At 48.3% G+C, this 115,343-nt stretch carries 85 protein-coding genes and 1 tRNA gene (2 of these 86 cut by a window edge); 44 read left to right on the forward strand and 42 right to left on the reverse strand.

Translation table 11 applies throughout. The features are described from left to right. Window positions 1-18,570, reverse strand: the 5' portion of a protein-coding gene (locus ACOMHB_RS19930) for an anthrax toxin-like adenylyl cyclase domain-containing protein (RefSeq protein ID WP_448217933.1). Its footprint begins 11,259 nt before the window's first position; the window shows 18,570 of its 29,829 coding nt (coding positions 1-18,570); its start codon is at window positions 18,568-18,570; its stop codon lies off the left edge, out of view. A 414-nt stretch (window positions 18,571-18,984) separates the two neighbouring features. Here ACOMHB_RS19930 and ACOMHB_RS19935 point away from each other — a divergent pair, with 414 nt between their 5' ends. Next, window positions 18,985-20,910 (forward strand): WD40 repeat domain-containing protein, encoded by a 1,926-nt coding sequence (locus tag ACOMHB_RS19935; RefSeq protein WP_448217934.1) that lies wholly within the window; start codon window positions 18,985-18,987, stop codon window positions 20,908-20,910. A gap of 321 nt (window positions 20,911-21,231) precedes the next feature. Here ACOMHB_RS19935 and ACOMHB_RS19940 read toward each other — a convergent pair whose 3' ends face one another. Together ACOMHB_RS19940 and ACOMHB_RS19945 are read right to left on the reverse strand one after the other, a co-directional pair. After that, entirely contained in the window at window positions 21,232-21,948 is a 717-nt protein-coding gene (locus ACOMHB_RS19940; RefSeq protein ID WP_448217935.1) for an HIRAN domain-containing protein, read from the reverse strand. Beyond that, window positions 21,935-22,942, reverse strand: a complete 1,008-nt coding sequence (locus ACOMHB_RS19945) for a HipA domain-containing protein (protein WP_448217936.1) — start codon at window positions 22,940-22,942, stop codon at window positions 21,935-21,937. Before ACOMHB_RS19945 ends, ACOMHB_RS19940 begins: the two co-directional genes overlap by 14 nt. A gap of 215 nt (window positions 22,943-23,157) precedes the next feature. Between ACOMHB_RS19945 and ACOMHB_RS19950 the strand changes: the two genes are divergently transcribed. Next, window positions 23,158-23,352 (forward strand): hypothetical protein, encoded by a 195-nt coding sequence (locus ACOMHB_RS19950; protein ID WP_448218656.1) that lies wholly within the window; start codon window positions 23,158-23,160, stop codon window positions 23,350-23,352. A gap of 261 nt (window positions 23,353-23,613) precedes the next feature. On the opposite strand, the gene ACOMHB_RS19955 is transcribed toward ACOMHB_RS19950, so the two are convergent. Beyond that, entirely contained in the window at window positions 23,614-25,002 is a 1,389-nt protein-coding gene (locus ACOMHB_RS19955) for a hypothetical protein (protein ID WP_448217937.1), read from the reverse strand. Window positions 25,003-25,209: 207 nt separating this feature from the next. Then, complete coding sequence (locus tag ACOMHB_RS19960) at window positions 25,210-26,493, reverse strand: hypothetical protein (RefSeq protein WP_448217938.1); 1,284 nt, start codon at window positions 26,491-26,493, stop codon at window positions 25,210-25,212. A gap of 422 nt (window positions 26,494-26,915) precedes the next feature. Here ACOMHB_RS19960 and ACOMHB_RS19965 point away from each other — a divergent pair, with 422 nt between their 5' ends. Further along, complete coding sequence (locus ACOMHB_RS19965; protein ID WP_448217939.1) at window positions 26,916-27,590, forward strand: cysteine peptidase family C39 domain-containing protein; 675 nt, start codon at window positions 26,916-26,918, stop codon at window positions 27,588-27,590. Between the two features lie 405 nt (window positions 27,591-27,995). Here ACOMHB_RS19965 and ACOMHB_RS19970 read toward each other — a convergent pair whose 3' ends face one another. After that, a complete protein-coding gene (locus ACOMHB_RS19970) occupies window positions 27,996-29,279 on the reverse strand; it encodes a hypothetical protein (RefSeq protein ID WP_448217940.1) in 1,284 nt (427 codons plus the stop codon). 373 nt (window positions 29,280-29,652) lie between these two features. Here ACOMHB_RS19970 and ACOMHB_RS19975 point away from each other — a divergent pair, with 373 nt between their 5' ends. Both ACOMHB_RS19975 and ACOMHB_RS19980 read left to right on the forward strand, forming a co-directional pair. Beyond that, window positions 29,653-31,800 carry a type I secretion system permease/ATPase gene (locus ACOMHB_RS19975; RefSeq protein ID WP_448217941.1) on the forward strand — a complete coding sequence of 716 codons (2,148 nt, stop codon included), beginning with the start codon at window positions 29,653-29,655 and terminating at the stop codon, window positions 31,798-31,800. 4 nt (window positions 31,801-31,804) lie between these two features. Then, window positions 31,805-33,229 (forward strand): HlyD family type I secretion periplasmic adaptor subunit, encoded by a 1,425-nt coding sequence (locus tag ACOMHB_RS19980; RefSeq protein WP_448217942.1) that lies wholly within the window; start codon window positions 31,805-31,807, stop codon window positions 33,227-33,229. A gap of 77 nt (window positions 33,230-33,306) precedes the next feature. Here ACOMHB_RS19980 and ACOMHB_RS19985 read toward each other — a convergent pair whose 3' ends face one another. From ACOMHB_RS19985 to ACOMHB_RS20005, 5 genes are all read right to left on the reverse strand, one after another. Further along, the gene (locus ACOMHB_RS19985) at window positions 33,307-34,248 is read right to left on the reverse strand and encodes a ribose-phosphate pyrophosphokinase (protein ID WP_317145524.1); all 942 of its coding nucleotides are present in this window, start codon (window positions 34,246-34,248) and stop codon (window positions 33,307-33,309) included. A gap of 219 nt (window positions 34,249-34,467) precedes the next feature. Then, a tRNA-Gln gene (locus tag ACOMHB_RS19990) sits at window positions 34,468-34,542 on the reverse strand. A gap of 40 nt (window positions 34,543-34,582) precedes the next feature. Next, the gene (gene ispE, locus ACOMHB_RS19995) at window positions 34,583-35,467 is read right to left on the reverse strand and encodes a 4-(cytidine 5'-diphospho)-2-C-methyl-D-erythritol kinase (protein WP_422138680.1); all 885 of its coding nucleotides are present in this window, start codon (window positions 35,465-35,467) and stop codon (window positions 34,583-34,585) included. Window positions 35,468-35,548: 81 nt separating this feature from the next. Beyond that, on the reverse strand, window positions 35,549-36,196 hold the full coding sequence (lolB, locus tag ACOMHB_RS20000) for a lipoprotein insertase outer membrane protein LolB (RefSeq protein ID WP_422134833.1): 648 nt from the start codon (window positions 36,194-36,196) through the stop codon (window positions 35,549-35,551). Window positions 36,197-36,264: 68 nt separating this feature from the next. After that, window positions 36,265-38,037 carry a tetratricopeptide repeat protein gene (locus ACOMHB_RS20005; RefSeq protein ID WP_422452422.1) on the reverse strand — a complete coding sequence of 591 codons (1,773 nt, stop codon included), beginning with the start codon at window positions 38,035-38,037 and terminating at the stop codon, window positions 36,265-36,267. 748 nt (window positions 38,038-38,785) lie between these two features. On the opposite strand from ACOMHB_RS20005, the gene hemA reads away from it, so the two are divergent. The 4 genes from hemA (at window position 38,786) to hemH (ending at window position 43,302) form a co-directional block, all read left to right on the forward strand. Continuing rightward, the gene (gene hemA / locus ACOMHB_RS20010) at window positions 38,786-40,072 is read left to right on the forward strand and encodes a glutamyl-tRNA reductase (protein WP_448217943.1); all 1,287 of its coding nucleotides are present in this window, start codon (window positions 38,786-38,788) and stop codon (window positions 40,070-40,072) included. A 98-nt stretch (window positions 40,073-40,170) separates the two neighbouring features. Continuing rightward, window positions 40,171-41,262 (forward strand): peptide chain release factor 1, encoded by a 1,092-nt coding sequence (gene prfA / locus ACOMHB_RS20015; RefSeq protein ID WP_422134836.1) that lies wholly within the window; start codon window positions 40,171-40,173, stop codon window positions 41,260-41,262. Then, complete coding sequence (gene prmC / locus ACOMHB_RS20020; RefSeq protein WP_448217944.1) at window positions 41,255-42,124, forward strand: peptide chain release factor N(5)-glutamine methyltransferase; 870 nt, start codon at window positions 41,255-41,257, stop codon at window positions 42,122-42,124. The genes prfA and prmC overlap by 8 nt, the downstream gene beginning before the upstream one ends. Window positions 42,125-42,279: 155 nt before the next feature. Continuing rightward, window positions 42,280-43,302: a ferrochelatase gene (gene hemH / locus ACOMHB_RS20025; protein WP_448217945.1), complete on the forward strand. Its 1,023-nt coding sequence runs from the start codon at window positions 42,280-42,282 to the stop codon at window positions 43,300-43,302. Window positions 43,303-43,342: 40 nt separating this feature from the next. Here hemH and ACOMHB_RS20030 read toward each other — a convergent pair whose 3' ends face one another. The 3 genes from ACOMHB_RS20030 to ACOMHB_RS20040 form a co-directional block, all read right to left on the reverse strand. Continuing rightward, entirely contained in the window at window positions 43,343-44,290 is a 948-nt protein-coding gene (locus tag ACOMHB_RS20030) for a hypothetical protein (protein ID WP_448217946.1), read from the reverse strand. 18 nt (window positions 44,291-44,308) lie between these two features. Beyond that, window positions 44,309-45,007, reverse strand: a complete 699-nt coding sequence (locus ACOMHB_RS20035) for a hypothetical protein (RefSeq protein WP_448217947.1) — start codon at window positions 45,005-45,007, stop codon at window positions 44,309-44,311. 270 nt (window positions 45,008-45,277) lie between these two features. Next, on the reverse strand, window positions 45,278-45,847 hold the full coding sequence (locus ACOMHB_RS20040) for a YajG family lipoprotein (RefSeq protein ID WP_448217948.1): 570 nt from the start codon (window positions 45,845-45,847) through the stop codon (window positions 45,278-45,280). A gap of 569 nt (window positions 45,848-46,416) precedes the next feature. Here ACOMHB_RS20040 and ACOMHB_RS20045 point away from each other — a divergent pair. The 3 genes from ACOMHB_RS20045 to rimI all read left to right on the forward strand — a co-directional run bounded on the left by ACOMHB_RS20045 (window position 46,417) and on the right by rimI (window position 49,340). Then, a complete protein-coding gene (locus tag ACOMHB_RS20045) occupies window positions 46,417-47,964 on the forward strand; it encodes a 2-isopropylmalate synthase (RefSeq protein ID WP_448217949.1) in 1,548 nt (515 codons plus the stop codon). Window positions 47,965-47,969: 5 nt separating this feature from the next. Continuing rightward, the gene (locus tag ACOMHB_RS20050; RefSeq protein ID WP_448217950.1) at window positions 47,970-48,791 is read left to right on the forward strand and encodes a uracil-DNA glycosylase family protein; all 822 of its coding nucleotides are present in this window, start codon (window positions 47,970-47,972) and stop codon (window positions 48,789-48,791) included. Window positions 48,792-48,884: 93 nt separating this feature from the next. Continuing rightward, on the forward strand, window positions 48,885-49,340 hold the full coding sequence (rimI, locus tag ACOMHB_RS20055) for a ribosomal protein S18-alanine N-acetyltransferase (protein WP_448217951.1): 456 nt from the start codon (window positions 48,885-48,887) through the stop codon (window positions 49,338-49,340). On the opposite strand, the gene ACOMHB_RS20060 is transcribed toward rimI, so the two are convergent. Further along, window positions 49,330-50,691, reverse strand: coding sequence for an RICIN domain-containing protein (locus ACOMHB_RS20060; protein ID WP_448217952.1), 1,362 nt, complete (start codon window positions 50,689-50,691; stop codon window positions 49,330-49,332). The genes rimI and ACOMHB_RS20060 overlap by 11 nt on opposite strands. Before the next feature lie 290 nt (window positions 50,692-50,981). Here ACOMHB_RS20060 and ACOMHB_RS20065 point away from each other — a divergent pair, with 290 nt between their 5' ends. From ACOMHB_RS20065 to ACOMHB_RS20090, 6 genes are all read left to right on the forward strand, one after another. After that, window positions 50,982-51,992: a GIY-YIG nuclease family protein gene (locus ACOMHB_RS20065; RefSeq protein ID WP_448217953.1), complete on the forward strand. Its 1,011-nt coding sequence runs from the start codon at window positions 50,982-50,984 to the stop codon at window positions 51,990-51,992. Between the two features lie 483 nt (window positions 51,993-52,475). After that, window positions 52,476-53,768: an NCS2 family permease gene (locus ACOMHB_RS20070; protein WP_448217954.1), complete on the forward strand. Its 1,293-nt coding sequence runs from the start codon at window positions 52,476-52,478 to the stop codon at window positions 53,766-53,768. A gap of 74 nt (window positions 53,769-53,842) precedes the next feature. Beyond that, the gene (gene trmA, locus ACOMHB_RS20075; protein WP_422134849.1) at window positions 53,843-54,928 is read left to right on the forward strand and encodes a tRNA (uridine(54)-C5)-methyltransferase TrmA; all 1,086 of its coding nucleotides are present in this window, start codon (window positions 53,843-53,845) and stop codon (window positions 54,926-54,928) included. A gap of 125 nt (window positions 54,929-55,053) precedes the next feature. Next, entirely contained in the window at window positions 55,054-56,229 is a 1,176-nt protein-coding gene (locus ACOMHB_RS20080; protein WP_448217955.1) for a hypothetical protein, read from the forward strand. Window positions 56,230-56,287: 58 nt separating this feature from the next. After that, window positions 56,288-56,956 (forward strand): SanA/YdcF family protein, encoded by a 669-nt coding sequence (locus tag ACOMHB_RS20085; protein ID WP_422134851.1) that lies wholly within the window; start codon window positions 56,288-56,290, stop codon window positions 56,954-56,956. 13 nt (window positions 56,957-56,969) lie between these two features. Next, on the forward strand, window positions 56,970-57,740 hold the full coding sequence (locus ACOMHB_RS20090) for a substrate-binding periplasmic protein (protein WP_448217956.1): 771 nt from the start codon (window positions 56,970-56,972) through the stop codon (window positions 57,738-57,740). Window positions 57,741-57,764: 24 nt separating this feature from the next. Here ACOMHB_RS20090 and ACOMHB_RS20095 read toward each other — a convergent pair whose 3' ends face one another. Next, on the reverse strand, window positions 57,765-58,097 hold the full coding sequence (locus tag ACOMHB_RS20095; RefSeq protein WP_422134853.1) for an STAS domain-containing protein: 333 nt from the start codon (window positions 58,095-58,097) through the stop codon (window positions 57,765-57,767). A 455-nt stretch (window positions 58,098-58,552) separates the two neighbouring features. Here ACOMHB_RS20095 and ACOMHB_RS20100 point away from each other — a divergent pair, with 455 nt between their 5' ends. The 3 genes from ACOMHB_RS20100 to ACOMHB_RS20110 are packed head-to-tail and all read left to right on the forward strand — an operon-like array spanning window position 58,553 to window position 62,200. Beyond that, window positions 58,553-60,655 carry a putative bifunctional diguanylate cyclase/phosphodiesterase gene (locus ACOMHB_RS20100; protein WP_448217957.1) on the forward strand — a complete coding sequence of 701 codons (2,103 nt, stop codon included), beginning with the start codon at window positions 58,553-58,555 and terminating at the stop codon, window positions 60,653-60,655. Further along, the gene (locus ACOMHB_RS20105) at window positions 60,630-61,529 is read left to right on the forward strand and encodes a hypothetical protein (RefSeq protein WP_448217958.1); all 900 of its coding nucleotides are present in this window, start codon (window positions 60,630-60,632) and stop codon (window positions 61,527-61,529) included. The genes ACOMHB_RS20100 and ACOMHB_RS20105 overlap by 26 nt, the downstream gene beginning before the upstream one ends. A gap of 32 nt (window positions 61,530-61,561) precedes the next feature. Continuing rightward, window positions 61,562-62,200 (forward strand): sugar transferase, encoded by a 639-nt coding sequence (locus ACOMHB_RS20110; protein WP_448217959.1) that lies wholly within the window; start codon window positions 61,562-61,564, stop codon window positions 62,198-62,200. A gap of 20 nt (window positions 62,201-62,220) precedes the next feature. Here ACOMHB_RS20110 and ACOMHB_RS20115 read toward each other — a convergent pair whose 3' ends face one another. The 3 genes from ACOMHB_RS20115 to sctC all read right to left on the reverse strand — a co-directional run bounded on the left by ACOMHB_RS20115 (window position 62,221) and on the right by sctC (window position 66,318). Beyond that, the gene (locus ACOMHB_RS20115) at window positions 62,221-62,376 is read right to left on the reverse strand and encodes a hypothetical protein (protein WP_448217960.1); all 156 of its coding nucleotides are present in this window, start codon (window positions 62,374-62,376) and stop codon (window positions 62,221-62,223) included. A 59-nt stretch (window positions 62,377-62,435) separates the two neighbouring features. Further along, on the reverse strand, window positions 62,436-63,992 hold the full coding sequence (glpD, locus tag ACOMHB_RS20120; protein ID WP_448217961.1) for a glycerol-3-phosphate dehydrogenase: 1,557 nt from the start codon (window positions 63,990-63,992) through the stop codon (window positions 62,436-62,438). Window positions 63,993-64,155: 163 nt separating this feature from the next. Further along, window positions 64,156-66,318, reverse strand: a complete 2,163-nt coding sequence (sctC, locus tag ACOMHB_RS20125) for a type III secretion system outer membrane ring subunit SctC (protein WP_448217962.1) — start codon at window positions 66,316-66,318, stop codon at window positions 64,156-64,158. 254 nt (window positions 66,319-66,572) lie between these two features. Here sctC and sctX point away from each other — a divergent pair, with 254 nt between their 5' ends. From sctX to sctV, 3 genes are read left to right on the forward strand one after another with little or no spacing between them, the layout of a single operon-like run. Continuing rightward, a complete protein-coding gene (gene sctX, locus ACOMHB_RS20130; RefSeq protein ID WP_422134860.1) occupies window positions 66,573-66,944 on the forward strand; it encodes a type III secretion apparatus assembly protein SctX in 372 nt (123 codons plus the stop codon). 24 nt (window positions 66,945-66,968) lie between these two features. After that, the gene (locus ACOMHB_RS20135; RefSeq protein ID WP_317145497.1) at window positions 66,969-67,262 is read left to right on the forward strand and encodes a tetratricopeptide repeat protein; all 294 of its coding nucleotides are present in this window, start codon (window positions 66,969-66,971) and stop codon (window positions 67,260-67,262) included. A 51-nt stretch (window positions 67,263-67,313) separates the two neighbouring features. After that, window positions 67,314-69,401, forward strand: coding sequence for a type III secretion system export apparatus subunit SctV (gene sctV, locus ACOMHB_RS20140; protein ID WP_422134861.1), 2,088 nt, complete (start codon window positions 67,314-67,316; stop codon window positions 69,399-69,401). Between the two features lie 112 nt (window positions 69,402-69,513). On the opposite strand, the gene ACOMHB_RS20145 is transcribed toward sctV, so the two are convergent. Together ACOMHB_RS20145 and ACOMHB_RS20150 are read right to left on the reverse strand one after the other, a co-directional pair. Then, the gene (locus ACOMHB_RS20145) at window positions 69,514-70,041 is read right to left on the reverse strand and encodes a GNAT family N-acetyltransferase (RefSeq protein ID WP_448217963.1); all 528 of its coding nucleotides are present in this window, start codon (window positions 70,039-70,041) and stop codon (window positions 69,514-69,516) included. A 78-nt stretch (window positions 70,042-70,119) separates the two neighbouring features. Further along, window positions 70,120-70,425: a hypothetical protein gene (locus ACOMHB_RS20150; protein ID WP_448217964.1), complete on the reverse strand. Its 306-nt coding sequence runs from the start codon at window positions 70,423-70,425 to the stop codon at window positions 70,120-70,122. A gap of 235 nt (window positions 70,426-70,660) precedes the next feature. Here ACOMHB_RS20150 and ACOMHB_RS20155 point away from each other — a divergent pair, with 235 nt between their 5' ends. The 5 genes from ACOMHB_RS20155 (at window position 70,661) to ACOMHB_RS20175 (ending at window position 75,322) form a co-directional block, all read left to right on the forward strand. Then, on the forward strand, window positions 70,661-70,939 hold the full coding sequence (locus tag ACOMHB_RS20155; RefSeq protein WP_422134863.1) for a hypothetical protein: 279 nt from the start codon (window positions 70,661-70,663) through the stop codon (window positions 70,937-70,939). Between the two features lie 167 nt (window positions 70,940-71,106). Further along, complete coding sequence (locus tag ACOMHB_RS20160) at window positions 71,107-73,437, forward strand: DUF1631 family protein (RefSeq protein WP_448217965.1); 2,331 nt, start codon at window positions 71,107-71,109, stop codon at window positions 73,435-73,437. A gap of 65 nt (window positions 73,438-73,502) precedes the next feature. Continuing rightward, window positions 73,503-73,826: an Hpt domain-containing protein gene (locus ACOMHB_RS20165; RefSeq protein ID WP_422134865.1), complete on the forward strand. Its 324-nt coding sequence runs from the start codon at window positions 73,503-73,505 to the stop codon at window positions 73,824-73,826. A gap of 246 nt (window positions 73,827-74,072) precedes the next feature. Next, window positions 74,073-74,645, forward strand: coding sequence for a sigma-70 family RNA polymerase sigma factor (locus ACOMHB_RS20170; RefSeq protein WP_422134866.1), 573 nt, complete (start codon window positions 74,073-74,075; stop codon window positions 74,643-74,645). Beyond that, complete coding sequence (locus ACOMHB_RS20175; protein ID WP_422134867.1) at window positions 74,630-75,322, forward strand: anti-sigma factor; 693 nt, start codon at window positions 74,630-74,632, stop codon at window positions 75,320-75,322. The genes ACOMHB_RS20170 and ACOMHB_RS20175 overlap by 16 nt, the downstream gene beginning before the upstream one ends. 42 nt (window positions 75,323-75,364) lie before the next feature. Here the strand turns inward: ACOMHB_RS20175 and ACOMHB_RS20180 are convergent, their stop codons facing one another. After that, the gene (locus ACOMHB_RS20180) at window positions 75,365-76,054 is read right to left on the reverse strand and encodes an SDR family oxidoreductase (protein ID WP_448217966.1); all 690 of its coding nucleotides are present in this window, start codon (window positions 76,052-76,054) and stop codon (window positions 75,365-75,367) included. Next, entirely contained in the window at window positions 76,047-77,078 is a 1,032-nt protein-coding gene (locus ACOMHB_RS20185; protein ID WP_448217967.1) for an adenosine deaminase, read from the reverse strand. The genes ACOMHB_RS20180 and ACOMHB_RS20185 overlap by 8 nt, the downstream gene beginning before the upstream one ends. Window positions 77,079-77,251: 173 nt before the next feature. On the opposite strand from ACOMHB_RS20185, the gene ACOMHB_RS20190 reads away from it, so the two are divergent. Beyond that, complete coding sequence (locus ACOMHB_RS20190; RefSeq protein WP_448217968.1) at window positions 77,252-77,971, forward strand: hypothetical protein; 720 nt, start codon at window positions 77,252-77,254, stop codon at window positions 77,969-77,971. Between the two features lie 70 nt (window positions 77,972-78,041). Here ACOMHB_RS20190 and frdD read toward each other — a convergent pair whose 3' ends face one another. From frdD to ACOMHB_RS20270, 16 genes are all read right to left on the reverse strand, one after another. Next, on the reverse strand, window positions 78,042-78,392 hold the full coding sequence (gene frdD, locus ACOMHB_RS20195) for a fumarate reductase subunit FrdD (RefSeq protein ID WP_448217969.1): 351 nt from the start codon (window positions 78,390-78,392) through the stop codon (window positions 78,042-78,044). An 11-nt stretch (window positions 78,393-78,403) separates the two neighbouring features. After that, window positions 78,404-78,790 carry a fumarate reductase subunit C gene (locus ACOMHB_RS20200; RefSeq protein WP_448217970.1) on the reverse strand — a complete coding sequence of 129 codons (387 nt, stop codon included), beginning with the start codon at window positions 78,788-78,790 and terminating at the stop codon, window positions 78,404-78,406. Continuing rightward, window positions 78,790-79,536 (reverse strand): succinate dehydrogenase/fumarate reductase iron-sulfur subunit, encoded by a 747-nt coding sequence (locus ACOMHB_RS20205; RefSeq protein ID WP_448217971.1) that lies wholly within the window; start codon window positions 79,534-79,536, stop codon window positions 78,790-78,792. The genes ACOMHB_RS20200 and ACOMHB_RS20205 overlap by 1 nt, the downstream gene beginning before the upstream one ends. Window positions 79,537-79,550: 14 nt before the next feature. Further along, entirely contained in the window at window positions 79,551-81,353 is a 1,803-nt protein-coding gene (frdA, locus tag ACOMHB_RS20210) for a fumarate reductase (quinol) flavoprotein subunit (RefSeq protein WP_448217972.1), read from the reverse strand. A gap of 609 nt (window positions 81,354-81,962) precedes the next feature. Then, window positions 81,963-82,628, reverse strand: coding sequence for an HrpE/YscL family type III secretion apparatus protein (locus ACOMHB_RS20215; protein ID WP_448217973.1), 666 nt, complete (start codon window positions 82,626-82,628; stop codon window positions 81,963-81,965). Then, a complete protein-coding gene (locus ACOMHB_RS20220; protein WP_448217974.1) occupies window positions 82,607-83,314 on the reverse strand; it encodes a SctK family type III secretion system sorting platform protein in 708 nt (235 codons plus the stop codon). Before ACOMHB_RS20220 ends, ACOMHB_RS20215 begins: the two co-directional genes overlap by 22 nt. Continuing rightward, window positions 83,311-84,102, reverse strand: a complete 792-nt coding sequence (gene sctJ, locus ACOMHB_RS20225; protein WP_448217975.1) for a type III secretion system inner membrane ring lipoprotein SctJ — start codon at window positions 84,100-84,102, stop codon at window positions 83,311-83,313. The genes ACOMHB_RS20220 and sctJ overlap by 4 nt, the downstream gene beginning before the upstream one ends. Window positions 84,103-84,180: 78 nt before the next feature. Next, window positions 84,181-84,597, reverse strand: a complete 417-nt coding sequence (locus ACOMHB_RS20230) for an EscF/YscF/HrpA family type III secretion system needle major subunit (protein ID WP_422134877.1) — start codon at window positions 84,595-84,597, stop codon at window positions 84,181-84,183. Window positions 84,598-84,659: 62 nt separating this feature from the next. After that, the gene (locus ACOMHB_RS20235) at window positions 84,660-85,031 is read right to left on the reverse strand and encodes a type III secretion system chaperone family protein (protein ID WP_448217976.1); all 372 of its coding nucleotides are present in this window, start codon (window positions 85,029-85,031) and stop codon (window positions 84,660-84,662) included. Window positions 85,032-85,109: 78 nt separating this feature from the next. Further along, entirely contained in the window at window positions 85,110-86,468 is a 1,359-nt protein-coding gene (locus tag ACOMHB_RS20240) for a TyeA family type III secretion system gatekeeper subunit (RefSeq protein WP_448217977.1), read from the reverse strand. Between the two features lie 59 nt (window positions 86,469-86,527). Next, the gene (locus tag ACOMHB_RS20245) at window positions 86,528-88,021 is read right to left on the reverse strand and encodes a hypothetical protein (RefSeq protein WP_448217978.1); all 1,494 of its coding nucleotides are present in this window, start codon (window positions 88,019-88,021) and stop codon (window positions 86,528-86,530) included. Window positions 88,022-88,039: 18 nt separating this feature from the next. Beyond that, window positions 88,040-89,599: a type III secretion system translocon subunit SseC family protein gene (sctE, locus tag ACOMHB_RS20250; protein ID WP_448217979.1), complete on the reverse strand. Its 1,560-nt coding sequence runs from the start codon at window positions 89,597-89,599 to the stop codon at window positions 88,040-88,042. A 16-nt stretch (window positions 89,600-89,615) separates the two neighbouring features. Then, a complete protein-coding gene (locus ACOMHB_RS20255) occupies window positions 89,616-90,107 on the reverse strand; it encodes a SycD/LcrH family type III secretion system chaperone (protein ID WP_448217980.1) in 492 nt (163 codons plus the stop codon). Window positions 90,108-90,110: 3 nt separating this feature from the next. Further along, window positions 90,111-90,947, reverse strand: coding sequence for a hypothetical protein (locus tag ACOMHB_RS20260; protein ID WP_448217981.1), 837 nt, complete (start codon window positions 90,945-90,947; stop codon window positions 90,111-90,113). Window positions 90,948-91,041: 94 nt separating this feature from the next. Then, window positions 91,042-92,829, reverse strand: a complete 1,788-nt coding sequence (locus ACOMHB_RS20265) for a hypothetical protein (RefSeq protein WP_448217982.1) — start codon at window positions 92,827-92,829, stop codon at window positions 91,042-91,044. 256 nt (window positions 92,830-93,085) lie between these two features. Beyond that, window positions 93,086-93,505, reverse strand: a complete 420-nt coding sequence (locus ACOMHB_RS20270; protein WP_317145470.1) for a CBS domain-containing protein — start codon at window positions 93,503-93,505, stop codon at window positions 93,086-93,088. 202 nt (window positions 93,506-93,707) lie between these two features. On the opposite strand from ACOMHB_RS20270, the gene ppa reads away from it, so the two are divergent. From ppa to ACOMHB_RS20330, 12 genes are all read left to right on the forward strand, one after another. Then, window positions 93,708-94,235 carry an inorganic diphosphatase gene (ppa, locus tag ACOMHB_RS20275; protein ID WP_422134885.1) on the forward strand — a complete coding sequence of 176 codons (528 nt, stop codon included), beginning with the start codon at window positions 93,708-93,710 and terminating at the stop codon, window positions 94,233-94,235. Window positions 94,236-94,392: 157 nt separating this feature from the next. Continuing rightward, window positions 94,393-96,216, forward strand: coding sequence for a protein-disulfide reductase DsbD (gene dsbD, locus ACOMHB_RS20280; RefSeq protein ID WP_448217983.1), 1,824 nt, complete (start codon window positions 94,393-94,395; stop codon window positions 96,214-96,216). A 138-nt stretch (window positions 96,217-96,354) separates the two neighbouring features. After that, window positions 96,355-96,801: a type II 3-dehydroquinate dehydratase gene (gene aroQ, locus ACOMHB_RS20285; protein WP_448217984.1), complete on the forward strand. Its 447-nt coding sequence runs from the start codon at window positions 96,355-96,357 to the stop codon at window positions 96,799-96,801. A gap of 217 nt (window positions 96,802-97,018) precedes the next feature. Beyond that, window positions 97,019-97,492, forward strand: coding sequence for an acetyl-CoA carboxylase biotin carboxyl carrier protein (gene accB, locus ACOMHB_RS20290; RefSeq protein ID WP_448217985.1), 474 nt, complete (start codon window positions 97,019-97,021; stop codon window positions 97,490-97,492). A gap of 10 nt (window positions 97,493-97,502) precedes the next feature. Then, entirely contained in the window at window positions 97,503-98,846 is a 1,344-nt protein-coding gene (accC, locus tag ACOMHB_RS20295) for an acetyl-CoA carboxylase biotin carboxylase subunit (RefSeq protein ID WP_448218657.1), read from the forward strand. 154 nt (window positions 98,847-99,000) lie between these two features. Further along, window positions 99,001-99,885, forward strand: a complete 885-nt coding sequence (gene prmA, locus ACOMHB_RS20300; RefSeq protein WP_448217986.1) for a 50S ribosomal protein L11 methyltransferase — start codon at window positions 99,001-99,003, stop codon at window positions 99,883-99,885. A gap of 146 nt (window positions 99,886-100,031) precedes the next feature. Continuing rightward, window positions 100,032-100,889 (forward strand): DUF3426 domain-containing protein, encoded by an 858-nt coding sequence (locus tag ACOMHB_RS20305; protein ID WP_448217987.1) that lies wholly within the window; start codon window positions 100,032-100,034, stop codon window positions 100,887-100,889. Between the two features lie 477 nt (window positions 100,890-101,366). Next, on the forward strand, window positions 101,367-102,359 hold the full coding sequence (gene dusB / locus ACOMHB_RS20310) for a tRNA dihydrouridine synthase DusB (RefSeq protein ID WP_448217988.1): 993 nt from the start codon (window positions 101,367-101,369) through the stop codon (window positions 102,357-102,359). Next, the gene (gene fis / locus ACOMHB_RS20315; protein ID WP_422134891.1) at window positions 102,356-102,658 is read left to right on the forward strand and encodes a DNA-binding transcriptional regulator Fis; all 303 of its coding nucleotides are present in this window, start codon (window positions 102,356-102,358) and stop codon (window positions 102,656-102,658) included. The genes dusB and fis overlap by 4 nt, the downstream gene beginning before the upstream one ends. A 261-nt stretch (window positions 102,659-102,919) precedes the next feature. Next, a complete protein-coding gene (gene purH / locus ACOMHB_RS20320; RefSeq protein WP_422134892.1) occupies window positions 102,920-104,506 on the forward strand; it encodes a bifunctional phosphoribosylaminoimidazolecarboxamide formyltransferase/IMP cyclohydrolase in 1,587 nt (528 codons plus the stop codon). A gap of 102 nt (window positions 104,507-104,608) precedes the next feature. Continuing rightward, complete coding sequence (gene purD / locus ACOMHB_RS20325) at window positions 104,609-105,892, forward strand: phosphoribosylamine--glycine ligase (RefSeq protein WP_448217989.1); 1,284 nt, start codon at window positions 104,609-104,611, stop codon at window positions 105,890-105,892. A gap of 217 nt (window positions 105,893-106,109) precedes the next feature. Continuing rightward, window positions 106,110-108,563 (forward strand): response regulator, encoded by a 2,454-nt coding sequence (locus ACOMHB_RS20330; RefSeq protein ID WP_448217990.1) that lies wholly within the window; start codon window positions 106,110-106,112, stop codon window positions 108,561-108,563. A gap of 331 nt (window positions 108,564-108,894) precedes the next feature. On the opposite strand, the gene ACOMHB_RS20335 is transcribed toward ACOMHB_RS20330, so the two are convergent. Beyond that, complete coding sequence (locus ACOMHB_RS20335; protein WP_448215063.1) at window positions 108,895-109,908, reverse strand: IS110 family RNA-guided transposase; 1,014 nt, start codon at window positions 109,906-109,908, stop codon at window positions 108,895-108,897. Window positions 109,909-110,264: 356 nt separating this feature from the next. Here ACOMHB_RS20335 and ACOMHB_RS20340 point away from each other — a divergent pair, with 356 nt between their 5' ends. Both ACOMHB_RS20340 and ACOMHB_RS20345 read left to right on the forward strand, forming a co-directional pair. Further along, window positions 110,265-111,782: an IS1182 family transposase gene (locus ACOMHB_RS20340; RefSeq protein WP_448217991.1), complete on the forward strand. Its 1,518-nt coding sequence runs from the start codon at window positions 110,265-110,267 to the stop codon at window positions 111,780-111,782. Between the two features lie 371 nt (window positions 111,783-112,153). Then, complete coding sequence (locus tag ACOMHB_RS20345; RefSeq protein ID WP_448215063.1) at window positions 112,154-113,167, forward strand: IS110 family RNA-guided transposase; 1,014 nt, start codon at window positions 112,154-112,156, stop codon at window positions 113,165-113,167. Window positions 113,168-113,475: 308 nt separating this feature from the next. Here ACOMHB_RS20345 and hemE read toward each other — a convergent pair whose 3' ends face one another. Together hemE and ACOMHB_RS20355 are read right to left on the reverse strand one after the other, a co-directional pair. Continuing rightward, entirely contained in the window at window positions 113,476-114,543 is a 1,068-nt protein-coding gene (gene hemE / locus ACOMHB_RS20350) for a uroporphyrinogen decarboxylase (RefSeq protein WP_448217992.1), read from the reverse strand. Window positions 114,544-114,729: 186 nt separating this feature from the next. Beyond that, on the reverse strand, window positions 114,730-115,343 hold the 3' portion of the coding sequence (locus ACOMHB_RS20355; RefSeq protein WP_422134896.1) for an FAD-dependent oxidoreductase. Its footprint extends 814 nt past the window's final position; only the last 614 of its 1,428 coding nucleotides appear in the window; the start codon falls outside the window, past its right edge; the stop codon is at window positions 114,730-114,732.

The following is a 115,343-nucleotide window of genomic DNA, read 5'->3' on the forward strand; positions in this document are numbered from 1 at the left end:
CTGGAACGCCTCTCCTTTTTTCACCCTGCGCAACAGAGTTTCCGCAAAAACGCTGTACACGGTTTTATCAAACAGACGACCCTTTAGAGCATTTTTATCAATATTGGCAACATCAGTGATGCGACGCGCAGCCGATTTCATATCCGCAGTGAAAGAGTCAAAACGGCTTTTTTTATTCAGTGCCTCGCTCAGCTCTATCGCTGCATTTTGCGGTAACTCGCCGGCCACCGCATCACTGACACCCGTCAAGGGCATGAACCCTGCGGGAAAATCAGACGTCACTTGTCTGTCAATTTTAGTAATGCTTTGAAACAGGAAGTTGGTAAACAGGGACTTAATATAAGATCGATACTGGCTATCAACCGGCGTATACCTCTGCGCCAGTTGCTCTGCTTCTAAACGACACTTGGCAAGAAACCGTTGTTTACTGTCACTGGGCATCAGGCTATCCAGGCCAGACAGCGGGCTTCCCCAGGACTGTAAATTGACGAACACCCGTTGCTTGACCGGTGACCCTTTGGGGGACCTTGGTTCAGCATCAATAAAATCAGGTAGGGAAGTCTTGATTTTTTCAATCAGCTCATTGTTCACCGCTTTAAAACGCAGCTGTTTACCTGAAGTCAGTTCCACCAGTTGTCGGTTAACACGCTCAAGGTTTTCAATCAGATAGCGACCGTTCGCCTGGTTATCACGCAGCGCTTCGGTTAACACCCGGCTGACTGTTTCCACGTCCAGACCGGAAACGGCCTTAAACGACTCAGGATCACTGATTTCCAACCGCAGGGAGTCTACAGCATCCATCACCAGCTGCGCATAAGGCTTGCCATCCTTTTTCGGAGGCATTTCTGCAACAACAATCTGTCGTTTAAATTGGTCATAAGCCCCCTGTTCATCAATCGTCAGACGCAGCCCCTCGGCTACCTCAATGGATCGGACGACAAGTTGCTCATCTCCCTTAGCGATGGCGTCCGAGATTTTTTGCTCAATGGCGGGCAATCCCAAACTCTCCCTGATGCGGTTTTCATACTCAAGCTCGCCACTGGCAGGCAACAGCTCCGGAAACACACTGGCCAGTCTGGGAAACAGCCGGGTGCTATCACTGATTTCTGCGCCCTGCCTGATGGTTAACGGGTTTATCTTTATTGTCACAAACCCATTTTGTCCCTGGTAACGCTCAAGGCGTTGATTCTGTTTACTGGCGATGTCCAGTGTCACCAGAACCCTGGCCTGATCGGGAATGAGGCGGGAAACTTTTCCTTCGGCTGCCTGTGAAATCTGCGGGAGGTCACTCAAAGAAGCAGGTCGAGCCAGCTTAGTGGCCAATGGGGCTAACCGTGTTTTTAATGCCTTGCCTTCGTCGGTACTCTTAAAAAAAAGCGCCAGCGAATGATGCATTTTTTTTACTTTCCCAATGCCATCAATGTCCTTGTCAGCCAGTCCTGCGGAGAGATGAAAGAGAATGAACCTCAGTTCCGGGTCAGAAGCAGTGAATAACCAGCCTTTCTTGGGCTGACCTGTTGTGGGGTTCAGTTCACTGTCCACTGCGATAGCGTCCTGAATGTGTCGGGCGGTTGTTGTCTCACCGAAGGGCACGACCCGCACATTCTTCAGCTCAGTGTTTACACCCGGTTTAGCATTTTGCAGAACGATCCCGTACTGTCCACTGCCTTTCATCCTGACCAGCGAGAAACGCTGGCCCCCTCCCGAACTGACGACTTTTGTCGTCTTAATGGTTTGCGGGCTTGCCAAAAAGGGGCTGACCTGAGGCTGTATTGAGGCGGCTTTATCAAGCTTCAAAACCAGACGGTCAGTGCCTGAATCAGCATCCGTCATGACCAGCCTGAAATCACCCTTGGCATGGTCAATCAGCAGCTTAAACGGTAACCGCTCATAAGAGGCTGGTTCACTCCTGAAAACAAACTGTATCTGTTTACCGCCGTAATCACTGATGGCGAATTCAAGCGGTTGCCTGCCACTGTATTCAAACTCGGAAGGATCAAGAACCAGCACTGGCTGGCCGGACGATGGAAACACGACCCGCACCAGACCATCATCTCCCCTGACCTGCCTTAGCACTGACCGCAGTGCGCTTTCCATAGATATAATCGTTTTTTCCTGGCCTGAGACAGCGTAGTCCTTCATGCTGGTCAGATGCTCAGGACCTATGGCTTTTAACAATGCGTCTGCTTTTTCCCGGTTGCCATTAACCGGTTGACTCAGGGTTTCATAGGTTTTGGTCACAGCAAAAATAAAGAGGGCACGCTCCGGTTCCGGCACCTGGCCAAGGTATTGAAAGGCCCGGGCAAACACCTGCTTGAGTCGTTCTGGTGGTAATTGTTTAAAGGCCACCTCGAAGTCAGTAAATAGACCGAAACGAATCTGCCAGTCGTGTTCCTGATCGACCATTATCTTGTGATAAAGGCTGTCTTTTGACCTCGGTACCTCGACCAGGTCATAACCAGCCGTTAAGCCAACGGTATCGACAAAGTCAACAAGGAAATCCTGCCGGGTATTTTGATTCCAGATAGTACTAATCAGCTTTCTTCTGCGGTCAGTCAAGGCTTGTGCCGGGTCAGGTTTGTTCGTGTAACTGGCGGCCAGGGCCAGCGGGTACAGGGTTTTAACAAGACCGGGAAGGGTCTCCCCTTCGGCACGGAGGGTTCCCAACTGCACTTGCACTGGCCGGGCCGGATCATCCCGGTCATACATAAGTACCCTGCTCTTAGCCGACGACCACTCTGGCATCAATTCAATGCGGATGCCCCTGCCCGCATTTAAATCAAGGTTTTCCTCGACTTTTTTGCCTAATGCCTCCAGTTTTTCCGCTATATCCCTTTCTGAAAACTGGCCGACAATCCAGTCAATATCCGACTGCAACTGATCCTTGACCAGGCTTCCAGAGGACAGTGCCTGCCAGTAATGGTTTTTATCAATCACCAGAATCGTTTTGGGCAGGAGATCTTTCCCGTTTATTTTTATTTTGATCTCATCCAGGTCAATGCCTTCGTAGGTTACCCGGTAGTTGTTCTTGTTCTTGTTCTTGTTGTCATAAGCAAGGTCGTTCCTGACACCCACCACCAAGGTTTTCAGACCCTTCTGATCTTTCTGCGGATATTCCCTCATGGACTTCTGGGCATCAAATTCCAGCTTGATGGTCTTGCCGCCAGTCGTTTCAAACTCGACCGGGGGCGTTTCAGAAAGAGCGTGGAGTTGCGCCAGCCTGATAACCTGCTGTTTAGCAGAATCTTGCTGATCATAGAGCAGATCGGAGTGTAGCTTACGGGCCCGGTGCTTGATCAGCTCAGCCAGCAAATATTGCCTGCTGGCATCACTGATAAAGCCAGAGTCTTCTTGTCGGCTCAAATCAATAAAAATGTCTTCCACCTGCTGGATGCGTTCATCGCCCTTATTCACCAGGCCGGCAAACTTGTCCCGCAGAATTTCATGAAAAAATTTGGCCTGATTAATCTCGTTGTAATTCGCCGCTGTGTCCGCCAGGCCTAAAATAAAGTCCCGGGTGGCCTCGGGTTTGCTACCCAGGGCATCGGGATTCATCATCAGTGCCAGCCAGCCGGACATGCCTGAACTTTCCGGTGATTGCCGGACCAGTGAGAGTATCTGCGATTGAGTATGCCTGATTTCTATTTTAACGTGATGTTGATCATCAGCCGTCTTCACAATCGGTAGCCTGGAGCCAGGGTTAAGCGTTCCGAGACTGATCAGCTCACTTTTGCCTTCCCCGATAGGCATGACACGGTGGCCTGAAAAAGCCGAAAATAAATCCGGAGCCGGAACCTGAAAAGCGCCATATTTCTTTCTTACCGCAATGGCTTCCAAAACGCTTTTTAGCCGCTCCTCTAGCATGGATCGTTTCAGCTCCTCAAAGGTTATTTCCTCGGAAAATCTCGACAAAATATCGCCATGCATCTCATCCGTCAGGCTTTCAATAGACTTCCGGGAAAAATAACGCTCCAGTGTCTTGACTTCCCCGTCACTTAGAATGGAGGTAATTGCCTCGACTTCCCCAAACCTGAACAGCAAATTCATTCTCGTTTTTGTTTGTTCCTTAGGATCAGGCGCTCCGTGGATTATAAGTCGTTCGAAGAACAAATGGACAAGGAAGGACTTTATATTCTCAGTGACCCTATCCGTATCAATGTACTTTGCGTATTTATGAGCCAGGACCTGGGCATTCAGGAAATCGGGAAGCACTGATTTTTGGGAGTCTGAATAAATAAGATCGGCAAGCATGGTAAACGGGTCACCAATGGCTCGATAATTGGCATTTATTGTTCCCTGGGCCCTGACAGTCAACTTTTCCCGTTGTTCGTTACGAGTGAACCTTATGTTTTTAAGTGGGGTATCACCAGAATAATAAGGATTAAGGCGAAGCTTGTAAGCTGCAGCCTCATCACCTAATGACTCCAGGCTTTTGTTAAACCGGTCAACAAATCCCTGCACCGACTCCGCTCCGTCCTGGGGAATCGCCTTGAAGCTTTTTTTCAGCTTTGCCATAACCCGGTAGTAGGTTTTCTTATTATACTCATCAAGGGTCAGAGGCCCGGTGATGACCTCAATGATCGTGCCACCACGATGGGTATCTGTTGAAATATTGAGAAGAGGGTAGCCCTGACGACCGAATTTCGAACTGGCGAGGCTCCTTCGTTGATCTACGCCCGGGAGGGCATCATCCTGTTCATTAAGAACGTATATATCGAGATACTCTTGCTCAAAGCCAATCCGGTTGGGTTGGTTATCCCAGGCAACAGGGTCAACCTTGGCATTGGCTTTTAGTTCGCCATACGCTTGCGTTAAAGATTCAGGAATACCGTCAATATCAAAATAAGAATTCCGGAGTATTTCGTTTCTGATATCAATGTCGCTCAGGTTCTCACGGGTATTGAGCACCTCTTTGGCAACTTCTACCATGCCTCTGCCACCTATGCTACCTATACCTTTACCGGCGATAGGGGCAGTCGCGGCCATCATCTCCATAGCGACTCTGGAGAAGTTGTATTGATAGTTCCGTTTACCCAACGCATTATCCAGTGTTGGGTCAACCCGTAGCCGGGTAATTGAACCGGAGTACTCCAGCGTTTTGCCTTCTCCAGCCGAAGTGTTGTGGGCAATTATTCGCCTTTTCTTTTTCCCGGACTCCAACTTGGCAAGGCTTTCCGGAGTCTCAAGAACCAGTATTAACTTGAGCTCTTTTGGAAAACGCGTCTCAGGCAGACCGGAATCCAGGTCACTTAACTTTTTAGGACGAGCCAGCTTCCCTGTCAGGTTTTGAAGGTATTGATTGAAACGTTTGCCGATTTCATTATTGCTTAAATAATCAATCAGACTGTCTCTGAACCGGTCAACAAAATCATCATACTTATCACTGTCTGTAAATTCAGGTGAATTGGCCAGTATGCCAATCGTGTCGCCACTTTCCTCAATGACAGCCAGGTAAGATATTTTTTCTGAATCACTTCTTGAAACAAAATCACTGGCGGCTTCAGCTGCTTTTAAAAGAGCATCGGGTGTTTGGCCGGAATTGAACAGGACAACATCGCTGGTCTCTTTATTATTAACCTTGACACCAAATGAATGGAGCCCGTCGGGCTGTTTTAAGTAAACCCATCGGTCATCCTGTTTTAGCGCAACGGGTGTCCTGTCATTGCCATCAATGGTAAAAATCTTATTACCGGTTAGCTCGATTTGATCAGGAAGCTCATCAAATCGTCCATAATTTGCCAGGATAAACTTCTGGGCAGCTGATATTTTTTGCGGATCGTCCGGATCATCTACCCTGATCATTTTTTCCGTTCCGCCATCAGCCCAGGGGCTGACCCTGAAGCCATCAGCCTTTTTTGCCACCATCCAATCCAGCTCTGAGCGCAGCAGATAGAAGGGTATTTTTTTCCCCAATACCCGGTCAACCAGATCGGCCTTCACCGGCACATCGACAAAATCATTCTTTTTGTAATCCCCTGCGGGCAGTTTGCTTTTTAACTCAGCATTCAGGCTACCATAGGGAGCCTTCATGGTAATACCGTCGATCAAACCCTTTCCCAGGGGCTGGTCAAGCGGTGGCTGCTTTACCGGAGGGCCAGTCACTACCCGAATATCGGTAACCTTTCTATCCTTTTGCTCCTTTTGCAAGGCTCTTAAAATCGGCAGCTCGTTATTCCAGAAATAATTGTCGTACCTCAGCCCACCTTCCGCGAAAACATAAACTCTGCCTTGAGCACCCGCAGCAAAATAAGAGCTCGTAATGACAGGATTCCTTCTAAATAACTCATAAAGCACCTCTTTAGTTTTTTCCGGGTACTCCCGCCTGCTTAGTTTCCGAAGTTCGTCACCCATTGACAGCAGCTTGGCCAAACCATTCAAATCCATATCAGTAACGACTTCCTGTTTTGTGTAGCTTTTGACCATTTTTTTATAACCAAGCAAAGTATCAGGGCGTTTTCCGTACCAAAATGCCATATTACTTTGGTCGTCTGCATCGAAACGGAATCCCAAACGTTCCATACGGGAAATCAATATCCCTATCTTTGGCAAACTGCCTTCCAGCATGGAGTCCACAAACAGTGTTGCCCACCTGTTAGCCTCAGTCTCGTTGACGAAAAAGGGAGGACGCAGACCCTCATTATCCAGAATTCTTTTAGAAATCGAGCCGATCATCGTTTCCATTACATCGGCTGGTATCGCCTCTTTAATCGCCTGTTGATCAAGCCCCGGCATAGCAGGAAGAGACTCGCCATTATCTGCCTGGATACTTCGCTGAACGCCTTCAATGAATTTCAGTTTTTTCAAAACCCAGGGCGAAATATCCGAGGATTGCGAAAGATCAGGAAGGGGGCGGTCAGGCCTTTCACTTCGAACCAGGTCAACACTCTGGCCGGAAACGGTCTCCAGTTTCAGTATCGGGTCAGCATCCGCCAGCTGGATGGCTTTTTTGTAATCCTTTTCCCATTGAAATATCAGGCCTGTCTCTTTTTCTACCAGAATATCCTTAATCTCAACTGAGCCGACCGGTATCGGAATGGGACGCCCTAAGCCGCCATCGCGTTTTTTCTGTTCTATCTGGCGATGAGTAGCAACCAGCGAGTCCGCACCGACGACCCGGCGACCCTTGATGAGTGAGTCACTCTCATTGATGATCTGGTAAATTTCACCGTTGAAAGCCCCATAGCGGTATAGCTGGAACCGGGCAGATTCATCCTTGGCAACCACGTCCGGCAATACTTCAATAACTCGCCGTTCTACCGGTTGGTCAGAGAGCAGAACCCGCATTGAACAGGAAGCTCCCACCTCTCTTTTGCAGGTTTTGGAAAGGATGATGCCAACAGAATCTTGACCATCGTCTGCACGAATGATTTTCGTATCCGAAGGCCGGTAGTTCTCACCATTGACTAGAAAAAAACCCTCCCTCGAATCACTCCGAACAATCGCCCGTGCTCGTTTTCTGACCACAGGCTCAAAGTCTGTTTCCGAGGGGTCAAGGATGGTATGGGGATTTCCTGACTTGTCAGCAGCAAGGTTTCCCAGACCCTTCAGACCCTCCGCTGCTACCAGGTCCCCTTTGCGCTCGCCCTTTGCTGCCAACTCAGCCATTTTAGCCATACGTTGCCGGGCAGGCTGATCCAGCTGAGTCCTGGACAGTTCCTGCCAGAGTTCCTTACCGATAGCGGCACTGAAATTCTGCTTATCCCAGGCGGCCGTCCCATCGTAGTGAGCCAGCAAAAACCTGGCCCACTCAGTGATGGCGCTGTCCCCGGGATGTTGTCTGATGTATTCAAGAATCTGACCGACTGCTTTACTGGCCCTGGTAGAGGGATATTCTCGCAAAAGCCAGTTCAGGGCAGCCTTAAAGCCGGTATTGTCCCCATTGAGCATTTTCAGGTCATGGGGTGCTTCATTAACCAGGGTTCGGTATAAACGGTTATCCTGTTCATCGGGCAGTGCCGTTGGTTGCAGATCACTGAATAACCCAATCCGTGACCCCAGCTCATCAAAATCGCGCGGTTCCTCACCCCAAACCTCCTGAATCAGGCTCTGAGGCCCCTCATAGGAAGCCTTCCGCTCAGGCGGGGTTCTATTCTCAGGTCTGGGGTTTTCAGTGGCGGAGCGAACGAATAAACCAATTTGGTCCTTGTAACGAGCCATCAATCGGTTGATGTCTTCATGCTCCACATTGGCAGCCTCACCAACCACTCGAAAACCATCCTGTTGCAATTGTTTTCTGAGTTTTTCAGCGTGTGTACCCAGATTTTCGTTATCTGAAAACAACATCAATGGCAGCTTGGTGGACACCTTGCGCAGGTTTTCTCTGATATTAAACCGTTTTGCCAGCCTGTTGATCATACGGCCAGAACCGGGAACAACACCCAGGCCATGAGCCACGACAGCCGCCCCAAGACTGGCCATGGGACGATCAAGAATAAACCCCGCTGGCAACTGTTGCCGGACCGCAGCCGTCTTGACCAGATGCGCTCCGACAGCACCTCCCATGGAATAGCCGTGAATCACAATACGACTGGGGTCTATGTTTCGATCCTTAATCAGGTACGACAGCATGGTCCAGGCATCGTCCGTTAGCCCTTTCATACCGGGGGAGCCATCACTGTTGCCAAACCCCCGTCCGTTGACCGCCAGAAGATCCATACCCTGATTACGGTAATGCATCCAGGTGGTTTTGACCTGGGTTTCACAGGATAAATGAGTTCCATGGAGAAACAGCACGACCTTTTTATCCGCTGCCGGGCCACCATTGCCATGATGAAAATACCCCTTAAGCCTGCCACCGGTCCCGTCCAGTGTGATCTTTTCCGATTTGCCTTTTCTAACGGCTTCTTCAAGAAGTAATTTCGTGGACAGATCAATGTCACGACGGTCATCCGTTGAACCATAAATCTGATCATTCAGGGCTCTGCCGATCGGGCTGGCCGGTGGTTGATCTACCGGAGGAATTTGATCATTGGCCAACACCACCGACTGATAATCAGACGACAGTTTAGATTTTTCCCCCACAGAATGAATGGTCTTCATGGGGTCGCCCTGACTCTGGAAAGGTAGCGTCGCGAGTTTTGAACTATGAGCGGCGGCCAACCCGAACAAGCGGCTGACGGTACTGCCAAATACCTTTTTTTCAGTTAACTGGTTTCTGTCTGCCATCCCCAGTCGCACGATCACCGGAGGCTCCCCTGGGTGGTCAGCAGCCGGGGCAATAATCTGGCTTTGCTCCAGCTTCAGATCCGGGCGCAGAACAATCTCAATGTTCCGACCAGTGGTTAAGTCAATCCTGTGCTCATGGGCCAGATACTGGGCCATACGACGTTTTCCACCCAGCTCCCCGGGACCATTCAATTTAATCAGGGCGCTGATATCGTCCTGTAACGAACCGGACCACCCCGGGGAAATAGCCTTTTCTTTATAAATACCCAAATCCCAGGTAATACGCGTTTTCGGGAATACCATGGCATCGTCATCACTGCCCGTAACAAGGACGCTGGAGGGGGTGCCCTGTGATGGTTCAATGAGGTAGCCACCTCCGGGCTTGATGCCAAACTGGTCAAAGGCTCCGATTCCCAGAGTGTCAGGCTGGCCTGGTGCACCCTTCGCAAAGTCAATGGTACCCAGAGGCAGATCTGTGCGCAGAACAACTTTGTTGATGGTTAAATTATCCTGTGACTTAACCGTCAGGCTCCGCGAAGCAGACAGCTCCATCAGGCGGGCTAAGGGTTCCAGCGATTCCCTGGTCACCCTGTTGCCAGCCCATTGCCCGACAACAAACTTGGCAAGGGGTTTTACCATTCTGTGAGCCAGCTTTTTCATCCCCGGACGATTATTCACCCCGTCCTGGTCAGCGCTGACCACTCTCAGCAGTTCTCTGCCCAAGCTTTCCAGGCTCTCCTGGTCAAGCCCTGAAATCACCCTGCTCAGCTCAACACTAAAACTTTCTTTTGATTCCGCAAGGCGCTTATAGGTTCGGTCAACCTGCTCAAGAAACAGCCGGTTCTGCACCGGCCCACTTCCCGGTTTGATACCCTCCTTCAGGGCAGAAACTTGTGACAGTACGTCGGCAGGCAAAATCCCAGTGCCAGAGCGTTGATTTAACGGACTGTCCTCACCCCAAAACTGCATCAGTATATTGGCGGACGAAGCGGTAGCCCCAATGACTGGCTGCCGCGATGTCTGGGGCATCATTCTGTGCAGCACCAGTTTCGTGCTTCCCGGCGTCACCGGCTGCCAGGGGCTACCGGTATGGGTAACGGCCAGTTGAAAGGCAGGGAGCACCTTTCCATCCTGGTACCTGAGACTGAGGGCATGTTTAAACACCTCATCAACTGACGTATCAAAATCCCGCCTTACTGAATGCCCGGCAGGCAGTTGACCAAACCGATCAAGAGACAATTTATCCAGTGCTTCTGACAGTTGCCCAGCAAGATCCGTCAGTTTTACCTTGTCCAAATAGCTTTTAATCGTCTCGATATCGCTCTCTGGCAAAACTGACACCAAGGCATCGGTAGGCGACACCATAAGCCCAAAGCCATCCGTTCTGGGGCTTACTTTTTCCAAAGTGAAATAGTACTCAGTCAATAAAAAGTGCATTAAAAAGGCGGTGAGGGAACGGCCCGGCGTCTTGCCACTGATGTCACGAGCCAATCCAGTCGCAATGGTTTTTGCTCTTAACAACAGATCCTGTTGTATTGATGAAGTGTTCAATCGGCCAAGGACAGAAAATGAATTAGCCAGGTTTTCATAACGGCTTTCTACATAGCTGGTCGGAACATAAGTGATCGGATGCCGTTCATAAGGTTGTATAGCGATGTCGGAGCCTATGATATTACCCAGCCGGTAGGGTGACTGATCATTCCCCGTTGCCTCTTTCAGCTTCTGGTTATAATCGGAAATCACCCTGTTCAGGGATTGCTGCTGCTCCAGTCTTATAGTGCTAAAACTGCTGAGTAGCAGCTGTCTGGCCTGCTGGTAGCCCTTATCAGCCACTTGCCTGGCCGGAACGACCAGAATAATTTTCCCTCCGTTTTCACCCGGTTCAGCTTTTAATCCGAAGCGGATGTTTGTTGTTTCACCAGTATCGACCGCAGCCGTGAGCAGCCGCTGGTAACCCTCCCCCGGTTCGCTGGTCAGGGAAATTCCCTGAATAACATCCTCAAACCACTGGACACCCCGGGCACTTGTTTTGGGCACAGGCAACAGGTCTGATGACAAAGGTTTGCGGTTCAATGCCTGGAAACCCAGCGTTTTTCTGATCAGCGCCTGCTGTTCTGTACGCCGTTGCTCTGGAAAAGCCGATGATTTGCCTGCGACCTGAAAAGCTGAGGCCGTCAAATCAGAGAACAGCCGGGTATGTTGTGACAACCAGTTGTCGGTCATGCCCCTCTCACTGGCATCACCGGGGTCAACGTGAATAACACTGAGTGACCCCTGACCATCATCAGAAGCTTGCTGGTTAAAGGGCACTGCCTGATTGAGTGTTTTTTCACTACTCTGGCTTGAGTGCTGCAGGACAATCAGCTGCCTTGCTTCCTTAGGCAGTGCTATCTTCGCTTCACGGTGCGAGTCGCCTGCCATAAATCCCGACCGGACCAGCTCAGCCAGAGTGTCTGGTTTGCTGGGATCGGTAGCAGCAGACAGCAGCCGGGAGTATTGCCGAAAAGGCTCCGGACAATCCGTAAAGTGGCTGGCCAGGGTATTCAGCTTCTCCAGTTCGTCCCTGACATTGCTGCCGGAATCAACGACAGCTTTCTGGTATTCGGGTGAAACCCAGACGAGAACCTGACCATCGAGGCTCAACCTTCTGAAAGGATAAAGGCCGGTATAGTCGTTCTCATCCGGCTGGCCGGGTATTCGAGCAGTTCTGGCAACCTCATGGAGATTCCTGTAATCCCGAACCAGCAACCCACTCTGGTTGGAACGATGATCCAGAGACCGAAAAATTCCCTTCAGATTCGTACTGATTAGCTTAGACTGGACATCAGTGATACCAAAGGTTAAGGGGCGTGGAGCGGTGATATCCGGTACCGTTTTCTTCGGGGGGACCGCTTTCTTCGGGGGGATCGCTTTCAAAAAACTTTCCGGCAACTGTCGTATTAAAAAAGAGTGCCCGGACTCGGGGTTTCTGATAGACAATGCCAGCGGTGGTTGACTGCCTTTGCCGGTCAAGTCAACCGACTCGTCACCCGACGGTTGCAGAGGACTCTTATCCGTCGAAGCCACCGCATAAAGTTGATTTCCAGCCTTGAATACTCTTACCCCGCCCTGAATATTTAACTTTTCCGGGATCTGGTCATGCCATTGAGTTGACAGGGTGTGTTGTGCATGTTGCGAGAGACCATCAGCAATAGCATTCAAAAATTCCTTGTTAGCGTCCCGCTGTTCTTTTTGACTACTGGCTTTGTTACGGCTAAACCAGGTTATCTTCCCGTCATCATAAACGGGTTTTGCTTTACCCTCATTACCTGAAAGATCTATTTCAAGGGTTAATGGCGGCATCGAAAAGCCCAGAGTGTCGCTGAAGATTTTTCTGTATTTACGCACCAGGGTGTTGAATAGTTTTTGTAGACCAGCCGTATTTGTCTGAAGACCTACTTTCATCAGGCTGGGTATAATATTATCGTCTTTTAATATGTATTCAGATAACAGCCGGGTCATTCTTTCCCGAGCTATATGAATGGCATCCTCTTTCTCAAGCGCTTGATAGATCTTGTTCAGGGCCTCCTCTACCCTGCTCGATTTTTTGTGAAGGACTTTACCTAAATCAACCTCTCTCTTTGCCTGCCGCAAAATGACGTCCTGGTACTCTTCCATTGACGACACCGGAAGACCAGCAAGAAGGGCCGGGTCAATGACCAGAGAGTGACGCACATCACGCTGCAACTTCCCGGCCACGTCTTCCAGTTTACTGACCGCCCGATTTTTGATGAGGTCAATATCCTGCTTAGCATCAACGCCAAGGCGTTTGAATTTAGCTCTGGTTTTATCCAGGGATTCCAGCCATCTGACACGATAGACACCCAGAGCCAGCCTGAATTTCTTTTGGGCATCCGGTGATTTGATGGTGTCATAGTAATCAGAAATCGCTCCGGCAAAATCAGACAACTCAAGCGGTGAATACCGAGCCTGATTTTTATGAATGTGTTCAATCCTTTCATGCAGGCTTCTTCCAGACTGATAAACGGCTCTTACCGCCCGAAACAGATCGGAATGAGGTTCGGACCGGATTCTGATAGTGTCTGGTCCCCTGGCGACTAAATCACTATAAAGCGATGCATCGGGAAGATTATACAGAGGGGCCAGCCTGAAGCTCTCATCCAACCCATAGTAGAGACCCAGGCTCATTAACTGGCTATTGCTGTATTTCCAGATATTCCCTGCCGGCCCCAGATCATCTTTGCCTGCTAACTGGATAGACCTTAATAGCGCCGAACCAAACAAACCGGAAACGGCTTCCCGAAGCGTTGAATCGGGTATGCTCTCAATACCCTTTGTACCTATTTCAATAACCGGTTTGCCGCCGTCGGGGATAACGACATGACTCTCAAACAGAGGTTTATCCGGATGAACCAGGACACGAACCCGTTCCTCACTGGTATAGCGGATGCTTTTTGCGGTTTTGCCCAATTCCCTGAGCTGGTCATTTAACCGCCCTTTCAAAAACAAGTCGGTTACTTTGCTGATATCATCCTGAAGCCGTGAAGCGGGAAAATCGTTATTACGAACCCCCCTGTCATACTCGGCAATATCAAACTCCACGGCGATATATCGGGCGGGAAGGTCAAATCTCTCTTCCGGATACAAAAGGATACCCAGTCCTCCCGGAATTTTTTCTGTCAGATAACCTGCACCAAACTTCTGATACGAAAGTTCTTCCTCTCCTATGATTAACACCGGAGCCTTGTCTGGAATAGCTGGGCGCTCAGGTTCATTGAGCTGTCCCGACTCAAGGATTTGCAACAGCGGGGCCAGACTAAACCGTTCACGAAAACTAATCCGGCTGCCGGCTCCCAGCCTGTTACTGATCTCCGTTGGTGTTTCATCAATACGCTTGTATGAACGATTTCGATAGGTCAGGAAGCCATCCACAACATCGTAGTACTTCTCGATACTTGACACCTGTTCAAAGGTATCCGTTTGATAAACCCGGCCTTCGGGATCAATAAATAAAATTTTGTCATCCCGCTCGGGGTATTTGATGTTGTCCTGTTCTGTGCCATGGTGACAGACTTTAGGCAACCCCTTTTTCGCCGCCGCTTCATTGATCTGGTCAATGATGTTTTCCTGAAAATGAGTCAAGGTTCCCTTATCGGGATCAAACCTGCGTCGCTCACGCGTACCCAATGCTTCGGTAACACGACGATAGGCAGACAGCCAGCGAGCCCTGGCCAGTTCACTGGAAAACTGACCCGCGCCCTTGTTCGCTGATGATAACCGCCCAATTCGATCCGCCTCTTCCCTGACGCCAGTCATAAGGTCGCTTGAAGATGTGTCCAACCGCTTGAACAGGGCAAACAGGTCAATGTCTGCCGTAAACAATCGACGGGAGCCATCGTCATTGACTTCAGCCATGACCATCAGGGGACGGAAAGCATTATATTCCGGATGCCCAATGCCATAGTCTTCACTTTTATACTCGACTTTCCAGAGGTCATTGGACTGCTCGGTCAAACGATACTGAAACACCACCGGGCGCTCACCGGCTCTGCCATCACTGGATTCAATGGAACGAGTTACCGTTGCCAGATAACTGCCATCCTCCAGTTTCGTCAGCGAACCCAGCTTGCCCTGTTCCAGCCGACGCTCAATGGCGCTCCAGTCCAGTTGCAGCTGAACGGCGGCCATGCCCGGCAAGTGGGTTGAATGGACATTCTGGTAGTCCCCCTTTTCGATCTGCGACCGATGTTCCAGACCGCCTTTGCCAAAGACCTTGGACAAAGCGGAATCGAAGGGAATCAATCCCGCCTGTATTCCCCAGTCCGCACTTTTGCCCTTGACACTTAAACCTTTTGTGGCAATTTTGATACCGTCACCCAGACCATGATTGAGCAGGTCGGAGGCATCTGGATTAATGGGCCTGATGGCAATCAGTGCCTGGTTTTTCCGGGCAATTTCCCTGAATCCTTCCCAAAGGGCTTGCGGTACACCAGAAGCTGCAAAAGCCTGGTCACCCTGGATCAGCTTTCCCGCCCACTGCTCCAGGGAGACCGGACGTACTTCCGACGGTTCCGGCTCCTGGGGCGCGCGACGCTGTCTGTCACTTTGCCGGAGACTCTCGGCTATCGGGTCATGGCGTGAGAATTCAAGGATGGCACCCGTCGGGTAATCCTGGAGCAGGGTAAAATATCGGGTGCGGGTCAACTGAAACCATTGGCCTGAAGCATTCACCAGAACTTCGCGCTCGCCGCTGTGATCCCAACCTTCAGCCTTCGCCTGACTGATTTGTAAATCGGCGATTTCCTGTTGCTGTTTGATGGCCGTGGCAATCACTTGAAAGCGATAGCTCCAACCCTGGTACAGAAAAAGACGACGATCGCCTGCTAAGTCATTGCCGGGGAGTTGTCGGTAAAGCAGCGTATTCAGAGCTGAGAATGAAGCCTGAGGTAAAATCTGGTTTTGTATAAGAGCCGCCAGTGACTCCGCAACAAAATGGAGTCTGGATTGGCGTGCCAACGGCGACACAGCCTTAGTGTCATCCTTAGTAACAAAATGGAGTCTGGATTGACGTGCCAGCGGCGACACAGCCTGAGTGTCATCCATAATAGCGTCGGGAGCAGGCGTCAACTCCCCAATCGGCTGACAACCTGTTGCATCGCGGTGAAAGATGCTGAAATCCTTCCAGAACGCCTCCGGTTGCAGTCGCTCATAAATGACCATGGACAAATAATGAAGGAGAATCAAGCTACCCCGGTCGCTGGTTGGAGCCAGTTCTGCCAGAGCGGTGGACTGAAACGGGGAAAGATCAGAGTCCAGGAAGCTGCCACCCAGAACCAGCTTGACCCCCTCGTTGGTAAAATAGAGTCCATTTTTTACCCAGGGACTCAGAGACACCAGCACCGTAAAACGGTCAGTCATGTCATCCGGTAAGCCGGAATAACCAAGCCATTGGGTAAATGCCAGATTGACGTCCCTTTCGATCTGGCGAATGTCCCTGGATGATAAAAAGTACTCAGACTGGCTGCTGCGATCTGCCGTCACGGTATCCAGCAGCAACTGAATAGTCAGTTTGCCTTTGTTTATCAACTTACTGAATACATAACCGCTTTCATTATCATATCCAAGCTCACGCAAAACCTTATGATAATGCTCTCTGGTGAGGTCAATGGCTCGGGAAATATCATTGCGTGGAAGAACTTCCGTTTCTCCCGGGGCAAAATCTGAGGACTGGATTTTCCAGTGCCCCCCGGGGGTTCTGTAACAGGCCCAGTGCTGTCCATTCCCCTGCTGCCATAGCAACTTTCCACGATCATCAACAGCAGCGACCCAGGGCTGGCCAAGATCATCAATCTGGGTCAGCTCCCGGGCCACTTCCAGAGTATTCAATCTCGCCTGCCCTTCTGGCAGGGCGGCCAGCACCTCCCGGAAAAATCCGACAATGCGCTCATTACCCAATGCGGGATCGGCAAGACAGTAGATCTTTATTCGGTGGCTGGACTGACGCAGCCATTGGCTGGCAAGACCGGCCGCCAGGTCTGACCCGGAAAAGCCTGATAAACGACCATCTGCTGTCAATCGGCCAACCAAAACCAACAGCCCAGATGATGGCGGCTCAGTAAAAAAATCCAGGGCATGATCAGCATCCGGGGAAAGCGCTGACAGCCGCTGTGTCGCCTGAGGGTAACTGCGATGGAGGAATCCGGCGATGGCCTGAATGTCGTCATCCTGACCCAGAGGAAGAACATATTGCTTCAGCTTGCTGTTGTTCTTTTCAAGATGAAATGACAGGCTGTTTTGCTGTGGATCTACCGCCAGAGCCAGGTGTTCTTCGGTGGACAAAGTCCCCCAGCTGGCCAGCTGTTTCCCTACCGGGTGCTGCTCCGGGGGCACGGGCTGTTCGCCCAGCGATTGAATATAGTCGGTCATCGCCTCCCTGAGCAACTCATCGCCATTGAGAAACAGGTTAAGGCTTTCATCCCCGCGCAGCAGTCCCAACCGGTAAGTACCAATGCGGGCCAGATGCAGGGGAAAACCCTGATCCTTCGCCGCATCCAGCTGGCTGAAATAAAACCGTCGGGTCTCCTGCCAGTTGTAGGGTTCAGCTCCCCCCAGGGCATTGTCTAAAAACCGGTACCTTTTTACCATCAAAGCCAACACCCGTTGTGCGACAGGCGACTCCTTACCGGCGGCCATCATGCTGGCGGACAGACGCCCACGGGATTGTCCGGCCTGAACAGTACCGGGAATCAAACCCGTCTGGTTAATTGACCGAAAGGGTTGCCGGGTCTCTCTGGCTGCCGCCAGCAGTTGCTGACGAACCCCCGGCCTGAGATCATCCAGCAGCTTGAGGCTGTCAATGTAGCCACTGCGAAGCGGTTGCCGGAGTTTGTCCAGGCGGTGGGGGAAGTCGTCCGGATGGCTCTCCAGAATCGCCTGGACAATACCGGCTTCCAGCATTTCCTCTGGCAGGCCATCCAGTTCAATCCCCGTTAACCAATCCCGATTGATGCCGGGCAGGCTATCTGGCCTGACAATAAAGCCACCCGCACTGAACAGGATCTGAAAACGGGCCAGATTTTCCGCTCCGTTAATATTTCCTCGCAGCAGCTCATTGAAGTAATCACTGGTCAGAATGTTCCCTTCTGGCCACAGTGACGCAATATCCCGAACGTTAATCCGGTTCCCATGGTCACTTAACCGGCTCAACTCTTCCCTGGCATAGAGAATCTGCTGATTAAAACGCGCCTTCTCAACGGCCAGTTCTTTGGCAGAAGCATTGGTATAGGAAACCAGAAAACCCTGCACAGCCCGGTCAATGGAAGCCCCCTTATCGTAACTATTGAGAACATGACTGACGGCACGGCGCTGGGTATCGATTATTCGACGGATCAGTTGTCCGGCAAATGGCTCAAGGTCCCGGGCATTGGCAACATCGGCGTGCGCCCACTCTATGATGTATTTTCGCATCAGAGAAGCCAGAGAAACCCTGTAGTCCTGCCAGAGATGGATTTGATAATCGGGGTTAGCCCTGATCCAGGCTTTCAAATAATCCAGGCCAACCCTGTCCAGTGGCTGGAGCAATAACAGGTGAATGGTTTTGGGGGGTTCTTCAAGGGTGCGGTTGAGAAAAGCCTGAACGGGAGATAACACTGAGGCTACCCAGTCTTTCTTAAAGGGTTCCTGCTGCAGGTACTCCTTCGCCCTGGTTTCTATCTGGCTGGCAGCCAGCCAGCCTTTAGCGGAATTTTTCTCCTGGATGGCATCGAAAACGCTATAACTCTCCATTAACTTGCGGTAATGAAACGTTTTGCGATCTTCCAGGGAAAGCCCGTTGTCGGCCATTTCCAGAAACTGGCTGAAATCAGGCTCTGATACTTGAGGACGTTTAGCATTCTTACCAGACATTTTTGAAAACCCTTTGTGACAGCCTTTTTGCGTTTTCGTGATAAGGATTGCCATGCTGAAAAAGACAAAATATATACGGCAATAGGCTTATTTTTATGAGTTACCCGGGTTGATATGAATCTCTGCTATCATTCCCGAGGGTCAGGGACCTTTGCCTGACGCTATGTAATCCTAGTATTACAACAACCTTATTGGTGATTGATTACAGTACAACAGGGTTTAATTTGCCAGCCGATGTGTTTTATTTTCTGGCTGATGACATGATTCAGGGGGATGTTGCCTATGAACTACCGAACTAGTCGTATCTATCGAAAAGACCGCGATACGAATCAAGTCTGCGCTGACCCTCTAGTGTTTTTAATTATGAGATCTGAAAATATAAGAACAAAGACGTCTTTCCCCATCTTTGCTCTTATGTTCACTGCTATTGCATGGATTGCCAACTCCGCTGCTGCAGAAGAAACCCGGCAACATCGCCTGCTATTAATGAATTCCAGCGGGCTGGCTGCCAGGGAGGAAACCTTGAATATCTATGAGGGTTCTGTTTCGTTCTATAACACTTCCCATATTCTGCTGACTGTTAATAATGCTACTGATTCCAGATCTCGCTTTTTAGTTGATTTCAATAACCTTAACGTTGTTCAAAAATGGTCAGATGTTCTTGCCACTTCACCTCCCGAGCAAGACTCTCTCTTCAGCGAGCCGTTAGCCGAATACCTGGGGCAAAAAGCAGGCTCTGTGGTTCCTGTGCCACAGTCAAACCTGACATATATTGCGGCTCTGAATGACATACAGGAAGGCAACAATGGTATAGCCATGATGAGCTCGCTGATTAAAGTGGACAAAGACTGGCAGGAGAATCAATGGCGGAATCGCACTCTCGCTTCATCTTCAGACATTCCGGCTCTGAAAGACATTGTTAGTATGACACTGTCACCGGATGGACAGTTCCTTGCAGTAGTCGCTGCCGAAACCCAAACCCTGCTGATTTTTCGATACGACCAGGGACAATTGCATCTGATGCAATCAGTCTCCAACCCGGAAGATCTTGAGAAAGTTGACAGCTGGTTTGGAGTGCACGATGTAACCATTGCCAGACTACCCCGTGACTCCATCACCGCCTTTATTGCCTCTACCGACCGGTTCGTCCATCTGGTGGTTTTAAACAAGGAAGATCAGTGGGAAACTCAGGAGGCTCAACTTATTGGCCTTCGAAACGTGCCTCAGGCACTCACCAGCATAGCCACCAGCCCGGATGGCAGAAAAATAGCCGTGATTGGCAGACGAGGTAGCCTCCATACCCTGAAACTCATCTCTCCCCCTTTATTCGCAGAATGGCAGGATCCTCCCGAATATGACTACGATGAATCCAATATGGAAAATAACCAGTTCGTAGTAGGGCTTATGAATGTGACGGACCCTAATCAGTCAGACAACGAGGATTATTCTCAATTAATCGTCAGGGTTGACTGTGAAGGCCATGAAGGCAATTGCCCATTCATTTGGCAAAACAAAAGTTTAGTGGTCAACCCAGAGAGTGATACCCCTTTGAGTAAAAAGAGCGGTGGTTGGGCACTCTCAGAAAGATGGCCCCTGACGGTAACAGCAACTAACCCACACAAGCAGTTCAGTCAAATACGAACAGTGGTCAGCGTAAAACCAGCCGATTACACCTCCCGATTACTGAAACGGGTGTTCGCTGGTCTGTTGCCATCGCTGGGCGTAGCAGGCCTGGGTGGATACGGCCTGATTAAATGTTACAGATCAAGGATGAGAACCTATGAACTCAATCAAGAAGATCCATCCGACGATAACACAGAAAATACCTCTGATCGCCCTGAAAGCAATGATCAACCAGCTCCGCCAGCCGGTTTAATGGTTCACTTTGATCCTGAATCAAATGGATTAACCCAAACGCTGGTGCACCCGGCACCAGGTGATACAGGCTCCAGTTTAAGCTTATCCCTGTCTTGGCCTGCCCCTGAAGTTATAGATATGACCACTGCAGATGCTCCTGAAGTTATAGATACGACTACTGCAGATGCCCCTGATGTTATGAATACGACTTCTGCAGATCCTCTTGAAGTTATGAATACAACCACTGCAGATGCCTCTGAAGCTACAAATACGACCACTGCAGATGCCCCTGAAGCTACAAATACGACCACTGCAGATGCCTGTGTAGATCGCGCATATGGATATGGGGAGCCAACTATTCCACATCATGCTCTCAGAATACCGAAGGGTCCTGGAAACACATACCCTAACCAACGAGGACTGCAAATTTATTTTAAATACTTTGGTGTTGATATCAAAAATAACAAAACAAAAGAGCACTGATCTCGTGTGGTGCCCGACTTTAGCCTTTAAAGCAGGTACTTTCTTCTGGCTATGTGCAAACGCAATTCGAAGAGAGAGTTAAACAGATGGCTCAGCCAAAGTTAGCTTTACACAGAATTTTAAGCACCGGTGTGGTCAGGCAAATGTAAATGGGACCATTATGAAAAACATACTGGTGGCTATTGCACCTGAACATGAACTGGCCCAAACCACCCAACAGCAACTGGCAACGGCCATGGTCGAAGAAACTATTGGCTGACAGGCAAGAGAGCCATTGGGGAAAGTAGAATCTGGCAGGGAGTCCCGCCAGAGCAAACAGGATCAGTGCGTTATGACACCAACAGAAGTGAAGATATAGATCAGAGGCCGGTCAGCTGTTCCGTTTTTCCGCATAATACTGCCAGTAATATTATGACCGGCATTCAGCAACCGGTGGAACAAACTCAGGCGTCCACGATCAACATAGCCCAGCTTACGGCCATCCATTTCAATACGAATAGCCTGGTTGTCATAACCATTGTCAGGCTCAGCTACGAACTGCACCGGTGCATCAATAGCGATGTCGTCCGGGGTTACCTCAGCCTCATGCCTAAAGCCAGCCACTTCAGTGATAAACTCAAAGGGCTGTACAGCATTATCAAACGGATGAACCAGTTCAAAACCGTCATCAGGAAGTCGTGCCCCTGCATAACCCAGCAAGGCAAAATCACTGATTTCAGCATCAGGGTTCAACCCTCTCAGCTCCATATACCGATAAAAATCACTGCGGCTGCGGGGAGGAAGCCTTCTGACAAAAGCCTCCAGCACTTTGTCATCAAACTCTTTTCCCCCTTCTTTCAGGCGAAAGGCAGGGTGTCCTGAAAAGCCATGCTGACGGGCTCGCTCAAAATCTTCTGTGTCCTTGAAGTAATTCAGAACGACCTTGTCTTCCTTGCGCACCAGTTCGCCTACAACATAACGTGAACGATCCTTACTTTCCTGTGCCTGCCAGGACAGCAATAAGCGATCAGGCTCTATCAGGTGCTCAATGTACCTCATTTCCAATTTTCTCCAGATGTTCGAGCAGAATACGTTTTCTTAGAATAGTTAACTGGTATACAAAATCTGCTCTTTCAATAGACAGCGGCGATTTTATGTCAAAGGACGTTAATTCGCTAAGGGTCTTTTCCAGAGCTTCTTCTTCCCAGCTAAGGCTGTCAACTAACAGCGGTATAATGGCTGGATATTTTACACAGATGCGATAAACACCTTCTATAAGTGGTAGTCGGCCATCTTCTGAAAGGCTCCATTTCATATGGTGCCTGCCTTTTCGGATGTAAGCGCGTAGTCCGTTTTCGTCGGTTGAAAACTGACGGATTTTTTTCTCAAATAGTTCGTGCCCAAGACTGGTACCATTGTCGAAAAACGGAGTGAGTCTTGCCGTACCCATCTTGTCGTTCCAGATCCCCCCCCAGTTTTCCTGATGACGATCTGTATTCCCGATCAAGGCATCGTAACAGAAGCATAAGCCCCAATACTCCTGCCAGCTATGGCAAAGAATTTTGTGCTGCGAGAGTGCTCTTGAAAACTTAATAACTGAATCCAGATTATGTAGCCGCCCCTTTTCCCGGTCAAAGCCATCAATCATCGACTGCATATGGTCGCCACCGGGGGTAAACCGTTCCTCAGTGTCAGAGTTATAACCCAAAAACCATTCAATAATAGAACCCGGTTCACCCGTTTCTGAGTTCACAGCAACAAAAGTGGGAGGAACAGTTAGCTTCATTAATCGCCCAACTTTAAAGGCAATAATTTCCGCCCAGTACTGATCTGGATGCCTTGGCTTCCTGGAGTCTTTGGCGCTTTTTATAGCTTCTTTAAACAGGTATCTGTGATTCGGTAAACAAAAATCATATGGGGCTGCTGGCGGGCATACTCTCAAACTCTTATCTCTGGCTCCAACAGGAAATACTTCATAGTCTTCATGCACTGGCCACTGAGCAATATCAACAATCTGGTCATTGGACTGGTGAATGTTTTCACGATCAATCAACTGAAAATACCATTGAAAAATGTCTGCTAATCGTGAGTGTACTTGTAGTGATTGAAAAAATCCCTCTCAGTTCAAACGAAATGTCATTTAATGACATTGTGGAGCATTGTCCAGGCTGTTTGATGGTATGCAAGAAGCGGATCAGGCACCCTATCGGCAAAATACGGGGTTAGGAATGGTCGTACTTTGCCTCCTGGCTACGAAGCCTCAATTATCTGAGAAATGTCTGTGCTCACCACAGCCGACTCTGGAACCGGAATATTATTGACCAGGCAAAACTAACACCCATTGGAGAGGTTGCGGTACTTGACCAGTTCAGAGGCAAAGAGCAAGCTCTGGCTCGCCCTTTCTTTCTGTTTTGCGTTATTCAACATTTGCTGACAACTATTAACCCGACGTCAACCTGGTGATCAAGACTTAGTGAACATCTACTGAACGACTTTCCAGACCTACAAGCCATTGGCCTGAATCTGAAAGGCATAGGAACCATTGATGGCTGGGAACACTGGGGAAAACACGATATTCAGGGCAATAAAAAACCCCTTAGCGATTTCCCTGCGAGCAGTTTTACCGAAAGGGGCCGCGTTATTGGTGATCTTAGCCGACCTAAGGGCCAAGTCAATACGCAATTTAAAAATCGGGCGAGTATTCTAAAGCCAACAAAAAGTGAATCACCAGCATCGCAAAATAGCAACAGCGTTAAACAACGTGGTAAGAAGCGGCACCATCGAAGCGACCAGCAATGGTGAAGACGATTCAAGGGGCAGACCCGCCTGATGAATCCTCAGGAGATGGACGGAACGATCAAAGCGATTGCCGAACACCAGCAGGCCACTGCTGAAGTCAAAGGTAATTCGGTTTCCTGGCCAACCGTCACTTCCCTGGCGACTGGTCAGAGTTGTTTGATAACAGAGGCTACCATTGTCAAACCGAACAACGTGCAAGCCCCGCTCGCCAGCAATCAAAAAAGTATTATTGTCGTATTGCCGGATTTCATCCAGTTTTCCCAAGTCTGGCCAGCTTGACTCGATGGTATTCTCGACGCCTTCCCCGTCCGATGAAAAAATGGCATTCTCACACGCACTTAACGAGCAAACCTGTTGGGTCGTTGCCTGCTTGCCGGTAGCGGTTTGGCATTGATGGGAATACAGTCGACAACCAAGGGCCTGATAGGAATAGTGAGCAGGACCAGTGCCAGTGAATTGATTAACAACCTCAGGAGGGCATAAAACTATCTCTCCACCCCTATGGATAACCAACAAGTGTGCATCTGCGAAGATGACCCCTACAGGTTGGTCAATAACAACCTCATCAATAGCCGGTGTCAGTATGGTGACAGGCCGCCAGTCTTCAGCCGATTGCTCAAAGCAGGCTAGCTGGTTGTCAAACGCCCAACTGACACACAATTGCGTGCTGTCCTTATTGAAACTGGCAGAGGAGCAGCCCTGGCGAAAAAGATAGTGACTTTGTCCACCAAAGCGTTGGAATGATCCCGTTTGACAGTTTTTTTCCTGCTGATAAACCCGCAACTCACCCATGAGCAGGGAGCAAGCGGCAAGCCATTTGCCATCTGGACTCACCCCTAGAGATGAAACACCAGCAAACGCCACTAAAGGGCCCGTGGTCAGCTGTCCCTGTTCCCAACTGAAGCTGCCAATACTTCCTCCCTCTTGACCCGAGTCGCTGGATACATAGAAACAGTTTTTATTTTTAACCAGACTTCGATGTTGTCTTGAGTTGGATGATATCTGGGTCGTCGTTTGCACAACACACTGGTCAGAATCCTCTGAACATTGGAACGCAAGACAAAGCCCCCTGTCATTAATAACAACCACTATCACATTGTTTTTTTTGGCAAATAATGCAATGCCCGCAGGCGCACCAAACCATTGAGTCTCATTTGCAAACTGGTAGGTTTCACGCAACAACACATTATCAATCAATGTCAGTCCAAACCCGAGAGAAGGCATCCCAAGAACAAGAAAAATTACGGTACAGCAGGCGCGGCCCACGAGAGCCGCAAAGCAGGCAGAAACTTTACGTACAATATCAGTATTCAAGTTGACACCCTTTCAAACTACGGAATTTACGCCCATTCGATAAAGTAGCACGCTTAATTGAGAGTCTGCCTGCAAAAGAACGTTTAGTACGCCATTTCAATGAGGCTGCTGCCTGCTGCATCGGATTACTTGTGGGTTTTCGGGCAGGCACTAAATACAAAGTGCGGTAATAAGTCAGCCCATGAGTCAGCAGTTTTATTGAATCTGTCAGTTAAACAGAGTCGAGAGATAATCCAGGGGCGCATAGAACTTTTTCCACTGAGTCCAGCCGGTCTCTGAAAGGCTTTGTTCCAGTGGATAGCCATAAACAGCGTAGTTTGAAAGACTATTGATAACAGCGAAAGTCAACGCAGGCACCAAAGTAACACCGGCTGTGATAAAGGGGTTGTCTGAGGTTATCTTCGAACGGTCCAGCATAAGCAAAACTCCGAATCCGCTCAGGGTTATGACAGAGGCTGCGACCATCACTCCTTTTTCGGGTTCGACTTTGGCTTCAGCTGCAGCTCCCATTCCGGCTACGGATCCGACTAAAGCTCCGTCTAAAGCGAAGACCCCGGATAGAGATGGATCTATGGATTGAGCTAAGGTTCCAGTTTCGATTATTTCGATTATCTTTACGGCCAGGCCTCCGGCTAAGACCACGGCTGAGGTTGCGGCTGCGTACATGCGTCCGGGTACGCCTCGGGCCCGGACTGCGGCTATGTGTGTGGCGTCGGCTGCTCCAATCCCAGTCTTTGTCTGTCCGTCCACATCCATTATTGACCCTGGAATAATTCCCGAGAGGGCACCTGCAATCGCTGCGCTGACAACAGAAGCAAGAATAATCCCTTTTGTTGAACTGAAGCCATTATGAATCATAGCTTTGTAGGCGACACCGCCTGCAATAACCACACTAAGCGCAGATAATATTGCGTCTTCCCAAGCCCCATACCATTCAGTTCTAATATCCCTTACGCTCATTTTTCTTAGCATTAACACCCACGTAGTGCTGGCTAAAGTTCTTGATACCGCTTCTGACGCAAAGTAGGTAAAGACCGCGACAGGTACGAACTCCCTTGTTTGGGAAACGACGGCAGCTGCCATTCCTGCACCAGCAAAATACAGAGGTTTCCACCAGAACCCCATGGGCCAGGGAGACACATGCCCGGCCAGCGCCACTTCAGCGGCAGTCGCCACGGGAGCCAGTTGCAAACAGACATCCGTTTTCAGCGCCTCCAGCTCCTTTGTATCCGATGCCGCCGGGTCATATTTGCCTGAAAGCCCGGAGACTATTCCCGGCGTTTTACACACACCCCACCAGATACCCAGATTGAGCAGGGTAGACAAAGAGAGCCCGGCAATACTTTCCGTTAACTCAAGCCCGTTTTCCACCAATGCGCTGTCATTAAAGGGCTTAAGAAAATCAAAATCATTTTGTGAGGGGGGGCTGGCCTGTGCCGTCGAATAAAACAAACACAAAAGTAACGGAAACAGGTTGAATGTTTTTTTCATGATGATTTCCCAGATACAGTGACTGAACAGGGAATATAGATCCTAAATGGAGTTATGGATGGAAATATCTTTAACTAGTGCAGCCAAGCTCTGATATCCGTACACTCCTCGTTACCACGCACCAGATTATCAATGGCGCCCAAACTCCGTTCACCCTGAGCGGAGTCGAAGGGTGGTTGGCACGGTCTTTGTTAGTTCAGAGTCCGCATCCTTCGACTCCGCTCAGGATGAACGAGGGGGGGGCTGTATGGATATCAAGGCTTAGCTGCACTAGTTTTTGTGATACGCAAAAAATTTGTAACGGAACCAGCGGAGATGTCTACACTGTGAGACTCAACTGAACAGCTGCAAAGTATGACAGGATTGCATCTTAAGGTTAAAGCGTCGTTTAGCAACACAAATCAGGACTAAGGATATTGCCAATGGGCACTACAGATGCTGATACCGAGCCATCTGCCGGGAGTGGCTTGTTTTGCTTTTTGTTGATGATGCAATACCTGAAGAAAACCATTGACATTAATGTCATTAAACATGAGTTCTGCCCCGAGGGAGATGACCTGACCCCACTGACGATGCTCAGGGCTCTCAAGCAACTCAAACTAAGAGCCAGACAAGTCAGAATCAGGCGGCAGCGATTAACTAAAATACACTGCCCGTTTATTGCCATAGACAAAAACGAGCAGTTTTTCATTATTGCCGCCATCAGCGATGGCAAAGCATTGATTCAACGGGAGGGAATGAGACCTGAGTCAGTTTCTTTGGATAAACTCTGGAGTCATTGGCATGGCCAGGCCATTTTAATTACTGATCGAAGTATTCTGCCAGGCAAAAATCAACACTTCGATATCAGCTGGTTTATACCGGCTATTGTCAAGTTTCGAAAACTGTTCAGGGACATATTGGTTGCTTCTTTTTTCATGCAGCTATTTGCCCTGCTGACGCCACTTGTTTTTCAGGTGGTGATGGACAAAGTGCTGGTTCACCGGGCAGAAATGACGCTGAATGTACTGGTTATCGCCCTGCTGGCCATTTCCCTGTTCGAGGTTACGCTGGATGGCTTGAGAACCTACTATCACATTGTTTTTTTTGGCAAATAATGCAATGCCCGCAGGCGCACCAAACCATTGAGTCTCATTTGCAAACTGGTAGGTTTCACGCAACAACACATTATCAATCAATGTCAGTCCAAACCCGAGAGAAGGCATCCCAAGAACAAGAAAAATTACGGTACAGCAGGCGCGGCCCACGAGAGCCGCAAAGCAGGCAGAAACTTTACGTACAATATCAGTATTCAAGTTGACACCCTTTCAAACTACGGAATTTACGCCCATTCGATAAAGTAGCACGCTTAATTGAGAGTCTGCCTGCAAAAGAACGTTTAGTACGCCATTTCAATGAGGCTGCTGCCTGCTGCATCGGATTACTTGTGGGTTTTCGGGCAGGCACTAAATACAAAGTGCGGTAATAAGTCAGCCCATGAGTCAGCAGTTTTATTGAATCTGTCAGTTAAACAGAGTCGAGAGATAATCCAGGGGCGCATAGAACTTTTTCCACTGAGTCCAGCCGGTCTCTGAAAGGCTTTGTTCCAGTGGATAGCCATAAACAGCGTAGTTTGAAAGACTATTGATAACAGCGAAAGTCAACGCAGGCACCAAAGTAACACTGGCTGTGATAAAGGGGTTGTCTGAGGTTATCTTCGAACGGTCCAGCATAAGCAAAACTCCGAATCCGCTCAGGGTTATGACAAAGGCTCCGACCATCACTCCTTTTTCGGGTTCGACTTTGGCTTCAGCTGCAGCTCCCATTCCGGCTACGGATCCGACTAAAGCTCCGCCTAAAGCAAAAACCCCGGATAGAGATGGATCTATGGATTGAGCTAAGGTTCCAGTTTCGATTATTTCGATTATCTTTACGGCCAGGCCTCCGGCTAAGACCAAGACTGAGGTTGCGTCTGCGTACATGCGTCCGGGTACGCCTCGGGCCCGGACTGCGGCTATGTGTGTGGCGTCGGCTGCTCCAATCCCAGTCATTGTCTGTCCGTCCACATCCATTATTGACCCTGGAATAATTCCCGAGAGGGCCCCTGCAATCGCTGCGCTGACAACAGAAGCAAGAATAATCCCTTTTGTTGAACTGAAGCCATTATGAATCATAGCTTTGTAGGCGACACCGCCTGCAATAACCACACTAAGCGCAGATAATATTGCGTCTTCCCAAGCCCCATACCATTCAGTTCTAATATCCCTTACGCTCATTTTTCTTAGCATTAACACCCACGTAGTGCTGGCTAAAGTTCTTGATACCGCTTCTGACGCAAAGTAGGTAAAGACCGCGACAGGTACGAACTCCCTTGTTTGGGAAACGACGGCAGCTGCCATTCCTGCACCGGCAAAATACAGAGGTTTCCACCAGAACTCCATGGGCCAGGGAGACACATGCCCGGCCAGCGCCACTTCAGCGGCAGTCGCCACGGGAGCCAGTTGCAAACAGAAATCCGTTTTCAGCGCCTCCAGCTCCTTTGTATCCGATGCCGCCGGGTCATATTTGCCTGAAAGCCCGGAGACTATTCCCGGCGTTTTGCACACACCCCACCAGATACCCAGATTGATCAGGGTAGACAAAGAGAGCCCGGCAATACTTTCCGTTAACTCAAGCCCGTTTTCCACCAATGCGCTGTCATTAAAGGGCTTAAGAAAATCAAAATCATTTTGTGAGGGGGGGCTGGCCTGTGCCGTCGAATAAAACAAACACAAAAGTAACGGAAACAGGTTGAATGTTTTTTTCATGATGATTTCCCAGATACAGTGACTGAACAGGGAATATAGATCCTAAATGGAGTTATGGATGGAAATATCCGGGCTAGTGCAGCCAAGCTCTGATATCCGTACACTCCTCGTTACCACGCACCAGATTATCAATGGTGCCCAAACTCCGTTCACCCTGAGCGCCCTTCGACTCCGCTCAGGATGAACGTGGATTGTTCACATCAAACTCATTGAAGGGACGTACCAATTTTGTGATACGCAAAAAATTTGTAACGTAACCAGCGGAGATGTCTACACTGTGAGACTCAACTGAACAGCTGTAACGTATTACGGGATTGCACCTTCAGGTTAAAGCGTCGTTTGGCAACACAAATCAGGACTAAGGATTTTTCCAATGAGCACTACAGATGCTGATACCGAGCCATCTGCCGGAAGTGGCTTGTTTTGCTTTTTGTTGATGATGCAATACCTGAAGAAAACCATCGACATCAGCGTCATCAAACATGAGTTCTGCCCCGAGGGAGAAGACCTGACCCCACTGACGATGCTCAGGGCTCTCAAACAACTCAAACTAAGAGCCAGACAAGTCAGAATCAGGCGACAGCGATTAACTAAAATACACTGTCCGTTTATTGCCATAGACAAAAACGAGCAGTTTTTCATTATTGCTGCCGTCAGTGATGGTAAAGCATTAATTCAACGGGAAGGAATGAGACCAGAGTCCATTTCTTTAGATGAGCTCTGGAGTCGTTGGGGTGGCCAGGCCATTTTAATGACTGATCGAAGTGTTCTGCCAGACAACAATCAGCACTTTGATATCAGCTGGTTTATACCGGCTATTGTCAAGTTTCGAAAACTGTTCAGGGACATATTGGTTGCTTCTTTTTTCATGCAGCTATTTGCCCTGCTGACGCCACTTGTTTTTCAGGTGGTGATGGACAAAGTGCTGGTTCACCGGGCAGAAATGACGCTGAATGTACTGGTTGTAGCGCTGCTGGCTATTTCCCTGTTTGAGGTTATGCTGGATGGCTTGAGAACCTATGTTTTTTCACATACCACCAACCGGGTTGATGTTGAACTGGGTACCCGGTTATTCCGGCACCTGCTGAAACTTCCTGTTGCTTTCTTTCAGAGTCGACCAGTGGGTCAGGTTGTGGCTCGTGTGCGTGAGCTGGAAAATGTGCGTAATTTCCTCACCAGCAGCGCTCTCACCCTGGTCATAGACCTGTTTTTCAGTTTGTTGTTTATTGTTGTCATGTTCTTCTATTCCAGTCGGCTGGCCTGGATCGTGATTGGCTCAATTCCGATCTATATTATCATTTCTATTTTGATTACTCCCCGCCTGCGCCAGAGAACCGAGGAATTGTTTCACCGCAGTGCCATCAACCAGGCATTTTTGACCGAAACCCTGACCGGTGTAGAGACCCTTAAATCCATGGCCATCGAACCCCAGATGCGCCAGCGCTGGGAAAATCAGCTGGCCGGTTTTGCTCAGGCTTCTTTTCGCTCGGTGGTGACTGGCATGTACGGCAGTCAGTCGGTGCAGCTGGTGAGCAAGCTGGTCACCGCTCTGTTGATGTGGCAAGGATCTCTGGAGGTCATTCACGGGCATATGACGGTAGGCGAACTGATCGCCTTCAATATGATTTCAGGACAGATTTCTGCCCCCATCCTGAGGCTAGCTCAGCTCTGGCAGGACTTTCAGCAATTTCGCATTGCCATCGACCGCCTCGGTGACATCATCAATGCTCCTACCGAACCCCAGAGTCATTTAAGTCAATCCTCACCTCCGGTAATGAAAGGAGCCATCAGGCTTGAGAATGTTGTTTTTCGCTACAGCCCTGCGAACCCCGCAGTACTGAACCGCATTGACCTGGACATTCCTGCAGGACAGGTGATCGGCATTGCTGGCCGTTCAGGCTCTGGTAAGTCAACGCTGACCAAGCTGATCCAGCGGCTCTTCATACCAGAAAGTGGCAAGGTTTATATTGATGGTGCCAACCTTTCACTATTAAACCCAGCCTGGATCCGACGCCAGATTGGTGTCGTCCTTCAGGACAGCGTGCTCTTTAATGGCACCATTCGAGACAATATTGCTCTTGGGAATCCAACCCTGGATATGGAGTCGGTCATCGCTTCAGCCCAACTGGCCGGAGCTCATGATTTCATTATCGAAATGCCCCATGGCTACAATTCTGAGCTGGGTGAGCGCGGCGCAGGGCTGTCCGGCGGTCAGCTTCAACGCCTGGCCATAGCAAGAGCACTGGCCACCCAGCCCAATATCCTGATTTTTGATGAAGCGACATCGGCTCTGGATTATGAGTCAGAAAAAATTATTCAGGACAACATGCGGGCTATCAGCAAAGGCCGCACCGTCATCATCATCGCCCATCGACTCTCAACTATCCGTCGTTGTGATCGGATTATAGTGATCGAAAAAGGGGTTATTGAAGAAGATGGCAGCCATGATGAGCTGGTTCAACAGCAGGGACGCTATGCCCAGCTGTGGTCTTCACAAATTGATGTAACACAAAGAGTTTAAACAATTGGGACGCATTCTCACGCTGATCAGAGACAGCCTGCACCATGAGAAAAAACATCCTCGGGTCAGGCGCAAAAAAGATGAGCTGGAGTTTCTGCCGGCCGCTGTTGAAATTCTCGAATCACCACCGTCACCGTTCGCTCATGTCCTGATGTTGCTGATTTGTGCCCTGCTGACCTTTGTTTTGCTCTGGAGCTGGTTCAGCTTTATTGACACCGAAGTCACCGCCAACGGCAGAATAATACCAGTGGGCAAGGTCAAGGAAGTACAATCACTGATTGCTGGCCGAGTGGATACCATCTATGTCACAGAAGGTGAGCATGTTTATAAAAACCAATTACTGATCAAACTGAACCCCACCGAGCCAGAAGCTGATATTCGCCAGATTGAAGCCATGTTGCTGCAAAACCAACTCAATGTCAGGCGATTGCAATTGTTGCTTGAATCGGCAACGGAAACGCCTCTGGCGCCACCTCCCAACCTGCAGCAATGGATTAGCCAGGCTAAGCTGCCGCTCTCGGGAAAGCCAAGCCCTGACCAGTGGTTTCGCCAGCAACAGTTACTGGATTATGACTACCAGCATTATCAGAGCAGCAATCAATCCGTAGTGCAGCAAATCGATCAGCGTCGGGCAAAGGTTATGGCGATTCAGGCCGAAATTGACCGACTGCAGATACTTAACCCCCTGCATCTGGAAAATGAAAAAGCGACCCGGCAATTATTAGACAAAGGTCTTGTGTCACGACTGGAGTGGCTGGCCACCAGGGAAAAACAGCTGGATACCAGCCAGCAGCTGCAGGTCCAACAGAGTCGCCAGAATGAAGCAAAGGCAGAGCTGGCAGCGCTTGTCAGTGAAAAAGAAAGTAGACAAAAAGCATTTCGTCATGAACGCATGGAAAAACTTAATGAGTTCAGTGATAAGATCACTGAACTACAAAACAACATTATCAAAGCCAGGGAACACAACCAGAATTGTTATATCCGGGCACCGGAAGACGGTACGATACAACAATTTTCGGCGCTGGGTTACGGCTCGGTGATCCAGCCGGCTGTGACTTTGATGTCGTTGGTTCCGGACAAAGCGGAGCTGCAGGCCGAAGTTATGGTGGAAAACAAGGACATCGGTTTTGTGAAGGCGCAGATGGCGGCCGATATCAAAATAGAAACGTTTCCCTATACATTTTTTGGCTATTTACACGGCGTAGTTGAGCTGGTTTCCAAAGATGCCCGGAACCAGGGCGAGCAGGGATTGATGTATCCGGTATACATCCGATTGAACCAGCAATTTGTCAATGTTAACGGTCAGAATGAACCTTTGCATGTAGATATGATGGTCTCTGCCGAGGTGAAAACCGGTAGACGCCGACTGCTGGCATTTTTTCTGGAACCATTCTTGCGCTACCGTGATGAAGCACTGAATGTCCGTTGAACTGGCTCCCACGCTAGGAGCCTTGCGATACCCTCACCTGGGCGAGGGCTTACTGCGCTTTTGCCAATTCCCTGAAATTACTGGAACATCGCACTGATGGATTCAGCGTTACTGATTCTGCGAACAGACTCAGCCAGCAGAGGCGACATATCCAGTTGGCGAATCCGACCCAAAGCCTGGGCAGCGGGGCTCAGAGGAATCGTGTTGGTCACTACCAGTTCGTCCAGCTCGGAGTTAGCCACATTTTCCAGAGCACGGCCAGACAGAACAGGATGAGTACAGTAGGCAATCACCTTGGTAGCGCCTTTGGACTTCAGCGCAGCTGCAGCAGCGCACAGGGTACCGGCCGTGTCGACCATATCATCGACCAGCACAGAGGTACGGCCGCTAACATCACCGATAATGTTCATTACTTCAGATTTATTGGCTTCAGGGCGACGCTTGTCGATGATCGCCAGATCGGTATTCAGGCGCTTAGCCACAGCACGGGCACGAACTACACCACCGTGATCGGGTGATACCACCATCAGGTTCTCGTAACCCTGACGCTCCATATCATCCAGCAGAATAGGAGAACCGTAAACGTTGTCCACAGGAATGTCGAAGAAGCCCTGAATCTGGTCAGCGTGCAGGTCGACTGTCAGGACACGATCCACACCCACTCCGGCAATCATGTCAGCGACGACTTTGGCACTGATTGGTACACGGGAAGAGCGCGGACGACGATCCTGACGAGCGTAACCAAAGTAAGGCAGCACCGCTGTGATGCGAACCGCAGAGGAGCGACGCATGGCGTCTGCCATAACCAACAACTCCATCAGGTTGTCGTTGGTAGGGGCGCAGGTGGACTGGATGATAAAAACATCACGACCACGGACGTTTTCCTGAATTTCTACTGCAATTTCGCCGTCACTGAAACGGCCAACATAGGCCTTGCCCAGGGGAATATGCAGGTGATTGACAACCTTGTGCACCAGCTCCGGATTTGAGTTGCCGGCAAACACCATCATTTTGGACACGAATAAATACCTTGCTCTGGTCGTAGTCGTGGGTGGATGTAGCTCTTCACCAAAGGAGCTGACCGCCCATCGCCGACAGCAATGAGCGTCACATCCTGTTTTTGTCTGCCTGGATTGGAACCATTACCATCGAATGTTTCGAAGGTGAATGTTTTGTCCTGAGCGTTACGTCTCATAAAACAGTGGAGAGAGCTATCTGTAAGATAGGATTCTAAACAGTGGCTGGGGTGGAGGGATTCGAACCCCCGCATGGCAGGATCAAAACCTGCTGCCTTACCGCTTGGCGACACCCCAGTAACATAATTTACAGTCACTGTAAGCTGGATAATGGAGTTTAATTCACACATGATCGCAGTTGACTGATCGAGTTGTGAAGCGGAGATGTATTGACACCACTGGCAACGAAACCATCAACGTCAGAGTCGATTTCTGCCAGAGTCGCTTCCGCCTCTTTACGACTGGCAAACGGCATAAACACACAGGCACCCGAACCGCTCATCATGGCCTGCCCCACGCTCGAATTTCCGGAATTATCCAACAGCACTAAACATTTATCAACTTCCGGATAAAGCCTTCGAACCAATGGCTGAAAGTCATTGGTCAGCTCATTTCCATGCAGCCGGTTCAATGCGGCGGAAACTTTAATGGGACGAGTATCTCTTGTCAATTCCTGATGACGGAACATTTCGGTAGTGTTGACATGGCAGTCAGGTTTGAGAACCAGGTACCAATTTTCTTCAGGACTGACAGGAGTAAGCTTCTCGCCAACCCCCTCAGCAAAAGCAGCATGACCCCGAACAAATACCGGAACATCAGCTCCCAATTTCAGTCCCAGCTCTGCCAGTGTGTCTTCGTCCAGTCCCAACCCCCACAATAGATTCAGACCATGGAGTGTTGTGGCCGCATCGGAGCTGCCGCCCCCAATTCCACCGCCCATGGGCAGACGTTTAAGGAGCGTAATTCTGACGCCTTTTTCACAGCCTGTATGAGTTTGTAAAAGACGGGCAGCCTTGAGAACGAGATTGTCATCAGCGACCAGCTCTGGAAGGTTACAATCCAGTAATAACTCGTCATGATTTTCGAAGGTCAGCTCATCGGCAAAATCCAAAAACTGGAAAACGGTCTGGAGCTGATGATAACCATCTTCTCGACGTCCGATTATGTGCAAGAAAAGATTTAGCTTGGCCGGAGCAGGCAAAACCAGAGTTGAAGACGACATCAACGAACCATCCTGAAATTGCGATCATGAACTATCAAGCAACTTCTGCCCGATAGCAGAAGAGAAATTAAAGATGAAAGCCTATTTTAGCTGCCATCTTCTGGCAAACAGAGTTGCCTGCACCTCACCCTGTCGGACTTTTATCCTGACAGGCAAGGTTATTCCGGAGAAGTCCTCGTACTGCAAATATTCAACCTGCCACCCCTGCTGTGTAATCAGCACAGGATAACCCTGATTATTTAACCGGATAGTGGCTCTGGTATCAGGACTGGGCAGCCCCATGACCCAATATCGCAGCAGACTGACAGGTAAATCCCAACCGGTCAGCTCAAACAGCAATTTCTCAGGACTCTGGCCTGGATAACGCTTACCTGAGGCTTCCAGTTCTACTGAGCCCGGTTGACCATTAATTTTTGCCACTGTCTGTCCCAGGGGACCATCCAGATAGATAAGATAGTTCTCTTTACTCTGTTGCCATTCCAGAGATAAGGTTCCGGAGTCTCCAGGGACTCTCAACCCCAGTCGCCCTGTCAAGTGCCAATAATCCAGTTCTGAGAGCTGCTGTTGATGAGCTTTCCACAATGACTGACGCTGAGCTTCTGAAAGCCCTTTTTCCGGTTTGGGAGCCGTGGCGCAACCAGAGAGAAGCAGGGCAAAAATCACAAGAATAGACAGTTTTGTTGTTAATGAAGAGTCAGTCAGGTATGAAGTTGAAAACGGTATCTGCATACAACTTGCCAGTTTTTGCGTTGAGTGAACGGGCCGCCAGGCCCGTTATGATAGATAATCCAGCAGGCTTACTTGACGATGGAAACCTTGGGGTCCGCTAAAGCATCGGCCTCTTTATGCTGCTTTTCCAATCGCTCTCGGGTCTCTTTCAGAACGTCACTGTCCGGAGTCATCTGCAAAGCCTCGTCCCACAAAGCTCGTGCATCTTCTTTCCGCCCAAGGGCCCAAAGCACCTCGCCCAGATGAGCCGCTACCTCATGATCGGGATACTTATCATAGGCGTTTTTGAGATAAACAAGAGCAGCCTGATAGTTACCCAGACGATATTGTACCCAACCCATGCTGTCCATAATGGCAGGATCATCTTCATCCAGGACATAGGCCTTCTCGATCAACTCTCTTGCCTCTTCAAAGCGATCAGTACGATCCGCCAGGGTGTAGCCAAGCGCATTCAGAGCGGCCGCATTTTCGGGCTGAAACTTGATAATGGCACGCAGATCTGACTCAAGATCCTTGATTCTTCCCATTTTCTCAAACACCATGGCCCGACCATAGAGCAGGTTAACATTCTCGGGGTAGCGCAATACGGCGTCTGAAAACAGCTTCAGAGCATCGTCAAGTTCTCCGGCATTCACCAGAATTTCTGTCTCGAGCAAATAAAGCTGAACAGCATGTACCGGGAATCGGTTGCGGTCTTCTTCCAATTGCTGTCGGGCCTCTGCCATTTTACCCTGCTTGAGCAGCATCTGGATAAGCGCGACCCGTGACATCATGAACTCCTTACCTGGCATCACGTTCAGAAAAGACTTCCGGGCCTGTTCATAATGCCCTTTCTGTTCTGATATCCATCCCAGATAATAATGAGCGGTACTTTTTCTCTGTCCCAGAGCCAATAGCTGTTTAAAATAGCTTTCAGACTCTGCCACCATCCCGCTCTCAAGTGAAATCAGAGCCAGAGACAACAGCATCTCAACATCGAAGGGTGACTGATTCAGGAGCACCTGAAACTGTTCGCGAGCCTCGCCAAGCTTATCCAGATGCACCAGTACACTGGCATAAATCAGACGCAGACGAGGAATATCCGGATACTTTTTGACGGCATCAGCCAGCATTTTCTCAGCCTCATCACCTTTGTCCATCTTATTGAGGATGCGACCCTTGAGTATGATAGCCTTGACGTAGTCCGGCTCCTTAGCAAGAAGCTGATCACAGATCTTGATCGCTGCTTGCAACTGATTATCCTGAAGCAACAAAATGGCCTTACCCAGCTTCAGCGACCGATGACCGGGATAATCCTTAAGAATGCTGTCAAAGGTGCTCAGCAATTGCACCCTTTCATCTTCAGGAAGCTCCAGGGCACTGGCTGCGAGGAAATCAAAATTAGCCTCACCTTCCAAAGCCAGAACGTCTCTCATCTGCTCAACGGCTCGATCCAGTTGACCCGCCCTGATCAGTTCAATAGCACCAGCTTGCAATGCGGCAGCATTTTTATCATCCAGCTTGGCCCAGAGTAACGCCGCATCCAGAGATGCCTGGCGAGCCCCGACGACCTGACTGATTTGATAGGCCCGTTTGGCAACTCCCTTGTCCTGAGTCTTATGAGCCTGTTTGAGATAATACCCCAGCGCCAGATCATAACGCTTACGCTGCCCGCCCAATTCGGCCACGAGCAGATCGTAAAGGGTATCAGGTTCAAAAGAAGCTACCGGCTCTTGCGGCTCGTGACTGACCTGGGCAGGAACCGATTCAGCCGCCCCGGGCTGCCATGAATATTGAACTGAAGAACAACCTGATACCAGCATGGCTGTCAGCACTATAGAGAAACTATTAAGTTTCTTCATGAATGGTATGCCTTTACCCGTTGGAAATAATTTCTGCACTGAACTCTGCAGTCCCGGATGGATCAGCTCTGAACTGTGCCTTCTTTATCATGACATACGCAAATTATTGTGAAAAACATTTTACTACAGAGCCTGCAAAGAAAGGCCGGACAAAATATTTCTCTTTTTCTATGGGTATGACTGGATACATCCGGGTTTGCAGTTGTTGCCGTTCCATAGGAGAATTGATCGGCCAGAATGTCCATAACGAAAGAAGGTGCTGTTAAAACAGAGTGAAGATCAAGATTCTTCGCTGACCTGAGCGTATCACTGTTTGCTGACTGTAGTACTTAAACAGCACCGGGGCCTCGCACTGAACGAAGATCTGACAACAAACTGCGAATTATCAGGTGTTAAAAATCTGCCTGGCATAACAGGGATTCCCTCAGCTTCCATTGAAACAACTTGTATTGAGACAACCATGGACAGACAAAAAGTCAAACCAGTTACCCGAATGTCTGGAACAGAAGTTTCGATCTGCTTCGGGCAACATAATTAAGGGCACAGGCATCAGTCTGCAGTCCAGTGTTGTAGAATACTGTACGGTCAATAATAGCAGTGGCTCTCAAATAGACAGCCCAATCTTTCGTCAAAAGGCACGGAGACTGGATTAGATAAATGAACCTCCAGAGTAAAAAGACAGCCCTGAGTACCTCGCCAGTGGGTTACTTGTGGCTGGCTAGAGCGTAAGAAAAGGCAACAGGACTTTATGGGGTATCTTACCGCCGGTATCAATCACAGAACTGCACCCATCGCACTCAGGGAGCAGGTTGCTTTTTCACCTGAGCAACTGCCCGAGGCGCTCCAGGATGCCCGTCATTTCATGCACACCAATGAAGTGGCCATTCTGTCCACCTGTAACCGGACAGAACTTTACTGTGCCAGCAACGCCGATTATCACAGAGCGCTTGAATGGTTGACAGGGTATCACAACCTGGATCAGAAGCTGCTTAGCGAGCACAGTTATATTCATCACGATAAAGCCGCTGTTCGCCATATAATGAGAGTGGCATGCGGCCTTGACTCCATGGTTCTCGGTGAACCCCAGATTCTCGGTCAGCTGAAGTCAGCCTACGCCCAGGCCCAGGAAGCCGGTACTATTGGCTCGCTGCTTTCCAGACTGTTCCAGTACTGCTTTACTACCGCCAAACAAGTTCGAACCAATACCGCTATTGGTAGACAGCCTGTTTCCATCGCTTATGCAGCCACGACACTGGCCAGGCAGATCTTTGCCGACCTTTCTGAAAACACCGCTTTACTGATTGGTGCCGGTGAAACCATTGAACTGGTGGCCAGACACCTTCATCAACAAGGCCTTAAAGACATCTTTGTCGCTAACCGGACCATGAGCCGGGCGAAACTGCTGGCCGACAAATTTGACGGAAAGCCGGCCCTGCTTTCAGATATTCCTCACTTGTTGCCAGCCGCTGATATTGTCGTCTCCTCAACGGCCAGCCCGGTTCCCGTTCTGGGTAAAGGCAGTGTTGAAAGAGCGATTAAAAAACGCAAACACCGCCCCATATTTATGGCGGATATCGCTGTTCCCCGGGATATCGAACCCGAGGTCACTGAGCTACCAGACATCTTCCTGTATACCGTCGACGACCTGCATGACGTTATTCAGGACAATATGCAACAGCGACAGGATGCTGCAAAAGAAGCTGAGCTGCTGATCGAAACCGGTGCTTTTGAGTTCATGAGCCAACTGCGCTCACTGGATGCAGTGAATGTGCTGAGGAGCTATCGAAAAAATACCGAGGAACTCAGAGATTTTGAGCTTGAAAAAGCCATGCTTTCTCTGGCCAATGGTGTTCCGGCGGAACAGGTTCTGACTCAATTTGCACGTTCACTGACCAACAAGCTCATGCATACCCCCAGCGTGCAATTGAAAAAAGCCGCTGCAGAAGGTCAGAACAACCGACTGAAATGGGCTGAAGAACTGCTGGGCATTCATCGCCGTTATGAAGACCGCGCTAAAGAGCCGAGCCACTCCTAGCTGTGCCAGCCATTACCGGCTGAAATTCAGCCAGAAGCCACCGGATACCTGTATAACCCATCAGGTTCACACCTGAAACAAGCATTGATTAAATCCAAATGAAAGATCCCAATCTGGACAGTCTGAGCGCCAAACTTGAAAACCTGCTGGAACGCTTTGAGGAACTCGGTGCTTTACTGAGTGACCCGCAAGTCATCGGTAACCAGGACCAGTTCCGCAGACTCTCCAAGGAATACGCTGAACTTGAACCCGTCGTCAATGCCTACCGGGATTACGACCAGATTCAGAGAGATCTGGAAGACGCCCGGGCCATGAAAGACGACCCGGAAATGGCTGATCTGGCTGAGGAAGAGATTCAGAGCTGCGAAGAAAAGCTGCCAGCCCTGGCTCAGGAGCTGCAACTACTGCTCTTACCCAAAGACCCCAGGGACAACAACAATACTTTCCTGGAAATTCGTGCCGGTACTGGTGGTGACGAGGCTGCTATTTTCGCGGGAGACCTGTTCCGGATGTATTCCCGCTTCGCTGAAAAACGTGGCTGGAAAATCGAAGTCATCAGTGCCAATGACGGTGAACACGGTGGCTATAAGGAGATTATTTCCCGCGTGGTCGGCAATAATGTTTTTGGTCATCTGAAGTTTGAATCCGGTGCCCATCGGGTCCAGCGTGTGCCTGAAACAGAATCCCAGGGGCGTATACACACATCAGCCTGTACTGTCGCCATCATGGCAGAACCTGATGAGCAGGAAGCCATCGAGATCAAAAAGGAAGATCTTAGAGTCGACACCTACCGTTCATCGGGTGCCGGTGGTCAGCATGTAAACACCACCGACTCGGCCATTCGACTGACCCACCTGCCTACCGGCATTGTGGTTGAATGTCAGGACGAACGTTCACAACACAAGAACCGGGCCAAGGCCATGGCTCTGCTTTCTGCAAAACTGCAGGATGCTCAAGAGATGGCTGCCGCCAAAGAGATCAGCGAAACCCGTAAAAGTCTGGTGGGCAGTGGCGATCGCTCCGAGCGTATCAGAACCTATAACTACCCTCAGGGGCGGGTCACTGATCATCGCATCAACCTGACGCTTTATAAATTGCCAGAGATTATCGAAGGCGACCTCGACCCTGTGATTAACCCCCTCCTTCAGCAACATCAGGCGGACCTGTTGACAGGATTGTCCGATGAGTAGACTAATGAGCAGGATTGATCAGACCCTCAGTGAGGCCACTCAACGCCTCACTGATAGTCATACAGCCAGAAAAGAACAAAGCGACACGGCCCGTCTTGATGCCGAAGTTCTGCTCTGCCATGTATTGGGCAAACCATACAGCTACTTTTTCACCTGGCCCGAAAGGGAGCTGACGCCCGAACAGGCTGAACAGTTTGAGTCCATGCTGGCACAACGGATACTGGGAACCCCTGTCGCTTATATAACGGGTGAGAAAGAGTTCTGGAGTCTGAAGCTTAACGTTTCCCCCTCCGTACTGATTCCCAGACCCGACACTGAAAGGCTGGTTGAGCTCGCCTTGTCTATGCCCGTTTCGGACCAGGCAACCGTTGCCGACCTTGGCACAGGCAGCGGTGCCATTGCTCTGGCAATGGCTATCGAGAGGCCACACTGGCAAGTGATTGGCGTTGACAGACTGTCCGGGCCAGTCGCCATCGCTAAAGAAAATGCCGCCCTGAACCAGATAGGCAATGTAACCTTTGTAGAAGGTGACTGGTGCTCACCCGTATCCGACCCGCTCGACATGATTGTCAGCAACCCGCCGTACATTCGTGAAGACGATAAGCACCTTGTTCAGGGGGATGTACAGTTTGAACCCCGATCAGCATTGACTGCAGGCAAAGACGGCCTTGATGATATACGCACCATCAGCCGACAAGCCTTCGGGAAGCTGAAACCGAGAGGCTGGTTGTTGTTTGAGCACGGTTATGATCAGGGCAGTGATATCCGGATCATTCTGGAGTCCAATGGCTTTACCGCCATTAGCACACAACAAGACCTGTCTGGTCAGGACCGTGTCACCCTGGCGCAAAAAACCGCCTGAACCGGAGCCTGATAGCTGCATTTCCCCTATGCTTACGTTTGGTTATACTCCTCTGCTCTTAGCTGAAGCAGTAAACCCTTAAACAGTCGTGTGCGATAGAGGATATTTTTCGCATCTGACAATCAAAGATTTCACAAGGTAGGCAGGAAGTAGGGATGGAAAATACCGGAGCATTGCTGGTTAATCTGGGTTCGCCCGATAGTCCGCATGAACAAGATGTACGACACTATCTGAATGAATTTCTGATGGATGCTAATGTCATCGATATGCCCTGGCTCGTAAGACGAATGATTGTCAGTCTGTTTGTCCTGCCCAAAAGACCGGCTCAATCCGCCAGAGCCTACGCCTCTGTCTGGACTGAGAAGGGCTCACCTCTAATCAGCAACAGTAAAGACCTTCATGAAGAAGTCCAGAAGCTGACTTCCATGCCAGTAGAGTTAGCCATGCGTTATGGCAGGCCAGACATGGAGAGCGCTCTGGTCAGACTGGCCAGCAAGCCGGAGATCAAGGAAGTTCTGCTGTTCCCTCTCTACCCTCACTACGCCATGTCAACCGTCAAGACAGTGGTAGAGAAAGCTGAAGAAATCATCAAAGACTACAAACTGCCGGTGACATTGAAAGTTCACCCCGTGTTTTATAATCACGATGCCTACATTGAGGCACTGGTAGAAAGTGCAAAAGAGTATCTGGAAAAAGATTATGATCACATTGTGTTCAGTTATCACGGTGTTCCGGAAAGACACATCCGTAAGGATGACTGCACAGGTTCCCACTGCCTGAAATCCGAGGACTGTTGTCAGAAAGCATCACCTGCTCACCTTACCTGCTATCGACATCAGGTTTACAGAACCACCGCCTGCTTTGTCGAGAAAGCCGACATCCCGGTGGACAAATACTCCGTCGCCTTCCAATCAAAACTGGGGCGGGACAAATGGTTGGAACCGGCCACCAGCAATACCATTAAATCACTGGCAGAACAGGGCATCAAAAAGGTTCTGGTCATCTGCCCGGCATTCGTGGCTGACTGTCTGGAAACCCTTGAAGAGATTGGCATGGAAGCGAAAGAGGACTTTATTGCAGCTGGCGGTGTATCCCTGGAACTCATTCCCTGCCTGAACAGCCACCCTGCCTGGACGAAGCTGGTCAGTCAATGGCTAGAGAAACCGCTCCATAATTGATCACGGGATGAGCCCGACACGCTTTCTCAGGTGCCTGCGCCTACTGCGCGGCATCTGGTTTTTGCCATATGTTATACAATAGAACTGGCCAACTGAGAATGCGATCAATGATTACCGGCGTTAGAAGAATTATTGTTTTTAGAACATAGTTATTATGCTTGATTCCTGCATATGAGCTTCCAACAATAACAGGCATAGCCAATATCACCATTTTTGAGATATCGCTTATGTCTAATTGTTTACTCTGATTCCCATAATATCTAACAGTAACGGATAGGAAAGATGCCAGAGCATTACTGTCTGAAAAAATATAAAACAGTCTGTTTTTTGTTCCCTGATAAAGTAACATTGCAGCCAGAGAGATGATAATAAACTCATTTTCATTTGATTTTAGATGATCAGCTCCAAACTCGTTATAGACCGACACACGTTCACTTAATGATGCAGCCAGCGAAATACAACTAAGGAGACCGCCGCGAAAAAGATAAAGGCCTTCACTCATATCGAATTCGTCAATTATGCTCTTTAATTCAACAGGCTCTGGCCGTAAACAACCCATAAATTTTTCAGGTGCATTGGCCGCATATACAATCGCACCATGTCTATCTCGGGTAATATACTTCCTGATTGATTCTAAATCATTAATTCCAATATCTTGTTCATAGACGACACCTTTAGCTGCGGTAAGCTTTATTTTGTGCACGTATTCTGATGGATTGGTATAAAAAACTAAAGACAGTGGAGCTTCAGCCAGTGCGCTTATCAATTGAACAGCAAAAACACTATAGCAACCCTCTGCTTTATTTATTTCTTTCGTTTTTACTTCACTTGATAAAAACAACATCGCTATGACAAAAAATAAATTGTGCACTAAGTCAGCCCCACAACAAGTGATCATTTCATTTGGACTGATCAGAGTAGCCTGTGTACCAAAAAAATCCAGAAAACAGCCTTGGGTAACCAGTTTGGCGCCTGCCGACAGATGCATAAGAGTTTTTCTGCTTTGCTAACTGGCGCTGCCCGGGATTACCATTTTATGCAATTCCTCAATGAACGCTCTCGTAAACAGGCCACTACTGATGCAATCCTTAATGATGGGTGTCAGTGGTAAGCCTTTATCACGGATCACATCCTTCATTTGCAAAAAACTTTTCATAACTGAAAGATTCCAGGCGCCAACGCTCCTTTTGACTGAAGGTAGAAGTTTAAAGTGATTTAACAGCTCCGGTTTACGTAAATAAACATCGAGTTTGATTTCAACATCCCCCAGAATTTCTTCCTTTTTAACTAAATATATTTCCTCGTCATTGCGATTGTAGTAAGGGAAGCCATACAGCTCTGCTTGCCAGGCATCCCAGTTCCATAGATCCGGTTCGGTAGTGTTTTGAAGGGTGCTATCAGCGCTACTGGTAACACTGGCAGCTGGTGAAAGTCGCGTATCTGTCAAACCAAAACGCTCTATCAAAAAGTTCGCCAGTTGTCTGGCAAATAGCTCTGGCCGACACTGGTGCTCCTCCGACTGAGTTGTGATCAGCCTGACAGTCTGCTCTTGAAGGGCTACCATGCGAGAATGAAACTGTGCCTGTTCAGCATTGATGGCTTGCACCGTGCTCTCATAGCTAGGCGGCTGGTCAGTGGCAGCAGTTACTTGACGGAGCGGGGGCGCTGCTTGACCAGCGCCGTTATCAGAACCAAATGTATACATAACCTGTTCTCCATTTAAACAGATTATCGTAAAGCCCATGGACTCTACGAAGATCATTATTATTTGCAAAAATGTTACCATTCAGGCTGCAATAGCGCCCGATTGGAAAACCCTCTTTTGAGCTAGACAATGATTACAGGGAAAAATTCCTTAAGGGACAGCTACACGAAGCATTTTTTACCTCTGAGAACCTCAGATTTCAGTTTGCCTGGTGTTTGATCGACAGGATTAACCGATAATCCATGGGTGACAGCTGAACAAGATAAAGACTCAGGCCTGTTTCAGAAAACCTGTCAACCTTGGGTCGGCCAACGCTCTGCTCAGCACATCACTGAGCACTTTATCGATCAGCTCTTCGTTTTTTTCATCAGAGGGTGCCTTGGGTACACGCTCACTGATTTCGCTGGAGTAGACCCCCTCGAAACGCTGATCGCCTTTTACAACCCTGACCCGGACTTTTGCCTTCAGGTCCACCTGGGTGATGTAACTGCCCTCTGGTACCTTGTACTCCAGATCATCAAGATAAACCTGGAACTGGGATACATCTTCAGATTCAGTAACTGTCAGCCCCATCTCTCTCAGACCCAGCTCCACTGCCGAGCGAATAGCCAGAGTCAGGCGGTCATTGGTCGTAATGGCGTTGGTATTTGAATAAACCCCTCCACGATGACCAAGAGAGCGGGACAAGCGCTCATCATAGACGGTCACACTGACCGTTCCCTGCAATGGTTTAATTGGCTTTTCCACAGCAATTCTGGGGGTTACATCCACTTCCTGAGGGCTCAGGGCACAGCCGGCCAGGGCGAGAGCGGCCAATAAAATAAGTGACGTTTTTTTCATGAGTCCGGCTATCCTGTGATGGGCGGGGCGCCCTTGGCGAAAGAAAATAGGGTCGACACAAATCCTATCCAGTCTCGAAAACTGGATCAACCGGCTTGGCAAAGCGACTTATAGAGGATATAGTGCATTCCACATAATCCATTAAACAATCTTACGCTGATTTCAGAACGCTGAGCGTGATTACAATGCCTATAGCGAACGATAAGCAACAGCCCGAAATCTTCCGGGACTCTGATAACGACACCAATGCGCAGGTAACAGCTGCCCGTGAGCCTGTGGTGTTCACTCCCAAGTCCATCTTTCGTCCTTCCCGCCTGCTACTCCTACTGCCTTGAGCAGACTATTTAATTTCACCTTCGACCCCGGCCGTCTGGCCCTCTGACCCCAAAGTCAGAAAAATGATTACATTTGTACGAATTCCGACTGACAAGTGCAGAAAATGCCGCCTGTTGCAAGCAGCATCTTCTATGTCGGCACTTTCAAAAATCCTTTTGCACAAATAGAACCTTTTGCACAAAAAGCGCGTCAAAAAACATTGAACTGATAAAAGAACAGCGGGAGCAGCAACCATGAGCAACGATCAGGTTATTATTTTCGACACCACCCTGAGAGACGGTGAACAGAGTCCCGGCGCTGCTATGACCGGGGATGAGAAGGTCCGGATTGCCAAATCTCTGGAAATACTCAAGGTGGACGTCATTGAGGCAGGCTTCGCCATTGCCAGCCCGGGCGATTTTGAAGCGGTCAAAAGCATCGCTGAAACCATTAAAGACAGCACTGTCTGCAGTCTTTCCAGGGCATTGCCCAAAGATATTGAAGCAGCAGCACAAGCTGTGCAACCAGCTGCTCAAGGTCGTATTCATACCTTTATTGCAACCTCTGCGCTGCACATGAAACACAAACTTTGTATGACGCCTGAGCAGGTGCTGGAACAGGCAGTGGCTTCGGTTAAGCTGGCCCGCAACCTCATTGACGATGTTGAGTTCTCTCTGGAAGACGCTGGACGATCTGACATCGACTTTATGTGCCGTGTCATTGAAGCCGTTATCGATGCCGGTGCCCGCACCATTAACATTCCGGACACGGTTGGCTACGCCCTGCCTCACCAATTCGGCAACGTGATTGCCCAGCTGATTGAGCGTGTTCCCAATTCAGACAAAGCCATCTTCTCGGTTCATTGCCACAACGACCTTGGGCTCGCAGTAGCCAACTCCCTGTCAGCCGTGGTTAACGGTGCTCGTCAGATTGAATGCACCATCAACGGCCTTGGAGAGAGGGCGGGTAATGCCTCTCTTGAAGAAATCGTTATGGCTATACGTACCCGCCAGGACGAACTCAAGGTCGAAACGGGCATCAACACTCAGCATATCGTTCCTACGTCCCGTCTGGTCTCCGGTATCACCGGCTTCCCGGTTCAGCCCAACAAGGCCATTGTCGGTGCTAATGCTTTTGCTCACGAATCCGGTATTCACCAGGATGGCATTCTGAAAAACCGCGAAACCTACGAAATCATGAAGGCTGAAGACGTTGGCTGGAACACTAACCGTCTGACCCTCGGTAAATTATCCGGCCGCAGCGCCTTTCAGTCCCGGATGGAAGAGCTGGGTATTACTTTTGCTGATCGTAACGAACTGACCGAAGCCTTTAACCGCTTCAAGGTGCTGGCTGACAAGAAATCTGAAATTTTCGATGACGACTTGCAGGCACTGGTCAGTGATGTTCGCTCCGCTAATGAAGAAGAGAAATACCGTCTGCTTGAGCTGGAAGCGGGCTCCAGTACCGGTAAAACACCAGAAGCACGTCTGGTTATTGCAGTAGACTCTGATGAGATTGAAGTACGCAGTGCAGGAGACGGTCCCGTTGATGCGGTCTTCAAAGCCATAGAAAGTATTGCTAATTCCGGTGCCCGTCTGGCACTGTATAACGTTAGCGCAATTACCAGCGGTACTGATTCTCAGGGCGATGTCAGCGTACGTCTGGAAAAGCAGGGTCGCATTGTCAATGGCTCCGGAGCAGACACCGATATTGTGGTCGCTTCTGCCAAAGCCTACATCAATGCTTTGAACCTGCTGAATGCTGACCATCCAAAAACCAACCCACAGACAGGGAACCTCTAACAGTCATGCAAGGCAGGATCAGCGAGCAAACTCGGCAGCACTACCTCGATGCCATGGGTATCCAGACCTGGTTTCCCAGCCAAATCCTGCCTAATGCATTGCCCCCCAGGGCGTTTGACTTTCCAGAGGAAGAGCCGGTAGAAGCGTATAAGCCCGGACAATTAACTGTTTCTTCCCACCCATCTTCAGCTCCACTTTCTGAAGGTGCCACAGGTGCTTCTTCAGCAAAAGATTTGCTGGGCATCTCCAGTCGTGTTGAAACGAAACAGGATCCGGAGCCAGCACCCTCTGTAAAACAGAACATTATTACTGAACCCCGGCCAATAGAAATCAGCAAGTTCAGGCTGGTCACTCTGGCTGCCAACGAACACTGTCTGGTAGTCGCCGAAATGCCTCACTCCGGACTGAATCAATTTTCACGCTTTCACCTACGATTACTCAGCGATATTCTTCGTGCTATTCAACTGCCTGCAGGGTCTGAAACTCTGCCTTTCAGTGAGTTCGTCTGGCCACTGGGCAATGCTGGCCTGATGGAGCACCTGAGCCAGGACGACTCCGCTGCTGCCGACGCAGTTTGCGCCTACCTCAGTAACCAGTTTGGCCTGGCCAGACGAAAAGTAGTTCTGCTCTTCGGTCAGGCAGCAGCCCGTTTTGTCATAGATCCAAGCCGACAGTTCAACGACCTGAGAGGTTTGCAGACGGGCCTTCACTCCAATCAATACTTCATTGTCACTCACGGTCTTAATGAGTTGATGAAACTTCCAGCCCTGAAGTCAGAAGTCTGGCAGGATATTTCACCGATAATCAGGGAGCTGACCCCTTCATAACCGCCTCATGAGCAGAAAATCGATTACGCTTAGCAGCCTGTGCTGATGCCAGACGCCCGATATTCCTCAGTTATCACGATAAAGAAAACTTATATGCTGTCATTCAGAACAATGACTCACCAGGATCTTCCGGAACTGGCGGCTATCGAGCAGGAAGCCGGACCTCATCCATGGAATCAAAAGCACTACATGAACAGTGTCGACTCGGGTTACCTCTGCATGGTAGCCGAACACCAGGGTAGAATTGTTGCCCAGGGAGTCGTCATGCTGGCTGCAAGAGAAGCCAGCCTGCTGATTCTGACCGTCTCTCGCAGTGAGCAGGGCAGAGGCTATGGCACTGCCATGCTGAATCAACTCATCGATGCTTCAGCCAAATTGGCAGAAACCCTGTTTCTTGAAGTGCGCGAATCCAACAAAAAAGCCTTCAACCTCTATCTTAAATCTGGTTTCAGTGAAATTGGCCGCCGTAAAAACTACTACCCGGCAAACAAAGACCATAAGGCCGAGGATGCTATTGTTATGGCTCTGGATCTCAGCGTCAGGGAGTGACCGGACAGTCATCCAGCCAAACGCCAGTGACAGGATGTCTGCCACATCTGCCAAGTAGCCACTCGAAGTAGACTTTTAGCTCTTTTGGTTTCTTTTTCTTCTGTTCGTTCACTGTGATGGGCAACGTCAATGCCTCAGTGTATGAATAAGGATCAAGGCCCCCGTTCAACATAGTTCTCAGGCGCCCTCTTTCCGGGGATGCAGGAGTCTTGCCACGGGCAAAATACCACTTTTGAGACGGACTTCCTCCGGGAAAGCAGGGTAATAGTGAAAAGCTTCCCGGCAGCCAGGTCAGGCAATATCGGTAACCTGCAGCACGATTAAAGATTCGCTTGGTTAACAAGTCATGGCGCCAAACCTGGCTGTTCTGGCTATCGCAAGTACCCAGTTCAATGGATGTCGATGAATAGCAGCTACTCATGTCAGGAGATTCGGACAAACACCTTTCTGCGGCGCTAACACCAAGGCAAAGCCTCAGGTTCTGATTCACCAGCAGGATATCTTCTGTCAAACGCTCAGAGACCCAGAAAGCTCTCTCAGGCCGCTCTTCCCAGCTCAAAACCGGTGGGACTTTTTCTTCCTCAGGTTGCGCTTCTTCCGGTGGCACTGTCTCTTCAGGAGGAAGGGGCTTTTCAGGTTTGATTTCTTGCTCAGACGCCTCTTTCTCTTCACCAGGTTCGCGCCCCTGGTCATTTACAGGTTCCCGCTCAAACTCACAGACGGTTTGTCCCGTATGCAGATTCTTATAGCGGCGCCGCTCTCCCATATCCGCCTCAAGATACCGATAAAGCAAAGGTGCAGGATCCTCACTCTTATCAAGCAGCGCGATATATCCGTTCTCCTGTTGTCGATCAGTTGCGTTCGACAATCTGCCTTGCTCATCAAATAGCCAGATCTGGGCGCTGGTCGATTCTATACAGGGCAACATTGCCAGAGTGTCTATCATTCTGGATAGACACATACTGGCAGCAAAGCCCTGATAATGGATCGTTTTTCTCTGGAAATCATAATACCATTTCTGGAATGGGCTATTGTCGTCGCAGGGTTTGATCACTGCCCGGTTTCCGGGATAACAGAGCCTTTTCTGCTCAGGGTTCTGATGCACACAGGTAGTAGACTCATCCCCTTCAACATCCAGCCCTGGGCAATAGGAAGCGCCCTCTTTCTGGAGGAAGAATTGATTGGCAAAATGTGCAACCGGCCGATGATCGTCTGAGACACCTGCCCCGGACAGGAGCGGAAAAAAAACGAAGAAAACAGATAAAAGATTAAAAGCTCCGAAGAACAAAAATCCCCATAATGAAACAGGAACAACTACCAGTCCATTTTTGTAGTTCCACTTACCTGCCATCTCTGTCGCCACTCCATTTATTAATTATTTTGACATTAGCTGATTACCCTTCTTTGTCAAAATGCTAACTGCCGGTCAGAGCCACAAAACAGTCGCTTTTGCAGCCCGATAAAAAAGTGTAGTAACCCTCTGAGTTTCGGGATTTTCCTACTTTTCTTACCATTACAATGCCACCTCTGCCCGGTATCCCTTAAAACAGTTTTTGAATAGCGCACAATCCCCACTACACAGAAGGAAATCGGCAGGTATAATTGCGCGCCTGTCACCGTCAGTAGAAAGGTCATCCAGCGTTGATTATCTTCACCGTCACTAATAAAGTAACAAAACAAATTTTTGTAGGCTCCACTCGCAATGACCTTGAAAGCCAGTGGGAAAAAATGGTGGCAGCTGCACACCAGGATATGGACTACCCGCTTTACAGAGAAATCCGCATCCACGGCGAAGACGCATTTACCGTTGAGGAGTGGGATAGGGCCGAGTCCCGTGAGGAACTGGCTGAGCTCGAGCAGGACGCGATCGATTTCTTTGGTGCCCATAGCCTCAGAGGCTATAAGACCAGCACGGTAAAAATCCTGCCCAAAAAGAAGCGGCGCCAGCGCAAGTCCAACATTGAAAAAGAGCTGGCCTCCATTTTTGCAGAAATCAATGAAGGTGATTCCAATACACCTCCAAGCCTTGCCATGAAATCCGGCAATGCTGGCAATAAAGCGAATGATGACTCTGCTCAACAGTCAGAAGCCGGTTCGACTGCGCCTGCTCAGGCCGCTCAACACTCAGCTGCTGAGCCTGTGTCTGCGCCAGCTGTACCCAGCCCGACTCCAGACTCAACCGGGATCAAGGTTGTCCAGTCCGAAAAAGAAAAGCCAAAGCCTGAACCAACCCAGTCTGCGGGCTCCAGGGCCAATGCGATGGTTCAGTTGAGCAGCATTGAAATGAGCGATGACATCACAGCCCAGCTGGCTGCGATTACTGCCGCTGCCGACGCCTGCCTGGCCGGTGACAGCGACGCCCTGAGTCAACTGGATGTTCAGTCTGAACCTGCAGTTGAAGAAAGCTCTCTACCGCCAGAAACCACTGAGCCAGAGCCAGCAGCCATTGTTGAAACAGAGGTCGTTGCTGCTGACCCCATCTGCCCGAAAGAGCTTCGCATACGTGAGGCTATTGAACGCCACAGAAAACAACGCGCACAACGCAGTGCTGAAAGTCAGGAGAACGAAAGAAGAAAAATGGCCGAAACCCTGGCAAAACTCAATGCCAGAATTCAGGAAATGCAAACAGGGAAGCTGGCAGCAGTAGCCTGATCGCTACCAGAGTCGACTCTATTGGGGTCGACTCGGTTGTCATTTTTGAAACGGCAGCAGCGAATTCAATACGGTTTCTGCAAACTCGCCCGTAAAAATACCTGAAACACTTCAAAATATAGTGACAAGACTGGTCAAATTTGCGCCATATCGAATATCCGATATTCAGGGCAGGCACTATCAATTTAACCACAACTTCTGTGGATAACCCTGTTAATTGCTCATATCATCCTGAACTAACCCCCTCAGTCACGGGCCTTCCAGCAAAGTGGGCATTATTTGCTCACAAAAAATCCAGACTACCAGATATGGGGGTATAAAAGAAAACGAGCACAAGACAGCACTTTACCCACAAAGATCAACCTAAGAAATCTCCACCATAAACCGTGATTTATCGAAAAAATAACGATACCACTCCCATATTCTAACCGACCGTAAAAATCGTTATCATCGGGGGTTTTTACTCCCGAGTGAAACCTCAGCATGTTAGAACGGCTATTCAAACTGAAAGAACATCACACCGATGTTAAGACAGAAGTGCTGGCAGGCATTACTACATTCCTGACCATGGCTTACATTATTTTTGTAAACCCAAGCATGCTGGCCACCACCGGTATGGATCAGGGGGCCGTTTTTGTTGCTACCTGTCTGGCTGCTGCTATCGGCTGTATGATCATGGGCTTTTATGCTAATTACCCTATTGCTCTTGCTCCTGGTATGGGCCTCAATGCCTTCTTCGCCTTCACCGTTGTAGGTCAAATGGGTTATAGCTGGCAGGTAGCACTGGGGGCGGTTTTTCTTTCAGGTGTCTGCTTTTTCGTATTGAGTGTCTTCAAGATTCGTGAGTGGATTATTAACAGCATTCCTCTCTCTTTGCGGGGTGGTATTGCTGCGGGTATTGGGCTCTTCCTGGGCTTTATTGCTCTGCAGAATGCCGGCATTATCGTTGGCGACCCGGCCACGCTGGTAACACTGGGAGATATGACTTCCTGGAGCGCCATTATGGCATCCATAGGCTTCGCCCTGATTGTGGCTCTCTACTACCGCAATATCACCGGCTCAGTCATGATTGGCATTCTGGCCATCACCGTCATCAGCCTTATAGCCGGCAAAGTAGAGATGAATGGTGTGTTTTCCATGCCTCCCAGCGTAGCCCCCACGCTTCTGCAACTGGATATTGCCGGAGCATTGGAAGTTGGCATGATCAGCATTATTTTTTCTTTCCTGTTTGTTGACCTCTTTGATACCTCAGGCACATTGGTTGCCGTAGCGCAAAAAGGCGACCTGCTGGACAAAGACGGTAAATTCCCTCGTCTGGGCAGAGCTCTGATGGCAGATTCCATGGCCAGTATGGCAGGGGCCGGACTGGGTACTTCAACCACTACCAGCTATGTTGAAAGTACTGCCGGGATTTCAGTGGGTGGCCGGACAGGCCTGACCGCTGTTGTTGTTGGCATACTGTTCCTGGGATGCCTGTTCCTTTCCCCTCTGGCAGCCGTAGTGCCTGCCTACGCAACCGCCCCTGCTCTGATCTTCATAGCCGTTTTGATGACTCACAGTATGTTCCAGATTGACTGGGACGATCTGACAGAAGCTGCTCCAGTAGTTATTGCAGCTGTTTCCATGCCTCTGAGTTACTCGATCACAACCGGTATTGCCTTTGGTTTTATCTCCTATACCGCCATCAAACTCCTGAGTGGTCGTGCAAAAGACCTTAATAGTGCACTGATTGTTCTATCTCTGCTGTTCACCGTTAAGCTGGTGATATTCAATTAATGAACTGAAAACCAGTTTTCATCTCTTCGAAAGCGGCCCATAATATGGGCCGTTTTTATTTATCGAAGAGCATCATGTCATTAGCCGTAGTAGAGCCTGAAAAGTACGAAGCCCAGCTGAGCGAGAAGGTAAGCCTTACCCGAGAAGAATTTAAGACTTTTGATGTTCCTGAACTGGAAGTTTTCAGATCCCGGCCTCAGCATTACAGAATGCGGGCAGAGTTTCGCATCTGGCATGAGCAAGAACGCAGCTACTACCGAATGTTTGACCCTGAGACCAGACAGCCTTTCAACGTCGACCAGTTTCCTGCAGGCACAAAGCGTATCAATGAATTAATGATGCCGCTGATGAGAGACATCGAGCAGCAGGAGGTCCTGCGAAAAAGGCTTTTCCAGCTGGAATTTCTGACAACCCAGACCGGTGAGGCTCTGATCAGTATGCTTTACCACAAACCGCTGAATGATGAGTGGAGGGCTTCGGCGGAGAAATTACAGTTTTCTCACAATATTCGCATCATCGGTCGTGCCAGAAAGCAGAAAATAGTCCTGGATCGGGATTACGTTGTCGAAACCCTTAATGTGTTGGGTAAAAACTACCAATACACTCAGGTCGAGAATAGTTTCACTCAACCCAACGCCGGAGTTAATGAGCATATGCTTGGCTGGGCCAGTGATGTCTGTAGTGGTCTGAAAGGGGATCTGCTCGAGCTTTATTGCGGAAACGGCAATTTCACTTGTGTCCTGGCCAATCACTTTGACAAAGTTTTGGCAACAGAGATATCCAAAACATCAGTGAACTCTGCTCATGACAACTTTGAGCTTAATGCCATCGAGAATGTTCAGATAGCCCGTTTATCCAGCGAAGAGTTCACTCAGGCAATGAATCGTGAGAGATTGTTCAGACGCTTGCAAGACATTGATCTGGACAGCTATGACGTATCCACCATCCTGGTAGATCCTCCCAGGGCTGGCCTTGATGAAGGCACTGAAGCCCTGGTTCAAAAGTTCGACAATATTGTCTACATTTCTTGTAACCCTGACACACTGAAGAAGAATCTGGAAAAGATCACCCTAACTCATAGTGTGCAACGTATAGCCCTTTTTGATCAGTTCCCTTATACCCATCATCGCGAAATGGGTGTATTCCTGATGCGAAAATAATTCCCTGAAAGGCCAAAAAGCAACCAGCTGCTGACCTTTCCTTAAACGGAATTCTGTACCAGACTGTTAGCCTCCCTGTTTCAAAAGCAGATAAAACCAGTAACGGGGATTCTAACGGAGACAGAATGAAAAACTATGCAGACTCTCTTTGTGCGCTGTTTGTTTGTTTCTTTATAAACATTTTCAGCTCCAATGCACTGGCAACAGAAAACATTGATCTTCTTTTGGTCGCTTATGATCAAGGGGAAAGTAATGCTTTTAAACAGCTTGAAAAAGCCCTGAAGAAGCGAGGTATTAACTACCGCATTTTATCGATTGGCAGGGCCGCAGAAATCTTCCGGAATCACCCGCTCAACCTTACCATTTCTGTACCTGATCCAGAGCAGCTCAGGAACAATCGGGAAACAGTCTGGCCCAAAAGCGCTCTCATTGAGTTATCGAAACGTATTAGGCCTAAGATCGTCTATTCCGGAATGGCCAGTGCTGTACAGGCCCAGATTCTCAATCATATGAAGCAAGGTGGCAGCTTCACTCTGGCTTTCTATGATAATTTTGATCCCATTACCAACAAGGAATATGTGCAGGCATTTCTGGAAGCAATTCGAACGCTTGATGAATTCCATATTCCCACTTCTGCAACCGCAGTAAGCTTCAAAGATCTTGTATTTTGCCCCAATCCCCTCTATGTAGTAATTGGGCAACCGGCGCTTGAGGCTTGGGATGATATTTACCGACAAACGGATAACCGATCTGTCCGCCTTGAACTAAACATTGGTCCCAATGAGCCTGTTGCGGTATTCGCCGGTGGTTATGACGACACCTATGAAGAGTATTTCAGAATCTTTATTGAAGCCACCCGAAAGCTGCCGTCCGTGACCTTTCTGGTCACCCATCACCCTAAGACCAGTGGTGAGGTCGAGCGACGCTGGATTAAGGAAAGAGGTACCGGGAATGTTCGATTAGTGGAAAATAATCGCCATTCTACCGCTGCTCTCACAAAAATGTCTGTTGCTGTTATGGTCCATAAATCCTCTATTGGAACGATGGCACGCTATAAGGGAAAACCTGTTATTTACATTGCTGAACCAGGAACAGACAACTTTCTGATCCGCGAAAAGGCAGCCTTTCTGGCTTCTACTCCGGAAGAAGTGGTCAAAAAGTTTCAGTCTGCCATTGCCAGCGATAACCAGGTTCCCTCACTGGAGTCGCTGGGTATACCCGATCAGCCTTCATTGTCTATTGCCATCGAAATCGAGACTATTTTGGAGGATATGAGACGATCAGAGTCCGATACACTTTAACCAGCAGGATGATTATGGTTAACTGTCTCTGAATTCCTTATTTTACGGAGACTTCCGAATGCAGGGCAGGCCGACCCGCCTAAAGGTTGTTACTGGCTTGTTTGCTGGAGCTGTGATAGGACTCATTTCCCTGATCGCTATCGCCAACTGGCTGGTCAATACCAAAACCAGCTCGCGGCTTTATAACAATGTAGAAAGCATTCCATACAATAAAGTCGGTGTTCTGCTCGGCACCAGTAAGTACTCTCGTGAAGGCGGGTTTAACAACCATTATGCTCTCAGGCTCAAGACTGCCTATCTTCTCTACACCCGGGACAAGATCGATTATATTTTGATCAGCGGCGACAATGGAACACCTTATTATGATGAGCCGAGCACCATCCGAAAGGACCTTTTGAAAATGGGCATTCCTGCCGAAAGGATCTACAGGGATTATGCAGGTTTTCGAACCCTGGACTCCATTATCAGGGCAAAGTTTGTCTTCGGGCTTGATACGTTCACCATAATTTCCCAGACCTATCACAATAAACGGGCACTCTATATCGCCCAGAATAAAGAAATTAATGCTATTGCTTTTAACGCTGGTGACGGGGCCGATAGTGACCTGAGCAATAAGGCCAGAGAGATCCTTGCAAGAGTTCTGGCCGTCCTGGAAGTTCACTGGTTAAACACTGGCCCCAAGTACCTGGGCCCAACGATCGATATTGGTAATACACCTCCGACATAGAACCAGACCTGAAATGCGACTGATTATCAACAAAAAAAACAACAAAAAAAAGACAGGCATACATTTTTTGGCTTTCTGCCTGCTTCTACCCAGCACTCTCGCTCTGCCCGATCAAAACAGGATCACTATTTCAACAGGGATGTATCCGACAGATTACCCTCCTCTTTCATGGAAAGATGGAAGAAAAGGCATTGTGCAGAAAACCCTTGAAGCCATCAGCGAGCGGAGCGACTTTGACTTCACGGAAGAGTACTACCCTTTCAACCGTATCATTTACAAGGTAGGCAATGGCAGCATGGATCTGCAAGCCTGGAGCTCCCCCCAGTGGCGAGAAGGCGTTTCCGGGAAAGTTTACTTTACCGAACCTTTTGCAGAGCACTGTGAAATCATTGTGCAGTTACAAGGCAGTAAACTGGAAGTAAACCAACCTGGCGACCTTCAGGGAAAGCGACTTGGGGTGGTGCAGAACTATACCTTTAAGACTTTTGAACCTTACTTCCAATCCGGAGAAGTGATTCGCCACAACTCCAGGGATGAAGTGCACGCTCTGAAGCTTCTGGAGAAAGGCCGAAATGATGCAGCACTGATGGACGAAATGGTAGCACGCCACCTCATTAAAACCCGGTTCGCGGGTTTGTTTGTGACAGGGAAAACATTCGACTGTGTTCCTGTGACATTCATGTTCAGTAAGTCTGCTGAAAAGCACGGAATAAAGATCAACAGGATTCTTCAAAAGTTAAAGTCAGAAGGTGTCATAGATCAGATAATAAAAATGTATCGATAAAGGATAACGACGTCCTAAAATTCCTTAGAGATTGGACAAGTAATCGTCTAAATCACTAAATTGCCTGATCGTTTTATTAATTTGTAACATGCTGAGAAGCTCATCCGTCTTAGCATTTACACCTACCAAGGTAAGCTTTCTTTTTTCAATTTTTAAACGCTTATAAAGAAAGACCAATACACCAATACCAGAAGAATCAAACTTTTCAACAGAACTCATGTCTATAATCAAATCACCTGAGCAATCTTTGATCAGGTGATCGAGTTGGGATCTTAAACCATTAACGGTTTCAGCATTAAATTGACCTTTCAGTGAGATGACATCATATGACTGAGCGTGCGAGATTGAGTAATCCATTACTTCCTACTCCTTAACTTTACTCCTGACTTTCAACAGCGAAGAACCAGACATTTTTTACAAGTTCTATTCTCATAATAGACAAGCCGTAGCCTAAAACATGAACACATCTATATCCTTTGGCAATAACAAAACAAGCTCAAAATAACACTTCCCAATCAAAATACTCTTTTGCCAACTTGCCATCGTTTTTTTAAAGAAAAAACAAATAAAAAACCTTCCGACAATTATTTTACCTGATAAAAAGCTAATTAAAATTGTGTTTAAGGATTACAATTTTGTATTAGTAAACTGCTCTCAACTTCCTATAGTTAATTTCACAAGGAAATAAAAAACTCTTAAGCCAACATTTGTTTGCTCACTAGTTGCTTTCCTCTTTTTTTAATACATAGCCAACCTCGTTGAAGTCTGTCGTTGAAAACGTTCTATGGATGGCGTCAAAAAAGTCAAAGAATATGGAAACCAGCACAAGCATTGATGCTAAGCAACGCTTATCTGCCAAATTGCTAAAAGCTGTTCTAATGGCAGCCTGTGTGCTGGGTATTTCGATCAGCTGTGTTCAGATTTTCTTTGATGCCCGCCAGTCCAGCAAAAGCATTGACTCGGAAGCCTGGCAAATGCTGTCTATGATCAGGGAACCCTCCATTCAGGCCGCCCACAGAATGGAACCCACAATGGGCGAAGAGATTCTTTTCGGGTTAATGGAGCATCAGGCAGTTCACATCGCGGCGATCAAAATACCTAATGAACCTGAACTTGCTGTTATAAAGCGTGACCTTTCCAAATCAGGGTATCGCTATTTTTCAGACTATCTATTTGAACCTGTTCGAATTTATCGTATTCCTCTGTACAAAAAAGAACCCGTTCATGAACATTACGGCGAGCTCTTTTTGGCCATTGATACGGCTCACCATGGCCAGGAGTTCATTCAGCGCTCAGTGATAGTAATGGTCAGCGGTATTTTCAGAGCTATTGCAATGGCATTCTTGCTCTACCTGATCTATTCATTGATTCTTACTAAACCTCTGAACCGTTTGATCAGAAACCTGTCTCAGATTAACCCGGACGCTCCCGGCTCTCATAAACTGCGCATCCCAAATGGCCATCAGAACAATGAGCTGGGTCTTTGGGTTAGAACAGCCAATCAGCTACTGGAATCAATAGAACGAAACCTGAACCTGAGACAGAAAGCTGAGGCTCAGATCATGAGACTGTCTCAGTATGACTATTTAACCCGCCTGCCAAACAGAAGAACCTTGCAGAAGCACTTGCAGAGCATGATCAATAAACCCGGGAGCTCTGATAACAATATTGCCATTCTCTGTCTCGGCCTTGATGATTTCAAATCACTAAATGCCCATTTCAATTTCAATGCGGCAGAGCATGCACTGGTCAAAATTGCAGATCGTCTGAGAAACCATATTGGTAATAGAGGCTTCATCGGCAAGCTTGGAGAGGATCAGTTTGCAATTATCCTTTCTAAAGTCACCCAACCTTATGCAGCGGCTGAAATGGCTCAGGCGCTTCTGAAACAGCTGGCAACCCCCATTAAAGTAAATGATGAGAAGATAACCATTAACGGAACTGTTGGTATCACGTTATTTCCTGACGATGGTCAGCAAGTGGATAATCTCTTGCAGCAGGCTGAATTCGCCATGATTATGGCCAAGTCCAGAAATCAGAACCGCTACCAATTTTATATTGCCTCCGTTGATACCGAGATCCGGCAGCGCAAGAAACTTGAAAGGGATCTTCATGAAGCTCTGAAGCAACATGAACTCAGTCTGGTGTATCAACCACAGATTGATTTCAAAACTTCCCGGATGGTGGGTGCAGAGGTTTTACTTCGTTGGAAACATCCTGAGAAGGGACTTATTTCACCGGAAATGTTTATCCCTATGGCAGAAGATAATCTGGAAATTATTCCTATAGGTGACTGGGTGCTTGAATCGGCATGCCAACAGCTCCATGAATGGCATGAAACAGAGTTCCATGATTTGAGAATCGCCGTAAACCTTTCTGCCATTCAGCTAAGAGACAAAAATCTCGTTGATCGCATCAAATACCTGTTAAAAAAATACCAGATTCCTCCCCGGTTGCTGGAAATTGAAGTGACTGAGACCTCCATAATGGAAGATATTGAACTTTCCTCTGAACAGCTCAATAACATCAAGGCAACGGGCATCACCCTTGCAATGGATGATTTCGGCACAGGCTACTCCTCATTAAGTTACCTGAAACAGTTTCCATTCGATAAATTGAAAATAGATAAATCCTTTATCGAAGGGCTACCAGGAAATAAGGAAAACACCGTTATCGTTGAAGCCATTATTCAACTGGGTCGCAGCTTTGGCATTAAAGTCATCGCCGAAGGTGTTGAAAACAAAGAGCAGGAAACACACCTTATCAAGTCAGGATGCACAGAAGGCCAGGGGTACTTTTACAGCAAACCCCTTCCGGATCAGGAATTTGCTGAATTTTTGAGAAACTGGAAAAACAAATCTACAAGCTCCAGGAAAAGGATATTCCCCAATGAACCCGACGTCGACAACCACTGAAGAAACCACTCGTGCCATTGAGCGCTACCTGACCGACAACCCCGGCGATGAGTCACTGAGTGCACTTGGCATGACGGCAGACGGGCGGATTGTCCGGTTGGCCGAGCATGGTGAGTTTCAGCGGCTGGAACTGCATCAGATGCTTGAACAACAGCTCGGAACGCTAATACCCCCGGAGTTAGATCAGTCGATAAGGGAACGGATGATTGAGAACGCGCTAAAAACTGACGTTCAGACCCTGGGTGAATATAAGAAGAAGATTCGTCGGGACCGGCAAATCCGAAATAGGTTAGAGACTTTGAAGGCTGATTATGCCACCCAATTTGCCATTATGCACGAACGGACCGAAACGAAAGTGGGCCGAAAGGGAGAGACCGAAACCGGTGGTTACGGGTCAATCTATGGTAAAGCCGATTGGGATTATCACTTCAGCAATGAGTTTACCCGGACGCATTGGAAATTCATGAGCAATTTCAAACGTGGAACTAATGTCGCCAGAGATTTTTTCATGAGTAACGTGATTACGTACCAGCTTGAATGGACTTTTCTGGACAAATGCTGGCCTCTGGAACTGCCAACAGCCATTGAACGCTGCAAAATTGTCAATAATGTGACTCTCGATGTTTTGCGCCATCATCATCAGGATTACAGCACCGAAAGCTTTCGCAAAGACTTTCTGGAAACCACCCATAATGGCAAGAGCACTGTAAGAGTCGCGCAGGACCTGGGACTTAAAATTGCTGGCCTGACCGTGACTTACTGTGACAAGCCCGTCAAAGCAGTCAATCTTGATGCACTACTTGATGCCCGAAGAGAAAAGACCTTTTCTGTGATTGTGCACGTTTATCCGGACCCCTCGATTTACGATGTATGAAATGAAAGCCGAAGCTAAAAGGGAGTCGAACCGTGAAAGGAGTCACCTATGTTCACCCGCTTACCACTCTCGGTAAAAGAGCAATGGATTTGGCCTTAGCAGTGATCGGCATTATTTTTACACTGCCTCTTTACCCCTTCATTGCTTTAATGATCAAACTGGACAGTCCTGGTCCGGTTTTTTATCGTCAGATGCGTATTGGCTATCAGAGCAAAAACTATGTCTGTCTCTTTCTGATGAACCGGTTCAGAACCATGAGCATCGATAAAGAAGCCCAAAGTGATCCTGTCCGGACGACGAAGAATGAACTCCGAGTCACCAAAGCAGGTCTTTTTCTTCGCAGGACCCGTCTGGATAAATTACCTCAACTCTGGAATGTTCTCATGGGCGATATGTCCATCGTCGGTCCCAGACCTGAGCGCCTTGGAATCTGCCATAAGCTGGAAGACAACATCCCCTTTTATACCGAAAGAACCTATGATGTTATCCCCGGAATGACCGGACTGGCTCAGGTAAACCTGAGTTGCGACGAAACCCTCTATGATCTGAGAAACAGAGTCGCTTATGACCATGCCTATGCGCTGTCTTTGAGCAACCCTGCTGACTGGCTAAAGATGGACGTTAGCATCCTGCTCAAAACTCTTTGGGTTATGGCAACGGGCAGGCGGTAACCACCATCAAACTAATGACCTCAATAATTCAGATGGTTCGCTACCACTATGTCCAGTGCTCTGCGCATTCCTTCCCGGCCATGAACCTCAGTTTGGAAAGGGTCGGCCAGAGGCTTCTGAAGCAGTGAACACCCTATCCCTTCCAGTGCTTCACGCTCCTTTGGCCACAAGAGCACATGAGGATAGACCCCTTTTGTGTAAGAAAGGTGGCTGATGTCTCCAACTTTACACGACTTTATACCACTTTCTTCAGTAATGAGCCGTTATCGATAAATCGATCCGGAATCAGTTCAGGTAACCTTTTTGTAAGATAGGCTTCCAGTTTGGTCTTGCCGGTTTTATCCAGCTCAATGCCCAGCTTGCTTCGACGCCAGATGATATCTTCAACCTGGTAAGCCCACTCATGCTCAATCAGATAATCAACCTCAGCGGCATAGAGACCGGCACCGAAATACTCTCCCAAATCGTCCAATGAACGACTCTCTCCCATCAAACGACGACTCAGGCTTCCATAAGTTCTACTGAAGCGGGAAGCGATCTCTGGAGGCAGCCAGGGGTAAGCATTGCAAAGCTCTTCGGTACAGTCCTGAACACTCTTGAACCCTTCACTGCCCGGCAGCTGACAGGCTTTGGTCCAGCTTTCACCCATAACAGGGAAATAAGGCTTAAGTTTGCCAATAGCCGCTTCAGCCAGCTTACGATAGGTCGTGAGTTTACCGCCAAAGATAGAAAGCAACGGTGCCTTGCCGTCCTGATCTTCCAGCTCCATGGTGTAGTCACGGGTAATCGCCTGGGGAGAGTCTGATTCATCTTCACAGAGTGGCCGCACTCCAGAGTAATCCCAAACAACGTCATTCAGTGAGATCTGTTGTTTAAAGTGTTTGTTCACGATATCACAAAGATAACGTTTTTCATCTTCAGAGCAGCATACATCAGCAGGATCACCCTTATACTCAACGTCGGTGGTACCCACCAATGAATATTGGTCCAGATAAGGAATGACGAAAACAATCCGGTTATCTTCGTTCTGCAAAATATAAGCACGTGGCTCTTCGTGAATACGAGGAACAATGATATGACTGCCTTTGATCAAACGAATTTTACGCGGGGATCTTTGCTTCAGCCCCTCATCAAAGAAAGATTGAACCCAGGGGCCGGCCGCATTCAGCAGGACACGACTTCGAACAATAGACTCTTCTCGAGTGATCTCGTCACGAAGAGTAATATGCCAGACGCCATCTTTTCGTTCCGCATGCAATGCCTGAGTGCGAGTTCGAACTTCCCCACCTTTTCTCTGAAGCTCCATAGCATTCAGAACGACCAGACGGGCATCATCTACCCAGGCATCAGAATATTCGAAGCCTTTTCTGAAGTCTTCCCTGAGTGCAGAATCCTTGCCAAACCTGAGAGACTTTGATCCCTTCAGAGAAAACCGGGCACTGAGGTTGTCATAGAGAAAGAGCCCGGCACGAATCATCCAGGCGGGTCTCAGATGCGGTCTGTGAGGCAGACAAAAGCGCATGGGAGAAGCAATGTGAGGAGCCGTTTTAAGCAGAACTTCTCTCTCTGCCAGCGCTTCTCTGACCAGTCGGAACTCATAATGCTCCAGATATCTGAGACCACCATGAATCAGCTTGCTGCTGGCTGATGAGGTGGCACCGGCCAGATCGGACTTCTCGCACAGACCTACTTTCAGGCCCCTGCCTGCTGCATCTACGGCAATGCCTACACCATTGATACCACCACCAATCACGTAGATGTCAAAGAGATCCCCTGTCTGCACCTGTTTCATTTCACTCACACCCAAAACGAATATTTACGAATACTTATAAACTATAGTGAACTTAATAGTACAAAAAAAACCAATACATTTACCAATTCGGACAAATACGAATATACAGGTGGCTCATAACGGGGCAACAACACAAATAGGAAGGGTGCAGGAAGACCTTAGATCAGGCTCCTGCACCAAGAATGCGAGGGGTTATCAGGAACAGGCGCATTTGGCTGATGTTTTGCTTCTTATCGGCACGGAACAAGCGACCAAGAACAGGTATATCGCCAAGTACCGGAACTTTAGTCGTCTTCTGATCCTGACTTTCTTTATAGAAGCCACCAATCAGCAAACTTTCATTTTCGTTTACGATTGCTTGTGTACTAATCGAGCTGTTACTGACCCTGGGCAGGGAAAGGTTCTGGTCGTTGGAATCTCCTCCATCCTGAATATTCACACTCATATGGATCCGACGACCCATCTCCTCTTTGACAATTCTGGGGGTAACCTGAACAACGGTTCCCGAAGTAACGGGGAACAGTTCTGCATCTTCCTGGCTGGCCACCTGAACATAAAAGGTACTGCTGTTATCGAAGACTGCCTCCAGATTGTCCAGTGTAAGAATGGAAGGTTTGGAAACAACTTTGGCTCGACCTTCATCCTCCAATAGACTGAGTCGAGCATTAAAACTGCCAATGTTCATACCCAGAACAGTCGTAAATGAAGAGAAGTCATCAGCATAGGCAGAAGAACCCGGATCAAAAGTAATTTCAGAATTCGTTCCACGGGTATTGTTCCAGTCAACACCCAGCGCTTCTATGTCGGCTGTATTAACATCAATAATGGAGACGCTGACCTCGACCTGGGAAGAAGGTTTGTCCAGAGATTCAATAAGGCCTTCATACATAACCATCTTGGACTCCAGATCATGGACAATAATGGCATTCAGCCTCGGATCTGCACTAATGTAAGCCCCTTCTATATAGGCACCGGCATTCAATGCTTCTTCGGGCTGCAGGGACTGCTGTTTATTCTGTGCACCATTGCGAACAACACCCTTTGCGGGCTGCATTGCAAGTGGTTCAACAGGCTTACGTTCAACGCTGGAAACCCCTCCTCCACTGACGATGTTTCTTAACAGGCTAGCTACTCCGGGAACAACAATCTGCTGACCTCTGAAATTGAAACTTTTATCGGTAGCCCAAGCGTACTTGAGTCTGAACATACGCACTGTCAGTTTACTCTTCTGCCGTTCCCCCTCTTTATCATCGAGTAACTCAGCCGTTTGCCCCACTATTTCAATGTATCTTGGTGGTCCGGATACATAGATCAGGCCATCTTTTGGCTGTTCTTTCCAGAAAAAGCGACCATCCCAGACACCCACTTTTTTAAGTGTTTTCTTGAAGTCCCGGGTACTCATGTATTCTAGGCTGATGATCTTTTGCTCAGCTGAACTGCCACTGTAAATGTAGAGTGAGTGGCCATCAAAATACCAGATAAACCCGTAAATATTAGCCATGTGATCCAAAAAATCGACGGGCGTCAGTGGACCAATCTTGCCGTTCACTTCTCCTATAACATCTTCAGAGATAACGATTGGAACATAGTAACTGGCAGCAAAGTTCTGTAATGCCTCAAGCAGATCTTCACCACTGCCATAGAAGGAATAAGGACGGTCTCCAAAGACAGCCAGGGCTGGAGAGTCTGAATCTTTTACGTCCTCCTCCAATTCTTCCAATAATGCCTTGCTGGCCGCCTCAATACTTTTCATCTGTTTGGCCGCAGACTCAGAACTATCTTGTTCCCTGGATGATGCTTCAACTTCCAGAGGAATATCAAAGCCAACCCTGACTTCGGGCTGTGGAGCCTTTCGCACATAGTTGTAGTCGATATTTTCGATACCTGTCGTTTGTTTCTGACCACCCATCCACTGCTGCAACCTGAAATATTCCTCTTCATCAGGTCTGGATCTTGACGGAGGAAACGCAGTTGCATCCAGAGCCTGAACCGGAGGCTCTGCTGGCCGGGTTGTCAGAAACCCGGGCTCAACATATTCGGTAGAATTATCTGGAAGGTATATGGTTTGTCCCACCATCAGATTTGAAGGGTTGCTAATATTGTTCAACTCAGCCAGCTCATGGAGCTCAAAACCATAATTCTGAGCAATGATGAAGAGCGATTCACCAGGGCGCACAATATGCCTTCGAGTAGTGTCAGATTGGGAAACGGAAGACCAGACCGCCGCCTGAGAATTGGACGACAACAAGCCAGCAAAAAGTATTTGGCTTAACAAAGCCAGAGCAGGCAACAAAATCAGCCAGAGCTTTAGATTTTTTGAGCCCATTTGAAGAGTGCCTCCATGCCCATCCTCTAAACAACCCAGTAATAAAGGTATTAACGGCTAAATAAACTTTTTACAATTAATATTTTATTTTTTTATAACTATTTTGAATACACAACAGAATAAGACCAGTGTATCCAAGATTACCCATCAATTCTAATCATTTACACAGTTTTAGAGCCAGTGCTACGGTTTACTGTCATCCAGCCGATGCTAAAACGAAGATAATCAATTCATCTAAATAGAGGCTGTGCATTATGGACGTGTCTTTTAAAAACGGTCTTTCGGGGATTTCATTCATCAATAATGATTTCATTGATAAAGATTTTCCGAAAAACAAGTCTTCTTTTAAACCCTCCGGCAAGGGTATTTCAGCCGAGCTCTGGAAAGCCCTTGAACTGGGTCGTAACTACCAGAATCGTGAAAAAAAATACGCGCTCGGCCTGACTGAAAAGACTCCTTCACTCTCCCCTGATGAACATCACATGATGACGGATATGGCCATGAGCCTTCTAAGTAAACACGCTGAAGAATGGCCCGAAGCAAAAGCAGCTCTGGCCGTATTAAAAGAGTCAAAAGAATTGCAGGAATACCTGACCATGACACGAAACGTTCTGGTCGCAGGCTAATAGCAACAATAGGGAGGAGAAACCATGAATAGGCCATTAAGACAGTGGTTACTGGCTCAGGCCTCTTATTATATGGAGTATCTACAGCCACGAAAGTCGATCGCTTTGTTGGAAGCCGTTAGACGATTTGAGCCCAAAAATCCCGATGTTTATCGAATGCTCAGCTACGCCTACCTGCAAACGGATCGACCTGAAGATTCCATCAAGGCCGCCGATACTTTTCTGCAGTACGCGAAGCCTGGAATGGATACCCGGGCTATTAAATGGATCAAGGGGCGAGCACTGCTCAAAAAGAGAAAGAAAGCTGCTGTAAAATAATCTCTTGCTTGACCAGACTGCTCTCTCCTGCAAACAGACTGGTCATAAAGCATGAATCCTGTCGTCGCAGGGCTTAATAAACTGGGCCAAAGAAATGACCTGATGCTGGCAGTCATGCTGGTAGCCATCGTCAGTCTCATCATTTTGCCCATGCCCACCGTTCTGGTGGACTTTCTTATTGCCCTTAACATGGGGCTCTCTTTCATCCTGATGATGACGTCTATCTATCTGTTATCTCCGTTGGAATTCTCTTCGTTTCCAGCAGTACTTCTGGTAACGACCCTGTTCAGGCTGGCGTTATCCATCACCACTACCCGACTGATACTTCTCCAGGCTGATGCCGGTGAAATCGTCTATACCTTCGGTAATTTTGTGGTCGGCGGCAATTTGATTGTCGGTATTGTAATCTTCCTGATCATCACGATTGTGCAGTTCCTTGTCATCACCAAGGGCTCTGAGAGGGTTGCAGAAGTCAGTGCCCGTTTCTCACTGGACGGTATGCCCGGTAAACAGATGAGTATCGACGCCGACCTTCGTGCCGGCTCCATCGAGATGGAAGAAGCACAAAAACGTCGGGAACTGGTGCAGAAAGAAAGTCAGATGTATGGCTCCATGGATGGTGCCATGAAGTTCGTTAAAGGTGATGCCATCGCGGGCCTGATCATTATCTTTGTGAACATCACAGCCGGTGTTGCCATTGGTACCATGATGAACGATATGACGGCAGGTGAGGCATTGCAGCTTTATGCCATACTGACTGTGGGCGATGGTCTGATTTCACAGATACCAGCTCTGCTGATCTCCATCACCTCCGGTATTATCGTCACCAGGGTCTCCAACGAAGACTCCAAAGATCTGGGTAATGAAATTGGTGGACAGCTGCTCGATAAACCCAAAGCGCTTCTGGTTGGGGGCGTTCTGCTTCTTGGCTTTGCCCTGATTCCCGGTTTTCCCACATTCATATTTCTAATGCTGGCTCTGATAATTGGTGGTGGTGGCTATTACCTGTTGAGGAAGGCCTCCCGCGAGATGGCTCAGGAAGCCGAAGGCGGAATTCCAGCCATGGCCGCTGCGACTGAAACAGCCGGAGATGCCAAGTCCAGACTGGATCAACAGGAAGAGTTTACACAAACCCTGCCACTGATTATTGATGTACCGACTTCCATTCAGGAAACATTGAACACCCAGATGCTTAACGATGAGCTTCTGAAAGTTCGAAAAGCTCTATACATGGATCTCGGGGTTCCCTTCCCTGGTATCCATCTTCGCTTTAATGACTCGATGATGGACAACACCTATTCCATCATGCTTCAGGAAGTTCCTGTGGCAAACGGCCATTTCAGACCGGGTTATGTCTTCGTGCGCGAAACCATCGACCATCTGGAAATGCTGAAAATACCTTATGAGCAGGAAGAAGATTTCCTACCCAGCCTCGATACGCTGTGGGCAGAAGAAAGCCAGAAAGAGAAGTTGGAAAAAAATAATGTTAATTACATGGATGCCCCTAAAATCCTGACATTCCATCTGGCACATGTATTGAAAAAATACGCAGAAGAGTTCATTGGCATTCAGGAAACCCGATATCTGCTGGAAAAAATGGAATCTTCATTTGGCGAGCTGATAAAGGAAGTCCAGCGTCTTCTACCAGTCAATAAAATCACTGAAATATTCCAGCGACTGGTCTCAGAAGACATCTCGATCAGAAACCTGAGGTCCATACTCCAGGCACTGGTCGTCTGGGGCCATAAAGAAAAAGAAGTGGTTCAGCTAACTGAATACGTCCGCTCATCATTGAAACGATACATCAGTTACAAGTATTCGAATGGTAAAAACATGCTGCCCGTATATCTTCTTGATCAAGATGTAGAAGATACCATTCGTGGTGGCATCCGACAGACGTCGGCAGGCAGTTACCTGGCCCTTGATCCATCCCAGTCTGCTCGCTTTGTCGAGAATGTAAAAAACACAGTGGGTAAAATTGGACACCTTGAACATAAGCCTGTCCTGATCACATCCATGGATATTCGCAGATACGTCAGGAAACTTCTGGAACTGGAAGTTTATGATCTGGCCGTATTGTCCCACCAGGAGCTTACTGAAGAGATCACAGTACAACCTTTGGGTCGTATATCACTTTGATCAATGCTGATAACTCAGACAGCCTATTCTCTTTAGTAGAAAGGCTGTCTGGTCAGAAAAGAAACACAGGGAATGAAGACAAATCTTCTTTTAGAGGCTGTTAAATGGAGGATTATTGAAGATCAGAGCGAACCAGACCATAAACGTATTGATCAAAGTAATCTTCACCTTTGAAAATATGTTTTCTGAGGACACCTTCGAGTTGGAAGCCGCACTTTTCGAGTACTTTTCCAGACCCCTTATTGTAATCAACAACATCGGCATAAATGCGAACCAGACCCAGTTCGTCCATAGCATACTGGGTAACCCGGCTGAGAGCTTGAGTCATTACCCCTTTTCCCCAGTGAGACTCGGATAGCCAATAGCCAATTTCAGCCGTGAAGCGATGAACATCCAGTTGGGTTACAAAGCCGATCTCACCAATGGCCTCCCCTTGATGGTCAATCACAAAACGGGTATCAGCTTCATTTTCCTTAACATGCTGAATCCATGCTCTGGCATGCTCTATCGTATAGGGGTGAGGAAAACTGTCCCTGAGATTTTTGGCCACATTCCAGTTGTTGCCATGACGAGAAAGTGATGGTGCATCACCATACAGAAAGCTTCTAACACAATATCCGTTACCCAGATCAAAGCGCATATCCATTGCCTGACATGATCAATTCATCAGGTATTCAATCGGCAAAATACTGTGTGACTGAAGAGAAGATAAGAGCTGTTACTGCCTTTTTTTCATTTTATCCAACATAGCATTAACAACGGCTCTTGCTTCATCCTGCGCATCGGGCATAGTGTCAGGGTTAAGGTCGGGAGCTACACGCCATTCAATGACTCGCTTGGCAAGTTTTCGAGCCAGAACGCCAACGATATCATCAAGGTACTTCTCATCCAGCATGGGCAAGTCCATAAACCGAAGGTGTACTAAAAGCTGCTCCGATTTGCCTTCTTCTTTCATATGGATGGCAAAATCGCCTGCGTCTGATGTGCTCTGACTGATGGTCAATGTGAAATGTTGGCCACTCATAACATTCTCCAAACATAACTAATCCAGTTGTCGGCGAAGCTATGGCAGGCTTTAAGGTATGCCCCCCCTGTTCTTACACAGATTGGAAATAAAAATCCTTGATCCATAGAACAACCTCCATTTCGCTCTCAGGTAAACTTTCAGCCCACTTAGCTACAATGAAGAATGTTTGTGGGCGATATAAGCAAGGATAGACATAACCGCTCATCAGAATATTCAACCCAGGGAGAGAACCATGATCACAAACCATGACGCTGAACCCATCCAGCCTTCCAACCGTGGTCAAGTTGAACCGACCAAGCCGGTACAGCCAATTGATGCGGCTGAGGCTGAGCGCTTTGCTAATCTCAAGAAGCAGGCAGAGATGAAAGAAGGTGAGGCTAGTGAAGTCGAAGACGGCATGATCAGCCCGGAAGAGCTTCAAAGGCAGATCAGGGAGAACCTTTTCAAAAATGGCTTTAACAAGGCTATGGAGAAAGCTCGGGAAATATCTAAAGAGTTAAAAGAGGGCTAACCCTCTAGCTCTTTTACTTTTTTTGATAGATTTCAATAGGACAAATAACTACATGCATTGGCTTGAGGCATAACCTGAGTCTGTTTCAGGCCAGTTAGACAGGCCACTCAATAAAAGGACCAGAGCCAAACTCAGATCTGATTGTCATACAAGGAGTAGTAAGATTTATGACAGGAACGTTGAGCAATGTTGTAACGCTACCGAGTTCGGCAAAACTCTCTCAGGTCGGTGAAATAAACACCGTTCTCATTAATGCTTTCCAAAAGAGGATATTCCCCCCTGTCGATCCTATTCTTACTGACCTGATTCAACATCTGGTGGAGCTTTCTGAGGCTGGCGAAAACAATGTTCAAATTATGCAGTTCATGGAAGCCAGGCAGAACCTGATAAGATCAGAAAGTGAAATCATAGAATACTTCCGGATGGAAGTATTAAAACATTTTCATGATTTTGAAGAAGAGGACAATACAAACACCTCCATATCCCAGGGTGAGTTGTCATTAATTGACAATGGCGATCTTGAGAAAAAACTGGCGTGGCAGTCTGCCGCCAGACAGCTCAGCATGAATGACCATCTTCAATACTTCAACAATATTCAAAACAGGCTGTCCGGATTAATCCATTATGAGCCGGAGAATAATCCACTGGGCGCTCAGAAGATCTGTGAGAGTTTTGCGCAGGCACTATTTCCCGCTCAGCTGGAACCGGAACTGACCCAGGAGCTGCTTTTACAATTTGCTGTCAAGATAAAGCCTGCAGTGATGGAGCTCTGGCATGAAGTAGACGATTACCTTGACTCTATCGGCCTTGAAATCAGTAAACCGGCTACAAAAATTGCAGAAATACCTGAAGATGAACCCTTTTCAAAATCGAAACACATTCAAGTATTATCAGCGGGGAACAGCAGAGATGCTGTTCCCCAAAATAAGCAAGAAGCGCCTGCACCTGATACGAGTCAAAAAACGGAAGACTCATCCCACATCTGGAATGAAGCATTCATAAATGAGCTGGCAAACAGGCTGCTTTCCAGAGTAGAAGGACTCCTGAATGCTCCGTCAAAGGCTCCTGATGCTACGGTGAGTTGCGATGCCAGTCTGTTTGCCAGCGTCGAGCTAGCCAGCACCCTGACATCTATACAAGAAGAGCTCTCAAGTCAAAATGCCTCTATCTTCAGCCTGGCAGAGTCTATAAAAAGCGCTTTGAAAGACAAAGGCTTAAAACAAAAACTATCACCAAGGCACCGTGACCTTATCAACGTGGTCGGCATGCTGTTCGAGTTTATTCTGGACGATCATGAGTTACCGGATGAAGTTAAAAAACTAATTGGCTTACTTCAGATTCCCGTTTTAAAACTGACTTTGCTGGAAGAAAATTTTTTAACCGATCGCCACCATGCGGCAAGAGAATTGCTCAATGACATGACTTCGGCTGGCATGCGTACGACACTGGAGCCAGAAACCGAGAAGCCAGTCATCGAGTTGATTGAAGGCACCATCAAGTACATTATCAAAAACTTCACAGAAAACCCTGATATATTTTCCAGTTGTCATAAAACCTTTAACGAAAAATTACTTAAAATCAGGGGGTCTATAGAACAGAATCAAACCACGACAGAGCCCAATCAGACTGAATCTGTCGTACATGAAGAGGTTGTCGTTACCGAGGCTATTGCTCCTGAAGCTGAAGCAGGCGAGGTAACCAGCGAGTTCCAGCTCATCATCTCCAATCTTATTTCTACACACCAATATACAGTACCAGAGTCCATGGAAAAGCTGGTTAATGTCGTTTGGTCTGATATTCTGGAGAGTGTCCTTAGTCACTCAGAATCAACAGACGTTTCATGGTTCGATGCCATCAATACACTGGATATTTTGTTATGGAATCTACAAACTGATCACCGTGACTCAGTCTCAACTCAGGACTGGCTTCTGTTGAAAACTATGTTACTCGACTACCTCAACAAAACCAGTCATGACCCCTTTATCGTAGTTGAGTGGATGAATGATTTGGACGCACTGATATCAATACCCAGTGAATTCCCCAGAGAAGAAGTCATTACTGTATCCCCCGAAGATTCAACAGCAGAAGAAGTGCATCCAGAACCTGATACCGAAGAGATCGTACTCCAGAGTCAGAGGTTAGATGATTCTGACCTTGAATTAGGTGCTCTTACCCCTGAAGTCGATGATAATGTTTCAGAAGATGACGAAGTCAGCGAAAAGAATACTCTTGATGAACATACCGGAGTGCAACTAATTGTAGGCCAATGGGTTGAATTCATAGGCAAGAAGGATCAGCATTTCCGTTGCAAACTCTCCTCTATCAATGCAGTCACCCATCGCTATACCTTTGTTAACAGCTCTGGGATGAAAGTTGCCGAAATGTCCGGCTATGCACTCAAGTCCGGCATAGAAAATGAGCGCATCTGTATTATTGAAGACACTCAGTTTTTCGATAAGGCTCTGCATGCCGTGATGAACAAATTCCTGAAGTTTTAGCATCTATCGACGACACATATTCTGAATGCTCTCCAGAACTGATCAAGATAAAAAGGAGGTATCCATTGATCGACCTTGGGAATCTGCGACAGCTCACCGAGGAAGATGCTCCTCTCATGCAGACGCTTCTGGATGAATTCCTGAACACCACAGAAGAAGATCTCAGGTCTCTGGATCAAGCGGTTGAAAAAAAGATGCATCAAGAGATCGCCAGCCTGGCACACCGAATCAAAGGCTCTTCTATGATTGTGGGAGCCAGCCAGCTGATACAGCTGACCAATGAGCTCGAAGAAGTCGGCAAACGCGCTGAAAATGAGAAGTTCGAATCATTACTTTCTGCTATCAAAGAGTGTTACAGCGGTGTTTCTGAAGCTATCAGAAAGCTGTAAAGACCACGACTACAGTTGTCTGACGGGAGCTGTACTCAAACCGGAAAGATCCTGCCGGATAATCTCAGCAGCCAATGTTACCGGAAGCATTCCGATGACCCGGATCAAGGCTACAGAACCACTGTTGCATGCACTCTTTGTCTGTTTTAAGACAGTCAGACAGGATACGAGTCTTTTATGGAGGTTTGATGGGAGCGATTTATCCGGTAGAGTAACGCCTCTTAACCCATAAACAGAACGTGCGGAATGAGTCTGACCTCCACCCCACTATCAACACCCTCTCCACAGAGCCTTGCTAAAGACTTGGCCAGGTGTGCCCGGGGGGAACAAAAAGCCTTAAAAAATCTTTACCAGCAGACTTCGGCGAAACTCTTTGCCGTGATCCTGCGTATATTGAAAGACAGGGAGCTTGCTGAAGACTGCCTTCAGCAGGTTTATATCAAAATCTGGCAGGCATCATCCAGCTATAACAGCAGCAAGGCTGCTCCTATGACCTGGATGAACACCATTGCCAGAAATCAGGCACTGGACCATTTGCGAAAGCTGAAACGAGAGCCCCAGATGGAAACGGAAACCCTTGACTTGCAGGTCGACCAGAGTTCCAGCCAGGAACAAATGGTGACGGACAGGCAGAACAGTCAAGAGGTTCACCGCTGTCTGAAAACTCTGAATGATAACCAGAGACGCTGTCTGGAACTAAGTTATTTTGATGGAATGACTCATCAGAATCTTTCTAACCAGCTGGAGGTTCCTATTGGCACCGTGAAAACATGGATTCGACGTGGACTGATGAGGTTGAAGGAATGCATGACCGCTTAGACCTGAGCAATCCTGATGAAAGAAATCAGGCTGCAGCAGACTATGTGCTCGGTTTGCTGACGCCCGATGAAAAAGCTCAATTTGAAGTATTGATGGCCGTGAGCCACGATGCTCAGCGTGAAGTTGATGAATGGCGAGAGCATCTGGATGTTCTGAACGAGGCTTTACTTCCTGTGAAGCCGCCAAAATATATCTGGAAAAATATTCAGAAAGCCACCAGCAACAAAGAATCATTCTGGAGCAGCCTGAAGTTCTGGCAAGGTACCGCTTTTGCCTCTGTTGCCCTGGCTCTTTTGATGGCTCTGGCGAACTTCCAATCGGTCAACCCGACAGGTATGGAGTACGTTTATGTCGTCAATAATCAGGAAAAAAGCCCCGGGTGGATTCTCAACGCATCTCTGGGCAGTAAAAAGCTGGTCATGGAGACCGTTCAGCCTGATTCCGTCCCCGAAGGGAAAGCCTGTGAACTATGGTTGATGATGGATGGTGTTGAGCCCATTTCTCTGGGAATGCTGCCTGAATCAGGCACTAAAGAGATGACGATACCCAGGGGGTGGGCAGAAAAGCTTTCCAAAGCGAAGATTGTAGTCACACTGGAGGACCAGAAGGGCGCACCCAACGGCTGGGATATGGGGCCTGTTCTGAACAAAGGAAACTGGAGTACACGGACTTATTAAACTCATAGACACTGCCTGTAAAAGCAGTGTCTAACCTTATGATTACCAGGGGATCAGGGCACCATCATAGTTAAAAAACTGACCACTGTTCTCCAGCCCAAGCCGCTCAATCACTGCAATCAGTCCTTTTATGGAGATTCGGGTATCAATCAGAGCATTGGGTCCACCCATATCAGTCAAAACCCAACCCGGGTGACAGATAGCAACACTGATACCCTTATCCGACAGATCGTGCGCCATACTCTTGCCAACAGCATTTAATGCCGCTTTTGTGGAACGATAAATATAGCTTCCACCGCTTGTGTTATCAGCGATACTGCCCATTTTGCTGGTCATCAATACAATCTTTGAACCCTGAGGCATCAATTCAACCAGCTCCTGCACCAGCAAAACAGGTGCAATGGTGTTGACCTCCATGACCTTGTGCCATTCTTCAGACTCAACTTCGCCAAATTTTACCCGCTGACCGTAGATACCCGCATTATTGATCAGTACATCGATCTGCTCTCCCTGCAACGTGTTCTTCAGATTCGTTCTCTGTGCAGGGTGGGTGACATCCAGCGGCACCGTTTCCAGCTTTTCACAGTATTGCTGCTTCAACTTCAGCAGATCTTCCGCCGACTCCGGTGCCCGACAACAGGCATAGACTTTGTCGCCTTTTTCCAAAAACTGCTTGCAATACTCCAGACCGAGACCCCGGTTTGCTCCGGTCACCACTACCGTTTTAGTCATCACTTAGCTCCTCATAAAGACTGTCCAGACGAGCCATATACTCAGACCTTTCTGAACGCTCAAGAAAACTGGCACTGAAGCTGTTTCGAATCAATTGATAAACAGCCTGATCGTCCAACCCTAACGCTTGCTGCGTAGCATAGAAATTGTCGTTGATATAACCACCAAAATAGGAGGGATCATCAGAATTGACAGTGACACAGAGTCCTTTGTCCAGCATCTGCTTAAGATTATGGTCTGACAGTCTGTCAAATACACACAACTTGACGTTCGAAAGGGGACACACTGTCAAAGGAATTTTGTTCTCAACCAGATATTGAACCAGACTTTCGTCATCCAGGCATCGAACACCATGATCAACCCGCAATACTTTCAGTGCCTTCAAAGCCCCCCAAATATACTCTGCCGGACCTTCTTCTCCTGCATGAGCAACGGCCTTCAACCCAGCGTGTCTGGCTTTGTCAAAGACCTCGGCAAACATCTCCGGAGGGTTCCCCAACTCAGTAGAGTCGAGACCGACAGCAATCATTCTCTGATGCCAGGGTTTCGACATTTCAAACGTGTTCAGCGCTGCCCCGGCACCCAAGTGTCGGAGAAAACACATAATGATGTGGCTGCTGATACCCAGCTGTTTCCTGCCATCCTGAAGTGCGGCATCAATGCCCTCAAACACAGTGCCAAATGGAATACCTCTATCGGTGTGGGTCTGTGGGTCAAAGAAAATCTCGGTATGGACCACATTGTCCTTTTGACAGCGCTTAAGATACGCCCAGGTCAAATCATAGAAATCCTGCCCGGTCTGAAGAACCCGGGCGCCGGCATAGTAAATATCCAGAAAGGATTGCAGATTGGAAAACTGGTAGGCATCCCGGACGTCGTCGATATTTTGGTAGGGGAGGCTGATTTTATTTCTTTCAGCCAGAGAAAACATCAGTTCGGGTTCCAGAGTACCTTCAATATGCAGATGAAGCTCTGCTTTGGGTAACGTGTCAATCATGGAAGAGTCTGCCTTTTCATCTGCCATTGAGGAAAGTCGGGAGTTCATTCTTGAATGAATACTGCATTTCCACGCTAAAAAGAGCTATTCTTTCAGAAGATACTCACAATACTGCTCTGCCTGCAAATCAGGCAGCGATATCAGCAAGAATGCTTTCGCTTTCAGGCGTCCTTTCTTGCTAAAAACCACGGAATGGTACTATGTCGAAAATTGATGGCTCAGGACAACCGCTCCCCCAGACACAATTTGACCCCAAAAACCCCCTTGTCGATGAAGGCAATGCGTCTGCTGATCCCGCCCAAGCGAAGAAATATCTCTCATCAGAGAAGCCAGAGTCAGGACCAGGAAACAAGTCGATTCTCTCCAGAGGTATCAAAACAACGCCCTCGGAGGGCAAATTGGCGCCTGCAGAACTGGGCATGATGTTGGAGTTTTTTAAAGAGGGTGATTTAGTCGGTGCTCAGGTGTCTATGGACCGTTTCATCAAGGACCTGGACCAACTGAATAAACTGATCTCAACCTTACCTAAAAATCAGTCAGACGGAGCCATGAAACTGTTAGTCGGCTTCGCTGGCCAGCTCACTGCTAAAGATATTGTCAGTAAACTGGTGGTTTCAGACGTTTCACTGACAGAGCAATTTGAACAAATCGGTGAGTATATGACTCGGCTGGGCACTTCAGAAAGTCCGGTCAGAATCATCGCCACAATCAAGGCCGATGAGTACCTCGGTAACAGCGGGCTTGGGCAGGATCTTCTCCAGGAGATGGTTAAGCGTACGGAAAAGGAATGCCTCTCTTCATTAAGTCAGATAGTCAACAAACTGGGAGTGAAGTTGCAGGAAGGAGAGCTATCGCCTGATCAGCAGAAGACCCTGGAGCAGCAACTTCGTCAGATTCGCATCGAAATGTCCGCTTTGTAGCCGGGCTTAGAAAGAAGAAAAGCCGTCAAACACTGTCTGACGGCTTTTCTTGATCTGAAATCTCTTTAATTCAGACCAGTACCAACATCACAGTCACCACACTCAAAACCAGAGTGGCTCCATAAAGCAGTGCTTTCAGCCCTGCCCCCGGATGAAAACCCAAATCATGCAGTCCGTGATAAATCCGATGGATACAGGCCCAGTAGGAAGGCACCAGGGCGACCAGAAGAACCAGCTGTCCAATCAGGTTATTCAGGAAGAAATCTGACATTCTCTCATAAGACAATGCTTCTGCAGGAATCACGCCCAGAGACACCGCCAGGATCACCAGAATCACAGCCGGGAAGAAGAAGGCGATTGTCGTGCCACCAGCGCCAAACAGGCTCCACAGCAACGGCTCAATATGTCTTTTCTGACTCATGACTCTCTCCCTCAAAACCGCACTAGAGCTGCAAAAATAATGACAGAAACAGCTGCCAGACCGGCATACATCAGTTTATTGACCACATTATCAGCCACCATCTTGCGAATCTGCTGAGGTAATACCCGTGGTGTCATATCAAAAAAGGTGACTGCATGAAACAGAGTCATCCCCAGTGTCACAACAGTGAACAAAATCATCAGAGGATTAGCCTGAAAGGACAGCCAGGCCTCCCAGGCATCTTTTCCCCGGGTTAGCTGAAGGATACCGAAGAACAGGTTGATACTGTATAGCGCATCGAACAGACAGGTTGCTTCCCTGACCATGTAGGTGCGGTAAAAAGGATAATCCTTATACCAGGTGCGCTTCATAGGACGCACATAAGGACGACGACTCATCACTTGCCTCCTTTACGTGGCATCAGGAAAGACAAAGCCCAGTCCTGGGCACCCTGTAACTTGTTCTGGTTGATAGCAGCAGCCGGATCGACATTCTTCGGGCAGACCTCTGAGCAATAGCCCACGAAGGTACAGGACCAAACGCCATTCTTGCCCTGAATGACTTCGGTACGCTCATCATAACCATGATCCCGCGTATCCAGATTATAACGGTGTCCCAGTGCAATAACGGCTGGCCCCGTAAACAGCGGATTAATTCCCATTTGCGGGCAGGCTGAGTAGCAAAGCATGCAATTAATGCAGCTGGAGAACTGCTTGTAAAGGCTCAACTCTTTGGGTGTCTGTCTGTTCACACCTTCTGCAACCGGTTTTTCCATTGCGTTGATGATGTAGGGCTTAACGGACTCCAGCTTTTTGATAAAGTCTTCTGCATCCACCACCAGATCACGCTCAATCGGGAAGTTAGCCAGAGGTTCTACCCTGATAGTGCCCTTGTAATCCCTCAGGAAGGTCTCACAACCCAGTTTTGGTGTTCCATTAATGACCATGCCGCAGCTACCACAGACAGCCATACGGCAAGACCAGCGATAGGCCAGGGAAGAGTCCAGTTCGTCCTTAATGTATTCAAGGGCATCCAACATGGACCACTCTTCGAGGAAAGGCACCTCAAACTTGCCATAACCGGGCTTCTCATCGCTTTCCGGGTTGTACCTCAGAATCTCGATGTTGATTGTCTTGTGACTCATTTTCAGCTCTCCCGTCACTTTGTATCAGACGCCGCAGCACTCTTTTCAACCACAGCGCCCTTCTCAGCCGCTGCACCGTAAACACGCTCTTCTGGCTGATAACGAGTAATATTGACGTTCTGGTAGTCCAAACGGGGAGCTGAGTCACCGTTGTAGTGGGCCAGAGTGTGTTTCAGGAACTTCTCGTCGTCACGGTGTTCGAAGCCATCAATCCGCTGGTGAGCACCACGAGACTCCTTGCGATTCAGGGCGCCTACAGCCATAGTTTCAGCGACAGCGAGAGAGCTTTGCAACTCAAAAGCCTGCAAGAGCTCAGTGTTGAAAGCCTTGCTGCGGTCTTCAACCCGAACGTTACGAAAGCGCTCACGAAGCTCTGCAATCTTGTCGACCCCTTCCTGCATCTCTTCGCCGATTCGATAGATACCAAAACATCGCTCCATAGTTTTCGCCATCTCATGACGAATGTGAGAGGCTTTTTCAGTACCCTTTGCATTGCGCAGGTTTTCGATGCTGACCAGGTGCATTTTCGCCTGATCCATTAGTTTTTTCTCATCGGACATTACAGCCTGTTGAGCAAACTCGACTGCTTTATCACCCGCCAGGGCACCGAATACCACCGTTTCTGCCAGAGAATTTGAGCCCAGACGGTTGGCACCATGCATACCCACGCTGGCGCACTCACCTGCAGCGAAGAGGCCGGGGATATCGGCGGCACAGTTGATATCAGTACGGATCCCCCCCATGGTGTAATGAACCGCAGGACGAACCGGGACAGGCTGATGAACAGGATCAACACCTACATAGTTTTTAGCCAGTGAGCAGATCAGCGGCAGGCGCTCCATCAGCGTCTTTTCACCCAGATGACGAAGATCCAGCAGTACGGCATCACCCAGAGGGGTTTCAATGGTATTGCCCTTGCGCTGCTCATTCCAGAAAGCCTGAGAGAGCTTGTCACGTGGGCCCAGTTCCATGTGTTTGTTCTTTGGCTGACCCACCGGTGTCTCCGGACCCAGGCCGTAATCCTGCAAATAGCGATAGCCATGCTTATTGAGGAGAATACCGCCTTCACCACGACAACCTTCCGTCATTAGAATACCTGAGCCGGGCAGACCGGTTGGATGATATTGAACAAACTCCATATCTCTCAGAGGCGCACCCGCTCTCATAGCCATGCCATGACCATCACCAGTCACAATGGCACCATTAGTGTTGAAGCGGAATACACGGCCAGAACCACCGGTTGCCAGAATCACGGTTTTAGCCAGGAAAACCTTCGGCTCACCGGTTTTAACTTCAATAGCCACCACACCCTGGACACGGCCCTCCTCAACAATGAGGTCGGTAGCGAAGTACTCGTCAAAGCGTTCAATAGCAGAATATTTGACAGATGTCTGGTAAAGCGTGTGCAACATGTGGAAACCGGATTTATCAGCAGCAAACCAGGTTCTCTCAATCTTCATACCGCCAAATGGACGTACATTAACATTACCATCCGGCTTCCGGCTCCAGGGACATCCCCAGTGTTCCAGCCGAATCATTTCTTCTGTGGCAGTCTGAACAAAGTAATCCACAGCATCCTGATCACAGAGCCAGTCACCACCCGAAACGGTATCCTTGAAGTGATTCTCGAAAGAGTCATGATCCTGAATAACGCCAGCTGAGCCCCCTTCTGCTGCCACAGTGTGACTGCGCATCGGGTAGACTTTTGAAAGCAGTGCGATATTCAGGTTTGGGTCTTTTTCTGCAACCGCTATAGCTGCACGAAGGCCAGTAGCGCCAGCACCTACAATTGCAACATCGGTCTTAATGACCTGCATTTTATGCCAACCTCTTCTGAAGGTCCGGCCTTTCAGTCAGGCAGCAGCCTTCATCAAAGCCGGACAGGAGTGAGTGAAATCGTCAGAAAGGAAACCTTTTGGGTAATGTCTGGATAAGTACCTAACCAGTTGGTTTCGCATATTCTGGACGGCGGCTTTTTCCATCCTTCTGCGTTCCAACTCTGGTTGCGCAGCTATGGCTACGCGCCCGTCGTTGCGCCTTGAAGGATGAACAAATCCACTCGCCAGAATATGCGAAACCAACTGGCAAGGTACTTACTGCCCGATGGTTGGATTTTCAATGCTCACACTGAAAACCAGTATAGCTCTGTTCAATGCTCTTTATGGCTGATGCAATGACAGTGGCCAACCAAACCCATTAACAAGTTAATAAGTTGAATATACTCACCAGGAACATCTTAAACAATCAGTTCAAATCTCATAGATATGAGTATTTATAACATCCTGACTCTCACTGACGGGGGATAGTAGAATGTCTGAACCATTATTATTCACATCAAAAAATACAGGCAAGCCAGTCTCTGAATATGACTCAGAGACTGAGAAAAAACGATCAGGGAAGTTTATACCTTTAGATATAAACCACAGTCATTGTGGCTCATCAAACATGGAATGATCGTTGGTAATACTGGTGACAGCTTCAGAGTTAATTCTTTCAAAGCGTTTTTGTAGCGCCTTGATTTGCAGATCCACACTGGCATCAACAACCCCGATATCACTCTCCATGATACAGTCACCGGTAGACAGACGCTCATCCGAAACAAGATCTATAAAGCCTACACCTTTGTATTCCCCCAGTATTTCATTGAGTCTTGTTTTAACCATCTTGAATTGACTGGGAGGGATACGTATGGTGACTTGCTTCTCATTTCTGACGTGCTGTAGTGCATTTTTAACCAGACTTACGGCAAGTTCTTCCTGATCATATTCACCAATTATTTTTTTAATCCCCGACATTAAAATATCAGCCAGGGCTTTCTCCACTTCTGAGAGATAGTTTATGGTTCGACTGACAACTTTAAGCATCTGCTCAGCCTGATCCACCTTACCTTCTGCTAAACCCTCTTCAAAACCTCTCTGCTTTTCCTTCTCATAGGCCTGACGAGACTGCTCCAGTATTTCTCTGGCATGCTCCCGAGCTTTGCTGACGATTTTTTCAGACTCAAGATAGTCTGCATAATCTTCTGATTTCAAGACTTTCGCTGACGGGTCAATCGTCAACTGTCCTGAAGTCAAACGAACAGGTGACGCCATTCTCTATTCACCTCTTTATGAGCTTTAACGACCAGTGTCTTGCACTGATTGATATCCAGGTCCAACTTCTCTGAACTCCGGTCTGGACTGCAGATAGTATCGCGAAATGAAACAGGCAGTTTTAATTCCAGCCTTTTAATAAAGGCAGGAGAACTGTCTGAGAAAGCCCTTCCAAGCACTTGAAAACCGGATTGCGTAAGATATCGTTTAAAACTATCGAGATGATCCCAGTCAATCAAAAAGCTTGGCCCCCGATCAGTTCCGATGCGACTGAAAAACTGCGCCTTTTTAACAGCGAAACGAAACCCATCCTCACCCAACGTTTTCTTTAGCAACAGCCTTTCCCGCTTACGAAGAGTATTTCGAATAACACTTTCGTTGAGAATAATACCCAAATAAAAAGCCAGTTTTGTAATGGCTTCTTCGTCAGCCAGCGCTACTCTTTTGTGCTTTTCATCAAAGTCGTAATCAAAGTCGTTGCTAAGATCAAACTCTTTTAATAAAAAATGAGACAGATGAAAATCTGCATTACCGGCCTTTCTGAGCTGTTTGACCAATGGTGATAACTTGATGGTTTGCAACCAGCTGTGATGGATAAAGCGCACCAGGTACAGGTTAAATTCAGCAATGGACTGAAACAGTTCTAATTCAGGGTCCATCTGAAGGTTTGGTTGCTCTGTGTTCATTCAGTCTTCCTGACTTTTTTCTTGCCTTTCTTCATAAACATCATCCAATACAGTGCTCCACAACCGGCAAGGGTCATGATCAAAAGAAACAGGAGCCCATAGATAACCCCTCTCAAAGCCCCGGCAGAAGAAGGATTTACCTTAACGAAAAATACCGATTCCATTTTGGGTGCAGCACTGCTCCCCTGATTAATACGGGTAGCAGGAAACAGAGAAACCGTGATTTTATCCAGGGACAGTCCTTCAATACTGTTAGACACCAGTGTTTTGACCTTTGGAATGAAACCCGCCAGCTCCAGCTCTGGTGTGTACTTGATAAACACAGAGGCCGATGAAGGGTAATTGACGTCACTCAGAGAATCCTGCTCCTGAGGCAACACCACATGGACACGAGCGGTGATGACACCATCAATCATGGATAATGTTGATGAAAGCTCCTGTGACATGGAATAGGTATAACGAGCTCTCTCTTCAGTGGGTGAAGAGATCAGACCATCTTTCGGAAAAATATCACCAATGGAAGAGTACTTCTCCTTGGGATATCCATAACCACGCAGCAACTTGATGGATCGTGAAACTTCATCAGATGGCACCATCAGGGTCACCATCTTTTCTTTATTAATGAGCTTCTCTGCAGGTATGCTCCCATCCAGCAGGATAGCCAGCATATCATTGCCTTCCTTTTCAGAAAGACCAGAGTAGAGCTCAACCTTACACCCGGCCAGCAGAAAGCTGAGACAGATGACTCCCAGGTATTTCAGAGTACGGTGCACAGTTCCATTGCTCATGAACGGGTGACTCCGGCTGTATTTCTGGATCCAAAATAACCAGACAGCTGTGCACCTGCTTCAGGACTCCGTCAGGAATTACTGATTGCGCAGCAGAGTATCAAACGTCTGGGTACTCTTACTGACAATCTTCCCTATGTAGTCCTCGGTGACCATCAGGTTGGTCATGGCCATCTGGGTTTTAAACATGTCCTGCATGGTCATGGTTTCACCAGGCTGCAGGTTGGAGACGACATTCTCTTTACCTGCTTCAACATGCTCTCTTAACCCCTGCATACCTCTGAGAATCTTATCTCCCAGAGTCAGGGCTCCCCCTTCTGGCTGACCAACAGCTGATGCAGCTTGTATTGCCTGCTGTCCATCGGCATCACCTGACAGCAAGTTGCCAAATTTATCTGCCGCACCTGCATCCACTTTCTCCGGAACGGCAAAGGTTTCGGCAGATTCAAGTGCTTTCTCTGTCAGGCCTTTTGAGTTGATAATATTTTCGGCCATATAACAGACCTCTTGAGTTGGTCACAGTTTTCAGCAGGCCGAGCCTGCCACCCTACGGAGCCCTAAGCAGCAAGCTGCTCAGATTGCCTTATTATTGCTTCGATAGCACTTTCGACGGTTGGGCGAGAGAACTGTTCATTATTGAGATAAATCAACCAGACCAGTTCCTCTTCTCCTTTCAGTCCTGCCTGCAATGGCAGCACAAGTGACTGGGTGTAATGACACTTTTTTAGCGCGTAAACCAGACTTTTGGAGGCATCGAATCGGGACAATCCCTGAACCATGTAGACAAGAACGCCCTCCTCTTGTGTCTCCAGATACAGGGTCCTTTCTGATTCAAATTCCATGCTGATCACTCCGGATACACCGAAACTGAGCCCCTCAATACCCATTCCCCGGCCGATATCCGAAACCACCTCATCGCGCCAATCCATAACTTGCTTTCCTCGTGCTAAAAAGCTTTCACAGGACCCCCTGCCTTTTATCAGCTGTAGAGTCTTTAGTGGTGGCTACTAAGATTTTTGTTCCTTCCCAGCAGCAAAAAAAGGCGTTTCAACTTTCTCACTTGATGGCAAATTCAGAGAGGCGGTTACCTCACCCAGAAAACTATCATCCAGCCCGGCATCCAGAGCCTCTTCAATGGCTTCTGACTCTTCCTCTTCAAAATTCAGAGAGGCGGTTACCTCACCCAGAAAACTATCATCCAGCCCGGCATCCAGAGCCTCTTCAATGGCTTCTGACTCTTCCTCTTCAATTTTGTTATCCAGACTGTCTGTTGCCGCAGACAGCATATTCAGTTTGGTCTCATCATTGGTAAACACTTCTTCGGGAATGGACCTGACGATATCAACGATAGAAGTCAACGCAAAAATATGAGCTTCCAGTTTTTCCAGATTCATTTTTAACGGCAATTTTTCAAAATCAGACTCTGTCACCCACTGTTGATCGACGAGATCGAGCATCTCCTCCATGAGCACAAGTCGAAGGACTTTTTCTTCAGGGAATGTTCTTTCCAGCCTCTCTTCAGCTTCGCAACAGGCATCATGAACACCCGACTGAATCTTCAGCCCTTTCATATCATCAATAATGACTTTCAATCTGACCGGTGAAGTGGAGTGAGTGGTGCAGTTCAAATCCGTCGCAAGGAGATCAAGTTGTCCCTGAATGGCTCCTTCCAGATTATCTGCTCCGTAGGTTTCTACCAGATAGCGATAAGTTGTCTTGAGTGAACCGTCATCACGCACATGATCCATCTTCGCTGAGTCAATGAGGTTGGCATAGCTTTCACGGACCGTACGAACATCAACATCAAAGCCCATCTCTTCGATCATCTCGGCTGCTGACTCAGAGATATTGAGGCCAGCCTGAATCAGTGTCGGGTTCTTTTCCCTGATGCTTTGCTGAGCCGTACGAATTTGATTGGCTTTTTCCTGGTCTCCCTGCTCTTCAAAATATTCTGCGGCAAAATCCAGTGCCGCAAATTGCTCAAGCACGTCGTCCGAAAATTCCTGGGCCTGTTTCAGAACCTGATTGGGGTTGAGATTGTTTTGATTACTGAAATTATTAACCAGATCTTTGAACGCCTGGGTTTCCTGAATAGCCTGTATTTTCTTGATGCGCTCAAGCAGCTTGTCAGAGAGTTCTGAACCATTGGAGAGTTTTCTGTCTTTGAGTTTGGTTTGCTTGAAGCGGTCAGCGACCATGGAAAGCTCTTCTGCACTGTCAAGCAGCGCAGAAGTGGCATCAGACCGAACCTGAACCGTTTGTCCGGCAACCTTGCCTTTGGCTCCCTGATTGCCTGCAACGTTCTGGTTACTCTCCAGAAACGATGGCGCTGATGCACCACCGGCCCTGTCGAGTGGAATAGTCATGTCATGCCTCCTGCATGCTGTGGACGGAACCCCTCAGAGTCTGAACGGAACGTCTCTGCTCAGCCTCGTGTGGTGGTTTTCAGCGTTTCGAACCAGGTTCGTATAATTTCATCCATCTTACTTTGCACAGTCTTCACCATGTCCTGTTGCAACTGCATCCACTCAGATGAACTCTGAGCCGAGTTTTCGTGGGTTTTCTGGTAGGCTTCATGCTCTTTCTGTCTTGCCTGGTGTTCTGAAGACCGATAGTTAAAGCCCGCAGAAATAATGTCACCAAAACCCGTCGCCATCTGAGCCTTCTGGGTAGCCAACTGCATCCTGACCTGCTTCTCAGCAGCGGAACCACCACCCTGTGCACCATTCATTGCAATCTTACCTGCACCTATTTTCATGGTACCGCTGACCACACCTGCTACCAGAGAGAAGATGGCGGCATTTCTTACTTCTCCTGCCTGGTGCAAAACTTCCTGCTTGGCTGCATCATACTCAGCAGCCCTGGTTTCTCTGGCGGTTCTTCGACCCTGAACCCCCATCTCGTGAAGGAGTTCAAACACAGTAAAAATGTCCACCAGCTGTTGCAGCACTCTGTCACCGATCGGGCTGCCTGTTGATAGTACGTTGGCGGCCTTTGCCATCTCTTGCAAATGAGCAAGCTGATTAGAATCTATTGATCGGGCAAGCTTACCTTGAGTTTTCAACGATTGAGGATCGGCCGTGGCCAGCAACACATCGGCTTCTGCATCACTAAAGCCCATCTTTTTCAGTAGTTCTTTCTGTTGTTCAGTACCAAATGTCTGGCCGTTCAACAGAGCCGTCAAACGTTCTGCCTGAGCATTGCTGAATCCTTGAGAGGCAAGGGCCGATTTATTTTTCCCGGACCCGGCCTGATGAGTTGACATCAGTGAATTGCCTTCATCATCCGGATCAGCCAGTGACAGCAAGGCATCCACCTGACTTTCACTGAAACCCATGGCCTTCAGAGCGTCTTTTTTACCCTGTAAGGCTGATTCACCGCCATGCAGGGACGCCAGAGAGTTGCCTGCATCATCCGGATCAGCCAGTGACATCAGGGCATCGAGCTGGCTCTGGCTAAAGCCCATTCCGGCGAGAACACTTCTCTTACCCTCAGCAGTTCCGAGATTATGACCATGAAGGTTACTTAAAAGACCGGCGCTGCCTTTCAAAAGATCAGCGTTTTTTTTCAGCTGCTGTTGCTGTTCCGGGCTGAGGTTGCCGCTGCGCAAACCTTCCGCCAGCTTCTGAGTATTTTCTAGAGATGACTGAGTCTGCTTACTGATATCGTTGACATCAGAACTGGCTGTTTCAAGATGGGTGGGCTTAACATCACCGGGTTTATCAAGCTCTGGTGCCCTCTTCTGTTGACCTTTCAAAACTTCGGTACTTTTGCTTTCACGGGAATATCGAAGGTTTTCGCCGTCAAGATCTCCCCGTCCGACTTCATCCAGCGGCGCTGCGCCACCTGACCCTGATGTCTGGGAACTATAGTCCACTGGCGTATTCTGTGACGCGCCTGTCTGTCCTACCTGTGACATAATCTACCTCCTTGAGACTCAGGCACGCAGGTTGCGCGCAAGTGTTGTCTTGGTTTCATGATTCGCTTTAATGATGCTGGCGGCTGTGGAGTAGCCATTCTGGAGTTCCTGGATAGCCTTTTCCAAACCTTCCATAGCATCATCTATGGCCTTCTGGATCCTGACCATTTCGGCTTTTTCTTCAAGCGCCTCTGCCCTGAATTCGTCTGCCTGGTATTTATAAACAGAAGTTCCGATATCAGCACCACCCGAAGCAATCTGACCGGCGCCCCCTATCCACTGGGCTATCTGCCCTAACTTGGTCACGATCGCAATATTTTTTGCAACAGCAGCTGATGTGGTTGCAGCCGTGTTAGCGCCTGTCGCCGTCACCGTTGCAGCGGTTGAAGACCCTGCTGCGGTACTCGATGAAGCTGTACTGGCAGCGGCTCCACCTGCACCGGCAACGCCACCTGCGAAAGCTGCACCAGCAGAAAGTGCGATCATAATGACAGACCAAAAGACCGTGGCACCAATTTTGGTATCTTGCTCAGCGTCTTCGTCACTGGCAAGGCCGTCAAAAATTTTCATCATAAAGTTGCTGGTTTCTGATGAAACCGTCATGGTGATCATAAGACCTGTCGCTGCAACCATCAGACCAGCGGCAACAACACTCAATGCACCACCGGTAAGAACTCCCGCAACAGCCAAAGCGACGGAGGCAACTGCCATGAATGCCAGTGCGATATAATTGAAAATCGACCCTACCATTTGGGATTTTTTCGATTCTTCGACTTTTGCAATGGATTCACGAATTTTGCTGATGATATTGCTACTGCGTTGCTCTGCAGCGACCTGACCTATCTTGATACTTTCCTGGTCAAAGCGGAGTCGCTCGTTCTGCAACTTTGACTGGATCTGAACCAGCATCGTGGTAGCGGAGTCTATATCAAGGGGCCTTTCAGCGTTGAGAGCTGCTTTGGTAAATGTATCAAGATCCTTCTTCAGCTCAGCTTTCAAATCATCCGGAATTTCTTTGATGGCAGAGAAACGAACCATGACATCTTCGAAAGTATTAAACAGTGTATTCAGCTTGGGATCGCCACCCCGGGCCTCCATATCTTTCAATCTGGCAGTGGCAGAGTGCATGGGAGCAAGAGCGTTTTCAGGATCTTTGGGATCAGCCACAGCCAGCACCCCATTGATTTGGGATTTGCTGAATCCCATACTTTCAAGTTCATTGCTCTTACTCTGAAGATGGTTTGTCTGCTTTCTGATGGGAAGGTTACTGTGTTCCTGAACCACCTCACCAGGCGTCCTCGGACCTTTTGCCGACTTGTCTGTTGCCTGCCCTTCCTGATGTTTCAACACTTCTGCGGTAGCCTTTTCAGACTCAGCATTTGCCGAAGGCGCATCCAGAACGGGAGCATTGATCTGTGCTTTAGGGGCTTCTCCACCTTCCGTTCTAGAGTAACTGTTCTGGTTACTAAAACCTCGCTGAACCGGATTTTCTTCATTATCAACAGCATCATAAGAAGCCTGATGAATATTTCCGGTTTGCTCTGTAGGGGCAGCAGGCCCCTGACCGATTGAAGACATCCTTTCACCTCTTCCCTTAACTGCTCAGGTTTTCCAGCATGCTTTCGGCTCTCTGTTTTTCTTCCTCAAAAGCAGCCGCATTTCCAGCCCATTCAATGGCTGTTTCGTATGACATTTTTGCTTTTTCATTGTCACCCATTGCCAGATGACAGTCTCCGATGTAGAGCATGGGCCTGGGGTCGTCGGCATCCAGTACAGTGGCAAAAGTGAAGATCTCAATAGCATTTTCATACTGCTTCATCATTTGCTGGCAGGCACCGAGACCCAGAAAGTATTTTCGATTGAAGTGATCATAGAAACAGAGAAACTGAAAGACCTTTTGCGCCTCGTCGTACTTCCCCCCCTGATAGAGGTTATAAGCGACGCTGTATATGGCTTCCATGGCATCATCGCTCATATTTTTGAGGTCTTTGAAGGTTCCGCCTTTACCAAAGAACTCGAGAAGCATATCATCAAGTTCTTCACCTTCATTCATCTTGGCTTCTTCATTCACAGCGGGATCCTCCATGATTCACCGTAGGTTCTGAATAATCGTACTGAGTGACTGGTAGTATTTGTTGACAAAGTTAGAAAGCATTTCAAAGCTTTGGTTATATTTATTTATAGTCTGCTGTAGCTTGGTTGTTTCCAGCTGGGATTGACTGGTCAAAGCTTCAATTTTGGTCTTCAAACCTTCGATATTAACTTCCCAGTCAGCTGAATTGTGATCATTACCACTCTGGTACTTCGCGCCAAGGCTGTCCCAAAAGTCCTTGTACTCCTGACTAAAGGTTGTTGTGCCCGATGTACCGGCGTCAGCTTTTTTAGCTTTGGCTTTGGCTAACCAGTCGTTTGCTACTTCCAACTGGGCGTTCTTGTCCTGAATCGATTGAATCTGATCTCTGAGTTGAACCTCTATGATTTCCGCCCTGGCCGTTAGAACTGACATCACCAAGGCATCCAGACTGGGCTTGGAAAAATCGACAGGCTCTCCATTCAAATAGGCATTTACAGAAGCTGCACCCGGGCCAATATAATTATCTCCCTGCCAATTGCTCGGATTACTGACCTGATTCAGAAGCGAGACGGGTGTCTGGACATAGACCAGCTGCCTCGCAGCATCCGTGAGTTTGCCTGAGTACTGAAGAGAGTTGAGTGTCGACTTATCAACGGTATAAAAGTGAGTGGGTGTCAGGGAATTCCCCTGATCATCAGGGTCGGCCAGTGATAATAAAGCATCAATCTGTGCATCACTGAAACCCGCAGCTCTGAGTGAGTCTCTTTTGGCATCAGTAAGATGAACAGACCCCCGCGTGCCAGTGAGTGTTACTCCCCCCTTATTATCCACTGCCGGTGTGGAATCAGTCATAAATTGGCTCCCTGCCGCCCTGAGCAAATCACATTAGTATTAATTTAGTACATGACTTCAATGCGAAAATTTCATCAACAACATAAATTAAGAACTATTTGAAATGATTTTTATCTCTCATTTTGTCGATCACATTACTAAACCTGTCTTCGATATGTCTTTCAAGCTCATCCAGAAACTCTGCTCCCGTGATCCTTTTTCCTCTGGGTTTTTCGAGCACCTCCTTCGCGGCGTTCAGAAAGTCATTTCTGTCACTGACACCAAGACGATCGGCCCTGTTCAAAGTGTCCAGTTCAAAAGAAAGCACTCGAAGGTGGACTTGATTTTGTGAAATAGTCGGATCAAACGCCTCTGAAGCGCCTGTTCCAGAGGCAGAGGAATGTAGAGGTGTTGCCGGTTTTCCAGACTTAAGAGCTACAGGAGGAGGTGGAGGAGGTAGAGGAGGTTCTGGCACCGCATCAGAGACCCCTGCAGAAGCCCCAAATGCAGCCAGGCTCTGCTGTTTTAACAAACGCTCGGCTTTTTCTGCTTCGAGCAACTTCAGGACATGAGTCAATATTTCTCTGGCTTGTTCTGTGCCGGGACTGGCCAGCGCTCCCTGGGTCATGACCATCAGCTGACCCAGGGAAGCATCGCTCATTCTGGGCAGCATCTCTTTCATTTTCGACAGAAAATCAGCCAGAGCCTGCTCTCTCTCAGTGGCTGATGTGGCATTCATCATAGCTTCTGCCGCACTCAAAATAGCGTTTGTGACCGATTTGAATTCATTATCGCGGGGATCAAAATTCTTATCTCTACTCAATACATCGGCAATAGCCTCTGAAATCACTTCTGAGAGAGGCAAGCCTGCTTGCATCCCTGAAGAAACTTGCTCTAAAAGTGCCTCGGGGTCTCCATTAATCCCGCTTTGCTGAGCAAACTTCCTTAGCCTTTTTTTGGCTTCGTCTTCATCCAGAGAACCATCTTCCCTGACAGGAATCGGGCCATCGCCCTGAGTGAGGGCTTCCAGAATGGGTTTGCGAACAGCCATGAACTTGCCATCATCGACATTGTTTTCAACCGGCTTGGATTTAGACTCATCAGGTTTTGGCTCAGGCTTATCAGGTTTAGGTTCAGGCGGGTTAACCGGAACATCACCTGGGGCAGCCACGATCTCGGTGAGGCCCATACTCAACATCATTATTCCACAAGCGTATATACAAAGTCCTGCTGGGGGAAAAGCAATGCTTGCGAGTGCCCCTATGCCCACCAGAACACCACCCACTGCGGTGACCGTTGACTCTTTTTTGTGTTTATCGAAAAAACCAAGCTTGGGCTGAAGCTGATTCTTGAATGCTTCTTTTCTGCTTTGCACATCAGGATCATCGGATGAGCTGACAGACACGTGGGGTCGCGCAGAAGGTGAAATCGCTGTTGGTGAAATGGATTCATCATTCGAGTCAGGGGCAGGACTGTCCCCATGCTCACCCGGAGATGTTTGCTCAGGTTCTTCGTGAAGCTGTGCACTTTCATCACTGTGCGGATCAGATGCTGTAGATGATTCATAAAGTCCGGAAAGTTCGGGAGGGCTGGTTCTGGAAGACTTTCTGGAGGCTTGCAGCGAATCCAATATTTTAGAAGCTTCATCATCTTTCATGGAATCTTTCAGCTTTGAATTCGTCAGCGCTGGCAAATCTTTACGGGCACTGGCAGTACGTGAGTGTATACTCTCTGGCGCTGGGCTCGAAACTTCAGAACCACGCCCCCCAATGAGACTCTTTCCCGGCGTTCCGGTTACATTTCTGGGACCCAACCGGCCCGATTCATCAGCCTTATGCTCTGGTGGCACCAAATCAACAGGTGATGTAGTTTGAGTTTCGACTCCCGTCGTTCTCCCTTCCATAAACCTTCTTCCAAAAGTTCGTCATGTACTTCAATAAAGCTTAGATGAACTATCGCTTTGGCAGGAGATTTAATACTCAAAGAGAATAAGTAAGCCTTCACTATCCAGCCAATTTTTTGGCACTTCAACCCAACCGTCACCCAGTGACTTCAACTGAACTGCACCTGACCATGTTCATAACCCAGAACACTACTCCAGCATTTTCGAGATACAGCCCGTTCCGGGCATAAGGCTTCAGGTGAGAGAGCAGAACGACCTACACAGCTTTTTGTTTGGCTGGTGTTTCATAAAATTCCAACACCGCTGACATGACATCTTTAGGACTGAGCATCCCGACCAGAGCACCGTCATCAACAACGGGGACCCTGAAAGCGTGGGCTTTCATAAAGTGTTCGTAAGCAGTAATGATATTGTCGAAGGGCGATACGGTGAGGACTTCCCGGGTCATACTTTCTCCCACAAGACTGCCTTCCTGGGAAAAATACCCTCCCATCAAAGTTCCCTGGAGACAGTCGGTTTCTGAGAGGATACCGACCACGCCCCCACTCTCATCGACAACCGGTACGGCCGTAATATCGTTGTGGAGCAGTATTCGTATGGCCTCAACCACTTCCATAGTTGGTGGAATGGTGATCACCTGAGGTGTCATGCAGTCTTTAACTTTGATTGATCTCATAAAACCTCTCCGGTTATTCTGAGCAGTCAGGAGCAATATGACCCTTACAGTATTCTACTCTTTTTCGAACAATGTCCAGTTGCCAAAGGAACATACTTCATAAAGTCTTGTTCACAACGGAGACAACTCCCTTCAGGAACTCTATAATGGCCAGCTTTCCATCCATTTACCTCTGTAATCGAAATAAGGCAAAGGTATACACATGAGCTATGCAAATATCCCGGCAGGTAAGAGTCTGCCTGAAGATATCTATGTTGCCATCGAAATTCCGGCCAATGCGTCACCCATCAAGTATGAAATTGATAAGGATGTCGATGCTCTGATGGTAGACCGTTTCATGGCTACCCCCATGTTCTACCCTGCCAACTATGGTTACATTCCCCAGACTCTGGCGGACGATGGTGACCCTCTGGACGTTCTGGTAGTGACGCCTTACCCTGTTGTTCCGGGTTCTGTCATCCGCTGCCGTGCGGTCGGCATGCTGAACATGTCAGACGAGAGTGGTCAGGACGAGAAACTGATTGCAGTTCCTCACGAGAAGCTGTCTGCGCTTTACAACGATGTGCAGGAATACTCTGATCTGCCAGAACTCTTGCTGAAGCAAATCGAGCATTTCTTCGAGAACTACAAAGATCTGGAACCCGGAAAGTGGGTCAAGATTGAGGGCTGGGAAGGCAAAGAAGCTGCCTTTGAAGTCATCAAAAAGTCTGCAGCAAACTACAAAGGCTGAAGGGATTAACGCAGTAAACTATTTTTATAAGCGGTTTATTAATCCTATGATGGTGCTGAAGATGTCATCTCCAGCACCATTAGCGGACTCGGGAGCTTGCATCCCGGCCATTTCACTTCACAATTAAAGAACCAGAAACAAGAACAGTTGGTTTTACATGGTTCAGCTATTCATAAGCAATCAAAAATCTTACCTCAGTACCTTTTTCATCATTCTTTTTACCTGGGCTTTTTCCAGTGGTGCTCCTGCTAATTTAAACGCACTATTGGGATCCGGAACACAGCAATTTTTGCCCGTTGAAGAAGCGTTTCAGCTGGAAGCAGAGATCGAAAACAACACACTGCTCCTGCACTTTCTGGTAACACCTGAGCATTATCTTTACAAGGATCGATTCAGCTTTTCCGGTAATGAAAGCACTACCCTGCTTGGTGAGCCAATATTTCCCAAAGGCAAACAGAAGTACGACATTAACTTTGAACAGGACATGGAGGTCTTTCCAAAAAATGTCACTGTCAAAATTCCTGTCAAGAGTTCTGAATCCGAGCCCCAATTCCAGATAAGATTTCAGGGCTGTGCTGATGCGGGCCTTTGCTATCCACCACAGACTCTTACTATTACTCTGCCAAACCCCCATGTCTCCAGTAATGATCGGGTCAGGTCTTCTGAAAAGACGCCGGATGACGGCAAAGATCAGAGCATCCCGGAATCCTTTGTCGACAAGAACCTTCCTGTTACACTTCTGCTGTTTTTACTGGCGGGGCTGGGGCTGGCCTTCACCCCCTGTGTACTCCCGATGATTCCTATTCTCTCCAGTCTGCTGGTAGGCGCTGCAGCAAAGGGAGCCAGTCGAAAAAGAACGCTCACTCTGTCCATCATTTATGTGCTCAGTATGTCAATCACCTTCGCTCTGGCTGGCACTTTGATGGGGCTTTTCGGGGCAAGCCTGAACCTGCAGGCAAAACTTCAATCACCCTGGCTATTGATCCCCTTTGCCATTCTCTTCGTTATTCTGGCTCTGAGCATGTTTGGTCTTTATGAGCTCCAGCTTCCGGAAAAGCTCAGGGATCGTCTGAACAAACAACCTCAGAAGTCAGGAAGTCTTTCAGGTGCAGCCGTCATGGGGGTTTTATCAGCCCTGGTGGTATCACCGTGTGTCTCAGCACCCTTGGCAGGCGCACTGATTTACATCAGCTCAACAGGTGACGCACTCATTGGCGGACTCTCCCTGCTGGCTCTTGGCCTGGGAATGGGGCTGCCACTGCTATTGATTGGTCTGGGTGGCAAGAGCCTGCTACCAAAAGCAGGCGGTTGGATGGAAAATGTCAAACGCTGCTTTGGCTTCCTGCTGCTTGGCGTTGCCATCTGGATGCTGGAGAGGGTTATTTCAGCACCACTCACGCTCTTTCTCTGGGGAACACTGGCACTTGGTGGTGCTGTCTGTCTTGGCGCTATGGACTTCAGCAAGAAAGCCGGAGCCGCTTTATTTTTTCAGGCGCTCGGCCTGGTTCTCCTGATCTATGGCACTCTGCTGATCATCGGAGCAGCTCAAGGTCAGAACGACCCATTACAACCCCTTGGCAGAAACAGCCAGCCCGCTGAAAACCTTTCAGCAGGGTATTCTTTTCAAACAGTGACAACGGTTAAAGCGCTTTTGGCCCAGCTGGAAATGGCCAGGAAGAATGGCAAAGCCGCGATGATTGATGTTTATGCGGACTGGTGCATTTCCTGCAAGGTTATGGAAAGAAACGTTTTTCCTGAAGCTATTGCCAAAGTCAGCCCAGACAACTGGCATTTCATCAAATTTGATATAACCGCCAACACCCCCGAACAACTCATCTGGCTGAACAATTATCAATTGTTTGGCCCACCTTCCTTGCTATTTTTCGACACCTATGGTCAGGAGCGGAGCGAACTTCGCTCTCTGGGAGAGATTACCTCCTCTGAACTCCAGAAAAAACTGAATCAGGCGCTTTCTCCATAAATCTGGATCTAACATCATCGTTCTGGGCTTATATGGCTTTGAAATGCTTGGTAACTGTCTTTAACGTTCAGTAACACGCACGAACTAGACCCTTTGATTTCATTGCGGCACAATAAAAGCCAACATGAGAGGATACAGATGGCAACAATACTTGTTCTTAATGGCCCCAATCTGAACCTGCTGGGAACCAGAGAGCCCGGCGTTTATGGTGCCACCACACTGGAACAAATTGATCATATTCTGACTCAACAGGCTCAAGTGGCTGGTTACCAGCTCAGTTGCTTCCAAAGCAACGCTGAGCATGAACTCATAGAACGGATTCATAAAGCCTCTGAAGAACGGGTTAATTTCATCATTATTAATCCTGCGGCTTACACTCATACCAGTGTTGCTATCAGAGATGCCCTGCTGGGTGTTGCCATTCCCTTTGTTGAAGTTCACTTGTCCAATATCCATCGACGGGAGGCTTTCCGACATCATTCCTATTTTAGTGATGTCGCAGAAGGCGTAATCGCTGGACTCGGACCCAAAGGCTATGAGTTTGGTCTGGCCTATGCCATTGACCTACTCAGTCAGAAGTCATAGAGGCTACTCGTGACTGACTGCATATTCAGAATGTTCTTCTGAAAAGCCAACTTCTCATAAAGCTAAGAAGCCAGGCGCAGAAAATCACTTCTTCTCTTTTCGGGAATAAAATGATTTTCACATTAAAACAATCAGGGCTGCATGATTGAGTGCTCCCAAGAACATCCTATTAACCACGGGGCAGTTTCTCCCTGTCCAACAGCATTTGAGATTGACGATGGACATCCGAAAAGTAAAAAAGCTCATTGAGCTGCTGGAAGAGTCTGGAATTGACGAGCTGGAAATTCACGAAGGTGAAGAATCTGTTCGTATCAGCCGTTATTCCCGGAATGCTCCGGTAGCCTCACTCGCTGCTCCTCAGGTTATTCCTGCTGCAGTTCCAGCTTCAGCTCCTGTGGCAGCTGTACCTGAAGCTCCGACAGCAGCCCCGGCGGCCGAAACCAGACCTCAGCTGTCAGGTCATCATGTAAAATCTCCAATGGTCGGCACTTTCTACACAGCATCTTCACCCAGCTCACCGGTTTTTGTTGAGCTGGGTCAGCAAGTTAAAGAAGGCGATGTTCTCTGCATTGTCGAAGCCATGAAGATGATGAACCAGATCAAGGCCGACAAGTCAGGCACCATCGAAGCCATTCTGGTTGAAAACGGTCAACCCGTTGAATACGACCAGCCCCTGTTCATTATTGCCTGAGACAGATGCCATGCTGGATAAAATCGTAATCGCCAACCGGGGCGAAATAGCCCTTAGGGTATTGCGGGCCTGTAAAGAACTCGGCATCAAAACCGTAGCCGTGCACTCCAAGGCTGATGAAAGCCTCATGCACGTGCGTCTGGCTGACGAGTCTGTCTGCATTGGTCCCAACAGCCCTACTGAAAGCTACCTGAATATCCCGGCTATTATCAGTGCTGCAGAAGTGACTGACGCCAATGGTATCCACCCTGGCTACGGCTTTCTCTCAGAAAATGCCGATTTTGCCGAACAGGTAGAACGCAGCGGGTTCACCTTTATTGGTCCAAAACCAGACGTTATTCGCCTGATGGGTGATAAGGTATCAGCCATTGCCGCCATGAAAAAAGCCGGTGTTCCAACCGTTCCAGGCTCTGACGGCCCCATCACAGAAGATGATGAACACACACTGGATATTGCTCACCGCATTGGTTACCCGGTCATTATCAAAGCATCAGGTGGTGGCGGTGGTCGAGGGATGCGAGTCGTTCACAGCGAATCCGATCTTCTCAATGCCATCAGCTTAACCCAGTCTGAAGCCAAAGCAGCCTTCAATAACGACGTGGTCTATCTGGAGAAATTCCTGGGAAATCCTCGTCACGTTGAATTCCAGGTACTGTCAGACAGCCACGGCAATGCTATTCATCTGGGGGATCGTGACTGCTCTTTGCAGCGACGCCACCAGAAAGTCATTGAAGAAGCGCCTGCACCTGACATTGATCAGGATGCCAGAGCCACGGTAGCAGCAGCCTGTACCAAGGCCTGTATAGAAATTGGTTATACCGGTGCAGGTACTTTCGAATTTCTGTATGAAGATGGCCAGTTCTACTTCATCGAGATGAACACTCGTGTGCAGGTTGAACACCCTGTAACAGAAATGATTTCCGGCGTGGATATTGTCAGAGAACAGATTCGCATTGCCAGTGGTCTGCCTTTGAGCATCTCCCAGGAAGAAGTTGAACTTCAGGGCCATGCTTTTGAATGTCGTATCAATGCCGAAGACCCAAAAACCTTTATGCCTTCTCCGGGTCTGGTCAACCAGTTCCACTCTCCTGGCGGTAATGGTGTTCGGGTAGATTCTCATCTTTACAGTGGCTACAGCATTCCTCCCTACTATGATTCACTGATAGCCAAGATCATCACCTATGGTCCAGATCGTGAAACCGCTCTGTTAAGAATGAGAAATGCATTGGATGAAGCGGTTGTAGATGGCATTCGTACAAATATCCCACTGCACCAGGAGCTGGTGAAGGACAAAAACTTCCAGAAAGGAGGCGTTAGCATCCATTATCTGGAGAAGAAGCTTGAAGATGCCTGATCCTGCTTCCAAAGCTCTCTGAAAACTGCTTTCAGAGAGCTTCCTCCCTCTTCTACTTTATTAACTCTTGTCCCACTTCCTCAATCAGCTAGAATGAGACGGACCCGACAGGAAACTTATTCTGCCATTCACCCCAATCTGTAAGCCCATACCCATGCCCTGGATACAAATCAAACTAGACACCTCTTCCGATCATGCTGAAGAACTGGAAGACCTGCTTCTGGAAGCCGGAGCCAGTGCCGTAACCCTTCAGGACGGTAAAGATCAGCCCCTGTTCGAGCCCGAGCCAGGCAGCACCCCGCTGTGGCAACATACCATGGTCATTGGACTCTTCGATGCCCATAAAGATATGGACGCCGTAGTAGAGCACATACAGACTCAATACCAGCAAAGCCCATTTCCTGACCACAAGGTTGAAATTGTCGAAGACAAGGATTGGGAAAGAGAATGGATGACCCACTTTGTGCCCATGCAATTTGGTACAAAACTCTGGGTCTGCCCCAGCTGGAAAGAGATTCCGGAACCTGATGCCATTAACCTGATGCTTGACCCGGGTCTTGCTTTTGGAACAGGCACTCATCCAACCACAGCTCTGTGTCTGGAGTGGCTGGAAAAACAGGAAAGCTTAGAAAATCAGTCGGTTATCGATTACGGGTGTGGATCTGGAATACTGGCGATTGCAGCATTATTACTGGGTGCTAAAACCGTAACCGGGGTCGATCTTGACCCTCAGGCACTGGAAGCAACTATAGATAACGCCGAAAGGAACAAGATCGCCCCGGAAAAACTGAAAGTTTATTTGCCGGATCAGGCTCCAAAGGATTCAGCAGACGTTGTCATCGCCAACATACTCGCTGGCCCACTGGTAGAATTGGCACCGACACTGGCGAGCTATCTCGACAACGGCGGGAAGATCGCTCTGTCGGGTATCCTTTCTAAACAGCAAGACATTATCGTCAGCACCTACTCTCAATGGTTCGAACTGGAGCCTGCTATGCACCATGAAGACTGGATTCTGGTGACCGGAACCCGAAAGTAACAACTAAAAAAACGCGGCATTTTTCGATACCAGGCTCATTTCAGGCTGCTGTCCGGGAGATTTTATCTTTTGGACAGTAGACATCCTTTGCAGCTCTTTGATCTAATAATCCCCACTCAATCAAGACAGTAACCCATGCAGGCTTCATGACCAGCTCTCGAATCACCCGCTGCCCAAAATGCCAGACCTCCTTTAAAGTGACCCAGGCACAATTACGAGCTGCCGGTGGCTCCGTTCGTTGCGGTTCCTGTCTCGAGGTGTTTGATGCCCAATCAAACATGTCCGCAGACGCTGCTCCAGAAAAGCCACTCCAGATGAAGCCGCAGATCAAACCTTATAAAAAACAATCGAGCCAGCCCGACAAAACAGCAAAACAAAACGCTGCCCAAAACAGCAAGCCTGAAGCCAGTTCAATAAAAGCTATCGAACCACCTTCTGAAGAAGAGGCCCCCTTCCACTCTTTTCTCGACACTCTGGACAATGAGCACGTTGAAGTTGATGAAGAACCGGGACGAAGTTCCCTGAAAATTGCTGGCTGGCTCACTCTAATCCTGATTTTCTCTATCACTCTTGCAGGGCAATACGCCTGGTTCAACAGAGATCAGCTTTCACTCGACCCGCGATTGAGACCAGCATATACTTTTAGTTGCCGATACCTGAAGTGCTCTCTTCCTGCATTGGTAAACATCAACGCCATTAAGAGCCTGCAACTGCATATCCGCAGCCACCCTCTGCAAAGCGAAGGACTGGTTGTAGACTCAGTGATTATCAATGAAGCCACATTCCCACAACCCTGGCCTCGGCTTGAATTAACATTTAGTGACATTAACGGACAGCCCGTAGCCAGCAGACGTTTTCGCCCCAAAGAATATCTGGGCGGAGCCCTGGCCGGTTCCAGAGAGATACCCAGCGGACAACCCGTAAGGCTCAGCATGGAAATCGTTGACCCCGGCAATGGAGCCACCAACTATCAATTGCGCTTTTTACCTGTCAAAAAGCGCTGATTAAAGTTAAAAAAACCTGTAAACCTTGCTTATCTGGTGTTTTACCGACGAAGGCATCTCGAAAACCAACTCAAGAAATTGCAATAAGTGCTTGACCCAGATCAAAAAAGCAATCAGATCACTTAAGTTATTACTTGCGGTTTTTCCCGAAAAAGTCACTATACAACGCCCTTGGCAAGGTTATATTTCGCAACAGGACACTGCTACGTGGTAATAACTGCTCCTGAAGATAAGTGCTATTCCAGTGAGAGCCAACAACAGAACCCTCTTTCGTCTAAAAATTGTACAGAGTATTATACCCGGCTACGCCTGCCTGATCTCCTGAACAGAGACGCTGAAAGTCGTACAAATAAATAGTTGAAAACTCCGCAAGATCAGCCTCTTGCTTTTTTCATAATTCCGAGCAGCGATTTAAATCACTTGAGACGGTTTTATCGCACTCTGGGCACTACTAACGCTGGATTGAGGCAAATCACCTTGTTGAAGATTGGTCCATACGCTATTCAAAGCCCGGTTATCCTGGCCCCTATGGCCGGAGTAACAGACCGCCCATTCAGGCAGCTGTGCTTGAGAATGGGGGCGGGTATGGCCGTCTCAGAAATGGTGACCAGCAACCCAAAACTCTGGAACACCCGGAAGTCTCGACTGAGAATGGACCATCACGCTGAAGAATTCGAACCTCGTTCTGTTCAAATTGCAGGCAGTGACCCGGAGCAAATGGCCATCGCGGCTCGCCTGAACCAGGAACGAGGCGCCCAGATCATTGATATCAACATGGGCTGCCCTGCCAAAAAAGTCTGTAACAAAGCGGCTGGCTCTGCTCTGATGAGAGAACCTGAACTGGTAGAGCAAATACTGAAGTCGGTGGTTCAGGCGGTTGATATCCCGGTCACCCTCAAGACACGTACCGGCTGGTGCCCCGAAAACAGAAACGGCCTCGACATTGCCTTAATGGCACAGGACTGCGGTATAACCGCTCTGGCCATTCATGGCAGAACCCGTCAGTGTATGTACAAAGGTGAGGCCGAATACGAGACCATTGCCCGGATTTGTGAATCCCTGGAAATTCCAGTGATTGCCAATGGCGATATTACCTCTCCCGAGAAAGCAAAAACGGTACTGGATGTCACAGGCGCAGACGCGATTATGGTGGGCCGTGCAGCCCAGGGGAAACCCTGGATATTCAGAGAGATTAACCACTTTCTTGAACAGGGTGAACACCTGCCAGCGCCCGAAAACAAAGAGATTCAGTCCATTTTAACAGGTCACCTTGCTGCGCTTCACGAGTTTTACGGTGAAGTCCAGGGTGTGCGCATCGCCAGAAAACACGTTGGCTGGTATTTGCAGGCCAGTCCATCAGGCGCCAGTCTTCGCAAACGATTCAACAGACTGGAGTCTGCAGAAGAACAAGAAAACTGCATACTGGAGTATTTTCAAACCTTAAGTCATCACAAGGATATTGCAGCATGACGGCATCCCATATTATTACTGACGAACCCTCTGTTAATGGACAGGCATTGACCAGCCCTATCGAGAGTGAAACACAGACACTCCGCGACAGCGTTGAAAAAGCAATGAACAACTACTTTAGCCATCTGGATGGTCAGGAAGTGACTGATGTTTACCAGATGGTCCTTTCTGAAGTAGAAGCCCCCCTTCTGGAAACGGTTATGGCTTACGTCAAGGGTAACCAGACCAGGGCCTCTGTCCTGCTTGGGCTGAACCGTGGCACACTGAGAAAGAAACTCAAGCAATACGACCTGCTCTAATCCCCGCCTTAAAGTCGTATTATGCCATCTGACGTGAATACGACTTTATGCGCCCCCCTTGCCTTTACAACCTGCGCAAAGACAAATCCCGTATCTTTTCGAAGAATAACAGGTCAGTAATAACCCTCATATCAGCCTGGGGTGGTAGCATTATTTCTGTATTTCCCTCTATTCCCGAGAATCGGATGCTGCGAAGCAGGACAAATCCAGCTAGAATCAGTCAGCTTTTCAGGCAACGATTTTTCAGTGAGTAAAGGAACGATGGCAAACGATTTCGAACAGCCACCTCTTCGAAGAGCCCTGATCAGTGTCTCAAACAAAACCGGCATAGTTGAATTTGCCCGGGCACTGCACCAGCGCTCAGTAGAAATCCTATCCACGGGCGGCACCTACAAACTGCTGGTTGAGCACGATATTCCCGCTGTGGAAATCTCCAGTTACACAGGCTTTCCGGAAATGATGGACGGCAGAGTCAAAACCCTGCACCCCAAAGTTCACGGAGGCATTCTCGGTCGCTCCGGTCAGGATGAAGCCGTCATGAGCGAACACGGTATCGACCCAATCGATCTGGTTGTTGTCAACCTCTACCCTTTCGAACAGACAGTGAGCCGCGAAGATTGCACCCTGGAGATGGCTATTGAGAACATTGATATTGGTGGTCCTACCATGGTTCGTGCTGCTGCCAAGAACCACAGGGACACCACTATTGTTGTCAACGCAGAAGACTACACCCAGGTACTCTCTGAGCTGGATGAAAACAATGGTTCTGTCTCTGCAGCGACTCGCTTTGACCTTGCTGTAAAGGCCTTTGAACATACTGCTCATTACGATGGCGCAATTGCCAACTACCTCGGAACATTAACAGGCAACAAGGACGAACCAGAAGCCTTTCCTCGCACCTTTAACCGTCAGTACAAGAAAGTCCAGGACATGCGTTATGGCGAAAACCCTCATCAGAAAGCCGCCTTCTATGTAGAAGAACCTGCTCCTGCAGGTACCGTTTCCAGTGCTCGAAAGATTCAGGGCAAGGCACTCTCTTTCAATAACATTGCTGACACCGATGCGGCTCTGGAGTGTGTCAAGGCCTTTGAAGCTCCAGCCTGCGTCATCGTCAAACACGCCAATCCATGTGGCGTAGCCATCGGTACCGACATCCTGGAGGCCTATAACAGAGCCTACACAACCGACCCTACATCCGCCTTTGGTGGCATCATAGCCTTTAACAGAAAGCTCGATGCAGTCACTGCCAAAGCCATCATTGATCGTCAGTTTGTAGAAGTCATCATAGCGCCGGAAATCGACGGCGAAGCAGAAACCATTCTTCAGAACAAAAAGAATATCCGCCTGCTGTGCTGCGGCACCCTGCCAGAAACTGCCGGGCATTTTCTGGATTTCAAACGAGTCAATGGCGGACTGCTGATTCAAGACGGTGACATCAGGGTAACCAGCGTTCAGGAACTGAAATCAGTGACAGAGAGAGCTCCCACTGAAGCAGAACTGAGCGATCTGCAGTTCGCCTGGAAAGTGGGTAAATTTGTTAAGTCAAACGCGATTGTTTACGCCAGAGATCATCAAACCATTGGTATTGGTGCAGGTCAGATGAGCCGGGTATACAGTGCCCGCATTGCTGGCATCAAAGCCGCTGATGAAAACCTGGAAGTCCGTGGGTCTGTGATGGCATCAGACGCCTTCTTCCCATTCAGAGATGGCATTGATGCGGCCGCCAGTGCCGGAGTTACCGCTGTCATCCAGCCAGGCGGCTCCATGAGAGATCAGGAAGTGATTGATGCTGCCAACGAGGCTGGCATTGCCATGGTATTCACTGGCGTCAGGCATTTCCGCCACTGATCGCTGGTAAGAGGCATTTAATGTGTCTCTTTTTTCACTCGCTTTACGACCAATGACAAACACTGGTTATTCACCACCAGACTTCCCGGGGACAGGCAACCTATGAAAGTACTCATCATCGGCAGCGGCGGACGCGAACATGCGCTCGCCTGGAAAGTAGCTCAGGACAACAACGTAGAGCAGGTTTTTGTAGCGCCTGGAAACGCAGGGACGGCTCTTGAGCCAGGAATCACCAACATCAGCATTGATGTACTTGAACTCGATAAACTGGTTGAATTCACCGTTAAAGAAAACATCGACCTGACCATTGTTGGCCCCGAAGCCCCTTTAGTGGCCGGTGTCGTTGACCGCTTTGAAGAAGCCAATCTCATCATCTTCGGCCCCTCACAAGGCGCCGCTCAGCTCGAAGGTTCAAAGGCTTTCAGCAAAGACTTCCTGGCTCGTCACAAAATTCCTACTGCTGACTATCAAAACTTCACTGACATTGATCAAGCCAAAGCCTACGTCCGCGAGAAAGGTGCCCCCATTGTCGTAAAGGCGGACGGACTGGCCGCTGGCAAAGGCGTCATTCTTGCTGACACAGAAGAGCAGGCATTTGCTGCCATTGATGACATGCTGGCTGGCAACGCCTTTGGTGAAGCGGGGCACCGGGTGGTTATTGAAGAATTCCTTCAAGGCGAAGAAGCCAGCTTTATTGTTATGGTTGATGGTAAAAACATTTTGCCACTGGTTACCAGCCAGGATCATAAGGCCAGAAATGACGGTGACAAAGGCCCTAACACGGGTGGTATGGGTGCTTACTCTCCTGCGCCGGTAGTGACTCAGCTTATTCACGAACGCGCCATGCAGGAAGTGATCATTCCTACCGTGGAAGGCATGGCCGCCGAAGGCAACACCTACAAGGGTTTTTTGTACGCAGGCCTGATGATTGACGACAAAGGCACGCCCAAAGTGCTGGAATTCAACTGTCGTTTTGGTGACCCTGAAACACAACCCATTATGATGCGCCTTCAATCCAGTCTCACTGAACTTTGCCTCGCCGGTGCAACAGCTAAACTGGATCAGGTGGAAGCCCGCTGGGATGAACGAACAGCACTGGGGGTTGTTATGGCCGCAGGTGGCTACCCTGAGAAATACCACAAAGGCGACATCATCACTGGCATTGACGAAGCCAACTCAACAGACTGCAAAGTGTTTCATGCCGGCACACAGCTCAGTGGAGAACAAATAGTGACCCATGGCGGTCGCGTACTGTGTGTCACCGCCCTGGGCAGCAGCGTTAAAGAGGCACAGAACAAAGCCTACCAGGCTTGCTCAAAGATTCAGTGGAATAATGCTTATTTCAGGACTGACATTGGCTATCGCGCCATAGCCAGAGAGCATTGAGCACTTGATACTTTTCAGATGGAGCGGACAGGATGACCGCTCCCTCAGCTGATCTCAGCTTAACCCACTCAAATAAACGTCCACCGACTAATAGAATAAAAATTCATAAAGCAGTTATCCCGAAAGCAAAATAACTTTCAAAGTAAAGTTATATAAAATTGCAACAATTTCACTTTTTCGCAGGGCAGCTTAGGGTATACTCAGCAACAATGGAAAAATGGAATTTTCAATAAATATTATGAGAGTTGTATTCAACCGCCTGTTATCCATTGCCCCCCATCCACCCTCAGGTGAAGAGTCAGTGTCACGACTCTCCATCAGGGTTGGATTCTGGATTAATGTAGTCTTACTGCTGTTTCTGGCTGCCTTTGGTGCACAAGTATTCAGTGCTGAAAAGGTCACTGATCAGCTGCCTGGTAAGGTTTCTATCAATCTCGAGCCATTCTCAAGCATTTTCATTGATCCGGAAAGCTCCCTTGAGCTGAATCAAATCAATGATCTGAATTACCTGTTTCGTTTTGCTCCCTGGCAGAAAGAAAGTCTCTACTTCACCAGCCAAAAAGGCACGGCCTGGATCAAGATATCACTGCCTGAGGACGTCAACGTTAAGCCTGTGCCCATTCTCTGGCTTCGGCCGCCACCCGGCGTATCACTTAATGTCTATATTTCAGGCCCAAAGTATTACAAGCAACTTCCAAATAAACGACAGCCAAACAGTAATATTTATCTCTATAATCTGACGCCCTATGCAGATAAGAAACTGGATGTGTTTATTGAAATACCCGCAGCCGCCGCAGGCAGCTTACTTGCCTATCTAAAGTCTCCCAGAGCATTTCTCAGTGATCAGGCATTTGTACACTGGCAAACTGGCTGGCTGCTAGCCCTATTTATCGCCACAATGATTATGAATGCCATTAACTGGTTTAATTATCACAAGAAGGCCTATATCTTCTTGGCTGGCTTCGGCTTGATGGGCTCAATGTTTTTGATAAGCTGGCAGGGATTGTTCAATATCAGCGAGTTCGGAGCAGGTTGGCTGCAGAACCTGATGATGAACGCCTCACTGATCGTTGGAACCATTCTGATCAGTCAGATAGCTCGCATCAGCTTGACGGGAAACAATGTCAACCTTATCTACTGCTTTAACATACTTTCTATCATCTCGGCATCATTACTGATTCTTGCTTTAACGGGTACCTTTGCATCTCTGGAACACAGCCTGATGATCAACCTGCTGACGACTCAGGTCTTCTGGTATTGCAGTCTGTTCATCAGAGTACCCGGTGCACTGAAGATTCCTGCCTGGCTTTCCACCCCTTATGCGATTATCCACCTGGTGACCTCTCTAGCTATCCTGGGCGTTACCAATCACAACCCCATAGCTGCCACCTGGATACTGCTTCAAGCGACCTCGATAAACATTCTTGCCTTCAGCTTTTATTTTGCCAGCCAGAGGCATTTGCGAACTGAATCAGGACTTTCAAAGAATCCATCACTCAGCCCGGCACCCAAATCCCAGATGGCAAAAGATAATGATCTTTTCAACGCAATGGGTCATGAACTGAGAACACCTCTGAATGGCGTACTGGGAATGTCTGAACTACTCCAGAGTACACAGCTGACCCCCAAACAGGAAAACTATGTTGAAACCCTGAGATATGCAGGCAATGAGCTCAGCAACCTGATTAACCTGCTTTCTGAAGCATGGAAACTTGAGCAAAACGAAGCCAGCCCTGATATTAAACCCTACGATATCAATGAATTTCTGAACGACTGCCTCTTTAAATTCCGTTTACGGGCAGAACAACTAAATACTGAGCTGATCAGCTTTGTACACCCTGATGTCCCGGATATCAGTGAAACAGATACACGTCAGTTATCACTCATTTTGGAAAGTACCCTGATTCATATCTTCCGCCATATTAAAAACAGTGAAGTCATGATTTCTGTCAATCAGACCTCTCAGCTACCTGGCTCAGAGCCGAAAAGCCAACAACAGAGTAAAGACGGCTACATTCTTTATCAGATCAGGTACAGTCAGGGACAACAAGTCCTGAACCTGCCAGAGAACACCAATGAACTGAGCTACTCTGAAGCGAAACGACAGGCCGACATTAGCATGCAACTTTACATTACCATCCAATTAATTGAGGCCTTGTCGGGACACTTCGGCATCATGAACCAAGGCAGCACGCACATCTGGTTTGCCATTCCACATAAGGAACAAACAACAGATGTCATTCATCGGGATGAACAACCACTTTTCTATGACAAAAATGTCAAAGCACTCATTGTTGATGACAATAAAACCTGTAGACAGGTTCTGGCCCAACAATGTGCCCTGATGGGTATCAATACTCTGGATGCTGAAGACGGTCGGGAAGCACTGGCAATGATACGCAACGAAGCCTATTTGGGAAGAGACTTCGACGTGATCATCCTTGACCACCATATGCCTGGTATGAATGGCATCCAGATGTTAGAGAGGCTTCAGGAAGAAAGTCAGATAGAAATCCCGGGAATCATCATGCTCACGGGCGCCACAAACCCACCCGGAAAACAGCGTGCAGAGCGACTGGGAATCAGTAGATTCCTGACCAAACCGGCTGAATACAAAACACTCCAGAAGACACTATCACAAGTATTGGGAGAAAGAACTCCGTCAAGATGAGAATAAAACAGCCTGATGTCAGATAACATCAGACCTAGGAGCCTTATATGGTCCGCCCCGTTTTGCAAGAGCCTGTTTTGTTAATTAGCAAACAAAGATAACTGCAATCATATATACGGCCTATTCATGAGGTCTAACCCTCTGGCCCTGATGGGTATCCGCGCAACCTGGCCTTATCAGTCCGACGGCCTCAAGGGTCAAGGCTCCTATCAGGTTTCAGGTTGCCGGTTTTTACCTGTTTGCCATCAACTGTACATGCTCATCGCAATCTGCGGGGGGGTCCCCTTTGATTAAGCTTATGCTTTACTTTGCCGCTGCCGCCTTTACTTCATTATGCAGCCTTGTAAACTTCATTTCGGGTCATGATGACCCAGACAATCCGAGCCATTTTATTAGCCAGACCAACGGCGGCAACGTTGTGATTGCTGCGCTCATTAAGTTGGCTAACCCATTTTTTACAGCGGTCATCCTTATTTTTGAGGCAGTGGAGTACCGAACGTGCGCCGTGTATCAATAATGTGCGCAGGTATTTATCACCCCGTTTACTGATGCCCAGCAGGACTGACTTACCGCCTGTGGAATGCTGTCTTGGAACTAATCCCATCCATGCGGCAAGGTGTCGACCAGATTTAAAATACGTCGCATCACCAATGGCTGCCTTCAATGCTGTGGCAGTGATGGCTCCGATACCCGGCATAGTCATCATTCGACGACATTCGTCGTCGTTTTTTGCTAGCTCCTGAATTTTCTGGTCATACTGTTGAATACGCTTGTCAAGACTGGCCAACTCTTCTGATAAACCATGTAGCAGCTCACGAGTCAGCGAATGGAGTCCATTTTCAGCATCTTCCAGAATTCGTGGAAGCTGTGCACGAACTTTACCAATACCCTGGGCAACTACAATACCTTCTTCCAATAGTGACCCCCGGATCTGGTTAACCAGGGCAGTTCTCTGATCAACCGCTTGTTGACGATAGCGGTGCAGAAGTTGCCAGGCCTGCTGCTCTGACGTTTTAACAGGTACAAAACGCATGCTGGGCCGTGAAGCTGCTTCTGCAATCGCTTCAGCATCGTTGTAGTCATTTTTGTTGGTCTTGACATAAGGCTTGACAAATTGAGGTGAAATCAGCTTGACAGTATGCTCATAGTTCTTGAATAACCGAGCCAAATAGTGAGCACCACCACAAGCTTCCATAGCGATAATGCATGGCTCCAGATTTGCCACGTACTCTAGAAGGTTCTTCCTGGACGACTTCTTTCTGATGACTTTGCTACCCTGCTCATCAACACCAAACAGGTGAAAGTTGTTCTTGCCAATATCGATACCAAGTACTGAAATAGTCATGGGTGGTTCGCTCCGGTTAATCCTGTTTAAATGGTTAACTCCATTTTGGCTCATTTGAAGCCGTTTAGGAGGGGCGGACCATCCCATTAGTCCGAGAATAGACTGCCCTACGCGGCAACTGCTCCTGCGTTGCTCTAGCTCCTGCATCCATGCAGTCGTGCGGCGGCAGCAAATTGGTCTGAAAATCCGCTTTTGTTCGTCAAATAGCTCGCTATTCTCCTCACAAAACCGAATTTTCATCCTCAATTTTCTGTCGTCCTCGCTACGGGCGCTATTCTCGGACAAGCTCCTAGGAGCCTGACCGAGAATAGGCTTATCTGTTATGATAAGCCTTAAACCAACTCCGATGATGCCAGATGTCACCACCACCAAAATTCAAGGACAGCCCTGTTGAGTTTGACCAGCATCTGCTGTTCCCAACCAACATTTTCGACCTGCTTCCCAAAGACCATGATTGTTTCGTTTATGAAAGCATTTTTCAGAACATCGATACGTCTGAGGTTGAAAAAAAATATCACCACCTTGGTCAGCACGCTTACCCTCCAAAGCTCATTGTCGCTATTCTGATCTACGCCTATAGCCATGGTGTTTTCAGCTCCCGTCAGATTGAGCGACGGTGTCGACAAGATCTGGCGTTCATGTATATCTCACAAATGAACTGCCCAAATTTCAGGGTTCTGGGAGATTTTCGTAAGGAAAATCTGTCGTTTTTTCATGACTGCTTCAAACAGTCCGTCAAACTGGCCATGGAGCTCAAAATGGCATCACTGGGCCATATCAGCCTGGATGGCTCCAAGTTCAAAGCCAACAGCTCAAAGCACAAGGCCATGACCTACGGAAGGCTCAAGGCTAAAGAGGCAGAACTCAGTGCAGAAGTGGATGAGCTGATCAAAAAAGCCAGTCAGTGCGACCAGGAAGAAGACGACGCCTACAAAGCAAGCAACGGCTACAGCATTCCTGAAGACCTCCAGTTTAAAGAGGAGCGTCTGAAAAAAATCAAAGCGGCCAAAGAAGCCCTTGAAGAACGCGAAAAAGCCCTGAACCCTGATGAGCCTATTGACGACAAAAGGCAGATAAGCTTTGCAGACCATGATGCCCGGATCATGAGCAAGAAAAGTTACTGTGAGTACAGCTACAATGCTCAAATCACCGTAGATGCTGATAATCAGATCATCGTCGGCCAGCACATCAGCCAGCAAGCCAATGATGTTCAGGAGGCAGAGCCTGCTTTGGAAGCACTGTCTGAGACAACCGATGGTGCTGTTGTGGATAAGGTGAGCATGGATAATGGTTATTTCTCAGGGCCAAACCTGCATGTGCTGGATAAGCATGAAATAGATGGCTACATAGCCACCGACAGAAAAGAGAAGCCAGCAGATACCCAGCTTAAGGACTCTGAGCGTAAGTTTGTCAAAGCAGATTTTGACTACGATGCAGAAATGGATGTGTTTATCTGTCCGGCTGGGGAGAAGCTGATAACTAACCCAGACAGCAAGGCCAAGAGGCAGAGTTACCGGGCGAACAAGGACGCATGCAGGAAGTGTGTTTACCGTTCACAATGCAGTGGCTCAAAAAAGGATGCTGGCAGGGTCATCCGCACAGACAAGTTTGAGCCCGCGCGGCAACGTATGAACAAGAAAATGGAGACAGCCAGTGCGAAAGCAATCTATGAGCGTCGTAAGGTCATTGCAGAGCCACCGTTTGGTCATATAAAAAACTCAGGGTTCAGGAGTTTTAGCCTTCGTGGTAAAGAGAAGGTAGAAGCAGAGTTCTCACTGGTATGCACGGCACACAATTTCAAAAAATTTGTGAAGGCCGCTTCAACGGGATCAATCCGTCTTGAGAATTTAAAAGGGGTTAAAAAAGCGGTATAAAGGCTGTGAAAAGGCCTAAATTTGCAAAAATGAGCAAAATTACACCAAAAATTGGATGTTTTTTGCTCATCCTGAAATTTTAGAGAGCCTCTGGGGATCTAGTTACGCCATTCTCGGTCAGGCTCCTAGGAGCCTGACCGAGAATAGCGCCCGTAGCGAGGACGGCAGAAAATTGAGGATGAAAATTCGGTTTTGTGAGGAGAATAGCGAGCTATTTGACGAACAAAAGCGGATTTTCAGACCAATTTGCTGCCGCCGCAGTAGGGCAGTCTATTCTCGGTCTAATGGGATGGTCCGCCCCTCCTAAACGGCTTCAAATGAGCCAAAATGGAGTTAACCATTTAAACAGGATTAACCGGAGCGAACCACCCATGACTATTTCAGTACTTGGTATCGATATTGGCAAGAACAACTTTCACCTGTTTGGTGTTGATGAGCAGGGTAGCAAAGTCATCAGAAAGAAGTCGTCCAGGAAGAACCTTCTAGAGTACGTGGCAAATCTGGAGCCATGCATTATCGCTATGGAAGCTTGTGGTGGTGCTCACTATTTGGCTCGGTTATTCAAGAACTATGAGCATACTGTCAAGCTGATTTCACCTCAATTTGTCAAGCCTTATGTCAAGACCAACAAAAATGACTACAACGATGCTGAAGCGATTGCAGAAGCAGCTTCACGGCCCAGCATGCGTTTTGTACCTGTTAAAACATCAGAGCAGCAGGCCTGGCAACTTCTGCACCGCTATCGTCAACAAGCGGTTGATCAGAGAACTGCCCTGGTTAACCAGATCCGGGGGTCACTATTGGAAGAAGGTATTGTAGTTGCCCAGGGTATTGGTAAAGTTCGTGCACAGCTTCCACGAATTCTGGAAGATGCTGAAAATGGACTCCATTCGCTGACTCGTGAGCTGCTACATGGTTTATCAGAAGAGTTGGCCAGTCTTGACAAGCGTATTCAACAGTATGACCAGAAAATTCAGGAGCTAGCAAAAAACGACGACGAATGTCGTCGAATGATGACTATGCCGGGTATCGGAGCCATCACTGCCACAGCATTGAAGGCAGCCATTGGTGATGCGACGTATTTTAAATCTGGTCGACACCTTGCCGCATGGATGGGATTAGTTCCAAGACAGCATTCCACAGGCGGTAAGTCAGTCCTGCTGGGCATCAGTAAACGGGGTGATAAATACCTGCGCACATTATTGATACACGGCGCACGTTCGGTACTCCACTGCCTCAAAAATAAGGATGACCGCTGTAAAAAATGGGTTAGCCAACTTAATGAGCGCAGCAATCACAACGTTGCCGCCGTTGGTCTGGCTAATAAAATGGCTCGGATTGTCTGGGTCATCATGACCCGAAATGAAGTTTACAAGGCTGCATAATGAAGTAAAGGCGGCAGCGGCAAAGTAAAGCATAAGCTTAATCAAAGGGGACCCCCCCGCAGATTGCGATGAGCATGTACAGTTGATGGCAAACAGGTAAAAACCGGCAACCTGAAACCTGATAGGAGCCTTGACCCTTGAGGCCGTCGGACTGATAAGGCCAGGTTGCGCGGATACCCATCAGGGCCAGAGGGTTAGACCTCATGAATAGGCCGTATATATGATTGCAGTTATCTTTGTTTGCTAATTAACAAAACAGGCTCTTGCAAAACGGGGCGGACCATATAAGGCTCCTAGAATGCAACCAGTTATTGTAGGTGGTATCGAGCTGATAATTCATGAACCGCATCGACAAAGACTTTGGCTCTATCAGGCTCGACAAACTGATGAATGCCGTGACCCAGATTGAATACATGACCTTCACCCGGACCGAAATCTCCAAGAATTTTAGCCACCTCTTCTCTTATACGCTCTGGTGATGCATAGAGAACCGATGGATCCATATTGCCCTGTAGCGCGACTTTATCCCCTACACGACGACGTGCACCAGAAATATCTGTCGTCCAATCCAGACCCAGAGCATCAGTGCCCGTTGCAGCCATAGATTCAAGCCACTGACCACCATTTTTGGTAAACAGAATGACGGGCACCTTCCTACCCTCATGTTCTCTGATCAAACCTGAAACAATCTTTTCCATGTACTTTAGAGAAAATACCTTGTAGCACTCTGGTGAGAGTGCTCCTCCCCAGGTATCAAAGATTTGAACAGCCTGAGCTCCCGCCTTAATCTGAGCGTTCAGATAGCTTGTCACAGAATCAGCCAGAACATCTAACAATTGAGACAATACCTGAGGCTGATCAAACATCATCGCTTTGATACGACGAAAGTCTTTACTGGTTCCCCCTTCAACCATGTAGGTAGCCAGTGTCCATGGGCTGCCGGAAAAACCAATCAGAGGTACACGTCCATTCAGCTCCGAGCGGATGGTTCGTACTGCATCCATGACATAACCCAGATCCTTTTCAGGATCAGTAACAGACAGAGCTTCAACATCAGCCGCTTTACGGACGGTTTTTTTAAATCTTGGGCCTTCGCCCTTCTCAAAATACAATCCCAGACCCATTGCATCCGGGATGGTGAGGATATCCGAAAACAGGATAGCTGCATCCAGGTCAAAACGCTCCAATGGCTGAAGGGTCACCTCGCAAGCCATTTCAGGATTCATACAAAGCGACATAAAATCACCCGCCCTGCTTCTAAGCTCCCGATATTCGGGCAAATAACGTCCAGCCTGACGCATCATCCATACAGGGGTGACATCAACAGGCTCTCTCAGCAGAGCCCTTAGAAAGCGGTCATTTTTCAGCTCGGTCATGGGGTTTCCAGAATTCAGGGACAGTGCAGTAAATTTTAAAGAAGGCCGGGACAGACATTTAAAAACCTCGCCCGGCCAAAAGAAACTGCGATGTTACAAAATAAAAGGGGGAGAATACTCATTCCCCCCCTTATTGACAATCTTCCGCCGCTCAGGAGCATCTATCCCGATAAGCTTTCTTCAAGCTCAGACATCGAGATAGTCCATGATCCCTTCAGCCGCCTGACGGCCTTCCCAGATCGCGGTAACCACCAGGTCAGAGCCGCGGACCATATCTCCACCTGCAAAAATTTTAGGATTGGAAGTCTGGAACTTGTAGCTGGACTGCTCTGGCGCTACAACACCTCCCCACTCGTTCAACTTGATAGAGTGGGACTCAAACCAGTCAGCAGGACTTGGACGGAATCCAAAAGCAATCAGTACCGCATCGGCTGCCAGTATTTCCTCACTGCCCGGAACCGGCTCAGGCCGACGACGTCCCTGCTCGTCAGGCTCACCCAGTTTGGTGGTGATGACCTTGACACCTTCTACCTTTCCATTGCCGACAATTTCAACGGGCTGACGATTAAACAGGAACTTGACACCTTCCTGCCTGGCATTGGCCACTTCACGACGGGAGCCGGGCATATTCTCCTCGTCACGACGGTAAGCACATGTGACTGACTCAGCGCCCTGACGGATGGAACTACGGTTACAGTCCATCGCAGTGTCACCACCACCGAGAACCACAACACGTTTTCCTTTCATGCCTATGAAATCAGATGCTTTCTTTTCAAAGCCCAGATTACGATTCACGCTGG

The sequence above is a fragment of the Endozoicomonas sp. 2B-B genome, assembly GCF_053470045.1.

What these genes read in the sequence shown, in the direction of transcription:
- ACOMHB_RS19935 (WP_448217934.1), top strand. Translation starts at nt 18,985, where the DNA reads ATGTTCACTGCTATTGCATGGATTGCCAACTCCGCTGCTGCAGAAGAA.
- ACOMHB_RS19940 (WP_448217935.1), bottom strand. Translation starts at nt 21,948, where the DNA reads ATGAGGTACATTGAGCACCTGATAGAGCCTGATCGCTTATTGCTGTCC.
- ACOMHB_RS19960 (WP_448217938.1), bottom strand. Translation starts at nt 26,493, where the DNA reads ATGAAAAAAACATTCAACCTGTTTCCGTTACTTTTGTGTTTGTTTTAT.
- ACOMHB_RS19965 (WP_448217939.1), top strand. Translation starts at nt 26,916, where the DNA reads ATGGGCACTACAGATGCTGATACCGAGCCATCTGCCGGGAGTGGCTTG.
- ACOMHB_RS19970 (WP_448217940.1), bottom strand. Translation starts at nt 29,279, where the DNA reads ATGAAAAAAACATTCAACCTGTTTCCGTTACTTTTGTGTTTGTTTTAT.
- ACOMHB_RS19975 (WP_448217941.1), top strand. Translation starts at nt 29,653, where the DNA reads ATGAGCACTACAGATGCTGATACCGAGCCATCTGCCGGAAGTGGCTTG.
- ispE (WP_422138680.1), bottom strand. Translation starts at nt 35,467, where the DNA reads ATGTCGTCTTCAACTCTGGTTTTGCCTGCTCCGGCCAAGCTAAATCTT.
- lolB (WP_422134833.1), bottom strand. Translation starts at nt 36,196, where the DNA reads ATGCAGATACCGTTTTCAACTTCATACCTGACTGACTCTTCATTAACA.
- ACOMHB_RS20005 (WP_422452422.1), bottom strand. Translation starts at nt 38,037, where the DNA reads ATGAAGAAACTTAATAGTTTCTCTATAGTGCTGACAGCCATGCTGGTA.
- hemA (WP_448217943.1), top strand. Translation starts at nt 38,786, where the DNA reads ATGGGGTATCTTACCGCCGGTATCAATCACAGAACTGCACCCATCGCA.
- prfA (WP_422134836.1), top strand. Translation starts at nt 40,171, where the DNA reads ATGAAAGATCCCAATCTGGACAGTCTGAGCGCCAAACTTGAAAACCTG.
- prmC (WP_448217944.1), top strand. Translation starts at nt 41,255, where the DNA reads ATGAGTAGACTAATGAGCAGGATTGATCAGACCCTCAGTGAGGCCACT.
- hemH (WP_448217945.1), top strand. Translation starts at nt 42,280, where the DNA reads ATGGAAAATACCGGAGCATTGCTGGTTAATCTGGGTTCGCCCGATAGT.
- ACOMHB_RS20030 (WP_448217946.1), bottom strand. Translation starts at nt 44,290, where the DNA reads ATGCATCTGTCGGCAGGCGCCAAACTGGTTACCCAAGGCTGTTTTCTG.
- ACOMHB_RS20035 (WP_448217947.1), bottom strand. Translation starts at nt 45,007, where the DNA reads ATGTATACATTTGGTTCTGATAACGGCGCTGGTCAAGCAGCGCCCCCG.
- ACOMHB_RS20040 (WP_448217948.1), bottom strand. Translation starts at nt 45,847, where the DNA reads ATGAAAAAAACGTCACTTATTTTATTGGCCGCTCTCGCCCTGGCCGGC.
- ACOMHB_RS20045 (WP_448217949.1), top strand. Translation starts at nt 46,417, where the DNA reads ATGAGCAACGATCAGGTTATTATTTTCGACACCACCCTGAGAGACGGT.
- ACOMHB_RS20050 (WP_448217950.1), top strand. Translation starts at nt 47,970, where the DNA reads ATGCAAGGCAGGATCAGCGAGCAAACTCGGCAGCACTACCTCGATGCC.
- rimI (WP_448217951.1), top strand. Translation starts at nt 48,885, where the DNA reads ATGCTGTCATTCAGAACAATGACTCACCAGGATCTTCCGGAACTGGCG.
- ACOMHB_RS20060 (WP_448217952.1), bottom strand. Translation starts at nt 50,691, where the DNA reads ATGGCAGGTAAGTGGAACTACAAAAATGGACTGGTAGTTGTTCCTGTT.
- ACOMHB_RS20070 (WP_448217954.1), top strand. Translation starts at nt 52,476, where the DNA reads ATGTTAGAACGGCTATTCAAACTGAAAGAACATCACACCGATGTTAAG.
- trmA (WP_422134849.1), top strand. Translation starts at nt 53,843, where the DNA reads ATGTCATTAGCCGTAGTAGAGCCTGAAAAGTACGAAGCCCAGCTGAGC.
- ACOMHB_RS20080 (WP_448217955.1), top strand. Translation starts at nt 55,054, where the DNA reads ATGAAAAACTATGCAGACTCTCTTTGTGCGCTGTTTGTTTGTTTCTTT.
- ACOMHB_RS20085 (WP_422134851.1), top strand. Translation starts at nt 56,288, where the DNA reads ATGCAGGGCAGGCCGACCCGCCTAAAGGTTGTTACTGGCTTGTTTGCT.
- ACOMHB_RS20090 (WP_448217956.1), top strand. Translation starts at nt 56,970, where the DNA reads ATGCGACTGATTATCAACAAAAAAAACAACAAAAAAAAGACAGGCATA.
- ACOMHB_RS20095 (WP_422134853.1), bottom strand. Translation starts at nt 58,097, where the DNA reads ATGGATTACTCAATCTCGCACGCTCAGTCATATGATGTCATCTCACTG.
- ACOMHB_RS20100 (WP_448217957.1), top strand. Translation starts at nt 58,553, where the DNA reads ATGGAAACCAGCACAAGCATTGATGCTAAGCAACGCTTATCTGCCAAA.
- ACOMHB_RS20105 (WP_448217958.1), top strand. Translation starts at nt 60,630, where the DNA reads ATGAACCCGACGTCGACAACCACTGAAGAAACCACTCGTGCCATTGAG.
- glpD (WP_448217961.1), bottom strand. Translation starts at nt 63,992, where the DNA reads ATGAAACAGGTGCAGACAGGGGATCTCTTTGACATCTACGTGATTGGT.
- sctC (WP_448217962.1), bottom strand. Translation starts at nt 66,318, where the DNA reads ATGGGCTCAAAAAATCTAAAGCTCTGGCTGATTTTGTTGCCTGCTCTG.
- sctX (WP_422134860.1), top strand. Translation starts at nt 66,573, where the DNA reads ATGGACGTGTCTTTTAAAAACGGTCTTTCGGGGATTTCATTCATCAAT.
- ACOMHB_RS20135 (WP_317145497.1), top strand. Translation starts at nt 66,969, where the DNA reads ATGAATAGGCCATTAAGACAGTGGTTACTGGCTCAGGCCTCTTATTAT.
- sctV (WP_422134861.1), top strand. Translation starts at nt 67,314, where the DNA reads ATGAATCCTGTCGTCGCAGGGCTTAATAAACTGGGCCAAAGAAATGAC.
- ACOMHB_RS20145 (WP_448217963.1), bottom strand. Translation starts at nt 70,041, where the DNA reads ATGCGCTTTGATCTGGGTAACGGATATTGTGTTAGAAGCTTTCTGTAT.
- ACOMHB_RS20150 (WP_448217964.1), bottom strand. Translation starts at nt 70,425, where the DNA reads ATGAGTGGCCAACATTTCACATTGACCATCAGTCAGAGCACATCAGAC.
- ACOMHB_RS20155 (WP_422134863.1), top strand. Translation starts at nt 70,661, where the DNA reads ATGATCACAAACCATGACGCTGAACCCATCCAGCCTTCCAACCGTGGT.
- ACOMHB_RS20160 (WP_448217965.1), top strand. Translation starts at nt 71,107, where the DNA reads ATGACAGGAACGTTGAGCAATGTTGTAACGCTACCGAGTTCGGCAAAA.
- ACOMHB_RS20170 (WP_422134866.1), top strand. Translation starts at nt 74,073, where the DNA reads ATGAGTCTGACCTCCACCCCACTATCAACACCCTCTCCACAGAGCCTT.
- ACOMHB_RS20175 (WP_422134867.1), top strand. Translation starts at nt 74,630, where the DNA reads ATGCATGACCGCTTAGACCTGAGCAATCCTGATGAAAGAAATCAGGCT.
- ACOMHB_RS20180 (WP_448217966.1), bottom strand. Translation starts at nt 76,054, where the DNA reads ATGACTAAAACGGTAGTGGTGACCGGAGCAAACCGGGGTCTCGGTCTG.
- ACOMHB_RS20185 (WP_448217967.1), bottom strand. Translation starts at nt 77,078, where the DNA reads ATGGCAGATGAAAAGGCAGACTCTTCCATGATTGACACGTTACCCAAA.
- ACOMHB_RS20190 (WP_448217968.1), top strand. Translation starts at nt 77,252, where the DNA reads ATGTCGAAAATTGATGGCTCAGGACAACCGCTCCCCCAGACACAATTT.
- frdD (WP_448217969.1), bottom strand. Translation starts at nt 78,392, where the DNA reads ATGAGTCAGAAAAGACATATTGAGCCGTTGCTGTGGAGCCTGTTTGGC.
- ACOMHB_RS20200 (WP_448217970.1), bottom strand. Translation starts at nt 78,790, where the DNA reads ATGAGTCGTCGTCCTTATGTGCGTCCTATGAAGCGCACCTGGTATAAG.
- ACOMHB_RS20205 (WP_448217971.1), bottom strand. Translation starts at nt 79,536, where the DNA reads ATGAGTCACAAGACAATCAACATCGAGATTCTGAGGTACAACCCGGAA.
- frdA (WP_448217972.1), bottom strand. Translation starts at nt 81,353, where the DNA reads ATGCAGGTCATTAAGACCGATGTTGCAATTGTAGGTGCTGGCGCTACT.
- ACOMHB_RS20215 (WP_448217973.1), bottom strand. Translation starts at nt 82,628, where the DNA reads ATGGCGTCACCTGTTCGTTTGACTTCAGGACAGTTGACGATTGACCCG.
- ACOMHB_RS20220 (WP_448217974.1), bottom strand. Translation starts at nt 83,314, where the DNA reads ATGAACACAGAGCAACCAAACCTTCAGATGGACCCTGAATTAGAACTG.
- sctJ (WP_448217975.1), bottom strand. Translation starts at nt 84,102, where the DNA reads ATGAGCAATGGAACTGTGCACCGTACTCTGAAATACCTGGGAGTCATC.
- ACOMHB_RS20230 (WP_422134877.1), bottom strand. Translation starts at nt 84,597, where the DNA reads ATGGCCGAAAATATTATCAACTCAAAAGGCCTGACAGAGAAAGCACTT.
- ACOMHB_RS20235 (WP_448217976.1), bottom strand. Translation starts at nt 85,031, where the DNA reads ATGGATTGGCGCGATGAGGTGGTTTCGGATATCGGCCGGGGAATGGGT.
- ACOMHB_RS20240 (WP_448217977.1), bottom strand. Translation starts at nt 86,468, where the DNA reads ATGACTATTCCACTCGACAGGGCCGGTGGTGCATCAGCGCCATCGTTT.
- ACOMHB_RS20245 (WP_448217978.1), bottom strand. Translation starts at nt 88,021, where the DNA reads ATGTCACAGGTAGGACAGACAGGCGCGTCACAGAATACGCCAGTGGAC.
- sctE (WP_448217979.1), bottom strand. Translation starts at nt 89,599, where the DNA reads ATGTCTTCAATCGGTCAGGGGCCTGCTGCCCCTACAGAGCAAACCGGA.
- ACOMHB_RS20255 (WP_448217980.1), bottom strand. Translation starts at nt 90,107, where the DNA reads ATGGAGGATCCCGCTGTGAATGAAGAAGCCAAGATGAATGAAGGTGAA.
- ACOMHB_RS20260 (WP_448217981.1), bottom strand. Translation starts at nt 90,947, where the DNA reads ATGACTGATTCCACACCGGCAGTGGATAATAAGGGGGGAGTAACACTC.
- ACOMHB_RS20265 (WP_448217982.1), bottom strand. Translation starts at nt 92,829, where the DNA reads ATGGAAGGGAGAACGACGGGAGTCGAAACTCAAACTACATCACCTGTT.
- ACOMHB_RS20270 (WP_317145470.1), bottom strand. Translation starts at nt 93,505, where the DNA reads ATGAGATCAATCAAAGTTAAAGACTGCATGACACCTCAGGTGATCACC.
- ppa (WP_422134885.1), top strand. Translation starts at nt 93,708, where the DNA reads ATGAGCTATGCAAATATCCCGGCAGGTAAGAGTCTGCCTGAAGATATC.
- dsbD (WP_448217983.1), top strand. Translation starts at nt 94,393, where the DNA reads ATGGTTCAGCTATTCATAAGCAATCAAAAATCTTACCTCAGTACCTTT.
- aroQ (WP_448217984.1), top strand. Translation starts at nt 96,355, where the DNA reads ATGGCAACAATACTTGTTCTTAATGGCCCCAATCTGAACCTGCTGGGA.
- accB (WP_448217985.1), top strand. Translation starts at nt 97,019, where the DNA reads ATGGACATCCGAAAAGTAAAAAAGCTCATTGAGCTGCTGGAAGAGTCT.
- accC (WP_448218657.1), top strand. Translation starts at nt 97,503, where the DNA reads ATGCTGGATAAAATCGTAATCGCCAACCGGGGCGAAATAGCCCTTAGG.
- prmA (WP_448217986.1), top strand. Translation starts at nt 99,001, where the DNA reads ATGCCCTGGATACAAATCAAACTAGACACCTCTTCCGATCATGCTGAA.
- ACOMHB_RS20305 (WP_448217987.1), top strand. Translation starts at nt 100,032, where the DNA reads ATGACCAGCTCTCGAATCACCCGCTGCCCAAAATGCCAGACCTCCTTT.
- fis (WP_422134891.1), top strand. Translation starts at nt 102,356, where the DNA reads ATGACGGCATCCCATATTATTACTGACGAACCCTCTGTTAATGGACAG.
- purH (WP_422134892.1), top strand. Translation starts at nt 102,920, where the DNA reads ATGGCAAACGATTTCGAACAGCCACCTCTTCGAAGAGCCCTGATCAGT.
- purD (WP_448217989.1), top strand. Translation starts at nt 104,609, where the DNA reads ATGAAAGTACTCATCATCGGCAGCGGCGGACGCGAACATGCGCTCGCC.
- ACOMHB_RS20330 (WP_448217990.1), top strand. Translation starts at nt 106,110, where the DNA reads ATGGAATTTTCAATAAATATTATGAGAGTTGTATTCAACCGCCTGTTA.
- ACOMHB_RS20335 (WP_448215063.1), bottom strand. Translation starts at nt 109,908, where the DNA reads ATGACTATTTCAGTACTTGGTATCGATATTGGCAAGAACAACTTTCAC.
- ACOMHB_RS20340 (WP_448217991.1), top strand. Translation starts at nt 110,265, where the DNA reads ATGTCACCACCACCAAAATTCAAGGACAGCCCTGTTGAGTTTGACCAG.
- ACOMHB_RS20345 (WP_448215063.1), top strand. Translation starts at nt 112,154, where the DNA reads ATGACTATTTCAGTACTTGGTATCGATATTGGCAAGAACAACTTTCAC.
- hemE (WP_448217992.1), bottom strand. Translation starts at nt 114,543, where the DNA reads ATGACCGAGCTGAAAAATGACCGCTTTCTAAGGGCTCTGCTGAGAGAG.